This window comes from Sorangium sp. So ce119 (assembly GCF_051524405.1).
GTDB lineage: Bacteria > Myxococcota_A > Polyangia > Polyangiales > Polyangiaceae > Sorangium > Sorangium cellulosum_G.
This window is the reverse complement of record NZ_CP150311.1, coordinates 402,213-516,930: the sequence shown is the minus strand read 5'-3', so window position 1 is coordinate 516,930 and position 114,718 is coordinate 402,213. Positions and strand designations below refer to the sequence as shown.

Sequence of the window (114,718 nt, the reverse complement as noted above, 5' to 3'; positions counted from 1 at the left end):
TGTGGACGACCGAGACGAGGCCGGAGCGCATCGCGATCTCGAACGCGTTGGACGGCTCGGCGGAGACGTCGACGTCGACCTCGCGGGCCTGGACGCGGACGTTGTCGATGGTCAGGTCGACCCGCGCGTCGGTGATCGCCACCGAGGAGAGCGGGGCGCGGTCGAGCCCGCCCCCGTCGCTGCTCTTCCCGGTGCCGGGGAGCTTGAGGTTCCGGAGCTCGCCGTCCTTCACGACGGCGCGGACGCGGGGGCCGATGATCTCGACGTCGCCCGCGTCGATGTGCCCCGCGAGCAGCGAGAACAGGCGCGGGCGGATCGCGACGCGCTCGAGCTCGAGGAACGGCGCGCCGCCGTCGGAGGAGTCGACGACGAGGCGGTTCAGGCCGACCATGAGCGGCCAGGCCTGGACGCGGACGTCGTAGCGGGCGGTGATGCCGAGCTCGCGCTCGAGGAGCGCGGCCGTCTCGTACGCCGCCCAGGCCCGCACCGTCTCGGTCCGCACGAGGACGCCGAGCGCGAGCGGGATCCCCCCGATCACGGCGAACACGAAGCAGAGCACGCGCACGAAGAGGCGCCCCCAGTCTCGGCGGGCCCTCGGCGGGGAGCCTTTTCTCCTCGTGCCGTGCATCGGGGCGAAGCTTAGCTGAAGCGCGGTCGGACGCTTACGTGGGCGGGGTGATCCTGTAGACGGAAAAAATGGGCGCGTGATCGCTCGCGTCGTCGATCGACGGGCCGTGGGGGATCTGGACCGAGGCCGGGTCGAGCATGTCCCGGAGCAGCGGGTTGACCATCTGGTGGTCGATGAGCTCAAGCTGTCCGTTGAAGTCGTACGTCCAGCGGTCCGCGGGCGGCGCGGCGGTCGCGACGTCCTCGAACACGACGTCGCCGGCGCCGGCGACGGCCTCGAGGGGGAGCGAGCCGGGCAGGTCGTTGAAGTCGCCGAGCACGGCGATCGCCGCGGTGGGGTGCTCGGCGGCGAGGGCGTCGGCGATGGCGCGGGTGCGCTGAGCCTCGGCGAGGCGCCGGTCCGGGTTGTCCGGCGCCGCCTTGGCCTTGAAGTGGACCCCGAGCAGGATGACCTTGCGGCCGCCCCGGGTGAGGTGGAGCTCGAGGCAGTCGCGCGTGAACGTATAGACAGGTCCCTGCGTCCCGCGCAGCGTGAAGCGGTCGTCCCGGTGCGAGACGATCTTATCGAAGGGGATCTTCGAGATCGCGCCGACGTCGATGCCGCGCGGGTCGTACGCCTCGACGAGCGCGGCGTGGGGATACGCGCCGCCGAGCTCGATGCGGTTCAGGTCCTCGAGCACGTCGAGGTGCTCGACCTCCTGGAGGACGGCGACGTCGGGCGCGAGCTGCTCGATCACCGCGGCGACCGCCTCGCGCTTCTCGCGGTAGCGCGCGGGGCTGAGCACCGTCTCCTCGGTGCCCTCGGTGTCGTCCTCGTCGTTGAAGAAATCCTTGGTGTTCCACGTGACGACCGCGAGCGGCGCGGCCTCCGGCGGCGGGTCGACCCGAGGATCGCCGCCGCCGGAGCCGCCGGCGCCGCCGGCGCCGCCGGCGCCGTGGTCGACCGCGCCGCCGGAGCCGCCGGAGCCGCCGGCGCCCTGGCCGCCCGCGCCCTCGGCCACGCCGCCGGCGCCGGACGAGGCGACCTCGAACGGCGAGCGGGTCTCGGCGGCGTCCCGGCAGCCGGTCGCGGCCAGGGTGGCGAGCGCGCCCGCCGCGACCGCAGCGGCGAGCCCCGCGCGAAGGGAGCTCCGGTGCATGGAGAGGAGAGCTACTGCGGGCGCCGGCGTCGCACCAGACCGGAAACGTGCTCTGGGGCTGGAATCTGCCGGGCGGCGGAGCGCGGCGCCGTGTCAGCTCGCGGTGAGCTTGCGGTAGCGGATCTTGCGGGGCTCGGCCGCGTCGGCGCCGAGGCGGCGCTTCAGGTCGGCCTCGTAGTCGGCGTAGTTGCCCTCGAACCAGACGACCTTGCTGTCGCCCTCGAACGCCAGGATGTGGGTCGCGATCCGGTCGAGGAACCAGCGATCGTGGCTGATGACGACGGCGCAGCCGGCGAAGTTGAGCAGCGCCTCCTCGAGGGAGCGGAGCGTGTCGACGTCGAGGTCGTTGGTCGGCTCGTCGAGCAGGAGGACGTTGCCGCCGCGGCGGAGCAGCTTGGCGAGGTGGAGGCGGTTGCGCTCGCCGCCGGACAGGTCGCGGACCTTCTTCTGCTGGTCGCTGCCGGCGAAGTTGAAGCTGGAGACGTAGGCGCGCGAGTTGACCTCGCGCTTGCCGACCAGCAGCCGGTCCTCGCCGCCGGAGATCTCCTGCCAGACGTTGTTGTTCGGGTTGAGGGCGTCGCGCGACTGGTCGACGTACGCGAGCTCGACGGTCTCGCCGAGCCGGAGCGCGCCGCCGTCGGGCTGCTCCTGGCCCATGATCATGCGGAAGAGGGTGGTCTTGCCGGCGCCGTTCGGTCCGATGACGCCGACGATGCCGCCCCGCGGGAGCGAGAAGGTGAGGTCGTCGATGAGGACGCGGTCGCCGTAGCCCTTGCGGAGGTGGTCGGCCTCGACGACCACGTTCCCGAGGCGATTGCCGGCGGGGATGTGGATCTCGTTCTCCTCGACCTTCTTGGACCTGTCCTCGGCGAGCAGCGACTCGTAGGCGGCGAGGCGGGCCTTGCTCTTGGCCTGGCGTGCGCGAGGGGCCATGCGCACCCACTCGAGCTCGCGCTCGAGGGTGCGCTTGCGCGAGGACTCCTGCTTCTGCTCGAGCTCGAGGCGCTTCTTCTTCTGCTCGAGCCAGCCTGTGTAGTTGCCCTCGTACGGGATGCCGGCGCCGCGGTCGAGCTCGAGGATCCAGCCGGCGACGTTGTCGAGGAAGTAGCGGTCGTGGGTGACGGCGACGACGGTGCCCGGGTAGTCGTGGAGGAAGCGCTCGAGCCAGGCGACGCTCTCGGCGTCGAGGTGGTTGGTCGGCTCGTCGAGGAGCAGGATGTCGGGCTTCTCGAGGAGGAGCCGGCAGAGGGCGACGCGCCGGCGCTCGCCGCCGGAGAGCTTGGTGACGTCGGCGTCGGGCGGAGGGAGGCGGAGGGCGTCCATGGCGCGCTCGACGACGCGGTCGATCTCCCAGCCGTTGGCGGCCTCGATCTTGTCCTGGAGCGCGGCGTACTCCTCGAGGAGCGCCTCCATGTCGGGGGGCGACTCGCCGAGCTTGGTGCCGATCTCCTCGAAGCGCTGGACGAGGGAGCGGACGTCGTGCACGGCCATCTCGACGTGCTCGAGGACGGTCTTGCCCGCCTCGAGCTGCGGTTCCTGGGCGAGGTAGCCGATGCGGATGCCGTCGGCGGGCCGGGCCTCGCCGAGGTAGTCCTTGTCGACGCCCGCCATGATGCGGAGCAGGGTGCTCTTGCCGGCGCCGTTGGAGCCGAGGACGCCGATCTTCGCGCCCGGGTAGAAGGAGAGCCACAGGCCCTTCAGCACCTCCTTGTTCGGGGGGTGCACCTTCCGGACGTCCTGCATCGTGAAGATGAATTGAGGAGCCACGTCTTCGCCTGCCTGTGGTGCCGGCGCGCCGCGGTCCGCCGCTCGGCCTTCGAGCGGGCGCGGCGCTGGCCGTGCTGGAGGAGACGCCGTATGCGAGATCGCCGGCTGACGGTCAAGGGGCGTCGAGGCCGCCGTGGGCGGGCGCGCAGCGCGTGCGTCAGGACGGACGCGAGCGGGCGCACGCGGCGGCGTGGCGTGGCGCGGGCAAGCGGAGAGAGGGAGAAAGAGAGTTCAACGCCAAGGCGCCAAGACGCAAAAAGGCAAGAATTCATGACATTTTGTTCTATATTTTCGCGCCTTTGCGTCTTTGCGCCTTGGCGTTGAATTCTCCGCATCCTTGGCTGGACCTCTGGCGAGGGGCTAGGCGCGCCGCGCGCCGCGCCCGAAGGCCTGCCGGAGGACGGCGAGGTCCTCTCGGCCGACCTCGCGCGTGACGACAAGGAGCGCGACGTAGACGAGGCCGACGAGGAGCGCCTCGCCGAGCACGGCGACCTTGCCGAGCCACGGGAGCCGCGCGCCGACGGCGACCGCGACGGCGAGGGAGAGGCCCACGCGGAGCGCCGTCTTCGCGGTGACGAAGCCGCCGGCGACGCGGTGGAGCAGGACGCCGGCGACGACCGCGGACGTGGCGAGCGCGAGCGAGGTGGCGGTCGCGGAGCTCACGAGCATGTCGGGGCCGAAGGCGGCGCGGGGGACGGCGACGGAGCAGCCGATCGCGACGAGGAGGACGGTGGCGGCGGTGAGCGCGGCCGCGATGCGCTCGCGGCGGAGGCTGGTGAGCGCGGCCGAGGCGACGCCGAGGACGGCGAACGCGCCCATGCCGAGCGAGAGGACGCGGAGCGTGTCGCCGCCGCGGCTCCAGATCTCGACGGGGAAGGCGAAGCGCAGGACGTGCGGCGCGAGGCCCGAGATGGGGGCGCAGAGCAGGCCGGTGAGCAGGAACGAGAGGCGGACGCCGGTCATGGTGTAGCGGCGGACCGCGGCGCTGTCGGCCTCGGCGTGCGCGCGGGCGAGCATCGGGAAGAGGATGAACGTGATCGAGAGGAGGAGCTGGTAGGGGAGGAACGCGAAGAGCTGCGCGCCGCGGTAGACGCCGATGAGGTCGTCGGCGGCCCTGGCGCCGAGGGCGAGGTGGTTCGTGGCCTGGCCGAGGAAGCGGCGCAGGAGGAAGAAGTCGGTCTGGAGCAGGAAGTTCAGGAAGGTCTGCGAGACCGCGAGCGGCAGGAGGAAGACGAGGTGCTCGCGGATCGAGGGGCCGGCGCTGCCGCGGCGGCCGAGGCCGGTCTTGAGGGCCGCGAGGGGGGCGATGATGGCCGCGGCGGCGACGAAGCCGGCGATGGCGCCGAGGACGCCGCTCTGGCCGGCGCGGAGGAAGAGGAGGGCGCCGGCGGCGATGCTCGCGGTGCGGAGCGCGCCGTAGCCGATGTCGAAGCCGGCCTGGGTGAGGAACCGCCGCTGGCCGTTGAGGGCGCCGACGAGCGGGGCGTAGAGGCCGTAGAGGAGGACGATGAGGGCGGCGAGGCGGAGCGGGCCGGCGACGTGGGGGGCCTCGGAGAAGTCGGCGATGGCGCCGGCGAGGAGCGCGAAGGTCGAGGAGACGACGACGGCGAGGATGGCGTGCAGGGCGAGCGTGCGGCGGAAGGCCTCGGCGGCGTGGTGCTCGGCGACGCTGGAGACGGCGCGGGAGACGCCCTGGATGCCGGTCGCGACGATGACGTTGTTGACGACGCTGACGCCGGCGAAGACGACGGAGACCGCGCCGTAGCCGTCGGTGCCGAGCAGCCGGGGGAGGATGAGCTGCTGGACGAAGCCGAAGACGATGAAGGAGACCTTGGCGCCCGCGATGGCAAGGCCGCCGCGGCCGGCGGAGCGGGCGGTGGTGGCGGAGGGGGCGGTCGGGGCCGCAGCAGCGGGAGAGGAAGCGGCAGGGGCGGCCTGCGCGGGGTCCGGGGGGGCCTGCGCGGGGGCGGGGGCTTCGGGCGGCGGCGGGAGGGGCTCGGCGGCGCGCGACACGGCGGGGTTGTCGCAGAAGCACGCCAGGCGGGCAATCTCGCGGGAACGGGCGAGGGGAAAGGGGAAGCGCCGGCCGGGACGGGCGGGGTAGGGGAGGGAGCGGGCGAGCCCACGCGCGTGTCACCAAAGTGAAGCGCGGTGCGGATTCGCTTGACGGGAAGAGCCGGCGGACTATTCTCGCGCCCGTCTCCGACGCATTCCAGCTTAGCTCAGTTGGTAGAGCAGGCGGCTGTTAACCGCCGGGTCGCTGGTTCGAGTCCAGCAGCTGGAGCCAATCCTTCATCGCCATGAACTTTCATGGCGAAGGTTTTTAACGGAGCCCCCTCGACGATCTCGTTGGGGGCTTCGTGCTTCTGGCGCTTGTTTCCGGGGACTTCGTGCGGTGTCGCGGGCGCCGGGACAGCGTTCACGCTGAGAGCGCCGCGCGCGGGAATGCTGGCTCGCGCGGGACGATCTGAACGGCGTTCGCGCTCTCTTCTCTGGCCACCGGGGAGAGAGAAGCCGAGAGCGCCTAACAGCGAGGCGGGACAGAAGCGTAGCGTTCAACTGTCCCGTTTAACAGCCGCAGCCTCTCTTGAATCCCGTTCGGCGCTCCGCGAGCGCCGCCTCGACCGTCGCGCGCACCTCGCCGGACTGGCAAACAAGGACAAGGCGATGTCGCGCTCTGGTCCACGCCACGTAGAGGTCGGTCGGCGTGAAGAGCGCGTCGAACCCGCTGAGGCCGTAGGCGACCACGACGTCCGCCTCGAGTCCTTTGAAGGCTCGCGCTGTTGTCACGAGGACGCCAGCGCCTCGCCTCCAGCCGACGGCATCGTCGACGAGCGGGACCCCGTCCACCGCTGCGTGGCGTGCGAGCGGGCCCTTCGCGTAGGAGGCGGCGCCGAGCAGCGCGAGTTGTTGCGGCTTGATGCCTTGCTGCAGCAGTTGACGGACCTCGGAGAGCACCAACCCCGCCTCGGCCACCGCCGTCGCTGCCATTCGGACCGCAGGCGCCTCACCCGACGGCGAGCCGGGCAGCAGACGAATGTCGATGCTGGCGAGCGCTGCCCCGCTTCGGGCTATGGCCTTCGTGTTCCTGCAGTTCGTCGTAAGCCGGAAGCGTGCCGGAAGCGGCACCGACGGCAGCTTCGCCACCACACGCAGGCTCTGGTTCATGTCGAGGAAGGCGTAAAGCCGACCTGCCTGGCCTGCGCGCGATACCGACTCGATGGTCACCCGCCAGTCGGGACCTCTGTGCCAACGTCGGGTGAGACAGGCTCCCCCTGGAAATCTGTGGTGAGCGGGCGGAAAATGGACATGACCCGTGCCGAAGCCTTCCCATCTCCGATCCGTCGATTCTACCCCCGCCCCAGCGGCGCAGGGCGCTGCTCCCCGCCCGAGTGGCGTCGCCGTCGAGACTGTGCCGAAGCCGGGTAAGAGGCGGAAGTTCTCGGCGGCGGAGAAGCTGCGCATCGTTCGCGAGGCGGCTGCATGCACCCAGCGCGGCGACATCGAGGCGCTGCTGCGCCGCGAGGGCATCAACAGCTCCCTGCTGACGGCGTGGCGCAAGCAGCTCGCCCTCCACGGCAGAAGTCGTTCTGCGTCTCGGTTCGTGGACGCGGGGCCGAGCTGTCCAAGAAGAGCGTTGCGATCGAACATACCGATAGCGTACCAGCACGCCTCATTCCGCGTCAGCGGGCCGTGCGAGCGCTGGCTGCGGGAGGCGGTGCTCGGGATGGTCGACTGGCAGGAGCAGCGGTGCCGGTGGGAGGGGTTGAAGGCGCGGCTGCTGGCGGGGGCCGGCTGCCGGCGCCGCTTCACGCCGCCCCGCCGCAACCGGGAAGTGCCAACACGGCGGCCGCGAGCGATCCCTTCGGCAGGCTTAGCGGGCTCGCCGCTTCAGTCGCTTCGTCGAGCACCTCGACGTTCAGCGCCCGCAGGGTGCTCTGCGCCTTTCGCAGGAGCAGGTCGAGCGCCTTATGCGCCTTGCGGATCTCGTCGCTGATGCCCTCGACGTTCTTGCGGATCGTGTCGCTGTGCTTCTCCATCTTCTCGAGCCGCGACAGCTCGTCCTCGATGCGCGCCTCGATGTCGCGCAGGGCGATGATGTCGCCGGCATCACCCACGGTCTTGGTGCGCGTGACGAGGCCGATACCCAGCAAGATGGCCGCGTGCAGGTACGTATCGGTGGTCGGGTCCTGGTCATCCCAGACCACGAGCACGTTGTTCCCGTAGCGCGCGAAGCGCGGGAACACATCGCTCGCGTGCGACCGTGCCATCACGAACACGCCCGCGGCCGCGTCACGGTTCTTGCGAGCCGCATCGAGCTCGTCGAGCGCCTTCTGCACCGCGTAGCCCGCGTCGCGCTTGGCCTCGAACACGACGCCGGCACCGGCGAACGCGCTCTCCTCGGTGAACCGCACGACTGCGTCGCCCTTCTTGCTCCGACCCACGCCCGCGGTCGCTCCGGTGGCTTCGAAGATACACGGCGCCCCCTGGGTCGCTGCGCGCACGAACGAGAGGACGGCGTCCTCGAACACGAGCCCGCCGCGCGTGCTCTTCTGGTCCTGCGAGCGCTTGAGCTCGATGCGCACCAGCGCCTCTCGGACCTCCTTCTCGAACTGCACCTGCCGCTCCTCCTGGCGCTTGGCGAGAGCCAGCTGTGCCGTCGATTGCTCCTCTAGCAGCTTCGTCAGGCTCGCCTTCAAGAGCGCCATGGGCGACGACGGCGCGTCAGGGTTCACGGCCGCGAGCACGTCCTGACGCGCACGATGCGTCTCACGAACCAAGCGGCTCAAGAGCGACTGCTCGTCGTTCGCATCGAGGGCAGCGAGGGCAGTGGAGAGCTGCATCTGGCGATCCTCGTCGGCGCCCTTCAGCTCCTCGCGGAGGCTCCTGAGGAACCGCGAGACCGCACCATCCTCTGCGAGCGGGTCGAGGGCACGGACCAGCTCGGCGTGCCCTTGGCTCATGACGGCGCGGAGCTGGGCCTCGAGCACTTTCACGAGGCCCGTGCTGTCGGTGGGGCTCAGCTTCCTGAAGAGCGGGCTGGTCTCGCCGACCTGCTTCGCCAGCGCTTCGGCGAGCACGCTGTTCTGCGGTCCGAGGTACTTTTCGAGGAGCCGCGCGAGCACGCCGTGGTCATCGACGAACGCCGAGAGCCGCTGCGTCACCTGACCGTCCTTCGGATCGAAGTAGCGGGTCAGGACGGCGCCGATCGTCTGCTGCTGCTGTTCGACGTAGAGGCGAAGCTGCCGGTCGATGTCGCCGACGAGCGCCGCGCCGACGTCCTTCAGCTTCGACTCCTGCGCCGCCGCGTGGGCGTTCGCGAGAGCGCGCAGGCCGATGGCCCATGCGTCGTGGGCGAGCTGGTCGCGGCTTGCCTCGTCGAGCTCCCCGAAGAGCGCGAGGCTGTCGGGACGGCGGTCGCGCAGATCGAGGGCCACCTCGTCGGTGGCGAAGACGACGCAGACCGAAAGGGGCTGGGTGCCAATCATGTTCGTCATGCCGGCCCACCATTGCGGCCATCGTGCCAACGCCCGCCCGCTCGTTCAGGCCAGGCAGGAGCAGGGAAATCCCGCCACTTCGGACACTGCGCGAACAAGGCTCCTTGTGCCAGCGCAAAATGTCTTGTATCGTCCCGCTGTGCGCAAGGTCCTCGTGGCGTGGATCGGAAAGACCGACCTACGGGCCCCCACCGAAAGCCAGCTGGTGGGCCTGGGACCGATCGCGCAGGCTCTCGACGGACGAGCCTTCGACGAAGCCTTCCTGCTCTCCGACTACGACGACGACGTCATCCAGCCCTACGTGAAGTGGCTGCGCAAGCGGTCCTCGTCGCGCGTCGAGGTGCTCTACGAGAAGCTCTCCGGTCCGACGCAGTTCGGCGAGATCTACCAGGCCGCCGTTCGTGGCATCGAGCGCGCGCTCGGTGATCGTCGACGCGAGACGGCGCTCGCGCTCCACCTGAGCCCGGGCACGCCTGCGATGGCGGCGGTATGGATCATCCTTGGGAAGACGCGCTTCCCCGCCGAGCTGATCGAGTCGTCGCGAGAGCACGGCGTCCGCACCGCCTCGGTTCCGTTCGACCTTTCGGCAGAGTTCCTGCCCGACCTCTTGCGCGAGCCCGACGAGCGCCTGCGCCAGACGAGCGGGGGGGAGCCTCCGGAAGCCCCGGAATTCGCCGACATCATCCACAAGAGCCGCGTCATGGACCGGCTCATCCAGCGCGCCCGACGCGTCGCCATCCGGAACGTCCCCGTGCTCATCGAGGGCGAATCCGGCACAGGCAAGGAGATGCTCGCACGTGCGATCCACCGCGCGAGCCCGCGCCGAGACCGGCCCTTCATCGCGGTGAACTGCGGAGCCATCCCCGCCGAGCTCGTGGAGTCCGAGCTGTTCGGTCACGAGAAGGGGGCGTTCACTGGGGCAATGCAGCAGCGCAAGGGGCACTTCGAGGCGGCCGACGGCGGCACGCTCTTCCTCGACGAGCTGGGCGAGCTGCCCGGGCCCGCGCAGGTGAAGCTGCTGCGCGCCATCCAGGAAGGAGAGGTGGTCCGCCTGGGCGCCAGCAAGGCGACGAAGGTCGACGTGCGCATCGTCGCTGCCACCAACCGCACGCTGACCGACGAGATCGCTTCCGGCCGCTTTCGCGAGGATCTCTTCTACCGACTCGCCGTTGCCGTTATGACCATCCCTCCGCTGCGCGAGCGCTCGGGCGACCTCGGTGTCCTCATCGACCACTTGCTCGCGCAGGTGAACCAGGAAGCGGCGACCGAGCCAGGCTTCAAGGAGAAGAAGCTTTCTACGGGCGCAAGGAATCTTCTTCTGTCGCACCCCTGGCCCGGCAACGTCCGGGAGCTCCTGAACACCCTTCGCCGCGCCGCAATCTGGAGCGACGCCGCCGTGATCTCCTCCGAAGACGTGCGCGAGGCGCTCCTACCCACGGCTCCCGCGGCGAAGCAGGACGTGCTCGGGCGCCCCCTTGGAGGCGGCCTCAATCTGCAGAATCTCATGAGAGATGTCGCGCGCCACTACCTCGGGCGCGCGATGGACGAGGCGCACGGCAACAAGACCAAGGCCGCGGAGCTGGTGGGCTTGCCCAGCTACCAGACGCTGACGAACTGGCTCGCGAAGTACAAGGTGGAGAGCTGATGGCACGGACGTTGATAGGGACGTTGAAGAGAGCGCCGGCATGGTCGCCAGCGTCGCCAGGGAGGACGTCCCGCACATGAAGTCACAGAACTTCGAGTTCCTGCGGGCTCGTCGCGCGGTGCTGGCCGACCTCGCGGGCTTCGCGGAGCGCTACGCGCACGACGACCCCGCGAGCTCGCTCATCAAGCAGCGCAGCTTCGTCGAACATGCCGTGGTGGCGATCTACGAGCGCTATCCCCTGCGCCCGCCGCTGTCCGACAACCTCAACGACCTGATGAACGAGACCTCCTTCCGGCAGGCCGTCCCCGAGGTCGTACAGAACAAGCTCCACGCGGTGCGCAAGGCAGGCAACCACGCCGCGCATCCCCGCCGGCCGATCACGAGCCAGCTCTCACTCGAGTGCCTTTCGCAGCTCTTCGACATCGCGCGCTGGTTTCACGTGCAGATCGACGGTGGCAAGCTCGACGCGGCGCCGACGTACGTGGCGCCACCGCCCGAGCCGGCGAGCGCCGCGAAGACGAAGGACGCCCTCGAGAAGCTTCGCCTCGCCGAGGCCAAGTACGAGTCGGTGCTCGCGGCGCTCGAAGCCGAGACGAAGAAGCGCCTCGATGCCGAGCGCGCCGCCACCGAGCACGCCACCGAGCTCGAGAAGCTGAAGGAAGAGGGGCAGAGGGTCGCGTCGTTCCTCCATTTCAACGAGGAGACGACGCGGCGTCGGCTCATCGATCAGGCGCTGCTCGCGGCCGGCTGGAACGTCGGCGCGAGCGGCGCGAACACCGAGCAGGTGCGGCAGGAGGTGAAGCTGACCGGCATGCCCACCCCGAGCGGCGACGGCATCGCGGACTACGTGCTCTACGGCGACGATGGCAAGCCGCTGGCCGTGATCGAGGCCAAGAAGACGGCGAAGGACGCGCGTGAGGGGGCCGAGCAGGCCCGGATGTATGCCTCCTGCCTGGAGAAGGAGACCGGCGTGCGGCCCGTCATCTTCTTCACCAATGGCGTCGACGTCTTCCTCTGGGACGACGTGCAGGGCTACCCGTACCGGACGGTCTACGGCTTCTACTCGAAGGACAGCCTCGAGTACCTCGTCCACCAGCGCGCGAACAAGAAGCCGCTCGCGACCGTCGAGCCGAACCTCGCCATCGCGAATCGCATGTACCAGCTCGAGGCGGTGAAGCGGGTGTGCGAGCGCTTCACTCGCAACTTCCGGAAGACCCTCGTGGTGCAGGCCACGGGCACCGGCAAGACGCGCGTCGCCATTTCGCTGTGCGACGTGCTGATGCGCGCGGGCTGGGTGAAGCGCATCCTCTTTCTCTGCGACCGCCGCGAGCTGCGCAAGCAGGCCGACCGCGTCTTCAAGCAGTTCATGCCGGGCGAGCCGCGCGTGATCGTCGATGCCAGCACCGCGAACGACCGCGACAAGCGCATCTACCTCGCGACGTACCCGGCGATGATGAAGTGCTTCGAGGACTTCGACGTCGGCTTCTTCGACCTCATCATCGCCGACGAGTCCCATCGCAGCATCTACAAGAAATTCCGTTCGCTCTTTCAGTACTTCGACGCGCTCGAGGTGGGGCTCACGGCCACGCCCGTTCGCTTCATCGAGCGCAACACGTACGGCCTCTTCGGCTGCGAAGACCGCGACCCCACCTCGCACTTCAGCTTCGAGGATGCGATCAACAGCAAGCCGCCGTTCCTCGTGCCCTTCCGCGTCGTGGCGGTGAGCACGAAGTTCAGCCGCGACGGCTTCCGCTACGCGGACATGACGCCCGAGCAGCAGGCCGAGCTCGAGGACCAGGACCCGCAGGCCCAGCAGGTCGACTACGACAGCGAGGACCTCGACAAGCATTTCTTCAATCGCGACACGACGCGGGCGATCTGGCGCTCGCTCATGGACGGCGGCTTCCGCGAGGCGACCGGAAGCCACATCGGCAAAACCATCGTGTTCGCGCGCAGCCACGTGCACGCGGTGCATCTGGCCGAGGTCTTCAGCGAGCTCTACCCGCAGTACGGCTCGACGTTCTGTCGCGTCATCGACAACCAGGAGCCCAAGGCCGACCAGCTCATCGACGACTTCAAGAATCCAGACAGCGAGCTGACGATCGCGATCTCCGTCGACATGCTCGACACCGGCATCGACGTGCCCGAGGTCGTGAACCTCGTCTTCGCCAAGCCGGTGAAGTCGTACGTGAAGTTCTGGCAGATGATCGGGCGCGGTACGCGCTTGCGGAAGCACCTCTTCGGTCCGGGGCGCGACAAGACCGAGTTCCTCATCTTCGACCACTGGCAGAACTTCTGGTTCTTCGACGAGAAGTACAAGGAGACCCAGCCCTCGCCGCAGAAGTCGCTCTTGCAGCACCTCTTCGAGGCGCGCGTCGAGCTCGCGCAGGTGGCGCTCGACAAGATGGACCAGGACACCTTCGAGGCGGCCGCCGCGCTCATCCTCGGCGACATCCGGGCGGTGCGCGACACGAATGCCATCGACGCACGCGACCGCTGGAAGGAGCTCGAGCTCCTCGCCGACGGCGATCGCGTGCACCACTTCGCCGCTGCCACCAAGGCCGACTTGCTTTCGCTCGTCGCCCCCCTGCAGCACCTGCGCAGCATTCGCGGCGACGAGGATGCCTACCGCTTCGACCTGCTCATGACCCGCCTCGAGGTCGAGGTGGTCAAGGGCGGCCCGACGGCGCCCAAGGTTCAGGACCTGCGCGCGCGTGTCGAGGAGGCGGTCGAGCTCCTCGCCAAGAACCAGAACCCCGTCAAGGCGAAGGCCGACGCGATCAAGCAGGTTCGCAGCAAGGACTTCTGGGCCAGCGTCGAGGTGCATCATCTCGAGGGGCTGCGCCGGGATCTGCGGGGCATCATGAAGTACCAGCAGCTCCCGCCCACGGCGCGCGTGGCGCCGCAGGTGTTCGACGTCACCGACGACGGCTTCGCCGCGGAAGCTTACATCCCGAAGCTAGAGGGGCTCGATCTCGTCGAGTACAGGCGGCGCGTCGAGTCGGTGCTGCGCGAACACTTTGCCGAGAACCCCACGCTCCAGCGCATCCGCGCGGGTAAGAGCGTGCGCGAGGACGAGCTCGACGAGCTCGCGCGCCTCGTGCTCCAGGTCGACGACAAGGCGAACGTGAAGCACCTCGCCGGCCACGACCCCGAGACGCGGCGGTCGCTCCTCACCGTGTTCCGCGGGCTCGTCGGACTCGACGCTGCGGCGGTCGAGCAGGCGTTTTCGGACTTCGTGCACAAGCACCCGCGCCTGTCGTCGCAGCAACTCCGCTTCCTGCAAGTGCTCCAGAACTACATCGCCCAGAACGGGGGCATCGAGCTCGAGCGCCTGTACGAGCCTCCGTTCACCACCCTCCATGCCGAGAGCATGGACGGCATCTTCCAGGACGCAGGGGACGTGGATGCGCTCCTTCACATCCTCAGCGTCTTCGAGCCCAAGAGGGCTGCTCCCAGCGAGCGGCCACCCGCGAGCCAAGCATCATGAGCACACTGACCACGCAGCAGAAGAGCGACATCGACAGGCTCTGGACCGAGTTCTGGACCGGGGGCATCACCAACCCGCTCACCGTGATCGAGCAGATATCGTTCCTGATGTTCGCGCGCCTGCTCGACGTTATGGAGACGACCGGCGAGCGCAAGGCCGAGCGGCTGAAGAAGCCCTTCAAGGGGCGCTTCAGCGGGCCGCACGATCCGCGGCGCTGGAAGAACTTCAAGCAGACGGATGCGGTCGAGATGCTGCGCGTCGTCCGCGACGAGGTCTTTCCGCACTTCCGCAAGCTGAACGGCGGGACGACCTTCGCCGAGTACATGCAGGACGCGCAGCTCATGATCCAGAAGCCGAACCTCCTGGTCTTGGCGGTGAACAGGATCGACAAGCTGCCGATCACCGAGGGCGACGCGAAGGGTGACCTCTACGAATACCTGCTCAGCAAGCTGACGACGGCCGGCATCAACGGCCAGTTCCGCACGCCCCGGCATATCATCCGGTTCATGGTGGAGCTGCTCGAGCCGAAGCCGACCGAGACGGTTGGCGACCCGGCCTGCGGCACCGCAGGCTTCCTCGTGGGCGTGATGCAGTACCTGCTCGAGACGCACACCTCGCCGAAGGGCAAGCTCAGGGGCGAAAGCGGCGAGACCATCTACACGGGCGATCTGCTCGAGCCGTACCGCGACCACATCCAGAACGGCATGTTCCACGGCTTCGACTTCGACGCGACGATGCTCCGGATCGCGTCGATGAACCTGATGCTCCACGGCGTGGACAACCCGGACATCCACTACCAGGACACGCTGTCGAACTCGTTCCCCGAGAAGTTCGCGAAGCAGGCCACGGGTGGCTTCGACGTCATCCTCGCCAACCCGCCGTTCAAGGGCAGCCTCGACGAGGGCGACGTTCACCCGACGCTGACCCAGGCGGTGAAGACGAAGAAGACCGAGCTGCTCTTCGTGGCGCTCATCCTGCGGATGCTCAAGAAGGGCGGCCGCAGCGCCACGATCGTGCCGGACGGCGTACTGTTCGGCTCGTCGAAGGCGCATACCGCGCTGCGCATGATGCTGGTGAAGCACAACCAGCTCGACGCGGTCATCTCGCTGCCGAGCGGCGTGTTCAAGCCCTATGCCGGCGTGTCCACGGCCATCCTGGTCTTCGCCAAGGGCGGCAAGACCGATCACGTGTTCTTCTACGACGTCGAGGCCGACGGCTTCTCGCTCGACGACAAGCGCGACTCGGTCAGCGAGAATGATCTTCCGGATGCGCTCGAGCGCTGGCGGAGGCGAAACTACAAGAAGGACACCGATCGCACCGCGAAGCATTTCATGGTGCCGGTGAAGGAGATCGAGGAGAAGGACTTCGATCTCTCGATCAACCGCTACAAGGAAGCGAAGCACGAAGAGGTCAAGTACGACCCGCCGAAGAAGATCATCGCCAGGCTGCGCATGCTCGAAGCGGAGATTGCGAAGGACTTGAGCGAATTGGAGGCGCTGCTGTGAGGGGGGCTCACTCGGTTGTCGGGGATGTACTGATCGGCATCCAGGCCGGGAAGAGCGTCAAAACGAAGGAGCGACCTGCGCAGCCGGGCGAGCTGGGTATTCTCAAGGTCAGTGCTGTCACATGGGGGGAGTTTCGGCCGCAAGAGAACAAGGCGATCCTCGACGATTACGACCCGGGTGACTGTCCTCGTCCCATGCACGGCGATCTTCTCATCTCGAGGGCGAACACTCGTGATCTTGTCGGCGCGCCCGTTCTTGTGGAGGGGGACCACCCGCATCTCCTCCTGTCTGACAAGATTCTGCGGCTTATTCCAGACGACGCTCGCGTCGACCGACGCTATCTCGCACGAGCACTCCGGTCAGTGGCTGCGAGGAAGCACTTTGAGAGTCGAGCCGGTGGCACGAGCGGCTCAATGACGAACGTCACGCAAGACGACATTCGTTCTGCGCCCTTGCCGCTTCCGCCCCTTGTAGATCAGCGCCGCATGGCTGACATCCTCGACAAGGCCGACACCATCCGCCGCAAGCGGAAGGAGGCCATTGCCCTCGCCGAGGAGCTGCTGCGCTCGGTGTTTCTAGAGATGTTCGGTGACCCGGTGACGAACCCGAAGGGGTGGCCGGTGGAACCTCTCGGCAGGTACCTCGGCTTTGTAACAAGTGGCTCACGCGGCTGGGCAGAGCACTACGCAGATCGGGGAGACCGATTTATTCGATCGCTGGACGTCCAAATGGACGCAATATCCGACAAAGATGCAGCATTCGTCGTTGCGCCCCATGGCGCAGAGGCCGAACGCACAAGGGTTCAAGAGAACGATGTGCTTCTCACTATCACCGGGTCGAAGATTGGGCGGGCCGCCCGCGCGACGCAAGGCCACGCCGGCGCGTTCGTGAGTCAACATGTCGCGATCCTTCGTGTGCTTCCAGGGCTGGACGCAGATGTGCTCACTGCGTTTCTCGTGAACGATCGGGGGGGGCAGGCGTTGATCGCACGTTCGCAATACGGGCAAACCAAGCCGGGTCTCAACCTGTCTCAGCTCCGAGCGTTTCCGATCCCCATTCCTCCCGGGCATGTTCAGCAGAGGATTCGTGGCGTTCGCAACCGCCTGAGATTGGCTCAGGAGAGGCTCGAACTCGGATTCCAGGCTTCGGAGGATTTATTTGTTTCCCTGGTTCAGCGCGCGTTCTCGGGAGGTGCCGTCTCATGAGCTGGCAGTGCGGACAACGCATCGCCGCGGAGCCGACGGGAGCCACGGTGAGTGGCACCAGTGTGGCCGCTGGTGCTCACGTTCACATCGACGTCTCGTTTCGCCTGGTCGAGTGGCCGTGGCAGGAGAAGGGTCCGGTCTCGCTGGTGCCGCAGCCGAGCGAGGTGACCGCGCGTACTGCTCGAGGCGAGCTTCGGCTTGGCTTCGCGCTCCCGACTCCGGCGGACGTGATCCTGCCCCCGAGCCATTCGTCGACCGGCAGCCTTCGATTCACTTTGCCGCTCACAACGCCGGCACTCGTGGCGCTCGAGGCTGCGCGTGATGGTGGCTCGCTCGAGCTTGTCATGACGCTCGTCGCGCATCCGTTCCTCATCGCGCGGCACCAGGGATGCGCGCCGGGCCTGGACGTCCGGCCCACCTCCGACACCTACGCCTTCAAGGTGCCGAGGGAGCAGTGGCTCGGGCTTCTCAAGAGCGTCGGCTACTGTGACACGCTCCTCACCGAGCTCCGGCTACCGTCGTCAGGCCCCGACGCCACCGCGCAGGGCAGGCAGCGCCTTGTGCAAGCGGTCAACTCCCGGAATGAAGGGAGCTATGCCGAAGCGATGCGCCGCTGCCGCATCGCCCTGGACGAGCTGAAGAACGCAGGGTTTGGAGGCAAGGCCCCGACCGAGGTTGCGCGGTTCCTTCAGGAGAAGGCCGGCACGATGTCGCAGGTCGAGCGCTTCTCTGCGCTGCAGCTCGCGGTCCAACTGTTTCTGTCCCCGACGCATCATGCCAACGCTCCTGACGGGTACTACACACGCGAGGACGCCGAGCTCGCCATCGCGATGACGGCCGCGCTCCTGCGTCTCGCTCCCCGGTGGATGGACGAGCCGAAGGAGGCGGGCTGATGCTGACCTCCCTCGAGATCGAGAACTTCAAGGGCATCGCGGCGCGGCAGCGCATCGACTTCGCGCCGCTGACGCTGCTCTTCGGCGCCAACAGCGCCGGCAAGAGCACGATCCTCCAGGCGCTCCTGTACCTGCACGAGCTGATCGAGCGCGGCTCGGCCGACGTGGATCGCACCGAGCTGGGCGGCAGCATCCTGGAGCTCGGCGGGTTCGTGCGGCTCGTCCACCGGCACGATCGCCAGCGCGCCATCGTGCTGCGAGCCGAGTTCGCGACGCCGGGCGGGCTCGAGCGCTTCGGGCGCGATCTCACGGAGTTCCCGTTCCCCGACCTCGACGATGAGGTCGAGAGCGCATGGCTCGAGCTGACCATTCAGCATCGCACCGCCGCGGCCTTTCACGGGGCGATGGTCGAGCGTGCCGCCATCGGCGTAAACGGTGAGCTCGAACCCCTGGTGTGGCTCGAGACGCCGGGCTCCCTTCGCGAAGGAGACCCGCTCTATGCACGCATCAACCTCGGCCATCCGCTCGTTGCGGACGCAGCTGCAAACGTTGCGGAGTCATGGCTCTCCATCAGCGTGCCAGAGCCGGAGTGGCATCGAGGGGTTGATCCTGGCTTCCCCGAGCGAGGCGCTGTCGTCGGGCTCGACGACCTGATCGGCTTCACCGATGGTCGGGCATTACCGCTCGTCGCGCTTTCGCGCTCACGACTCTCTGCGTTGCCGCCCCCAAACGAGCCGCTGCGGGTGATCCCGCTTGGTGACGATGCGCCCGAGAAGGCAGCTACCGCGCAGCAGGTTCGCACTTTCCTCGAGATGATCGTTCTCGGCACCACCTCGCAGCTCGCCAGCTTCCTTCGAGATGCGCAGTACATCGGTCCGCTGCGAACGATTCCGCCGCGCGGGTTCCTCTATGAACGCGCCGGCCGCATCACGAGCTGGGCGGATGGCCTTACCGCATGGGACCTGCTCCTCGCAGATAGGCTCACGCTCGTCGAGCGGACGAACGCCTGGCTCCGACGGCTTGGAGCGGGCTGCCAGGTGGTCGTGCAGCAGCTCTTCGACGGGAGCGCCGACGCCGAGGAGCTTTCCGACGGCCACGTCGACAAGACCGTCCGCCGGCTTCTCCTAGACACGGGCGCGGGCTCTTTCGTGCTGCCGTCCGAGGTGGGGGCCGGCATCTCGCAGCTCATTCCCGTCGTCGTCGCGGCCATCGAAGGGCGCGGTGGCCTCACGCTCGTCGAACAGCCCGAGGTTCACGTGCATCCTGCGGTGCAAGTGGGGCTCGGTGACCTGGTGATGGAGGCGGCGCGCCGCGAGGGGCAGCGACGCATGATCCTCGTCGAGACACACAGTGAACACCTCCTCCTGCGGGTCATGCGCCGGATGCGTGAGACGCATGAAGGAACGGTTCCGGAGGGTGTTCGGCCGGTAAGTCCGGCAGACGTTTCCGTCGTTCTCGTCGAGAAGGACGGTGCACGGAGCATCACCAGGATGATGCCGCTCAACGAACGCGGTGAACTGGTGAAGGCGTGGCCGGGAGGCTTCTTTGAGGAAGGGCTTCGGGAGGTACTCTGATGGCACTCCTCGCCGAGTACGCGCTCACTCCGGGCGTCTTCGACATCACGAGCTACAGCAGCGAGGAGGTCTGCGGGCTGCATCTCCAGGCTCTCAAGGAGGTCCTCCTGCATGAGGGCCTCGTCCGCAATCTTCGGCGCGGCGAATGGGCGAGAACGTTCGAGGATTCCGCGCGTCCGTGGCACGGACGAGGCAAAGAGCTGCTGAAGAAGCTGTGGACGCAACAACGTGTGGTACCTGCGGATTCGGTTCGCCCAACGACGCCCAACACGGATGGAGAGTGGTGCCTCGAGGCGTTGGGAAGTCACGCGGCTCTCCCGTTGGCAGGGATCATCGCGACGGATGCGACCGCAGCTCCGCACGCGGCGAACAGCTCAGTGTGCTCGGTGAGCCGCCTGGCGAGCGCGCCTTGGTGGGCGGCGCGCAGCCCGTCGGTGCGACTCGGCCGAACACTCGTCGAGTACCAGTCGGCCCTCGACGCGGTGTTGCGGCACGCGAACTCGCTCATCTTCATCGATCCATTTATCGATCCCACGGACCACCATCAGTACGGTGATCTGATGCAGATCCTGGTGAGCCTCCAGTCTCGCTCGCTCAAGCCCCGCATCGAGATTCATCGAGCGGCCTGGTATGGCGGTGGGAACGACAAGCGCCCGCGCGTGAATGACGTTGTCGCCGCGCTGACGCCCGCCATCGAGACCGCCGCGAAGACCGCTGGGCTCTCGCTGGAGGTGTTCCTGTGGAATGATATCCACGATCGCTACCTCATCACGGACCTCATCGGGATCAGCCTCCCCTATGGGTTCGGAACGACGAGAGCGCCCAACGCCTTCACCACCTGGACGCGACTCGGCAGGGATGATCGCGACTCCGTCCAGCGAGAGTTCGATCCCGCCTATCGCCAACCGCGCCACCGGTTCACCGTGAGGGGGACTTGATGGCAAGAGCTCGACTTGACGCCACGCTCGAAGCGCTCTGTTGCGTCCTCAGTGACACCGGCGGTGCGCTCACGGGTGCGGATCGCCACAGGGCCGCAGCTCCCCGACGCCAGTGGAAGCAGCGATGCTCACCGTCAGGCGTGCACCTCTTCGACCGCACCACCGGCCTGAACGTCCTGCTCGACGAGGTTCCCGTTCCAGCCTCGCTCTACTCGCGCGCGCCACGCCAAGTTTCGATTGCACTCACGAACCGGTGCGATCTCGCGTGTGCGCATTGCTACGCCCCCAAGTCTCGCGACGAGCTTCGCTACCAGAACGTTACACGCTGGCTCTCGGAGCTCGATGCAAGCGGCGCGCTCGGAGTGGGCTTCGGCGGAGGTGAGCCAACGCTCTACCCCGACTTCGTGGAGCTGTGCGGGTTCGCGGCGCGCGAGACACGACTCTCGGTGTCGTTCACGACGCACGGGCATCACATCGATGAAGCCCTCGCCGAGGAGCTCACGGGCAGCGTCCACTTCATCCGAGTGAGCATGGATGGAGTCGGGGCGACCTACGAGGCGATCCGACGGCGCTCCTTCCGCGAACTGCAAGGCCGCCTGACGCTGGTCCGCACTATTTGTCGCTTCGGCATCAACGTCGTCGTGAACGAGCGCACGCTGCCGGACCTCGACGCGGCCGCCGCTGTCGCTGCCGATTCCGGCGCGTGCGAGCTCCTGCTCTTGCCGCAGGTGCCAGCGCGCGGCCAGCCAGGAGTCGGTGCGCACATGTTGCAGGAGCTGCGGTGCTGGGTGGAAGCGTACCGGGGCTCCCTGAGGCTCTGCATCAACGAGAGGAGCGCCGACGGCTTCCCGACCTGCGATCCGTTGCTGGAGGAACGCGGCCTTCGCGCCTACGCGCACATCGACGCGGCAGGCGTGCTCAAGGCGACCTCCTACCATGCGGCAGGAGTGCCGATAGGTGAGGGCGGGGTACTCGCGGCGCTCGACCATCTCGCTCACGAACTCGCGGAGAACGACGCATGAAGATCTGGTACCAGCACGGCTCCGAACACTCCGCGAACCTGGTGATGATCGGCCACTTCGAGGACGCGACCGAGGCCACCAAGGCGAAGGAGGTTATCGACGCCATCTCGAAGCAGGTCGCGGAAGATCAAGAGAAGGGAACGCTGGTCATCGGCAGTCCATCTGACCGCTACGGCCAGGATATGCTCGACCTTTTGATGCGTCTGAACATCGGCTCGGTCGGGCCTCAAGAACTCGAGCAGTTCGCCTACGAGGTCGCCGTGAAGGTTGTGGGTAACCAGGTCGTCGTCACGACCGAGGAACTCGATATTTCCGCCTTCCTCAAGGTCATGTTTCTCCGCGGAGCACGGATTGAAGTCTATTCCGCGCACGAACACCCAGGAACTGGCTACGGCCGGGGGAAGTGAGCCGTGTCGGAGTCGCCATGCCCGCACTGAACTGGGACGCCTTCGCCACGCTGCCAGGGAGCGCCGAGAAGAATTTCGAGCTGCTCTGCCGGGGCGTCGTTCGCCAGAACTTCGGAAGTTACGGTGTGCTTCGGGCCCTCGCGAATCAGCCGGGCGTCGAGTTTCACCTGAAGCTCGAACGACGCTGTGATGCCCTTGGAGATCCAGGGCGCTGGTGGGGGTGGCAGTGCAAGTGGTACGAGCTTCCAGCCAGTGGCGAACTCGGGTCGAGCAGAAGGACAAAGATCGAGGAGGGGATCCGCAGGACGGAGGCCCATGTCCCCGGAGTCACGGACTGGGTTCTGTGGACGCGCCGCACGCTGACCAGCGCGGACCAGAAGTGGTTGAAGAACATCGCGTCGAAGATGACGCTGCACCTCTGGACCGGAGACGAGATCGACAACCTCCTCGTCGGCCAGGCCATTGCTCTCCGTGGCACCTACTTTGGCGAGCTGGTGCTGACGCCGGAAATCCTACGCGAACGGCATGAGCAGTCGGTCGCCCCGATCCGAGCGAGGTGGCAGGCTGACGTCCATCACGTTCTCGACGCAGAACGCGCGCTGCGCCGCATGCTTGGAGAGTCCGATTCTTGGGATGCGCTCCGCGCGCAGGCTGCGGAGCTGCGCTCGCAGATGCAAGCTATAGAGAGCGCGCCGGCGGTGCCCGTCCCTCTTGCTCCTGTGGTGGCGAGTGTTGTCGAGATGGGGAGGCAGTCTGCTGATGCGCTCGAGCGAGTCGCTGGCGGTATATGCGATGGCGATCTCGACTTGCTTCGCGACGAGATCTCGTCGCGACCGCGCACGCTACGTCCGGACGTCACGACGGCACCTCGACGGCTGCGCTCGGGCAATCACCTGGCCAGTCTGTACGTGACGAACGCCGTCGGCGGTTGCCGTGAGGCGCTGCGACTGCTCGCCGATGCCGAAGCTGCGTTCTCCTCGCGTGTCGTCGCGGTCCTTGCCCCGGCAGGCTGTGGCAAGACCCAACTCGCAGCGCAGCTTACCGCAGGTACCGACGCGCGCCCTCACGGCGTGCTGCTTCACGGTCGCGACCTTCACGCGAACCACACGCTCGATAACTTGGCGCGACGGGTATCGATCGCGGCCCACCCTGTCCCGAGCATGGAGTCCCTGCTCGCGGCAGTAGACGCGGCGGGGCAACGAGCACGGCATCGTTTGCCTGTGGTCATCGATGGGCTCAACGAGTCCGAGGACCCACGAGAATGGAAGCCGCTGCTCGCTGAGGTGGAGAGCACGCTGGCGAAGTACCCCTACGTCCTCTTGGTGTGCACGTTGCGGCCAGAGTTCGCCGCGGAGGCCCTTCCACCGAACACTCGGTACGTCGAGATTGAGGGCTACGGAGCTGAAACCATTGAGGCGATCCGGGCGCACTTTCGCTTCTACAAGATCGAGGCAACCGATGCTTCGATCCCGCTGGAACTCCTCAAGCATCCACTGACCTTGCGACTGTTCTGCGAGGTGACGAACCCGACGCGAGTGAAGGTGGTCGGGGTCAATGCAATGCCGGGATCGCTGACCGCGTTGTTCGACCGCTACCTCGATCAAGTGGGCAACCGGATTGCCGAGTTGGCCCCTCGAACAGAGCGATACTACGCGCAGGATGTCCGCGCGGCGCTGGGGCTCGTTGCCAGCACCCTCTGGGACAACCGGACCCGCTTTCTTGAGATCGACGAACTGCGCCGGGCGCTTGGTGATGAAGGACGCCCCTGGGATCAGAGCATCGTGCGCGCGCTCGAGCACGAGGGGGCCCTGTTGCGCATGCCCTCCGACGGCACCGGCGCCTATGCTCCTGCGTACGACCGGCTTGGCGGTCACATCATCGCGAGTGCTCTTCTCTCGCGTCACGGACAGGTTGGCCTCGAGTCCTGGATCCGAGACGCATCCACGACGACCCTCCTAGGCGGAGATTTCGACCAGCGGCACCCTCTCGCCGACGATGTCGTGTACTCGCTCGTCGGTCAGCTTCCTCGGCGCCTCCATGCCAAGCAGCTCTGGCAATTGGTCGAGGAACCGCTCCGCGCTCGGGCCTTGCGATTCGCTGCTGGGCTCGAGGCCGCCTACTTGGACGCAGCTACCGTCGAGGCGCTGCTCGATCTGGTTCGCCAGGGGGATCCAGAGCTCCTCCAGAAGCTCCGTGAAGTGCGCGGGGCGGTAAGTCATCCGCTCAACGCCGAGGCGTTGGATCGGGTTTTGCGGCCGTTGGACGTCGCGGACCGCGACTTGAGTTGGACGGAATGGCTTCGAAGGCACCAGGAGAAGCTGCTCAGCGATCTCGAACGTTTGGAGCAGCGTTGGCGGGGAGGTGGAGCGCGCACAGGCGACCGGCTTCGTGCTCGCTGGATCATGTGGACGCTCACGAGCACAGTCAGGCGCCTGCGCGACCAGGCCACACGGGCGCTCTACTGGCTTGGTCGAACCGATCCAGAAGGACTCTTCGAGCTGACCATCGACTCGCTCACAGTGAACGATGCCTACGTCAGCGAGCGCATGCTTGCGGCCTCGTATGGCGTCGTGATGAGCCACCAGCGGGCAGACGCCGAGCTCGGGGTATGCCTGAAGCCGTTCCTCAACCAACTCATGCGCGCGCTGGTGGGCCCCGCGGCGACGGCGCCGACGACTCACTACCTCGCGCGCCTTTATGTGCGAGGCATTGTCGCGTTTGCCACGAAGTTCTACGACGCCGTGGTTCCCGACAGCCTGCGTGGCCGCTGGTCGTTCGCGGCGCCGTCGCCAGTCCCGCCGATCTCCACAGGCGACGCGCGCGCGGAAGAGGTGGGGCGCACGCTCCACATGGACTTCGAGAACTATACGCTCGGACGCCTCTTCGACGATCGTGGCAACTACGACATGGATCACCAGGGGCACCAGGCGGCCGCGGCCCATATTTGCGGCGTTGTGTGGTCGCTCGGGTGGAGAGCCGCGGCGTTCGATCCATTGGACCGCGCTATCGCAGATGACGCCTTTCGGGCCGAAGGACGTGGGCATCGTCCTCGCGCCGAGCGCTACGGCAAGAAGTACGGCTGGATCGGCTTCTTCACCTACGCAGGCGTGCTCGAGGCTCAGGGGCTCCTGCCAGATGATGGCAGACGGCTCTCCGACGTCGACATCGATCCTTCGTTCCCTGAGCCACCAGCAGTGGATGGGGAGCCGACGGTTCCGCAGGCATGGCTCAATCCGAGTGTCGAGAGCCATGAGCGTTGGGTGCGCGGAAGCAGCACCGAGGTGCCTAGGCAGCTCGTCGTTCGAGAGAAGATCGGCGAGCATCAGGGACCGTGGGTCGCCGTCCACGGCTTCGTGAAAGCTTCCGACAGGGTGCTCGGGCGCGAGGCATGGGCGTTCCTGTCAGCGCTGGTGACGCGCAAGCAGGGTGTGTCGGCCCTGGTGGCCGCCCTGAACGCCGGGGAGCGGCCATGGGTGGCCCGTGACGTTCCAAGCGACCACTACACGTTCGCCGGCGAGATCCCGTGGCATCCGAGTTTCGCTGCCGAATCGTTGGCCGACTCCGATTTCGAGCATGCCTACCGCGAGAGCGTTCGCGTCAGCACGAACGACGTCGAGGTGGAGGCTCTCGCACACCGGTATGCCTGGGAGAGCTACCACAGCGAGATGAACGAAGCCGGGAGCGCGCGTGTACCGTCGCGCTGCTTCTCTTCGCGGTTCGACCTGCGGAGCGCTCCGCAGGGGTTCGACCAGGTCTTGCCTGATGGGACGAGAGCCACGATCACGCTCGGGGGCGTCGACGGACTCGAGGGCGACATCCTGTACGTTCGAGAAGACCTGCTTCAACAGTACGTGGGCGACCGCACCATCGTGTGGTTCGCGTTCGGCGAACGGGAACTGCGTCCTTATCCCCCGTCACCACCCGAGTGGCTCGTGGCTGTCCAGCGACAGCAGTCCAACGCGTGGCATGTGGTGCTAACCGAGGCGGATCTCGAGCCGCAGCGGACGAAGGCGGCGAGCAAGAAGGCCGCGACAAGCAAAAAGGCTGCGCCGAAGAAGAGGGCGACAAGCAAGAAGGCCGCGACAAGCAAAAAGGCCGCGATGAAGAAGAAGGCGACAAGTAAGAAGGCTGCGAAGGGTGCAGCGAGTCAGGTGCCAGCCGCCCGGAGGAAGTCGTGACGCGCGCTGGATCAAGGGGTGAAGTTCCCGCCGGGCAGATCCTGCTCTACCGCAGCGAGGACGGTCGCACGAAGCTCGACGTGCGTCTCGAGCACGAGACCGTCTGGCTCAACCAGCGCCAGCTCACGGATCTGTTCGGCAAAGCCAAGGGAACCATCAGCGAGCACATCAAGCACATCTTTGAGGACGGCGAACTCGACCCGGGGGCAACTGTTCGGTCGTACCGAACAGTTCAACTCGAGGGGGGCCGCGAGGTCGCCCGCGATGTCGAGCACTACAACCTCGACGTGGTCATCGCCGTCGGTTTCCGGGTCCGGAGCCCGGCGGCGGTGCGCTTCCGGCAGTGGGCGGCCGAGCGGCTCAAAGAGTACATCGTCAAGGGTTTCGTACTCGACGACGACCGACTCAAGCGCACCGACCGCGCCGCCGACTACTTCGACGAGCTACTCGCGCGCATCCGCGAGATCCGCGCGAGCGAAGCGCGGGTCTACCAGCGCATCCGCGAGATTTTTGCGCTCGCGTCGGACTACGATGAGAGCGACCAGGCCACGCTGCGTTTCTTCGCGTTCATGCAGAACAAGATGCACTACGCCGCGACCGGCCTCACGGCGGCCGAGATCGTTCGTCGCCGCGCAGACGCCGAGAGGCCCAACATGGGGCTGACGAGCTGGCGCGGCGGTCGCGTCCTCAAGCGCGACGTCGGCACGGCGAAGAACTACCTCGACGCCAAGGAGATCGACACGCTGAATCGGATCGTCGTGATGTTCCTGGACCGCGCGGAGTTTCGCGCGCAACGTAGGCGCGACATCAGGATGTCCGACTGGGAGGCGGACCTCGACAAGTTCCTCGCCGACACGGAGCTGCCCGTGCTGGTGGGTGCTGGAAGCGTCTCGCACGACGATGCCCTCGAATGGGCCGGCGCGCAGTACGACGCCTTCGCCGAGCGGCGCCGCGTCGCAACGGAGACGGAGGCCTCGGCGCGGTACCTCGATGACCTCACGACGACCGCGAAGCTACTCGAGGGCGGCGTCGCCAAGCCCGCAGCCAAGCCGCGTAGACCTCGCGGATCGAAGAGGGGTGGGCCGTGACAAAGCCTGCCGCCCCGACCGAGCTCACTCGCCAGTACCGCCCGAGACTGCGTGGCGTCAGGGCCGCATGCACGAGCGCGGCGGCGGTGCGCACGTCGACGTCGGTCGGCGCGCCGTCGGTGCGCACCCCGGTCAGCGCCGTCGCGAGGTCCGCGAAGGGCGTCGCGGGAGAGGCCGCGTCGAGCGCGGACGAGATGCTCTGCGCGAGCGCGCTCGCCGCCGCGCTGTCGGCCGAGCTATGCCGCAGAATGGGACGCTCGAGCTGACCAGGCTCGACGCGACCAGATCCATGACGAGCGCTGATAGGTCCTCGTTCGTTACTTGCGGGTGGAGCATTCGAGTGTAGCAGCCCATGGCGCCGCGCTGCCGGCGTCGTGCGGCGGGGCCGGCCGTGTCGCGGGGACCGATCTCGACACCGAGGGCCTTCGGCGATACCCGCGAGGCATGACCATCGTCGCCCTGACTCTGCCCGACGACCTCTGCGCAGCGCTGCAGGTGCCGGCCGAACGGCTGGCGTCCGAGATCGCCTTCGCCGCCGCGGCACGGCTCTACGAGGAGGGCCGCGTGTCGCTGGCCAAGGCTTCGGAGATCGCGGGCATCGAGCGTTTCGGGTTCGCCGCACGGCTCGCGGAGGCCGGCATCCCGACCGCCGCGTTCGACCCGGCCGATGTGAGCGCTGCCCTGGAGGCAGCCGGGTGACGAACGTCTGCAGACTCTCCGAAGGTCCCTGCGCCACGTGCCTCAGGGAGTAATAGTTTACTCATCCGGAGGTCGCCATGTCCCGCTTCCAGGCCCTGACCAACAGCGTCCTCGACGCCGAGCTGGAGATGCTGCGGGAGCGGCTCGGGCTCGAGCCCAACCAGAAAGCCGACCTTCTGCGTGAGGTCGCCGCGCTCGCCGGATGGGTCGTGCGGCAGGCCGAGCAAGGGCGAGCCATCGAGGCGCGTCGTGGCGAGGAGGTGGAGCCGCTCGTTCATCCTGCGATCGCGCGCCTCCGCGCCAGACGGCAGGAGCCGGTGGGCGAGCGCCTCGCGCTGAGCGAAGCCGAGATGATGCACCTGGCCAGCGTCCTCGATCACGGCTTCGAGCCGCCTCCCGCGCTCCGCGAGACGCTGGCGAACCTGGCGAACCCGAAGCGTCGTCCGCCGAAGCTTCGCTGGAAGAAGCCGGCTGCCTGAACCATGACTCTCGGCATCGAGGCGCTCAGCCGGTCGCATCGTGCTCTGATCGCCGACTTCCAGAACCAGCATGCTTCGCTCGTCGAGCGAGTACCTCAAGCGGTTCGCGCTCCGGCATGCCGAGAAGGACAGGCTCGCGCGGACGTACCTGGCCATCGATGAGGTTTCGGGTGGAACGCGCCTCGGAGGCTACTTCAGCCTGTCGGTCGTGCGCGTCGAGCGCGCCACAGTCACGGCGCTGCCGGAGGTGGATCGGCTCCCGCGCTTCCCTGTTCCCGGGGTGCTCCTCGCGCGGCTCGCGGTCGATGCCCGTGTTCAGGGGCAGGGGCTCGGCCGATATCTCTTCGAGGAGGCGCTCGGCCTGACGCTCCAGCTCGCGCACACGGGCCCCGTGGCGTTCCGATTGTTCGTGACAGACGCCATGGATGCCAACGCAGCGCGCTTCTATGAGCGGTTCGGGCTCGCCCGGCTGGGGGACGAGGTTCCCTGCCGCATGGTGCTCGACCTGAGAGCGCTCTTGACCATCAGATCGCCGCGCTGAGGGGGATCATTGTCGCCGCCGGGTCGGAGCGGACCGGCAACCCGCTGAGTGCGCGGCCACCGCCGCCAGAACCCACACAGCAGCGCCCTCGGCTTGGCGCGCCTGCGCCACCCCACCAGGTACACGCCTCGGGGGCTTCGTCTTCTCTCCTGCGCCCACGTTCCGCGTGGCGGGCCTCGCAGGCCGCGCCGGTTCGGTGGTAGACCGTTCGACAGATGCGGACGCTCTTCCGGCGGCCTGGGCTCTGGATCCTGATCGCGCTGCTCGCGGCCTTCACGATCGTGATGGCGGTGCGCGCGCGTGGACCCACGGTGAAGGTCGCCGTGGCCGCTCGAAAGGATCTCGAGCAGCGCATCGTCGCGAGCGGGCGGGTGAGGGTGCCGACGCGCGTTCAGGTCGCGGCGCAGGTCCCGGGCCTCGTGGTCGCGGTCGGCGCGATCGAGGGGCAACGCGTGAAGGCGGGCGATCTCCTCGTGCAGATCGACGACGCCGAGGCGCGCGCGGCGGCGTCCCAGGCGAAGGCCGCCGTCGATCAGGCGAGCGCGCGCGTCGAGCAGCTCCGCCGCGTCGGCGCGATCGTCGCGACGGAGGCGCTCCGGCAAGCGGAGACGAAACTCGAGCGCGCCGAGGTCGAGCTCGCGCGGGTGCGAGAGCTCTCGGCGTCGGGGGCGGTCGCTCAGGCCGAGCTCGACAACGCCCAGCAAAGCGTCGAGCTCGCGCGCGCGCAAAAGGTCGCTGCGGAGGCGCAACGCATCGCGTCCACGCCGATGGGCGCGGACTCCCGCGTCGCGCTGACCGCGCTCCTCCAGGCGCAGGCGCAGCACGTCGGCGCGACCGTTCGCCTCGCGCAGACGCGGATCGTGGCGCACCAGGACGGCGTCGTGCTCACGCGCTCCGTGGAGCCAGGCGACGTCGTGCAGCCGGCGCGAACGTTGATGGTGCTCGCCGCCGACGGGAGCCCGCAGCTCGTCTTCCAGCCCGATGAGCGGAACCTCGCGTGGATCGCGCTGGGGCAGAAGGCGCGCGCGTCCGCGGACGCCTATCCGCAACAGGTGTTCGACGCCGAGGTGACCTACATCGCGCCTTCCATCGATCCGCAGAGAGGCAGCGTCGAGGTGCGCCTCTCGGTGCCGCACGCGCCAGCCTTTCTCTTGCCCGACATGACCGTCTCCATCGATCTCTCGGTCGCCCGGCGCGAGAAGGCGCTCGTCGTTCCGAGCGACGCCGTGCGCGACGCGGCGACGCCGGCGCCCTGGCTGTTCGCGGTCGAGGACGATCGCCTCGCGCGCAAGGACGTGAAGCTGGGCATCCGCGGCGAGGGCGCCATCGAGGTCGTCGAGGGACTCGACGAGGGGAGCGTCGTCGTGTTGCCCGACGGACGGGGCCTTGCGCCGGGCCAGCGCGTGCGCGCGGAGCGCGATTGAGATGCCGTTCGAATGGTTCGTGGCGCTCCGTTACCTGCGTGACGCGAAGGGGCAGACCGCGCTGATCCTCGCGGCGGTGTCGGTGGGCGTGAGCGTGATCGTCTTCCTCTCCGCGCTGATCAACGGCCTCCAGGCGTCGCTCATCGACAAGACGCTCGGCTCGCAGCCGCACATCACGTTGCGGGTGCAGCGCGAAGCGGCGCGCCCGCTCGTCGATCCCTCGCCCGATCGCGCCGTCGCGCGCTCCGTGCAGCCCGCGCCGCAGCGCCTTCGCTCCATCGACCAGTGGCCGCTCGTCATGGCCGACGCGGAGCGCGCCGCCGGCGTCATCGCTGCGTCGCCGGCGATCGTGGGCGCCGGCTTCGCCGTGCGCGCCGAGGCGAAGAACGCCGTCGTCGTGCGCGGCGTCGATCCCGAGCGCTTCCTCGCGATCATCGACGTCCGGAGGCGCCTGCTCGCGGGCCGGTTCGACGTCGCCGGGGGCGACGCGGTCATCGGCGCCGTGCTCGCGAGCGAGCTCGGCGTCGGCGTCGGCGACAAGATCCGGATCACGACGACCGAAGGGATCGACGATGTCGTCGCGATCACGGGCGTCTTCTCGCTCGGGAACGAGGCGGTCGACAAGACCTGGGTGATCACGTCGCTCCGCAGGGCGCAGACGCTCTACGCGCTCCCCGGCGGCGCGACGTCGATCGAGCTCAAGGTCGCCGACGTGTTCGCCGCCGAGGCCGTCGCGGGCGAGCTGCGCGGAAGGACGGGGCTGCAGGCGGACAGCTGGATGAAGATCAACGCCGAGCTGCTCACCGGCCTCTCGGCGCAGAGCAGCTCGAAGAGCATGATCCAGTTCTTCGTCATCCTCGCGGTCGCGCTCGGAATCGCGAGCGTGCTCATCGTGTCGGTCGTCCAGAAGTCGCGCGAGATTGGCATCCTCCGCGCGGTCGGCACGTCGCGGGGCCGCGTCCTGCGCATCTTCCTGATCCAGGGCGCCGTCCTCGGGCTCCTCGGGTCGCTCGTCGGATCGGCGCTCGGAGCGCTCCTGTCGAAGCTCTTCGAGGGCCTCGTGCGCGGGCCCGACGGCGCCGCGAAGTTTCCCGTTCAGCTCGATCTCCAGCTCTTCGTGCTCGCGACCGCCCTCGCGATCGGCGTGGGGCTCCTCGCCGCCGTGCTCCCCGCGCGGCGTGCCTCGATGCTCGATCCGGCGTCGGCGATCCGCAATGGCTGATCCGCTGCTCGTCGTGGAAGGTGCGGTGAAGGAATACGGCCAGGCCGTCGTCACGCGCGCGCTCGATGGAGTCGATCTCCGGATCGAGAAGGGCGAGTTTGCCGCGCTGATCGGTCCGTCCGGCTCCGGCAAGAGCACCCTGCTCAACGTCATTGGCCTCCTCGATCGGCCGACGCGCGGGCGCGTGGTCGTCGACGGTAAGGACACGACGGGGCTCGACGAGGCGAGCCTCACCCGGCTTCGCGCGCGGACGCTCGGCTTCGTGTTCCAGTTCCATCACCTCTTGCCGATGTTCACCGCGCTCGAGAACGTCATGCTGCCCGCCTGGGGCGACGAAGGATTCCCTTCGCCGATCATGAAGGAGCGCGCGGCCGAGCTGCTCGGAGCGGTGGGGCTCGCCGACCGGATGCACTTCAGGGCGACCGCGCTGTCGGGCGGCCAGCAGCAACGCGTGGCCATCGCACGGGCGCTGTCGCGCCGACCGCCGCTCGTCCTCGCCGACGAGCCGACGGGGAACCTCGATACCGAGTCGTCGGCGGAGGTGTTCGCGTTGATGCGGCGGTTCAACCGCGAGCTCGGCACGACGTTCCTGGTCGTCACTCATGATCCGCGCATCGCCGACAAGTGCGACCGCGTGATTGAGATCGTCGACGGGCGCATCGCCAGCGACCGGGCATGAGGGTCATACAGGCCAACGGCAAGCCGGCGGAGGCCAACGGCAAGCCGGCGGAGGCCAACGGCAAGCCGGCGGAGGCCAACGGCAAGCCGGCCGCGGCGCCCGGGCCCGCGCCCACGACGGCCGCGCCCACGACCCCTTAGTTCCGCCCACCCGAAGTCCGGCGGCCAGCTCCTTGACCGCCGGGGTGATGCCCTCGCCACGACCGCGGCGCCGCGCGCCTCCAGCAAGCGCGCCGTGGCCCGACCGATGCCGCTCGCTGCGCCGGTGGCGCGGGCAGAGCTGGCAGCACGTCGCGTCAGGCGCCGCCCAAAGGGATTTGCTACCGTCGGGGCATGACCGCATCCGGGCCGAAGGCTGCCCGTCCCGCGACCTTGGAGGATCTCCTTGCGATCCCGGAGGAGGAGCGGCGCCACGAGCTCATCGACGGCAGCATCGTCGAGAAGGGGGCCGCGACCGGCGAGCACGGGGCCGTGCAGCGCAAGCTCTCCGCCTACGTCGACCCCTACGATCAGCGCCCCGGCGGGCGCAGGCCCGGAGGATGGTGGTTCGCCACCGAGGTCGACGTCCACTTCGACGCCGCGAACACCGTCCGCCCCGACGTGGTCGGCTGGCGACGACACCGCGTCCAGGAGCGCCCGCGCGGTATCCCGATCATGGTGCGCCCGGATTGGATCTGCGAGGTCCTCTCGACGAACAAGCGGAACGATCTCATCAAGAAGAAGCGCGTCTATCACCGGCACCAGGTTCCGCACACCTGGATCCTCGATCCCGAGGAAGAGACCCTGTCTGTCTATCGCTGGGCGCAGGAAGGTTACGTCGAGATCCTCGCCGCCGAGCGCGGCGAGCAGGTCCGGGCCGAGCCGTTCGAGACGACTCCGCTGCAGGTCGGCGTGCTCTTCGGCGACGACGAAGACGACGAGCCCGTGCGGGAACCCTAGAGCGCCGATCGGACGCCGGCTCCGCTCGCAGGGCTCACGCGGGGGCGGACGTCATTCCTTCTCCTCCGCGCCGCCTGCCAGCACCGTCTCTCCACCTCTCTCGCCAGGCTCGATGAGCCGGCAGGGCGCCGCCTTCCGGATCCGCTCTGCCAGCGGGCGGGAGTGCGTCGTGATCCACAGCTGACTCCGGGATGCCGCGTGCACAAGGAGATCCCCGAGCGGCTCGAGTAGATCCGGATGCAGGCTCGCCCATGCTCACCTCGATGCCGGCGGCACCCGCCCATGCTGCGCCCCGGGCCTCAGCAGCGACCGCGCTGCTGTGCTTTCGTCCAATCCGGTGATAACGGACGTGCCGCTGGTACCTGAACGACAAGATCTCGTGTGTTTCCCATATCAAACCATGGCGCACCTCTGAGCGAATCGCGGGCTACTTATGGGCTCTCGATAATGTCCTATGGACGTCGTTGGTGATCGGTCGATCGTCGCGGGAGGAAGCATGAATGTTGTCGAATCCATCGAGGCCATGTTTGCCGTATTGTGCGTTGGTTGCGTGGTGAATCCAGCCGAGCAGACCGCGCATGAACCGTCAGAACTGGATGTTCAGGAGGCGAGCGTGGATTATTTGCCTCCCGCTTCGATGTTTGCGTCTGCGCCGCGGGAGGAGGTGGCTGCTGAGGCGCTCGACGAGCCCTTGTCACGAGGCACCTGTGAGGATGCGTGCGAACGATATCATCAGCGATGGAGTCTGCTTTGTGGCCGTGTTCCAAGAAATGTCAGGCGGCAGTGCCACTCTGAGTCGATGGAAGGATACGGGCTATGCCAGAAAAATTGTCGCAAGGGATGCGAGGCTGCCGGTTCAGCTATGCACGACAGGTGGGAGCTGTACTGCGACGAACGTTGCCCGTGGTACTACAAAGGCGAATGTACCCTGCGCAATAGGCTAGGGCGCATAGCGTTCAATCGCGAGTGTGGCTGAGTACGGCATGTGGTATGGGCCACGCTCTGAAGAGCTACAGAGTCACGTTTGAGCTTGGGCGGACGCTTCTCCCGCTTGACTGGGCGTCCGTAGCGAGTATCGGACGACGCATGGACAAAATCCTCGGAGAGCGGAAGCTGGTGTTCAAGCCTTCCGACGGCTCACCGGCTCAGACGGTAGTCGCCCGATTCGGCCATCCAGAACCAGGAGGCGACGGTACATGGTATGTAGACGTCCAAGTGGAGCAAGCAGGAAAATCCTGTATGGCCGACCAGGCGCACGGCCTGGACCAGGCTCAGGCCCTCTTGCACGCGTTCCTGATTCTCGATGCTCACCTCGAGGCCATGACGGAACACGGATCCGTTGAGCTGCCCGACGGCAACGAACCCGTAGAGCAGGAGGCTACAGAGGAGACGGAAGCTTGGCGCTTCGGGTCGAGAGTCGCATTGGACCACGTCTCCAGGTTCAGCAACGAGCTGATGCTTGCAAAAGTGGATGTTCTTGGTGAGCGAGAGCTGACGCTGAAGAGGAAGGATGGCAGCGAGGAAAAGGTCATCGTGCGCCTGGGACATCCGTATCTATCCAGAGGCTGTTGGCGCGCTCCGTGCGAGATTGTCGGGCCGAAAGGCGCGGTGCAGCGTCGCTCTGGATCAGGAGAAGACTCGATCCAGGCGCTGACGAGTCTGCTGTATCTCGTGCCGATCCTCCTGGAAGGCGTCGCAGAAGAAGGGGAGTTTTATACGAAGGAAGGTGCGGCCGGACACTGGTTCCCTCGAATTTTGCTCGAAGAGCCGCCGGATAAAGCGGCGAGGTGAAGCTCAGATCCGCCCACGGCACCGGAGCAGGCAGGCCGGCGTTCGTCTAGACCTCTAGACCTCCTACCGCGCCGCGGCGGCTCCGCCGGGCGGCGGATCCGGCGAGCTCAGGCGATGCAGCAGAACGTGGACGGCTCGGCCGGCTGGAGCTCGCCGACGGGCTCGCCGCCCTGCGGCGCGCACGCGCCCGGCTCCACCGCCACGACCGCGGCCGACTTGCTCCCCAGGCCGACGCCGGGCGGCGTCACCCCGCAGAACGGGACACTCGAGCTGACCAGGGTCGACGCGACAAGGTCGGTGCACGCCGCGTCGCGGTACACGGACGCCATGATCGTGCACGAGGCGCCGGTCGGGTCGCCGCAGCTGCAGGCGGTGCAATCGCGGCCGTCGAGCACGCCCCTGTAGAAGACATGCCTCCGGGCGTAGCCCTCCGGACAGCCGGCGTCGCCCTCGTGATAGATGCAGGTCAGGAACCCGGGCGGCGCTGCCGGCGCGCAGGTCGTCGCGTCGGCGCACGCGGTGTGCGCCCCGGCGACGCAGGCCTTCGCGCGCGTCGCCCACCGGGGTGCCTCCTGGGGGATGGCCTGCGGGACCTCGATGCGTGGCGTACACGCGCCGGCCGCGAGCGAGGGCGCCGCGACCGTCAGCGACTGTACGCAGGGCTCGCCGTTGCAGCGCTGATCGGCCGGGATGGCGCTCTCGGCGCTGCAGGCGCCGTCCCATGCGTCGGGCGCGGCGAACGACGTGGCGACGGCGCCTGGCTCGTCGCCGGGGCACGAGGACGACGACGATGCGGCCCACGCGGTGGGGAGCGCGCACGAGACCTCGGCCGGGTCGCACGCGCAGGTCGGGCACGTCATCGGCGCCTGCTCGAGCTCGGCGAAGCCCTCGTACCCGATCGTCGGCGCGGCGGCCGGGCAGTCGGGGGTGGCCTCCGGCGGGCCGAACCAGAGGAGCGCCGGGCCGGACCAGCCGAGCGGCGCGGGGGAGACGCACTGGCCGGAGCACAGCGCGCTGTGCGCCTCACCGCCGTCGCCGCCCTGGCCGCCGTCGCCGCCCTGGCCGCCGTCGCCGCCCTCACCGCCGTCGCCGCCCTGGCCGCCGTCGCCGCCCTGGCCGCCGTCGCCGCCCTGGCCGCCGTCCGGCTCACAGCCGCGGCGATGGTTGGCAATCTCTTCGGGCGTACACGGGCCGTAGATGATCCCTGGTTCTTGGGTGCAGCCAGCGCTCAACAGCGCCAGCGCTCCTGCAAGGGCAACGCATGACACGCGCATGCGGTGAACCCTACTCGAACGATGAACTTCAGCGCAAGGCGGGTGTCTCCCGGCGAGCCCCGTGAGCCTTGAGCGTTCCGTGGATTGAGGAAAATTTCTCATCGTTCTCACCCTGGGGAGGGCAGATGTCCTTGCTGCCGGATCTCCTCATAGGTTCAGTTGTAGACCGATCCCGAACGCTACACCGATCGCAGGAGCGCTCCAGACCTGGTCTTCTGATTCGGTGATGCCGCGATGGCGGAGGAGTGACCAGTCGACCAGGCGCTGAACCGCCTCGGTCGTTCCGTACCCAGAGAGGCTCGCTGAAAACGGCCACGTGACGCCCGCTCGCGCGCCGATTCCGGCGCGAAGACCCAGCAGCGATGCCGGGTTCAATGGAACCTCGGGCACGGCACGGAGCACGCCGAGCTCTCCGACCCCGCACGCGAAGAGAAAATGCCGGTGAAGGCACATGGCAGCGCTCGCGGTGAGCGCCGATGTCGCCACACGCACGTCCTCTACTCTGGTCGAAAGCGACGAGAGTCCGCGGGCCTCCAGCGTGACCGACCATGCCGGCCAGCGTCCCGTGACCGCCAACGTCGGTCCAGCCGCAACGCCGGGCGTCAGGCCCAGCGCCATGGTCGCGCCGGCGCCAACGGCCCAGCGGAAGCGCTCCGCCGTAGCTGGCCCCGCGCTGCTCGGGGGCGGCGCCGTGCCCGGCGGACGTGCGCGCGGCGCCTTGCCGGGCGGGCGCGCGGGCGGCACCTCGCCCGGCGGGCGCGTGCCCGGCGGCGGCGCGGGCTGCCCCGCGCACGGGCGCTCGGGGGAACACGGCGCCTCCGCCTTGCGTCGCGGATTCTTCCTGCGGAACCGGCGCTGCCTGCGGCGGCGGGAGCTCGCCCGTGTCGTCGAGCTGCACGGCGATCGACAGGGCCGCCGTCGAGACCAGCGTCTCGCAGTCGCCGCGGGTCCTGTAGCCGTCGGCCCAGAGCACCAGGCCGCGGCGGTCGCGGAGGTAGATCGACGCGATGAGCTCGCCCTGCCCTTGTTCTATCGACACCGCCACCGTGAGCGGAGCCTCCGCGTCGAAGGGGTCGAAGCCCATGCGCCGGGCGGTCTCCGCGCGCAGGAACTGCTCGTCGGGGCAGCGCTCGGTGCCCGGGCCGCGCGTGAGCTCGATCCGCACACGCGCCCGGCGCGGTCCCGGATCGGCCCGGACCGGCGCGGCGGCGAGCTGCGCGGCAAGGACCGCGACCATCGAAGCGAACGCTGCGCGCCGCGGCTGATTTCCCCACCTCGAGCGGGGGGCCGCGACGCGCGCGTGAAGCGGCGGCGCTGCGCTCATGGCCGCTCGTGCCCGGCCGTGCCGCCGGTCGTCGTCGCCGGCAGCGCCTCCGCCCTCGACCGAAGCCGCTCGCGCAGCAACGTCAGCCGGCTCCGCGGAAATCGCCGCGCGTGCGCATCGATGTGCTCGAGGGAGGCGCCGCGCTCGCCATGCAACAGCGCCTCCTTGGCCGCATCGAGCAGCGCGAGCTCCTCGTCGAGCCGATCCTGGCCTTGCTCCGGGGGCGCCGGGGCGCGCCCCGAGGCGGCGGGCTCGCGCTGGCCTCGCTGATCGATCGTCGGTGCCGCGGGCGCTCGGGCGCCCGGGACGTCGTCGGTGGGCGCGGCATCGCCGGAGCGCGCGGCGTCGCCGGAGCGCGCGGCGTCGCCGGAGCGCGGCGCCTCACCGAGAACGCCCGCGGGGCGCGGCTCCGGCGCCGGGGCCGGATGTGCGCTCCGCGCGACCAGGAGCGGGCTCGCGACCGCGCCGAGGTGGCGAGCCCATGTCACCGGTGCCGAAGCGAGCGCCGTCGCCAGGAGCACGCCGCCGGCGACGCCTGCCGCACCCCACCCGAGCGCCGGGCGACCGGCCCGGCCGAACGGGCGCGCGATGTAGGCGCCGAGCAGGACGTCCTGGCACAGGTCGTCGAGGTCGTCCTCGGCGACGCCGAGGAACCGGAGCATGCCAGGGAGGACATGAACGGCCGTTGTGTGCATGGAGGTCCAGGCGCCGTGCTGGAGCGGGGCGGCCGGAGGATGAGAAGGGCTCATACTCAGAGTTACGGGGCGCCTCCCGCGGTCGTCACGGAATCGGCCCGGGCCGAGGCCCTCCGCCCGGGCCGAGGCCCTCCGACCCGATGCGGTCCCGCTCCGACCCGATGCGGCCCCGCTCCGACCCGATGCGGCCCCCCTCCGACCCGATGCGATGCCAGCTCGGACGAGGGGTGCTACCAGCCCCTTCCTGGCTGTGCCCGGAGGACCGGTGGCGTGGTAGCTTGTGCCGGTGCGAGACCCAGCCGCCAGGGGCCGGACCGATACCGCGTCGCTCGTCGTCGCAGCTCAGCCCGACGCGGTCTACCGTGCCTTCGCCGACCCCGACGCGCTCATGGCGTGGCTCCCGCCTGACGGCATGACCGGTCGCGTCCTCGACTACGACTTCCGCGAGGGCGGTCGCTACCGCATCGAGCTGACCTACGATGAGGCAACGCCCGTCGGCGTGGGAAAGACCACCGGGAGCACCGACGTCAGCGCCGGGCGCTTCCTCTCGCTGGAGCCGGGCAAGCGCATCGTCCAGTCGGTCTCGTTCGACTCGTCGGACGCTTCGTTCGCCGGCGAGATGGTGATGACGTGGTCGTTCGAGGCGCTGCCCGCAGGGACCCGCATCACCATCACCGCGGAGGACGTCCCGCCCGGCATCAGCCAGGCCGACCACGACGCCGGCCTTCGAGCGTCCCTGGAGAACCTCGCGCGCTACCTGGGGTGACGCCTGCCTCGCGCGCGCAGCGACCAGGCCGGGGGGCCCGCCGGGGCGCCGGCGCTCACTCCCCCGGCTGGATGGCGACGGAGTATCCGCCGTCGGCCATCACGATGGAGCCCACCATGAAGCTCGCCTTGTCGGACGCAAGGAACGCGACGACCTCGGCGATCTCCTCGGGCGCGGCCGCGCGACGGATGGGGGCGCCTCTGCCGTGATCGCGCAAGAACTCGCGGCCGTCGATAGGCTGCGATCTGCGGGAACCCGAAGAAGCAGGCGTAGGAGCCGATATTCACGATCGCCCCGCGCCTGTTCGGGATCATCGCCCGCAGCGCCTCGCGCGAGTGCAGGAACACCCCGGTGATGTTCACGTTCATGATCGAATTCCAGTCGTCCAGCGACATGTCGATCACGAGCTTGTTGATGATGCGCGCGGCATTGTTGACGAGGATATCGAGCCTCCCGAAGCGCTCGACCGCGAGCGCGACAACGCGCTTCGCCGTCTCCTCCTGGGCGACATCCCCGACGAACGGCACGACGCGGCCGTCACCGCGGGCCAGCTCGTCGACCGCCGGGCTGATGTCCTCGGCCACGACCGCGGCGCCGCGCGCCTCCAGCAAGAGCGCCGTGGCCCGACCGATGCCGCTCGCCGCGCCGGTGACGATCGCGACCCTGCCTTCGAGATCACGCTGTAGGTGTTCGATCTTGCTCATGTTCTTCTCCCGAGAGCGTTGCGCGTGTGCTCTCCGGTCGTTCCTGGTAACCGTCCAGGAAGATCGCATGCCCCTGGCTACCGCCGCTCCGGAGGGGCATCGCCAGCGCCGCCGTCGTACTGTTTGAAATCGAACGGCAGCGTCAGCGCTCCGAAGTCCGGGATGCTGCCGACGGGGGCGGTCTGCCCCTCGTCCATCGGTTCGTCAGGCTTTGCGTTCTGCTCCAGCGCGATGTCCTGATTGCGAACCACGTACGCGCGCAGGCCGTCCTCGTACGCGGCGATGCCACGAACCAGATCATCCTTGTGCATGGCGAGCTCGCTGGCGAGAACGTAAGCGCCGACCATCGCGACCGAGGTGGCCTGCCCCGTACCCAGAGAGACGGCGTAGCCAGCATCGCCGACCAGCACGATCCGCCCGCGTGACCAGCTGCTCATGCGGACCTGGCTCAGCGAGTAGAAGTGGAAGTCGGTCGCGCGCAGCATGTGCTCCACGATCTGCGGGATCACCCAGCCTGCGCCCGCGACGCGGTCGGCGAGCAACCGCTTCTGCGCGTCGACGTCGCGGACGTCGTGGTCGAGCTTCTTCGGCGCGTTGAAGCCGAGATACGTCCTCGCGTTGACATCCTTCCGCAGGCCCATGACCAGCGCGCCGACGGAGTCCGGCTGCCGGTACATGACCTGCCAGCGCTCGAGGCCGAGGAAGTTCGGCATGCCGAACGTCGCGACGTACAGGTCGCCGAAGGCGCGGACGAACTGCTCATCGGGGCCAAAGGCGATCCGCCGCACCCCCGAACCCACACCGTCGGCGCCAACCACCAGCTCGAAGCGGCGAGGCGCAGCCGTGACGAACGTGACGTCGACGCCCGACTCGTCCTGGGTCAGCGACGCGATGGAATCGGCGAAGAGGTACTCGACCTGAGCGCCCGCGGCCTCGTGAAGCACGTGACACAGGTCGTCGCGCAAGATCTCTACATCGGGGCTGTCGAGTCGGCCGCCCGTCAAGGTGCTCTCCGTGCTCCGAAAGACCTCCTGACCGGCCGAGTCGACCACGGAGATGCCCGTCAACCCGGTGCTTCGATCGCGAAGCGCGGCGAGGATGCCCATCCGCTCCGCGACCTCCAGGGCCGGCCCCCGGACGTCGAGCGCGTGTCCGCCCGGGCGTAGATGCGGCGCGCGCTCGACCACGGTGACCGCGAAGCCGTGGCGGGCGAGCCAGGTTGCGATGGTGAGACCGGAGACGCTGGCGCCGGAGACCAGCACCCGGGAGGCGGGACGCTTCGGGATCGTCGATTTCATGAGAAGCATGGTGCGTCTCTCGAACCGAGCCGTCCAAGACATTGATCGCAGGGCTATGATGCCTGTAGGGTAACGGTTCAACCCATGGAGCTCCGACACCTCCGCTACTTCGTCGCGATCGCCGAGGAGCAGAGCTTCCGCCGAGCCGCCACCAGGCTCCACGTCTCGCAGTCTCCATTGAGCCGGCAGATGAAGGACCTCGAGGAGGAGATGGGCGTCGAGCTCTTCGCGCCCGAGGGACGCGGGATCAAGCTCACGGCCGCCGGGAAGTCCTTCGCGGAGAGAGCCAGGGGCATCCTCGCGAGCGTCGACGCGGCCGTGGACGAAGCCAGGGGAATCGCCGAAGGCAGGCTCGGAACCGCGGTCATCGGCTTCGAGACGGGCACGACCTTCATGGGCTCGTTCCTGTCCCTCGTCGCGGCGTTTCGCCGGCGAACGCCCCGCGTCGGCCTCGAGCTCGTCCCGATGAGCAGCCTGGAGCAGTGGACGGCGCTGCGCCAGGGGACGATCGCCTTCGGCTACGGGGCCTACGCGCCCGATGACGACGCGCTCGACCACCTCGAGATGACCCGCGATCGACTCGGGCTGCTCCTCTCCCCTGAGCATCGACTCGCGCGGCTCAAGAAGATCCGGCTTCGAGACCTCGAGAGCGAGCGCCTGCTACTCCAGCCACGTCAGCTCTATCCGAGGCTCCACGCGGACATCATCACGGCGGGGCGCGCGCAGGGCGTGACGCTGCACGTGACAGCGGAGGTGCTCGATCTGGAGGCGCTCATGGCGCTGGTCGTGATCGGCGACGCGGTCACCTTCCTCTCGGAGAAGTTCTGGGAGCTGGCTTCGCAGACCTCGTTGCTGTGGCGGCCCGTCGAAGATCTCCACATCGATCTGAGCGAGGTCGTCACATGGCGCGCGGAGGACGACGGCGTGCCCGTGGTGCGAGCGCTGATCGAGAGCGCGCGAGAGGTGAGCCCGCTCCTGCAGCACGCCGCAGGCCGCGCGCGCTCCCCCAAGGCCGCCACGCGAAAGCGCAACGAGCGCTGAGGCGTCTTCCCGGCGGTCACGAGGCCGACACGTCCCCTCCGCGCCTGGGCGGCTGCTTTGCTTTGGCGGAGGTCGGCGGCTGCCGGAGACTGGGCGGACGTCATTCATCCTCCGCCGCGCCGCCCGCCAGCACCGTCTCTCCACCTTCCTTCTCAAGCTCGATGAGCCGGCAGGGCGTCGCCTTCCGGATCCGCTCGGCCAGCGGGCGGGAGTGCGTCGTGATCCAGAGCTGGCTCCGGGATGCCGCGTGCACAAGGAGATCCCCGAGCGGCCCGAGCAGATCCGGATGCAGGCTCGTCTCCGGCTCGTTCAGCGCCATCAGCAGCGGAGGCCTCGGGCTCAGCAGCGCCGCCAGGAGGCAGAGATAGCGCGCCGTGCCGTCCGAGAACTCGCGGGCGTCGAGCGGCCGCGACATCCCCGGCAACCCGAGCTCGACGCGGAACCGCCCCTGCGTCGAGGAGACCTCGAGCGACGCGCCCGGGAACGCGCTGGTGACGGCATCCTTCAAGGCGCCCCTGTCGCCGATGTCGAGGATCGTCGCCAGCGCCGCGGCGAGATCGTGGCCATCGGTGCTGATCACCGGCGTCCGCACGCCGACCTGCTCCACCCGCAACGGCGCGCCGGCGTCCGTGCGGAAGTGATGATAGAACCGGAAGTTCATGAGCTGTTGCCGCACCGCCGAGAGCAACGGAAAGCGGTGCGGCTCCACCACCTGGGACAGCACCGACTCCGAGCCCCAGAGCGAGAAGGGGAAGGTCACGCGGTGGCCGTCCACGTCGCGCGCGAAGGCCGAGCCCGCGGCCCGCTCCAGCATCGGCAGGCGGCGGCGCTTGTCGAGCAACCAGAGGTTCTCTTCCTTGATGTCCGGGTCCAGCGCGAACGGCCCTGCAGGCGGCGGCGTCAGCCCGCACTGAAGCTCGTAGACGAGCTGATCCAGCCGCAGCCGCAGCGTCATCCGCACCGGACCCTTGCTGCGCTGGCCAGCCCAGAGCACCGAGGGCATTCCCCCCTCCTCGGCCAGGGTGCGCGCAAAACTCCCGCTCGCCGCGGCGCCGAGCAGCACCATGGTGCGATAGAGGTTGGTCTTGCCGACGCCGTTCGGCCCGACGATGACATTGACCTGCGCGAGGGGGAGGGTCAGCTCGCGGATCGAGCGATATCCGGCGACGTGGAGCTCCTGGACCGTCATCCCGCCCAGGATAGCCCGACGCCGGCCGCTTCCACAGAACCGGCGCGGCTGCCAGCCGCTTCTTGCGGGCCGAACGCTCGAGCACTCGGGCCGATGACCCGACTCACTGCTCGCCGCCCTGCGCACCCTGCGCCTTGACCACGCTGATCTCCCCGTGGGGGCCTTGAAAAACCAAAGGACCCTTCCATGGGCGTCCTCCCGCTGGTACGGCCACGCGCGTCAGCGCGCGGAATGGAGGCGTCGAAACAGCTGACGAACCTCTTCCGCGAGGCTCTGGACGGGACCTTCCACGGGCAGTCCCGGAACGACATCGCGGATCGGCAGGCATCGCACCGGAGGCGCCGGAAGGCCCCACTCGGCGAGCCAGCCGGCCAGTTGTGCCGAAGAGCTCGCGTACACGATGCGGCCGAGCTGGACCCAGCCATGGGCCGCGGCGCACATGGGACAGTGCTCGGTCGAGGTGAAGACCGTCGCCGCGGCTCGCTCGTCGGGGGCGAGGTTCGCCGCCGCCCAGCGCGCCAGCGCGAGCTCCGGATGGCAGGTCGGATCGCCGCCGCCCACGCGGTTGTGATCCTCGGCGAGGACCGTTCCGTCCGCCGCGACCAGCACGGAGCCGAACGGCTCGTTGCCGGTCTCCAGCGCCAGCGCCGCGAGCTCGACGCAGCGGTGCAGGTGTCTCATCTCGGTGTTGCTCGGCATGGTCGTTTCCTTCAGGGGCACGGGAGCACGGCTTCGTTCGGACGGGAGGGGCCCTCGCAAGAACAGGACCGCTCATGATCGAGCAGGCGCGGCCAGGCGGCTCGCCATGTACCGCGCGGGCGACGTCCCGAGCGCTTTGCGGAACATGGTCACGAAGCTGCTCGCGCTCTCGTAGCCGAGATCCAGCGCCACGCTGTGCACGGCCGCGCCGCGGGAGAGCCTCTGGATGGCGAGGATGATGTGGAGCTGCTGGCGCCAGCGGCCGAAGCTCAGGCCCGTCTCCTCGACAAGGAGACGGTTCAAGGTGCGCTCGCTGACGCCGATTCGCTTCGCCCACGTCCTCGTCGTCACGCCGATCGCCGGATCGGCGGTCATCGCATCCACCAGACGACGGAGCCGCGGATCGGTCGGCATCGGCAGGCGATGCTTCTCGATCGAGACCGTCGCGAGCTCGTCGAGGAGCACGCTCACGAGGCGCGCGTCCGGTCCCTCGAGATCGTAGAGCGCGGGGCGCGTCGCCAGGCGCAGCAAGAGCTCGCGGAAGAGCGGCGTCACCGACACCGCGCAGCAATCCCGCGGGAGGTCCGGCGCCGCGCCGGGCTCGACGAAGACGCCGTAGCCCTCGAGCGGCGCGCGCGCGCGGATCCGATGCGTCACTGACGCGGGGATCCACAGCGCCGATTGCGGCGGCACGATCCAGAGGGCGCTCGACGCTTCGCAGATCATCTCTCCGCGCACCAGGTACAGGAGCTGCGATTCGCGGTGCGCGTGAGGCTCGCTCTCGAGCCCGCCGGTCGCCATGGTGAGCCCGATCGCGTTCACCGGCCGCGCGACAGCCGTCTTCCAGCGCCCACGCGCCGCGAGCGCGAAACGGCTCGCGAGCGACTCGAACGACGCCATCGCGCCACCGGGCTCGTTCGCCACCTGGACGTCTCCGTGAATCGTCCAGCCCGTCGGATGCGCGATCCGTGTCGCCCTCGACCTCTGCCGCTTCGCCGCCACGTCCGTTTTGATAAACAATTTGTCCTGATTGCGCAATGCGGCCAGCGGCGCCGGCCGCTAGGTTCACCTCCATGCCATCGCCTTCCACCGCTTCCCCGGTGTTCAGCGCTGGAGGCAACGCCTGTGAGGAGGGCAAGCGAATGCTCCGAGAATGTGTGTCTGTGACCGGAGGCCGACCATGAAGTCCGATCCCTTCGCCGTTCTGCCCGATGGGCGGGTCCGCGCCGTGCTGCGGCGCCTCCACGACGAGGCCGACCGGCAGATGCCGGGCGTCCTCCTCCACTTCTTGCCGCAGCTTCCGCGGATGCTCCTCGGCCGCCGCATCGACGCCCCGGGGACGGAGCTCGACTTCGCCGACAAGTACATCGCGCTCGGGCGCGACCAGGGCGCGTTCTGCTACCTGACGGCGCGGGCGCTCCGCGCCAGGACGATCGTCGAGTTCGGCACGTCCTTCGGCGTCTCGACGCTGTGGCTGGCGGCGGCGGTGCGCGACAACGGCGGCGGCCGCGTCATCGGCACCGAGCTCGTGCCGGAGAAGGCGCGGCGCGCGCAGGCGAACCTGGAGGAGGCGGGGCTCGCGTCCTTCGCCGAGATCCGCGTGGGGGACGCGACGGAGACGCTGCAGGCGGACCTCGGCGAAGTGGACTTCATGCTCAACGACGGGATGCCCCTGCGGGCCCTCGACGTGCTGAAGCTCGTCGCCCCGGCCCTGCGTCCGGGCGCCGTGGTCGTGACCGACAACGTCGGCGTCTTCAGGGCCGACTACCGCGATTACGTCGCCTACGTGCGCGATCCGCGCCACGGCTTCGCGTCGATGACGGTGCCATTCCGCTCGGGCACCGAGTACTCGGTCCGGCAGCCGGAGCGCCCGGGCTGATCGGGGACCAGCGGCAGCCCCGACCAGCTCATCTCGCCCGAGCCAGCGCCACGGCGTCGGGGCCGGCCGGGAAGCGGAGCTGCCCCGAGGCGTCGTTCGCGGCGCGCCACACCGCCTCGGCCACGTCGGACTCGCTCGTCACCAGCGCTGGCCGCTCGAAGGACGCGAAGATGCGCTGTGCGTAAGGCGCGTAGGCCTCGGGGATCAGCCCTTCCATGCGGGAACCCCCGTTGCTCGCGAAGCGCGTCGTCGGGCCGTAGCCCGGCTCGACCAGCTTCACGCGCACGTCGAAGGCCTCGAGCTCGAACGCGAGCGACGCGGTGAACCCTTCGATGGCCGTCTTGCTCGCGGTGTACACGGCGACCAGCGGCATCGGCGCGAGCGTCGCGCTCGAGGTCACGTTCACCACCACGCCCGATCTCCGCGCGCGGAACCGGGGCAGCACGGCTTGCGTCATGGCCATCACGCCGAACGTGTTGGTCTCGAACACGTCGCGCACCGTGGTCATCGGCGTGGCCTCGAACGCGCCCAGGAGCCCGATGCCGGCGTTGTTCACGAGAACGTCGATGGGCCCGCTCGCCTCCAGCGCAGCCGCGATGCTGTCGGGCCTCGTCACGTCGAGCGCCACCACGCGCAGCCGGTCCGACCGAGGCAGCGCGTCCTCGCGCGGCGTTCGCATCGTGGCGATCACGCTCCAGCCCTGCGCGTGGAAGCGGCGCGCGGTCTCGAGTCCATAACCCGAGGAGCAGCCAGTAATGAGCACGGTCTTCATCGCATTCCTCCATGGTGAAGCTTGCCGCCAGCGGCAGCTCGTCGCCGCGAGGCGCGCGGCGTTCATGGGGGGAACCTAGCGACAGTGTGCTGGACTATCTATCATTGGTAGTCCACATTTTGTTTGCTACAGTCCAGGGATGAGCGACCCGCTCTCGGAGGTCATCGCGCTGCTCCAGCCGCGCGCCGTGTTCTCGAAGCGCATCAGCGGCGCCGGGCGATGGGGTGTTCGCTACTCGGACTTCGGCCAGCCGAGCTTCTGCGCCGTGCTGGAGGGTAGCTGTCGTCTCGCCGTGGACGGGGAGCGCGCCGTGACGATCGAGGCGGGCGACTTCGTGCTCCTGCCGGCGACGCCGGGCTTCACCCTGTCGGGCTTCGAGCCGGTGAGGCCAGAGCGCATCGACCCGAAGGTGGCGTCCGCGCCGACGGAGGAAGTCCGCCACGGCACGCGCGGCGGGCGCCCCGACGTGCGGCTGCTCGGAGGGTATTTCGTCTTCGATTCGCCGGACGCGGCGCTCCTGGTGTCGCTGCTGCCGGCGCTGGTGCACGTGCGCGGCGTCGAGCGGCTCTCGGTGCTGGTGCGGCTCGTCGGCGATGAATCGAACGAGCAGAGGGCGGGTCGCGACCTCGTGCTCACGCGGCTCGTGGAGGTGCTGCTCATCGAAGCGCTGCGGCTCACTCCGGGGGACGACGCGCCTCCGGGGCTCCTGCGCGGGCTGGCCGATGCGCGGCTCGCGCCGGCGATACGACAGATGCACGGTCAGCTCGCGCGCTCGTGGACGGTGACCGAGCTCGCGAAGGCCGCGGCCCTCTCGCGCTCGGCGTTCTTCGAGCGCTTCGCCCGCACCGTGGGCCTGCCGCCGATGGAATACCTGCTCGCCTGGCGCATGGCCGTCGCGAGGGATCTGCTCCGCCGCCACGATCTCGGGATCGCCGAGGTCGCCGAGCGCGTCGGCTACGGCTCGGCGAGCACCTTCAGCACCGCGTTCAGCCGATACGTGGGCGAGCCCCCGGGCCGCTACGCGCGCGCGGGCTAGCCAGGGGCCGGAACCGAAGCCTGGTTGTCCGTCGCGACGGGCACGCATCCCGCGTGTTCCTGATGGATACTACCATGGCCACCATGAACGCGACGCTCACCGACGCCTGGCTCACCCTCAAATACCTCCTCGACGCCCGCGCTGCCACGCGCGGCGGGGCCGGGGCGATCGCCGCGCGCCAGCGCCGGCGCCTCCAGGACCTCATCGCTCACGCCCGCGCACACTCGCCCTACTTCGCCGAGGCCTATCGCCACCTCCCGGACGGCGTCTCGGACCTCACCGCCCTGCCCGTGACCACCAAACGCGCCTTGATGGCCCGCTTCGACGACTGGTCCACCGATCGTGCCGTCACGTGGCGGGCAGTCTCCGAGTTCATCGCGGACCCCGCCAACATCGGGGCCGACTTCCTCGGTCGCTACGCCGTCTGGACGACCTCCGGCACCACCGGCGAGCCGGCCGTGCTCGTCCACGATCGCCGCTCGCTGGCCGTCACCATCGGCGTCGGCGCCGTGCGCGTCCTGCCGGATCGCCAGACCCTGTGGAAGCTGATGCGCCGTGGCGCGCGCACGGCCGGCGTCTACGTCACCGGCGGCCACTTCCTGGCCTACTCGATGACCACGCGCCGCCTGCGCGAGCGGCCCTGGACCCGCCGGAGCTTGCGCGTCGTCTCCGCGCTCGATCCGCTCGACCGCATCGTCGCCCAGCTCGACGCCTTCCGGCCCACGATCCTGGGCGGCTACCCCAGCGTGTTGAAGCAGCTCGCCGGCGAGCAGAGGGCCGGGCGCCTCCACCTCGACCCCGTGCTCGTCACGGCCGGCGGCGAGGCCCTGAGCGACGAGGCGCGCGCCTTCATCTCGGAGGCCTTCGGCGCGCCCGTCACGAGCCCCTACGCCTGCTCCGAGGCCGGCATGATCGCCGCCGAGTGCGCCGAGCGCTGGCAGCACGTCAACGCCGACTGGATCGTCCTCGAGCCCGTCGACGCCGATCACCGCCCCACGCCGCCGGGCGAGCAATCCCACTCGACGCTGCTGACGTACCTCGGCAACCGGCTCCAGCCGATCCTGCGCTACGAGCTGGGCGATCGCGTCATCGCGCGCCCCGACCCGTGTCCCTGCGGCAACCCGGCGCCCGCCTTCCGCGTGGAGGGCCGCACCAACGACGTGCTGCGCTTCCGCGCCGAAGGCGGCTCCGTCCGCGAGGTGCTGCCGCTCGCGATCGGCTCGTGCTTCGACGAGGCCCGCGTCGGCCGCTTCCAGCTGGTGCAGACCGCCCCGGAGGCGCTGAGCGTCCGCCTCGAGCCGCAGGCCGGGCCCGAGGCCTGGGCCGAGGCGTCGCGCGGGCTGCGCGCCTTCCTCGACCGCCAGGGCCTCGCCAACGTGGAGGTCCTCAGGGCCGCCGAGCCGCCCGCCGCGGAGCGCTCCAGCGGCAAGTTCCGGCAGATCTTCGCGCTGCCGGGGGCGTCCGAGCCAGCGGCCGCCGATCCGCGCGCTTGACAATCAATAAGTGACGGCTTATGGGTTGTGCATGCAGCGCGCGGCCGCGGCCGAAGACAAGATCTTCCAGGCGCTGGCGGACCCCAGCCGCCGGGCGATCTTCGAGTCGCTCACGCGCGGCGAAGCCGCGGTGAAGGACCTCACGGCGCGCTTCGACATCTCGCAGCCGGCGGTCTCGCAGCACCTCGCCGCCTTGAAAGACGCTGGCCTGGTGAACGGCCGGCGCGAGGGGCGCTGCGTCTACTACCGGGTGGAGCCGCGTGGGATGAAGCCGCTCATCGACTGGATAGCGCACTACCGCGCCTTCTGGACGGAGCACGTCGATCGCCTCGAACGACTGCTGGAGAAAATGGACGAATGACTCCCACCGACAAGACCGCCCGATCGGAAACCGAATCCCTCTCGCTCGAGTTCGATCTGCATCATTCACCGGAGAAGGTGTGGCGCGCGCTCACCGACCCCGTGCTGCTCACCGAGTGGCTCCTGCCCGTCGTCGGGTTCAAGCCCGAGTCGGGGACCGCGTTCACGTTCAAGACGCAGCCGTATCCCGGGTGGGACGGCGTCGTGAGCTGCCGGATGCTCGAGATCGAAGCGCAGAGGAAGCTCAGCTACACGTGGAGCGTCCCTTTCCTCGACACCGTCGTGACCTTCACGCTCACGCCCACGGCCTCGGGCACGCGCCTGTCCCTCGTGCAGTCGGGCTTCAAGCCGGACCAGAAGCAGGAGCTCGGCGGCGCGCGCTACGGCTGGAAGATGATGGGCGGGAAGCTCGTCGACCTGCTCTCGAAGATCTCCGTCGAACCTTGATGACATGAGCGCGAACATGACCTCCTCCAACCAACATCCTGCAGACAGCCACGACCTGATCCGCGTCCAGGGCGCCCGGGAGAACAACCTGAAGGACGTCAGCGTCGAGCTCCCCAAGCGGCGGCTGACGGTGTTCACCGGCGTCTCGGGATCCGGCAAGTCGTCGCTCGTGTTCGGAACCATCGCGGCGGAGTCGCAGCGGCTGATCAACGAGACCTACAGCGCGTTCGTGCAGGGGTTCATGCCGACGCTGGCCAGGCCCGAGGTCGACGTCCTGCAAGGGCTGACCACCGCGATCATCATCGACCAGGAGCGGCTGGTCGGTAATCCCCGCTCCACGGTCGGCACGGTGACCGACGCGAACGCGATGCTTCGCGTGCTGTGGAGCCGCCTCGGCAAGCCGCACATCGGCGGGCCCGGGGCCTTCGCCTTCAACGTCCCGTCGGTCCGCGCGGCCGGAGCGATCACGGTCGAGAAGGGGGGGAAGAAGGCCGAGAAGGTCGTCTTCACCCGCACCGGCGGCATGTGCCCGCGATGCGAGGGCATGGGGTCGGTCAGCGACATCGACCTCACGCAGCTCTACGACGAGAGCAAGTCGATCAACGAGGGGGCGATCACGATCCCCGGCTACAGCATGGATGGCTGGTTCGGCCGCATCTTCAACGGCTGCGGCTTCTTCGACGCGGACAAGCCGATCCGTAAGTTCACCAAGAAGGAGCTCCACGACCTGCTCCACAAGGAGCCGACCAAGATCAAGATCGACGGCATCAACCTGACCTACGAGGGGCTGATCCCGAAGATCCAGAAGTCGATGCTGTCCAGGGACCTCGACTCGCTGCAGCCGCACGTCCGAGCGTTCGTGGAGCGCGTCGCCACGTTCAGCACCTGTCCCGAGTGCCAGGGCACCCGGCTCAGCGAGGCCGCCCGGTCGTCCAAGATCAAGAAGATCAACATCGCCGAAGCCTGCGCGATGCAGATCAGCGAGCTGGCCGGGTGGGTGCGCGATCTGAACGAGCCGTCCGTCGCGCCGCTGCTCACCGCGCTGCGGCATACGCTCGACTCGTTCGTGGAGATCGGCCTCGGCTATCTCAGCCTCGACCGGCCGACCGGCACGCTGTCGGGCGGTGAGGCGCAGCGCACCAAGATGATCCGCCACCTCGGGTCGTCGCTCACCGACGTGACCTACGTCTTCGACGAGCCGACGGTCGGTCTGCACCCGCACGACATCCAGCGGATGAACGATCTGCTGCTGCGGCTGCGCGACAAGGGCAACACCGTCCTCGTGGTCGAGCACAAGCCGGAGGTGATCGCGATCGCCGACCACGTGGTCGACCTCGGCCCAGCCGCCGGCACCGGCGGCGGCGAGGTGGTCTTCGAGGGCACCGTGGATGGGCTGCGGAAGAGCGGCACGCTCACCGGGCGTCACCTGAGCGACCGGGCCTCCCTGAAGCCGTCGGTGCGGAAGCCGTCGGGTGTGATGAAGGTGCGCGGCGCCAGCACGCACAACCTGAAGAACGTCAACGTCGACATCCCGCTCGGCGTGCTGGTGGTGGTGACCGGCGTGGCCGGGTCGGGCAAGAGCTCCCTGATCCATGGCTCGGTGTCGAACCGGGACGGGGTGGTGTCGGTCGACCAGACCCCGATCCGTGGTTCGCGGCGGAGCAACCCGGCGACGTACACCGATCTGCTGGAGCCGATCCGCAAGGCGTTCGCGAAGGAGAACGGCGTCAAGCCCGCCCTGTTCAGCGCCAACTCCGAGGGCGCCTGTCCGACCTGCAACGGCGCCGGGGTGATCTACACCGACCTCGCGATGATGGCCGGCGTCACCACGGTCTGCGAGGACTGCGAGGGCCGGCGGTTCCAGGCGTCGGTCCTGAAATACCGGCTCGGCAAGCTCAACATCGCCGAGGTGCTCGATCTGTCGGTCCAGGAAGCGGCCGGCTTCTTCGGCGCCGGCGAGGCGCGTACGCCGGCCGCGCACGCGATCCTGCAGCGCATGGCCGATGTGGGGCTCGGCTACCTGCGGCTCGGCCAGCCGCTCACCACGCTGTCAGGTGGCGAGCGGCAGCGGCTCAAGCTCGCGACGCACATGGGGGCTGACGGCGGCGTCTACGTGCTCGACGAGCCGACCACCGGGCTGCACCTGGCCGACCTCGAGCAGCTCCTCGGGCTGCTGGACCGGCTGGTCGACGCCGGCAAGTCGGTCATCGTGATCGAGCACCACCAGGCGGTGATGGCGCACGCCGACTGGATCATCGACCTCGGGCCGGGCGCGGGCCACGACGGCGGGCGGCTCGTGTTCGAAGGCACCCCGGCCGACCTGGTGGCGGCGAGGTCGACGCTGACCGGCGAGCACCTGGCGGCGTTCGTCGGCGGCGGTCCGAAGGCTGTCCGAGCAAGCGTGCCTGAGGCGCGCCGGGCTCGTCCTGAGACGAGGTCCCCATGAGCTGGAGCACGCCCGTGACCTCCGGCCGCTGAGCGCGCCAGGCCCGGCGACGGATCGCCGCCCGTCGCGCAGAGCGGCTACTCCCCGCCGCCGCGCGCCGACGCGACGAGCGCCTCCACGAAGCGCGACGCCGGCCGGGCGGCGAGCTCCTCCCACGTCCCGGCCTGCGTCACGCGCCCCGCCTCGAGCACCGCGACGCGGTGCGCGAGGAGCCGCGCGTCCGCGGCGTCGTGCGTGACGACGACCGTCGGCAAGGCGAGCGCCCGCAGGTAGCCCGCGAGGAACGCCCGGACCTCGCGGCGGGAATGGATGTCGAGCGCGGCGAGCGGCTCGTCGAGCAGCAGCGCGCGCGGGCCCACGGAGAGCGCGCGCGCGAGGGCCACGCGCTGCTGCTCGCCCCCGGAGAGCGCCTGCGTCCGGCGGTGGGCGAGCGCGGCGATGCCGAGCTCGTGGAGCATCGCGTCCACGCGCTCGGCGCGGCCAGCGCTGTCCACGCCGTTCCGCCGCGAGGCCGCGCTCCTCACCGCGAACGCGACGTTCTCACGCACGGTGAGGTGAGGAAACAACGCATTATCCTGCGGGACATAGCCAATCCCGCGCTCCTCGACGGGCACGTCGACCCCGGCCTCCGTATCGAGGAGCACCGCGCCTCCGACCTCCACCCGCCCTCGGTCCACGGGCAGCACGCCGAGGAGCAGCGAGAGAAGGCTCGTCTTCCCGGAGCCGTTGGGCCCCACCAGCGCCAGCGTTCCACGCCCGGTCTCGAGCTCCGCGTCGAGGCGCAAACGCCCGATCCGCGCGGCCACGCGCGCCCGCAGGCTCGGCGCTTCCATCACAGCGCCGCCTCCGGCGGCTCGGTCGAGCGGCGCGCCACGGCCCGCACGAACAGGAGCAGCGCGAACGCCACGACGACGAGGATCATCGAGAGCGCCTGCGCGGCGCGCATGTCCGACTCGAGCGCCGTGTAGATGGCGAGCGGCAGCGTCTGCGTCCTCCCCTGCAGGTTGCCGGCGAACATGAGCGTCGCGCCGAACTCGCCGAGGGAACGGGCCCAGCTCATCGCCGCGCCCGCGACCAGCGCCGGGGCCGAGAGCGGCAGCGCCACGCGGAAGAACACCCGCAGCGGCGACGCGCCGAAGGTCCGCGCCACCACGAGGAGCTTCGCGTCGATCCGCCGGAACGCGCTGACCGCCGCCTGCACGAAGAACGGCGCCGACACGAACACCTCGGCCATGACGACGGCGGCGGTCGTGAACGTCACGGACCACCCCTCCGGGTAGAGCCACCCGGCCAGGAGCCCGCGCCGCCCGAACGCGAGCAGCATGGCCACTCCCGCCACCGCGGGCGGGATCACGATGGGGAGCTGCACCGCCGTCTCGACCGCGCGCGCGAGCCGCCCGCGCGCGCGCGACAGCGTCCAGGCGAGCGGCGTCCCGAGGACGACCACGAGGACGAGGCTCGCCGAGGTCGTGAGCAGGCTCAGGCGCAGCGCGGGCCACACGAGCGGATGGCGCAGCCCCTGCGCGACGTCCGCCGCCGTGGCCGTCGCGAACAGCGCCAGGACCGGGACGGCCAGGAACGCCACGAGGACCGCGCCGACCGCGGCCAGCGCGGCCCGCTCTGCGCGGAGGCGCGCGCTCACGGGCCCGGGCCGCCCCCGGCGGGCGCCAGGAACCCGGCGCCCCGCAGCGCGCGCTGCCCGGCCTCCGACAGGACGAAGTCCACCCACGCCCGCGCGAGGCCGGAGCGCGCGGCGCCGGCCACGACCGCGATCGGGTACTCGGCGACGACGTTGATCTCGGGCGGGATGGCCACGACGGTGACGCCGTCCTGCGCCGCCTGCGCGTCCGTCCGGTAGACGACGCCGGCCTGCGCCTCGCCGAGCCGCACCTTGGTCAGCACCTGGCGCACGTTGAGCTCGCGCGAGACGACCTTGCCCTCCACGCGCGCGCGGAAATCCGCGCCCAGGGACGCGGAGGCGCGATCGAGCATCTCCAGCGTGTAGCGGCCGATCGGGACCTCCGGGGCGCCGAGCACGATGCGGGACGCGGCGGGGAGATCCGCGAGCCCCCGGATCGCCCCGGCGCTCTCCCGCGCGACGACGATCACCGGCTCGTTGCGGGCGAAGACGACGGGGCTCACCGCGCGCCCGGCCTTCACCAGCTCGTCCATGTGGCGCTGATCCGCCGAGGCGAACACGTCGGCCGCGGCGCCGTGCTCGAGCTGCGCGCGGAGCTCCTGCGTGCCGGCGAAGTAGAACGTGACCTCGACGCCGGCGTGAGCGCGCTCGAAGTCCCCGCCCATCGCGGTGAACGCGTCGCGGAGCGAGGCGGCCGCGAAGACGACGAGCCTGTCCTCGCCCTTCACGGGCGCCGGCTCCGAGCGCCCGCAGCCGACGCCCGAGACGATGCACGCCGCGAGCAACAGGGGCGGTAGACACCGCAAGAAATGCCTCCGGGAACGACGCATCTGCATGCTTCGGTTCGATGCCTCCGCCGGCCCCGTCATGCCGCCCGGACCTCCGCGACCCGCTCGCCCGCCGGGCGTACGTCGTAGCCGAGCGCCGAGAGCTCGCGGCGGAACTCCCCCGAGACGAGGACGTCGAGCAGGCGCTGGACCCGCGCGTCGCCGAGCGCCTCGCGCGGGAAAGCGAGGTCGTAGCGCTCCTCGGCCAGCGCGACGAAGCCGAGCCCGAACGCCATCGCGGCGTCGCGCGTCGCGACGCCCGTGTCCGCCGCGCCCATCGCCACGGCGCGCGCGACGTCGAGGTGGCCGGTGAGCCGCACCTGCGGCCTGCGCGCGAGCTCGATCGGCATGCCGTGCGCCCGCACCTCGCGCTCGAGGAGCCGCTGGGCGCCGGCGCCCGCCTCGCGGCCGGCGAGGCGCAGGCCAGGGCGGCCCAGGTCGGCCGCGCCGCGGATGCGGTCCGCGTCCTCGCCGCGCACGACGAGGCCCGCTTCCCAGCGCGCCAGCGTGATGAGGACGATCGGCTCGGCGTGCCCGAGCCGGCGGACGTCGGCGACGTTCGCCTCGCCGGTGCGCGCGTCGACGAGGTGAACGCCCGCGACGTGGGTGCGCTGCGCGGCCAGCGCGCGGAGGGCCGCGGTGCTCGAGCGGGGGAACCACAGGAACCGCCCGGGCCCGGGCCTCGTGTTGAGTCGGTCGGCCAGCAGCCCGAGGCCGGCCGCGCAGCCCATCAGGACGACGTTCTCCTCGACCTCGGCGAGCGCCCGGAGGGGCTCGACGCACGCCTTCCCGAGCCGCTCGCCGGTCACGATGCCGTCGGCGGCCACCCGCACCGCGTCCTGCACGAGCGCGTAGGAGACCCAGCGGCCCCCGATGCGCGCCATCGCGGCGCGGCCCGGCGCCGGCGGGCCATCGGCCTCGGCGGTGACGAGCGTCGCCGCGCCCGGCGCGCCGAAGAGGTCCTCGACCTGGCTGTCGAGGGCCCTCGCGATGCGCAGCGCGACGTCGACCGCCGGGGTGGCGCGGCCCGCCTCGATGGCGCCCACGCTCTGCCGCGTGAGGCCGGCGCGCTCGGCGAGCGCGACCTGCGACAGCCCGCGCGCCTCGCGCTGCTCGCGGACCCGGTTCGCAGCTCGGTCGGCCATGGAGCGGATCCTTTACACCAGGGAAAGTGTGCTTGCCATCACCTGGCGCGCCCCCCGCGCGCCGAGGCCGCTCGCGCTGTGTCGATCCAGCACAGAGGGCGACGAACGAGGCTCCCGCATCTCGGGGGATCGCGATTTCTCCAGGCGCCGGCCGCGCTCCTGTCCGCCGCCGGCGCCGCGGGCGCCGCTCCGCCGCGGCGCCGGGGGCCCTCCTGCGCTTCGCGCCGTTCGGCCTGGTTCTTGAGAGGAGCCCTTCCTGAAGAGCCATGCCGACGCGGTCGCGCTTCGAGGCCAAGGCGAGGGTAGGCTACGCCATCCTGACCTTGCTCCTGGCGGCCGGGATGGCGTTCTCGGTGCGGCGATTCTCGTCCATGGCAGACGCTCAGATCGCCTGGCTCCGCGCCGAAGAGCACGAGATCACGCTCGCGAAGCGGCTCCGGTGGAACTGCGAGCTCGCGGTGGTGAACGGCAAGGGCTACCTGATCTCCGGAGACGACAGCTTCCTGAAAGCCGCCCAGGACTCCAGGGCGCGCTTCGACGAGAACGTCCGCGCGCTCCGCCGCCAGACGCTCAGCCCGACGGCGCTCCAGCTCGTCGAGGAGGTCGAGAAGACGGCCAGGCGCTTCATGCCGCTCCGGGAAGAGCTGTTCACGGCCCGGCGACAGGCGCGGTCCGAGGACGCGAGCCCGCTCGTGCGCCGGCTCGACGAGGAGCTGACGCCGCTCCGCCGCGAGCTCGATGACTCCCTCGCTCGGCTCGTCGAGCACAAGGAAGAGGGGCTCACCGAGCACTACGACAAAGCGAGGGCGGATCTGGGCCAGCTCGAGGTGCGGCTGTATGCCCTGCTGGGCTCGCTGGTGTTCGCTGGCTTCGGGATCGCCTGGTACTTCACGAGCCGCCTCGGCGGCTCGTACAACCAGGTGCGGGAGGCGCGCGAGGCCGCGCGCAGGGCGGTGGCGGCGCGCGACGAGCTCATGGGCATCGTGGCCCACGACCTGCGCAACCCGCTCGGCGCCATCACGCTGAAGGCCGCGCTGCTGCGGAAGACGAGCGACTCGGAGAGGGTGCGGCATCACGCGGAGTCGATGGAGCACGTCGCCAAGCGGATGGAGCACCTCATCCGGACCATGCTCGACGTGACGACGATCGAGGCCAGCAAGTTCAGCGTGACGCTGGCGCCGTGCGCGGTGGACGATCTCCTGCGCGAGACGCTGGAGGTGTTCGGGGCCCTCGCCGAATCCATGCAGATCCGGTTCGATCTCGGCGTGAAGGAGCCCGGCCTCATGATCAGCGCGGAGCGGGAGCGCGTGCTCCAGGTGCTGTCGAACCTCCTCGGGAACGCGCTGAATTTCACGCCCCAGGGCGGTCGGGTGACCCTGTCCGTGCACCGGGAGGGGGCGATGGCCTGCTTCGCCGTCGCCGACACAGGGCCCGGCATCCCCCGCGAGCACCTCGAGAGCATCTTCGAGCGGTACTGGAAGGACGAGACGCCCGGAAAGAAGGGCACCGGGCTGGGGCTCTACATCGCCAAGGGGATCATCGACGCGCACAAGGGCCGTATCTGGGCGGAGAGCGAGGTGGGGCGCGGCGCCCGGTTCTACTTCACGCTCCCGCTCGTGGAGCCGGCTGGACGCGAGGCTCCGGCCGAGGAGATCGGAGCGCCGTTCCACCCGGCCTGAGGCCGCAGCCGTCCGCTCTTCACCGCGGACGCGCGATGGCGGCGCTCACCACGCCACGCGGAGCGGCATCTTCTCCAGCTCCGTCGGCATGTAGGGACGGATCGCCCTGGCCGCGCCCCGCCACACCACGGTGACGCGATCGTGATCGGGCTCGATCGTGACCGTCTGGATCACCGGATCGGCCTTGTTCATCTTGCCATTGCGGCCATCCGTGGCGATCTCCGGCCGCTCGCCGGGGAGCCGGATCTCCCATTTCGGGTGCCGCGGGTGCAGGTTGTAGAGCACGAGCTCCTCGTCGCCCGCGAGGTGCGGGAGCTGTAAACCCAGGGATCCGCAGCACGTGAAGCGGAAGTCGACGTCGTGGTCCGGGCTCAGGAAGGTCTCCTTGAGGACGGACGCAGGCGCGAAGCCGCGCCGCACCTCCTGGAACACGGCGTGCTCCTGATCGTGGAGCGGCACGACCCCCATGTACCCGAAGCGAGGGAACCACCCGTAATCCAGCGCGCCGTACGACGCGGGGAGCGGCATCCTCGGCCACGCCCGGGTGCTGCCCACGACCATCCGCTCCGGCGTGAGCCGGTCCTCGGGATCCTCCAGGTTGGGCAGGACGAGGGCCTCCACCGCCTCCGGCGTGGCCTCGATCAGGTAGCCCTTCCCCGCGAAGTTGCGCGGGTAGCTGTACTCGCTCGCGCCGGGGCCCTGCGCCTCGCGCGGCATGCACGCCTTGATCGGCGCGGTGGGATCGCCGAGCCGCGCCTCGGCCACGGCGTCGATGCCGCCGTAAGCCCGGTCGTAGCCGAGCGGCATGCGCTCGAACGGCGCCGGATCCGAGAGCAAGAGGCGCCCCGTGTGCGATAGCGCGGCGCGCCTGTCGCCGACCACGAGCACCTGCTTCGAGCGCTCGCCGACGCGCACCGCCGTGAGGAGGGACGAGGCCGGGCCGGGCGCGTACGCGTGGCCCAGCACCAGCACGTCGGTGAGCGGCTTGAAGGCGACGAGGTCGGTGTCGTGCACGATGACCGCGGGCGCGGCTGGATCCAGGATGAAGTCCTCGAACAGCGGGACCTGCTCGGACGCGCGCGACAGGCGGCCGCGGCCATCGACGCTGTACGTTCGCTTGCAGACCACGGAGAGGATCTGCCCGCCCTCGGGATCTTTCGCCGAGAGCTGGCGCGCCGTGAGGCCGGGGCTGGAGAACGATTCTTTCATCGCCTGCCTGTCGGCGTGGGCGCCGGGGCCGGGGTCGGCGCGGGGGTCGGCGTGGTCGGCGCCGGCGCTGTCGGCCCAGGCGTCGCGGTCGGCGCAGGCGTCGCGGTGGAGGGCGACGGCGGGGCCGGCGCGGGGCCCGGCGCGGGCACGGGCACGGGCCCTGCGGGCGCGGACGGATACTGGGGCACCGAGGGGCTGTTGAAGTAGTCGTACACAGCGCCGTGCGCCCACCCGGACGGGTCGAAATACGATGTGTCACCGATGTTGAGGCCGCCGCCCAGCGTCCAGGGGGCCGAATACCCGAGCGGCGACCCGTGCCCCAGGATGCTGATCGCCGCGGCAGGGACATTGCCCGCGAAGTACGCGGCGGACCGGTTCCACCCCGTGGCATGCAAGGCAGAGCCGAGCATCGTGCCCGACGGCAGGCGCTCCACGAGCCCGGGCGCGATGCGGCGCCACAGCGGGCCGGTGATCCGGTCGACGAACCGGCCGAACGCCTTGGTCGCCGTGAGCTTGTTCACGAGGGCCTGGATCGCCCAGTCGACGACCGCCGCGGCGAGCCCCGCCAGGAAGTCTGCGAGCGACATGCTCGCCTGCACGCTGGTCCACGTGATGACGACGCCCACGCCCGGCAGCGGCGACGTGAACCCGAAGCAGTTGAGGTTGAGATTGACGATCTTGGCGACCGCCACCGCGACAGGCGCGTCCTCCACCAGCACGGCGTTGACGCCGAACTCCGACTTGGACCCGGTGAGCGTGTTCCAGATGGGGAGAAGGAAGTGGGGGATGAGCGGTATCGGGACGTGGATGACGAAGAAGCCGATGTCCGTCCCCCGCTGCATCGTCTTGTTGCCATCGCACAGCACGATGGAGCTGTCCTTCGCCGTGGCGAAGCCCCAGATCGCCCAGTGGTTGAACGCGCCGGTGATGTGGGCGTAGATCGGGATGAGCGGCAGGCCGACCGGCGGCGGGAGCGCCGTGTGCGGGTCCAGGCCGATCATCGGGTTCACGTGGACGAGGACGTTGCAGTACATGATCGGCCTCAGAGGAAGAGGTGCGCCTCGCGGATCTGCTCGGGGACCACGACGTACCGGAAGGGGAATCGATAGCTGACGAAGACGCGCCCCCTGTCCGCCTCGATGCCCACCTGGTCGATGGCCAGCGGGCGCTCGTCCACCTCGTCCTCGAAGCGCACGCGGGCACGCGGTCGGACCTCCGGGAGGTCGATGACGAGCGGCGCCCCGCCCGTGACGCCGCCCACGGCGATACGCGTGCCCGGCTCGATCGCGGGCACGATCATGCGCGGGTGGGCCGCGTTGAAGAAGGTGGCGTCGAACTGGATGGGCGGCCCCGCGGCCGCGGCGTCGGGCGCGCCGGCCGCGTGCGCGTGGAGCGACGGCCCGGCGAGGCGCGCGAGGCGGATTCCGCTCATCGGCGGGCAGGGGCCCACGCCCGCGGGGAGCGGCCTGTCGTCCCAGGACGAGATGAGCTGGTCGGGCTCCTCCAGGTTCGGGAGCGGCCTGTCCTCGGCGCTGTGCGGCCAGAGGTAACAGCCGATCCCGTCCGGGTTGAGGGGATAGGGCACGTCCAGCCCGTCCCACACGTCCTTGCCGCCGTACGCATAGGCCATCGTGAGCGGAATGGCCTCGATCGGGAGCGGTGATGTCGCTGAGAGCCCGGACAGGCCCTTTCGCCACACCCGCACGCCGGAGACCACGACCTCCCGCCTCCACTCGCGGCCGACGAGGACGGAGAGGGTGAACCGCGTCGTTCCGGGCTTCTCCGGGCGCGCGTGGCCGAAGAGGAAGAGGTCGACGCCGCCGCGATAAAAGAGCTGATCGGTGTCGATGACGCCGTACTCGCTCTCCCACGGCTCCGCCGAGATCCGCCAGGGCTGCTCCTCGCTGGGTACGAGCTCGGTCCCCCGGAGTTCGTAGGTGATCTTGGTCACGAGCGACGCCGCGATGCGATGGTCGTCGATGGCCGTGCGGAACAGCCGCGCGGTGAAGCGGGTGTGGTTCTCGAGCTCCATGCCCCTCGATCCGGTCAGGAGCCCAGCCGGACGCGCTCGCCCGTGACCTCTACGTCGTCGTTGGCCTGGATGCGCACGTTGCCGCGCGCCGAGCGGATGAGCTGGCTGCGCCCGACGGTCTCGAGGCGGCCGGCGGCCTCGACGCGGGCGTCCCCCTCCGTCGTGAGCGAGATGCCGTTCTTGCCGTGGAGCGACAGGCTATCGGCCTCGATCGCGAGCGCGCCTGTCGTCGCCAGGGAGAGGCCGGCCCCGCGCACCACGAGGCGGATGCCCTCCGGACCGATGGAGATCTCCATGTGCGCGGCGCCGCTCGGGTCCACGAGCTGGAGGCGGTTGTGCTCCTGTCCCCCTTCGACCACCAGGGAGTGGCCGTGCGCGAGGGCGACGGTGTGGGGCGCGGCGCCGACGTCCGCGTCGGGCGCGGGGTCGGCGGGGGTGGAGCCTTCCGGGTCGTGAGCGCTCATCGGGTCCTCGCTGGAATCATGTTGCCCTCAGTTGAGGCGGATGATGCTGCCCTTGATGACGGTCTCGCCACCGGCCTCGATGTTGATGGCGCCGCCGGTCACCTTGACCGCGGCGCCGCTCGCCTCGAACGACGCTCCGCCGTCGACCTTCGCCGCGCCGGTGGTCACGGTCCAGGTGGCGGAGTTGACGTTCTTGGCCGCGCCGACGTTCTCGGTGGAGTCGGCGGTCGTCCCCTCGGTGCGCGCGCCGACGACGGTGTCGCTCAGGGCGCCGATCTCGACGCGGGTGGTGCCGCCGAGCTGGACGTCGAGCCGGCTGCCGAGCTGGAAGTCCCTGCGGCCGCCGATCTGCAGGTCGAGCCGATCGCCGAACTGGAGCGAGCTCTGGTTCCCCGCCTGCAGCTCGGCCTGGCTGCCGACCTGGATGTGCGTGCGATCCCCGACCAGCGTGACCGACTGGCTGCCTGTCTGCGTGCGCGAGGAGTCGCCCGTCACCTGCTCGGTCTGATTGCCCACCTGCGTGAGCGCGCTGTTGCCGGTGATCGTCTCGGTGAGATCGCCCGTGAGCGTGAAGGTCCGGTTGCCGGTGATGGTCTCCGTCTGGTTGCCGGCCGGGAGCGTGATCGTCTGATCCGCGCCGACCGTGATCGACTGGTTGACGCCGACGAGGATCGTCTGGGAGTTGCCGATCTGGATGGACTCGTTGTTGCCGACCGTGTGGGTGCGGTCGTTTCCGACCGTCAGGCAGTCGTTGTTCCCGATGGTCGTCGTGCGATCGTTGCAGACGGTGCTCGACTCATCGTGCTTGACCAGCTTCGTCGCGTCCCGCTCGGCCTGGACGCGCATGAGCTCGCGGCCGGGCGCGTCCTCGAACATGACCTCGTTGTAGCCCGACCCGCCGATCGTCTGGCTCCTCCACCCGCTCTGGGTCTTCATCGCGGGGAGCGAATAAGGCACCTTCTGCAGGTTGGTGTAGACGCGGCCCACGACGACCGGCCTGTCGGGGTCGCCGCCCAGGAAGTCGATGATCACCTCCTGGCCCACGCGCGGGAGGTTCACGTGGCCGAAGCCGCCGCCCGCCCCCGTCTGGGAGACGGGGATCCAGCACGAGGAGGCGTCGTCCATCGCTCCTTCCAGGTCCCAGTGGAACTGCGCGCGCACGCGCCCGAACTCGTCCACATGGAGCGTCTCGCCGGGCGGCCCGACGACGGTGGCCGTCTCGACGCCCTGGGTCCTGGGCTTGGGCGTCGAGAGCGGAGGGTAATAAGGCATGTCCGCGCTGACTGCCCTGCAGGCGTGCGACCACTCCCCGCCGTACGTGCCGGAGATCTCCGCCGAGGTGACGAGGAGCCGCTTGCCGGTCGAGACCTCGCTCTTCGGGTGATCGAGGAAGGTGACGATCACGCCCGGCGCGACGTCGAGGCAGTTCGTCTCGAACTGGACGGTCCGCGCCGTCACCCGCTTGGCGTCGAGCCGCCGCTGCGCGAGCTCCGTCCCGATCTTCTCGTCCGTGCGGTACTTGCCCTTGTCGTCGGCGGCCGGCGTATCGTCCCCCTTCCCGCTCTCGAACAGGAACGCGCCGGGCACATAATGGTATCGCTCGAGCCCTTGCTCCGGCGCGGTGCCGCCGGTCCCGGACTGCATCAGACGGTACGTCGGCGGTCTGCGGTAGTCCTGATCTCGCAGCGTGTATTTCCCCGGTCGGACCTTGCGGCCGACGCGCACCGCGGTGACGTGCTCCACGTCGCGGCCGCCCGGCGCGTCGATGAACCGGATCGGCCGACGCGTCTCGTTGCCCTGGGGGGTGTCGCAGAGCACCAGCTTGCTGTCGCCGGAGGCGGCGTCGAAGTAGAAGCTGATGCCCGCGTCCTCGAGCACCCGCGAGATGAAGACGAAATCGCTCTCCCCGTACTGGACGCGGTACTTGCGCTTCTTGTGCTCGAGCGAGGTGCGCCTGTCGAACGGGATGCTCCATTCGTCCAGGATCTTCTCCACGATCCCGAGCTCCGAGAGGTGCTGGAAGATGCGGTTGCGCCGGCGCTGCGTCAGGAACCAGAGGGACGGCGCGATGTCGATCTGGTACGTGGAGACGCCGTCCGGCTCGACCGCGACCTGCTGCAGCGACGTGCAGATGCCGGCCCACGTCCGCGAGGCCGGCACCTCCGCGCCGAAGTGCGCGGTGAACGACGCGGGATAACCCACGATCGCGTCGAAATCGATGTCCGGATTGAGGCTGTGCGCGAGGACGGTGACCGAGAACAGCTTCGAGATCTGCTCGGTGATCTGGAACTGCCGCACATCGAGCGAGTCGCCGGAGGCGACCTGGACCGACAAGAGGTGTGAAGAGGGGGTGGTCATGACCTCATCTCATCCTGGTTTCCGCCGGGGGCCGCCGACGCACGACGGACAGGCGGGCGATGCTACGTGAGCGTGGTAACGGCTGCAAGCGCGCGAACGCGCGCGGAATGCCCGGACGCGCCCGTGCCGCCGGCTCCGGCTCACCCCGCTCGCGCTCTCGTCACCGCCTTGCGCACCTCATCGCCGAGCGCCGCGTCGCGGGCGATCCTGGTGATCCACGTCCGCTGGATGCGAATCGCGCTCTCGTCTGGCAACCCGACGTCGCGCAGCGCGTCCGCGAGATCACCGCGCTCCGCGCCCACGGTGATGCGCGCGAGCTCATCGGCGGAGATGGGCCCGCGCTCTCTCTCGAGCTGCGCTACATAGGCCGCGTCGTAGGTGCGGAGCAGCTCGTTCCGGCCTCGCCGCAGCTCGCGCTTGATCTCCGCCGCCCAGGCGGCGCGGAGCCGCGCCCATGCGGGCTCATCGAACCGGCTCTCTCGCAAGATGCGATCCTTCTCGTGCGGGCGCAGCGCCAGCGAGGCGTCGAGCGCGGCGCACGCCTCGACGGAGACCTCCTCGATCGTCGGTTCGCGCAGGTCCGCTGTCGGCGCCGGCGCCGCCCCGTGCGTGGGGGGCGCGGGCTCCTCCGGCGCTTCCGCTTCGTGCGTGGGGGCCGCGGGCTCCTCCGGCTCTTCCGACTCCTGAGGCTCCGGGGGCGGAGGCGCCCCGAGCGCCGCCAGCGGGCCGAGCCGCGGCGGCTCGGCGATGGGGGGAGGCGCGCTCGGCGCGACGGTCTCCGCGCGCACGGGGTCGTGCGGGATGGGCTCCGGCGAGAAGGGGGACGATGGCGCGCGCGGCGCGCCGGGCTGGGATCGTGGCGGCGAAGGGGGAGGGAACGCCGTGGTCCCTGCGAACGGGAGCACGGCGTGCGACGGCACGGCGTGCGGCACCGGGGTCGGGAACGCCGTTGTCCCTGCGAACGGGAGCACCTCGCGCGGCTGCAGCGCGAGCGACACGAGGGGCGGGATCTCCGTGGTCCCCGCGAACGGGAGCACCTCGCGCGGCTGAAGCGCGAGCGACGCGGGGAGCGTACCGGCGACGTCGAGCGCGCTGGCCGTCGCGGCGATCACGAGCCCTCGCGGCTCCTCCGCGAGCGTGATCTCCACCCGGCCCGCCTGCTGGGGGTGGTCCAGGAGGACATATCCGCGCCACGTCAGCGAGCAGGTCCCCCGGTCGGTGTCGATGCACAGCGTGTCGCACCGGAGCTTCCTCTCCTGCGCCGGGGCGCCGCCCCGCTCCACGACGGCGCGCGGCGCCACGGCCCGGAGCCTCGTGATCAGCCGCGCGTGCGCGGGGTGCAGGTTCTCCAGCACGATCCGCTCGTCGGGGCAGATCTCGTCCATCTGCTGATCGGGCGGCGCCGCGTTGAAATAGCCCGCGTCGATGTCATCGGGCAGCGGCCGCTCGCTCCAGCGCGCGTGATTCCATGTCGCCGCGTGCCAGCCCAGCTTGTGCGCCCTGCCTGGCCAGCTCGGGGCGATCGGCCCGAAGCCCGCCGGCTCGATGGCGTCGCGGCGGCCGGTGACGTGAGCGCCCGGCATCTCGAGGTTGGGCGCGGGCGTCATTCCCTGCCTGTCGGGCGCCGCGCCCGGCGGCGGTACGCCCACCGGGTTCGCGGTGCCTGGCCCGCCGGCGGCGCGCTCCCATCGGAGTGACATCTTCGCGAACGGCACTGGCTCGCTCAGCGCCCCATCCGGGGTGAACACGCGATCTCCGAACACCGCGATCGACTTGTCGATCGCGCCCACCGCGAGCCGCGCGAGCAGCGACGTGACCGGGCGCGATCCGGGCGCGTACGCGTGCCCCACGACGAGCACGTCGGCGCGCCGCTTGAAAGGGGCCAGATCGCTCCCGAGGACCAGGCTGCGGTGCTCGTCGTCCTCCCAGTACAACTCCGCGCTGGTGGGCTCGTCCTGCTCCAGCGCGAGCAGCGACTCGCCCGGCGCGAGCGTGTAGGTCGCCTTGCAGACGATCGTGAGCGCCCACGCGCCGGCCCGCGGCTGCCAGAGGCTCGACGCGACGCGGAGAGGACAGGCCGAGACGACATCCATGCAGGGCGAGTCTAGCGTGGGCTCGCGATCGACCGCTGATGAAAGCCGCGCTGCGACGACAGGCGCTCAGCGCGGCGGCCGAGCTCGTGTGAGATAGAGGGCGAGGGCGACTCCCGCGATCGCGCCGCCGCCGCCGCCGACCGCGACGAGCCACGCCTCGATCGGATCGCTCGTGCGGAGCAGGCCGAGCGCGATGCCCGCGAGCCCGAGCAGCCCGATGCCGGCGATCGCGCCGACGGTCGTGCCGGCCCACGCCACCGCGACGCGCGTCCCGAGCGGCGTCCTGGTGCGCGGCAGCGACGCGAGCTGCTCCTCGACGTCATGGCGCTCCCGCTCGATCCCGAGGAGCGCCCGCAGCTCGGCGGCCGCGCGCAGGTGCACGGCCTGGCCGGGGAACACGGCCTCGGTGAGCGGGCGCGCCGCGCCGGAGCGATGGACGAGGACGATGCGCCCGGCCGGCGAGGGCGCCTCTCCTCGGCCGAGCCACATCTCCCCGAGCGTCCCGCCCTCGACGCGGACGTCGGTGACGCCCTCGAGGGAGACCTCGTGGGACGAGACCGGGATCGCGAGGACGAACCGCCGGGCCCGGAGCGCGGCGCCGCCGCGCGTGATCTCGAGACGGAACCGCCCGAGCCCCTTGGTCGCCGAGTACGCCATCGTGAGCCCCATCGCGAGCATCCCGATCGCGAGCGGGAGGATCCACCACGGGCCGCGCAGCGTGACGTCGATCCGCTGCTCGCCCGCGAGGCCCGCGCGGACGAGCGTCGCGACCTCGGCGGCCCGCTTGTAGCTCACCTGCTGCAAGGAGACCTCGTGACCGCCGTCCAGGAGGAGGACGACCGCGCCGTGGCTGCCTCCCTTCGACCCCCGCCTGATGTCGACGCGCACGTCGCGCAGCGCGGACATGGGAAACCCGATCGTCCTGGAGGTCATCGCGCGCGTCAGGACGCACCGCGCGCCGGGCGTGCAGGCGAGGTGATCCTTCGAGAGCGCGACGATCGAGACGATGATCGCGCCGAGGAGCAGCAGGACGGAGAAGAGGAGGCGCGCGCCGCGGATGGGAAACGGGCCGTAGCCGACGCTGCCCGAGGCGCGGCGGAAGGCGGGCTGGCGGAAGACCATCGGGTGGAGTCTACCCTGGCTTCACCGCCGCGCGCCGTCCTGCTCCACGCGGGCATCGTCCCGGACGCGCGCGTAGAGCAGGACGTCGCCCACCCGCCCGTCCTTCACGACGTGGCGCCGCATCCGCCCCTCGAGCGCGTAACCGGCCTTCTCGAGCACGCGCGCGGACGCGCCGTTCCAGCCGTAGACCCCGGCCTGGATGCGCTCGAGGCCGAGGTGCTCGAAGCCGTACCGCGTCATCGCGATCACCGCCTCGGTGGCCAGGCCGCGGCCCCAGTACGGCGCGCCGAGCCAGTAGCCGATCTCCGCGGTGTTCCGGTGCACGTCGTCGAAGCGCTCGAGGCCGATCCCGCCGGCCGCCTCCCCGTCCACCACGATGGCCAGGCCCGCGCCGGGCGGCGCCTGCCCGGCGCAGAGCGCGATCCAGCCCTCGGCGTCGGCGCGCGTGTAGGGGTGCGGGAAGCGGTCCCGGAGGTTCGCCCAGACGCGGCGATCGTCCGCGTTCTTCACGAGCGCGTCGGCGTCGGCCGGAGTCCAGGGGCGGAGCGTGAGCGAGGGCGTCTCGAGGATCATGGCGTCCCTTCCTGCGGCGGGGCCTCGCCGGCCCGGGGGGTGGATCGATCGTAGAGCTTCACGAGCATCTCGGTCCCGAGGCCGGTCGCGATCATCCGCTCGCGGCGGTTCGAGAGCAGCGCGCCGAGCCACGGCACCGCGCCGCCGTCGCCGAGCGGGAGCTCCAGGCCGTCGTCCCGGCGCACGACGAGCTGGATGAACGGCCCGGCGTAGTAGCCGAGCCCCTGCAGCCGCGCGAGGTCGTGGACGACCTCGACCTCGGGCCGCGCGCGCGCGAGCGGCTCGGCCACCTCGGCGACCCAGCGCTCGGCCCGCGCGACGAGCTCCGGGCCGAGGCCGAGCGACCGCGCCGCGCCCGCGAGATCGGCCGCCGCGCGCGGCAGGTCGACCGACGCCTCGCGCAGGGCGGCCTCGGTCGAGCCGGGCTCGTGCGCCTTCGCCCGCAGCGCCATGGCGTCCGCGTCGAGGCCGCGCGCGCCGAGGCACGCCCGCACCAGGGCCGTATCGGAGAGGACCACGCGCAGCCCCGCCGCGCGGAAGCCGGCGCCCGGCAGCGCGCGGACCAGGTCGGCCCAGACGACGAGCTGCTCGAGCAGGGCCCGCCGCTCGCACGCGTCGTCCTCGCCCCGGGCCGGCGAGCGGACGGCCGTCACGAGGGCGAACAGGCGGAAGTGCGGGCTGAAGCCCGGGTGCTTCGTGGGCTGCATGCGCAGCACGCGCTGGCTCGCGCACAGCCGCAGCGGCTCGCCGCGCCCGGCCTCGCGCCGGCGGCGCGCCGCGTGCAGCGCGAGCCCGGTCGTGGGATCCGCGGCGACCTCGGCGAAGCGGACCGTGGCGAGCACGTTGTTCGGCTCGACGCCGGCGCACGCGGCGGCGCCGAGCGGCTCGACCGGCGCGAGATCCACCGCCTCGAAGCCCGCCGCCGCGGCGAACGCCGCCGCGTCGAAGGCGTGGATCCGCCGGGCGTCCGCGGCCGAGGCGTGCGTCATCGGCGCGCGCTCCGCGTGCTCGAGGACGTCGGCGAAGCTCCTCCGCAGGGCGCGCTGGCGCAGGCAGTGGAGCAGCAGCGTGGTGAGGTCGTTGCCCGGGAGGTCCTCCGCGAGCAGCCGGTCGAGCGGCCGCCCGGCGTGCGCCTCGGCGGCGCGGCGCGCGATGCGCGACGACAGCTCGCCCGTCTTGCCGTCGGAGAACGCCCGCCGCGGGCGGGCGCTGGTCGAGCGGGTGGGATCCTCCGTGGTGGCCATGGCCGTCTCCTCGTCGACACGGTGACCCGGATCTGGCACCCTGGAAAGTGCCACCGCGGCGGGTTTCGATGGTGCCAGCGCGACGTGCCTCCCCGGACTCCCCCGGCCCTCACGGCCCCCGGGCCGCCCGCGCCTTCCTCCGCCTCGATCGCGGCGCGCCGGCGACGCTGGCCGCGCAGCTCGTCGAGCAGCTCCGCCGCGCCGTGCTCGAGGGCGTCCTCCAGCCCGACCGCGAGCTCCCGTCGTCTCGCGAGCTCGCGCGGGAGCTCGGCGTGTCGCGCAACACCGCGGTGGCGGCGTACGAGGCGCTGGCCGCGGACGGCACCATCGTGGTCCGCCCCCGCCGGGCGCCGGTGGTCGCCCGGGTGCCGGCGCGCGCCGGGGGGCAGAGCGCCGCCCGCGCCCAGCCCGGAGCGGCGGCGCCGCGCACCTCGAAGAGCGCGCGGCGCGTCGCGGCGGTGGTGCCGGCCGACAAGCTCGACGCGCTGCTCGAGACGCGCGCCCGCTCGCGGCCGTTCGGGGTCGGCCTGCCGGACCTCGAGCTCCTGCCGTGGCGCATCCTCGACCGGTGCATCGCGCGCCGCTTCCGCGCGATGTCGGCCGCCGACGCGCTGCTCGACGAGCCGCGGGGCGCGCCGCGGCTCCGGCGCGCCGTGCTCCACCACGTCGCGGTGGCCCGCGGCGTGCGCGCGACGGTCGACCAGGTCTTCATCACGGAGGGCTCCCAGGGCGCGATCGACCTCTGCTGCCGCGCCCTGCTCGACCCGGGCGACGCCGCCTGGATCGAGGACCCGGGGCCGCTCGCCCTCCGCGCGGCCGTGCGCATGGCGGGCGCGCGGCCCGTCCCGATCCCGGTCGACGAGGAGGGGCTCCGCGTCGACGTCGGCGCGCATCGACGTCGGGGCGCGCCGCGCGCGCGGGTCGCCTTCGTGTCGCCGGCCTACGCGTTCCCCTCCGGGGCGCGGCTCACGCTCGCGCGGCGCGTCGAGCTCCTTTCATGGGCCGGCGAGGCGGGGGCCGTCGTCGTCGAGATCGACTACGAGGGCGAGCTGCGGTTCGACGGCTCGCCGCTGCCGTCGCTGCTCGCCCTCGACATCGAGGGCGTGAAGGACCGCGTGATCCACGTGGGGACCTTCAGCCGCGCGCTGTTCCCGGGGCTGCGCCTCGGCTTCATGATCGTGCCGCCCGCGCTGGTGCGCCCCGTGGCCGCGATGCGCGCGGCGTCGACGCGCTCGCCGCCCCACCTGCTCCAGGCCGCGCTCGCCGACTTCATCGACGAGGGCCACTTCGCGCGCCATCTCCGGAAGCTGAAGCAGGCGACGCGGCGCCGCCGCGACCTCCTGCTCGCGGAGCTCGGGCGCCTGCTGCCGGGCGCGGTGCGGGCGCGCGCCCCGGCGGGGGGCTCGGTGCTGACGCTCGACCTGCCCGCGGGCCTGGACGACGTCGCGGTCGTCCAGGCGCTCGCGGCGCGGGGCGTGGACGCGCTGCCGCTCTCGCGCAGCATCGCGGCGCGTCCGCGCTCCGCGCCGCGGGCGCCCGGGCTCATCCTGGGGTTCGGCGCGCACGCGGAGCCCGCGCTCCTGGAGGCGGCGCGGACGCTCGCGGCCGTCGTGACCGAGGCGATCGGCGAGGGCGGGCGGCGATGAGGCGCCGGCAGCGGCGAGGCGCGGCTCAGCGGCTGCCGGCGACGTCCAGGAGGGAGCCGGTGCAGTAGGAGGACTCGCTCGAGGCGAGCCACAGGATGGCGTGCGCCACCTCCTCGGGGCTGCCGGCGCGGCCGAGGGGGAGCGTCGCGCCGAGCCGCTCGGCGCGCCCTGGATCGCCGCCGCTCGCGTGGATGTCCGTGTCGATGATCCCGGGCCTCACGGCGTTGACCCGGATGCCCTCGGCGGCGACCTCCTTCGCGAGGCCGATGGTGAGCGTGTCGATCGCGGCCTTCGATGCGGCGTAGTCGATGTACTCGCCGGGAGAGCCGAGCTGCGAGGCCCTCGACGAGACGTTCACGATGACGCCTCCCCTGCCGCCGCGGAGCGTCGACATGCGCCGGACCGCCTCGCGCGCGCACAGGAAGCTGCCGAGGACGTTCGTGGCAAGGATGCGCTGCACGCGCTCCGCGGTCATGTCCTCGAGGCGCGCCTGGCGCTCGAGCACGCCGGCGTTGTTCACGAGCGCCGTGACCGGGCCCAGGGCGCCGTCGACGGTCTGGAACAGGCGCACGACGTCCTCTTCTGCGCTCACGTCCGCCGCGACCGCGAGGGCGACGCCGCCGCGGCCGCGGATCGCGTCGACCACCCTGGCCGCGGCGCCCTCGTCGTGCAGGTAGCTCACCGCGACCGCGTAGCCCCGCCGCGCGGCGAGCAGCGCCGTGGCGGCGCCGATCCCGCGGCCGCCGCCCGTGATGATCATGATCTCGGCCATGGGGTGGGAGCATACCCTGGGGCCCGGCGAGGCCGGCGCATCACCACGGGCGTCGGTGTGCCAGTTCCGCCCTCCAGGAGTCCTGGCCATCGATCCCGATGGAGATTTCAACGCAAAGGCGCAAAGACGCCAAGGCGCAAAACAACGACAGATGCCATGTATTCTTGCGCCCTTGGGCCCTTGGGCCCTTGGGCCCTTACGCCCTTGCGCCCTTGCGCCCTTGCGTCTTTGCGCCTTTGCGCCTTTGCGTTGAAATCTTTCTCCTTTCGCGAGGCAGATCACTGGCAGGATTTCTGACCCGCGGTACTAGACTTGCGGCCGGCCGCCACTCCCGGCGCGCGCCGCGTCCGCTGTCCCCGATGGCCCAGATTCGCCCGTGCGCCGCCGCCCTCCTCGCCGTCCTCTCGGCCGCGTGCGCCGGCCAGTCCACGAACGCGCCCCCGGTCGACTCGGCCGCTCCGCGGGCCGACTCGGCCCCTCCGCCGGCCGGAGCCGCCGCTCCTCCGGAGCGCGCGTTCATGGCGGCGACGCCCCCGCCGCGCGCGGGCGCCGCCGCGCCGGCGAGCGCCGAGCCCTCCTGGGCGCCGCCGATCGTGCACTCCCTGGCCATGTTCACGGTGACGCGCAGCGTGGAAGCGGTCCTGTGGCCCGATCCGTTCGCCGACTTCCGCCTGGAGCGCTGGGGATACCACTACGGCGAGGCGATCACGAAGCCGCCCCTCTTCGACGCGTCCCAGCCCGCCTTCCGGTGGGACCACGATCCCTGGCCGATCAACGTGATCGGCCATGGCCTGCTCGGGAGCGAGATCTACCTCCGGGCCCGGACGTGCCGCTTCGGCGCCGCGGCCGCGGTCGCGTTCGCCATCGCCGGCACCCACCTCTGGGAGTACGGCTACGAGGCCAACGGCGTCCGCCCCTCGGCGCTCGATCTCGTCTACACGCCGCTCGCCGGGGCTCTCCTGGGCGAGCTTCGCCACGTCACCTGGCGCGCGGCGGGCGGGATCGAGAGCGCGCCGGCGCGCCTGTTCGTGCGCGCGCTCGTGGACCCGTTCGGAGAGCTCGAGCGGGGCGCCGGGGTATTCGACTGCTAGGTCCGGCGCGGGAGGCGTCCTCGCCGGGGCTCGCACCCCGGGGCTGGCATCTTCGACGCGTCTGGATCCTTGCTTTCTCCCTCGTTCCCAGTGGCCATCACTTCATCAATCCAGGACCGACCCATGCTATCGCGCCGTCATTTCCTCCACTTCGCTGGCCTCGGCCCTCACCGTTTCTCGATCGATCTGGCGCGGGCGAAGGTCTCGCTCACGAAGCTCGATGATCGCTTCGTGGAGTTCCCGCGCATCAACCCGGCGCGGCAGGGCAGGAGATACCGCTATGGATACGGCGTGACGACGACGCTCGAGCCGTCCGCGCCCGGGGCGACCCCGGCGCTCAATCAGATCGTCAAATACGACTGGGTCGCCGACAAGACCGTCGTGCACGCGCTCCCTGCAGACCAGGAGGCGGGCGAGGCGATGTTCGTGCAGGACCCCCAGGGGACGGCCGAGGACGACGGGTGGCTCCTTGCGTACGTGTTCAGCCGCGCGACGAGCCGGAGCCATCTGCTCGTGCTCGACGCCACCGACGTGGCGGGCGGGCCGGTCGCGAAGGTCGAGCTCCCGGGCCGCGTGCCGCACGGGTTCCACGGCGACTTCCTGCCGACAGGCGCTTAGCGCGCCGGTCCTCGGCCTCCAGCACGCCGGCGCGGCGATCTCGGCCGCGCGGGCGGGCCGCCCATGGCGTGACGCGCCGCGATGACGTGACGCGCTGTGGGTAAGATGGATGGCCCCTCTTTCCTTCTTCACCCGTCGCGTTGGCCCTGCTAACAGCGCGTCGGCCCTGCTTCCTTGATGCCCTTCCTTGACTCCCTTTGCTCGATGCCAGGCGCACCGGGCGAGCGCTTCACTCGGAGAACACGATGAGCCACGACGTGACGACGGGGTTGTTTATCGGGCCGCGATGGACGCGCGGTCTTCTGCATCTCGCGCTGCCGGCCATGATGCTGCTCGGATGCGAGGGCACCGCGGGGGATTCGGCGTCAGGAGGCGGCGACTCGGCGTCGACGACGTCGGTGTCCTCCGGGAGCAGCAGCTCGGCGTCGACGACGACGTCGGCGTCCTCGGGCGGCGAGGGCGGCAGCGGCGGTGACGGCGGCGCCGGCGGCGCCGGCGGCAGCGGCGGCGCGGGCGGCAGTGGCGGCGCGGGCGGCAGCGGCGGCGCGGGCGGCAGCGGCGGCGCGGGCGGCGGCGGCGGCGGCGCGGGCGGCGGCGGCGGAGACGCAGCGACGTCGACCGTGGCGGCCACCACGACCGGCGCGGCTGGCAGCGGCGGCGCCGGCGGCGGTGACGCGTCGACGTCGACCGTGGCGTCCACGACGAGCGGCACGGGCGGCAGCGGCGGTGATGCGTCGACGTCGAGCGTGACGACCACGACGAGCGGCACGGGCGGCAGCGGCGGCGCCGGCGGCGGTGACGCGTCGACGTCGGCCGTGTCGACGTCGGCCGTGACCACCACCACGAGCGGCGTCGGCGGCAGCGGCGGCGCGGGCGGCAGCGGCGGCGCGGGCGGCAGCGGCGGCGCGGGCGGCAGCGGCGGCGCGGGCGGCGGCGACGCGTCGACGTCGAGCGTGACCACCGTCGTGAGCGCCACGAGCTCGACGACGTCGACCGGGACGGGACCGGTCACGGGCACGCCCGTGGAGCGCCACGGCAGCCTCCAGGTGATGGGCAACCGCGTCGTCGACGCGTACGGGGCAGAGCTCCAGCTCAAGGGCATGAGCCTGTTCTGGAGCGTCTGGGAGGGAGAGAAGTTCTACAACGCCTCCGCCGTCAACACGCTCGTGGACGGCTGGGACGTGAGCGTCGTCCGCGCCGCGATGACGGTCAGCGTGGAGGGGCGGTACGGCTACCTCCACAACCCGGACGCGGAGAAGCGCAAGGTCAAGACCATCGTCGACGCCGCGATTGCGCGGGGCATCTATGTGATCATCGACTGGCACGATCACGACGCGGCCCTGACGAACCACAAGGACGCAGCGAAGCGCTTCTTCCGGGAGATGGCGACGGAGTACGGCGACGAGCCCGGCGTGATCTTCGAGGTCTACAACGAGCCCGACAACGAGAGCTGGGCCCAGGTGAAGTCGTACGCAGAAGAGGTGATCGGCGAGATCCGCGGCGCCGGCGCCGACAACCTCGTCATCGTCGGGACGCCGACCTGGTCGCAGGACGTGGACGTGGCCGCCAGGAACCCGATCACGCGCTACAGCAACATCGCCTACACGCTGCACTTCTATGCCGCCACGCACAAGGCCTACCTGCGCACCAAGGCCACCGACGCGATGACCGCGGGCCTCCCGCTGTTCGTGACCGAGTGGGGCACCTGCAGCGCGAGCGGGGACGGCGCGCTCGACCTCGGCGAGGCGCAGACCTGGCTCGACTTCCTGAGCACCAACAAGATCAGCTGGCTCAACTGGTCGATCGTCGACAAGGCCGAGGCGTGCGCCGCGCTCCGGCCCGGCGCGGGCGCGAGCGGCCCCTGGTCCGACGGCCAGCTCACCGAGTCCGGACGGTGGGTGAAGGCGAAGATCCAGGCGCCCTGACGCGGACTGCGCCCCTCGAGGGCGTCCCCGCGACCGGCGGAGCGCCCGAGCGGCGCTCGCCGGTCGCGCGGGAGCGCGCACGACGCGCTCCGTACGACACGCTGCTCCTCATCTCCTCTGGCGCAACCTGCCGGGGCGCTCTGCGCCGCTGACGGTCCATGAGAGCCCCTGTCGGCTGTCGCCTGGACGCTCGCCGGGCGAGCGTGTACCTCGCGTCCTCGTGAGCAGCAAAGCCCCGTCCCTCTCCCCGCTTCACGCCTCCGGCCGATGAGCACCCTGCACCTGGGGCACCCTGTTCGCTGTGCGCGGGGACGGCGCCGAGATGTGGGCGCTGGGAGCGAGCACCCTGCTGCGCCGGTCCCAGGGCGAGCCGGGCGCCGAGGCGATCGTTGTGGCCTCGGACGGCTACCCGTTCCGCCTCGACGCATGAGGCAGGAGGCGAGGTCGGCCCGAGCGCCCTCACGGCCACGTTCATGAACTCGGCGTTCGAAGCGGCGACACCGTTCGCCCCGACGGTGCTCCAGGAGCTGAACGTTCGGTGACCGGGAGGCATCAGACGGCGGCGAAGGAGGAGCTGAATGCAATCGAGCTGGTTACCGAGGGTCGCCCTGGCCTGCGCGGTGGTGGTGCTGCCGGCGGGAGAGGTCTGGGCCGACGAAACGCCGTCCTGGGAGCGCGTGCCGCCGATGATCACGCCGCGCGGCGGGCACGCGGCCACGTTGCTCCAGGATGGCCGGGTGCTCGTGGCGGGGGGCCACGGCAGCGACAGAACCGTGCTCCTCCGGGAGGTCGAGCTCTACGACCCGGCGAGCAAGACGTGGGCGCCCGCAGCGCCGCTCCGCAGCCCGCTGCGCGAGGTCGCCGCGACGGCCGTCCTGCCGGACGGGCTGGCCTTGTTGACGGACGGCGAGCATGTCGAGGTCTATGCCCCGGATCTCGATCAGTGGAGCGCGGCGGCGCCCCTGACTCCGGCGCTCACGGCGCCCCACGCCGTGCACCTCCCGGGCGGCAAGCTGATGATGCTCGGCCGCGCGTCGGGCTCCCTCGCGGGCAGCATCTATGATGACCTCGCGGGCACATGGACTCCCATCCGATCGCTGAGCGACGTGACCGCCACGAGCGCGACGTTGCTCCGAGACGGCCGCGTGCTCGCGGTGGGCAGCCGCTTCGCAGTGGGCAGCAGCCACGGCAACATCTACGATCCGGAGACCGATTCCTGGACACCGACCTCCGGGATCGTCGAGTGGTCCCCTACATACCGCGCCACGCGGCTCGCCAGCGGCGATGTCCTCTTCGTGGGCGGATACGATTTCTCGTCCCAGATGCCCTCGCAGCTTTACCTCCACGAGGTCGATCTCTGGCTGCGGATCCCGGGGCATGACCCCTTCTACTACCCGTATCCTGACTGCTTGCCGGTCGGGGGCTTCGACAGCGGCCTGGGCGCCTCGCTGCTCCCCAGCGGACGCGTCCTCCTGACAGGAGGCATGGTGTCGTACGACTGCGGATACGAGGACGAAAATGGCCAGTTCGTGATCTTGTCGCGCTACAGCGAGTTCAGCGCCGCGCTGGAGCTCTATGATCCGGCGAGGGCTGCCTGGGGGCCCCTCGACGTGGAGCCGCCGGAGACGATGGCGCGCGCGCATCACACGGCGACGAGCCTCCACGACGGCAGCGTGCTGGTCGCCGGCGGGCTGGTCGCGGCCGGCTCGCCCACCGGCGCGCCGGTGCCGACGGCCTCCGCCCTGCTCTTCCACGAGCGCGCGCCGCTCGGCGCGGCCTGCGAGGCCGGCGGCGACTGCGCCAGCGGCTTCTGCGCGGATTCGGTCTGCTGCGATGCGGCCTGTGCCGGTCCGTGCGACGCGTGCGCGGCCTCGGCAGGGGCCACGAGGGACGGCGCCTGCACGCCGCTCTCGGGCACGCCCTGCGACGACACCGACGCGTGCCTCGAGGGAGGCGTCTGCGAGGCGGGCACCTGCGCCGGCGGCACCCCCGCGCCCGACGGAACCCCGTGCAACGACGGCGAGGTGTGCTCCGCGACGAGCACGTGCGAGGGCGGCGCCTGCGTCGCAGCGAGCCCGGCGAGCTGCCAGCCGCCGGACGGCTGTCACGAGCCTCCCGCCTGCGATCCTGCGCTCGGGTGCTCGGGGCCCGCGCCCGAGAAGCCGGACGGCGCGCGCTGCGACGTCGAGGGGACGCCGGATGCCTGGCAGGCCGCGGCGCGGATGCCGAGCGAGATGAAGCACGCGATCACAGCCACGTTGCTGCAGGACGGCACGGTGCTGGTCATCGGGGTGGAGGATAGCGCCGCCACACGCTGGAGGGCGATGCGCTACGACCCGAGCATGGATCGATGGGAGCTCATCGGGGGAATTCTGCCGATGCGTTCGATCACGCACGCCAAGCTGCTGCAGGACGGCACGGTCCTCGTGATCAGTCGCGATCGCGTGGACCGGTTCAACCCGGCCACGGGCGCATGGGAGGAGGCCGCGCCCATGCTCCGCGGTCGCGGGCTCGGCACGGCGACGCTGCTCCAGGACGGGAGGGTGCTCGTCGCGGGCGGCAGCGACGGATCCGCGGAGGTGTATGACCCCGCCGCGGACGTCTGGACCCTGGTCGCGCCCGGGACTGCGGGGCTATGGAGTCCCACGGCGACGCTGCTCCAGGACGGCAGAGTGCTCGTCGTGGGCGGCGGCGACCACATGAACAGGGCGGAGGTGTATGACCCGGCGGCCGACGTCTGGACGCCTGTGGCGCCGATGATCTCGGCACGCTCGGGGCACACGGCCACGCTGCTCGAGGACGGCAGGGTGCTCGTCGTGGGGGGTGGCTACGAGGGCATCGCCCTCGCGACAGCCGAGCTCTACGATCCGGCGAGCGACACCTGGACGCCAGCGGCGGAGATGGCCGCCCGGCGGTACGGGACTGCGGCCGTGCTCCTCGCCGACGGCAGGGTGCTCGTGGCAAGCCAGCTGGACGGTCAGTATTCGCTGGATTATACGGCCGAGCTTTACGATCCAGCGAGCGACATCTGGTCGCCGGGCCCAGCTTTGAACATCCCGCTCACCTATCGCGTGTCGGTGCGGCTGGATGATGGACGCGTTCTGATGGCGGGCGGCACGCTCGGCAGTGTGTTCTACCCGTCCCCCCTCGTGCACCTCTATGTTCCTGGGCAGCGTCCGGGCACAGGGGTGTGCCAGGCTGGCGTATGCTTGCCGAGCGCAGGTGGAGAGGGTGGCGCCGGCGGCAGCGGCGGTGGAGAGGGTGGCGCTGGCGGCAGCGGCGGTGATGCCTCCGGCACCGGCGGCAGCGGCGGTGATGCGTCCGGCACTGGCGGCAGCGGCGGTGATGCGTCCGGCACCGGCGGCAGCGGCGGTGATGCCTCCGGCACCGGCGGCAGCGGCGGTGATGCGTCCGGCACCGGCGGCAGCGGCGGTGATGCGTCCGGCACCGGCGGCAGCGGCGGTGATGCGTCCGGCACCGGCGGCAGCGGTGGTGATGCCTCCGGCACCGGCGGCAGCGGTGGTGATGCCTCCGGCACTGGCGGCAGCAGCGGTGATGCCTCCGGCACCGGCGGCAGCGGCGGTGATGCCTCCGGCACCGGCGGCAGCGGCGGTGATGCGTCCGGCACCGGCGGCAGCGGCGGTGATGCGTCCGGCAGCGGCGGCAGCGGCGGTGATGCCAGCACCGCTGGCGGTGGCGGCACCACGAGCACGAGCGCAGGCTCCAGCAGCGGGACGGGCGAAGGGGGTAGCGCCGGTGACACCGGCGCGCAGAGCGGCTCTGGCGGCGGCCCGCCAGGCAGAGACAGCGGTGGTTGCCAGATGGAGCCCGGAATCCAGGGGACACCCACATGGCTCGTCCTCATCGGGGGGCTCGCTGCCCTGCGCGTGCGCCGGCGCTCCGGTGCCGGCGCCAGGGACAGGTGAACGCCCGCCAGGGTGTCCCCGGGCGCGCTCGCTCCCGTCCCTGGCGTCGATTGCCCCGTCCCTGACGCGTCCGCTCCTGTCCCTGGCGCCGCCTTTCTCGTCGCCGGGGCGGCCGCCCCCGGTCGCTCTCGACCCGAACCCCAGTCCCGGCCGGCGCTCTCCCGGTCCCGGCCGGCGACTTTCGTGTCCCTGGCGGCGCGATCGGGGCCCTCGGCTGCTAGAACCCGGCGCATGAGCCCCCCGCCGCGCGATCGCCTCCGCGAGCTCTTCACCAAGGTCGACGCGTTCTTCGCGCACGCGAGCGCCCGCCACGGCGCGCGGATGGCCTGCCGCACCGGGTGCAGCGACTGCTGCCGGCGGCGGTTCTCCGTGACGTCGCTCGAGGCAGACGCCCTCCGCGAGGCGCTCGCGGCGCTCCCCGAGGCCGACCGGGCGGCCCTGGCCGCGCGCGCGCGGGCGGGCGACCCGGGGGTGTGCCCGGCGCTCGACGGGGAGGGGAGGTGCGCGGTCTACGCGGCGCGGCCGCTCATCTGCCGCACGCACGGCCTGCCGATCCGGTTCGCGCCCGCGCCGGAGACGCGCGCGCTGCCGGTCATCGACGCGTGCCCGAAGAACTTCGTGGGAGAGGACCTCCACGCCCTCGAGGCGTCGTCGGTCCTGGACCAGACGACGCTCTCGACGGTGCTCGCCGCCCTCGACATGGCCCACGCCGACGCGGCCGGGCGGCCGCGCGGGGAGCGCGTCGCGATCACCGCGGTGCTCTCGGGCGAGGGGTGACGCGGCCGGGGCCGCTGTCTCCGAGTGCCAGCGTCATTCGACGCTGACGGCCTGCGGCACCTGCTCGACGTTCTGAAGGCCTCATGATCGCGGCTGGCGTTCGCATCTTCGTGTGCACCGAGCCGCTCGACATGCGCCAGGGCTTCGATCGCCTGGCACACGCCGTCAAGCTCAAGCTCGGAGAGGATCCGCAGAGCGGCTCCTCGTTCATTTTCGCCAATCGCGGCGCGACTCGGCTGAAGGCGCTCTGGTTCGACGTCAACGGCTACTGCCTGCTGTACAAGCGCTCGCACCGCGCGCTGGGCGCGATGGGGCTCCTCTGAGTCAGCGCGCGCGCCGGTAGTGCATCGCCACCGCGCCACAGCGCAGCGGCTTGGCCGAGACCAGCTCGAGCCGCCGCGTGGCGGGCAGCCCGCTCTGGTACAGGGTCGGGCCGTGGCCGGCGAGCCTGGCGTGGACGAGGAACTTGTACTCGTCGATGAGATCCAGCCGATCCAGCTCGGTCGCGAGCTTGCCGCTGCCGAGGAGCACGCCGGCCGGGGTCGCGTCCTTGAGCTTCTGCACGCCCATGCGCAGATCGCCGGCGATGTGGTGGCTGTTGGTCCACGGGAAGTCCTTGCGCGTGGACGACACCACGTACTTCGGCTTGGTCTCCAGCTTGACCGCCCACGCGCGTATCGCCGGAGGCGCCTCCTCGTCGCCGCGGGCGACCGCCGGCCAGTAGCTCTCCATCATCTCGTAGGTGACGCGGCCCCACAGCATCGCGCCGCTCTCGTCCATGAGGCGGGTGAACAAGGCGTGCGTCTCGTCGTCGGCGATCCCCTCCTGGTGGTCGACGCAGCCGTCCAGAGTGACGTTGATGGCGAAGGTCAGCAGTCCCATGCGGCGAGTCTCCTTCGGAACGAGGCATCGGTCAATGTTCCGGTAGTGCAATGCGCACCGCGAGGCTCTCGGCTTTGTCATCTCGCAAGACGGCTCGGCGCGTCTTCGATCAAGCCTGGCTGTCAAGGATCTCGAGGCTTCGAGGAGGTTCTACGAGAAGCTCGGTTTCAAGGCCTTCTCCGGGGATGCCGCGCAGAAGCGGCTGCTCCTGCCACGTCGCCGGCGCGGCGCGGGGGAGGGCTACGCGTCCCACGCGATGGGGAGCGAGTCGAACGCGCGCATGATGATAAACGGGCTCCGGCGCGCGGGGGCCTTCCCGCGCCGCAGGCCGGGCAGCCGCTCGAGGAGCTCTTCGAGCGCGATCTTCGCTTCCGTGCGCGCCAGCAGCGAGCCGACGCAGAAGTGGATGCCCTTGCCGAAGGCGAGGTGCTTGCCCGTGTCCCTGCGGTGGATGTCGAAGCGGTCGCCGTCGGCGAACTCCGCCTCGTCCCGGTTCCCCGACGCATACAGCAGGTACACCCGTGCGCCTTTCGGGATACGGACCCCGGCCACCTCGGCGTCCGCCGTCACCGCCCGGAAGAAGCCGCGGACCGGGGACTCGCAGCGCAGCATCTCGTCGATCGCGCCCGGGATCAGCGACGGGTCCCCGCGCAGCGCCTCTGCCACCTCCGGGTGCGCGAGCAAGAGGTCGATCCCGCTCGCGAGCAGGGCCGTCGTCGTCTCGTGCCCGGCGGCCAGCAGATCCATCGCGTTGCAGACCGCCTCCTGCATGCTCAGCGCCGCGCTCCCGCCGATCTCCTCCGGGACGAGGAGCGAGAGCAGATCCTCCCGCGGCTCGGCGCGGCGTGCCTCGATCTGGGCCTGGAAATAGCGCTGCATCGCCACGTATCCGCGGGCGCTCGCCACCTGCGCCTCTGGCGGCGCGCTCCCCGCCATCAGCGCCTGCTTGTCCTCGTGCCACGCCCTGAGCTGCTTCATCTCGGAGCGCGGCACCCCGAGCAGATCGCAGATGACGTACCCCGGCAGCGGCAGGGCGATCTGCGAGACCAGCTCGGCGTGCCCATCGCGGATGAAGGCGTCGATCAGCTCCCGCGTGAGCTCGCGGATGTGCCCCTCCAGCGCCGCCACGCGCAGCGGGGTGAAGGCCTTGCCGAAGACGGCGCGCACGCGCGTGTGATCGGGCGGGTCGCTCTGCACGAGCGAGGTGAACTCCTCGTACCCCTCGCGGAGGACCGCGCGGACCTCGGGGATCGGCGCGGCCCTGACGTAGAGCGAGTTGAAGGACGAGAACCGGTCCGTGTCCCGCAGGACGGCCACGATATCGGCGTACCTGGTGACGATCCACACGTCGAGCCGGGGGCTATAGAAGACCGGCTCCTCGCGCCGCGCGCGCGCATAGATCGGGTAAGGGTCCTCGATCTGCTCGGGGAGGAAGGGGTTGAAGAGCTCGCCGAGGGAGCCCCTCGGCGGCGGCGGGATCTGCTCCGGAGCTGCCTTCACGATGTCGCCTCCTGGACGGCCCTGGGGAGGAGCGGGCCGAGCCCGGAGGATACCTTACCGGTGACGCCCTCCGGGAGCCGCGCGATCACCTGCTCCAGGCGCCGCCAGCGCTGGCACGGGACGCGGCACATGCCAGCGCGCTGCCAGCGGGCCCTGGGCAGAGCGGTCGCAGATCCTCGATGTGGATGGCGGGGTGTTCCATACCATGCGCTCGAATGCCGTGATGTCGTTCGATGTGCTGGTGACGCTGATCGCCCCGCTTGCAGCAGGACGCCGCCTCTGCAGCCCGCGTCCGAGAGCGGGCATGGGCAACGCACGCGCCGGAGGGGCCGGCGCGTGCGCGGTCGACCGAGGGAGTCGGGGCCCTGCGGGGCTGGGCCGCTCAAGAAGATGGCGAGGTAACTGGCCAGCTCCGCGCGGGCAACGCTGTCACCCTGCAAGGTTCCACTTCATCTGCCGTTCGAGCACGACGAGACCCCCGCGCCGCACGAACCCGAGCTCCTCGTTCAAGGCGAGCATCCCCGGGTTGTTCGACTCGACCGCCGTGGCGATCCGCGAATACCCCCTCCGCCGCGCGAAATCGATCGTGGCCAGCTTGAGCGCCCTCGCCACCCCGCGGCCGCGGCTCGCCGCCGCCACCCCGGTGAACAGGTGGTCGAGGCGCGCGGGGTCGTCCTCGCTCCGGTGCAGGATGCAGAGCCCGACGTACCTGTCGCCGTCCCTCGCGACGAAGCACGCCTCGGGCAGCGACGTCGGCGACCGCTCCAGGTACGCCGCGAGCTCCTCGGCCGGCAGCTCGGGGTCGACATGGTTCGGCAGGGGTACCTCCCGGTTCACGGCGAGGTAGAGCGCGTGCAGCTCCGCCAGCCACCCGGGCCGGCGCGCCCGCTCCTCGGACAGCGGCGCGATCGCGACGCCCGGCGGCGACGGGCGCTCGTCCAGGCTGTCCGCGCGCCGCGCTGCGAGGTCGAGCTCGAAGTCCCAGCTCCGGAAGAGCTCCCGGAAGCCGAGCCGCGCCGCGAGCTCCACCATCTCCGGCTGCGTCTCGCGCGCCATGGCGCGGAGCTCCCGGGCGCCCAGGCGCGCGAGGTCGCGCTCCATCGCCGCGAACAGCCGCGCGCCGATGCCGCGGCGCCGGTGGCCCGGGGCGCACCGCGCCGCGCACCAGAACCGCGCGGGGTGGTGCTCCCACGGGACGTGGAAGTAGTGCGCATACGCCACGATCTCCCCCGTCGCGACGACCTCGGCGACGTGGCGGCCGAGGACGTGGCCGCGCCGCGCGAGCAGCTCGTCGAGCTCGCGCAGCGCGCCCGCCGAGCGCGGCTCGATGTCGTGCCGCTCCTCGCGCGGGACCGCGGCGTTGATGCGCGCCACCGCCTCCCGGTCAGCGTCGGTCGGCCGACCCGGCCGGATCTGGACGGCGCCCGTCATCCGTCGAGGATAGCGACCGGCGACCTCGACCGGCGGGGATTCTGCCCGTCGCGCCGCCTCGGCGAGGCGCAGGACCGCCCGCCCGGAGGCGCCGGGTCGCCCGCCCGGAGACGCCGGCTCACCTGCCCAGCGCGGCGATCTTCTCGTTCACCCAGTCGTCGCCCACGAGCGGGTGCACGCCGGCGCCGTCCTGCGCGAGGTCGATGCCCACCGACAGGAGCCCGCTCTTCACGAGGAACGCGCCCCGGGGATCCTGTCCGTCGGACTTCGTGAGCCGCCCGCGGATCGCGAGGTTGCCCCCCTGCGCCTCCAGCAGCCTGAAATCGACGTCGCTCGCCTTGCGGCTGACCGTCGCGGACGCCTTGAGCCCCTCCATGGTGAGGAGCCCCGCGGCCCACCCGGGGATGGCGTCCTCGGCGTCGAGCAGCTCCACGGCCGGCCGCGCGTCCTTGCACTCGAGCCGGATCGCCGCCTGCATCAGGCCTCGTCCCACCTTCGCGTCGTCGATGTCGATGCGCGCCCACCAGTCCGGCCACGCCTCGCCCTTGTGCTCGACGGCGAGGTCCTTGATCTCGATACGGCTCTTCCGGAACGTGGCCGCCGGGTTCAGGACGCTGGCCGCGTCGAGCGCGATGCGCGCCTCCGCGTCGCCCTTCACGGTCGTCTCCTTCCACCTCAGCGCCCCCTGCTTCATCAGCAGGCTCAGCACGCCCGACCCGCGCCCCAGCGGGTCGACCTCGAGGCTGCTCCGCAGGAACGCGGCGCCGCCCGTGAACCGCGGCGCGTCCGGCGCGGCGCCGTCCGCGTTGAGCCAGCGCAGGTCCGGGATCGCCGCGGCGACGACATCCACCTTCGACGAGAACCCCGGCGGGAACCTCATGAGGTGGAGCTCCGGCGCGTCGAAGACGGCGCTCGCCCGCTCCACCACGATGGGCGGCAGCCCCTTCCCGGGGCGCTCGAGCGTCGCGCGGGGCACCCGCACCTCGAGGCGCGCCTCACCGCGGTCGTCGACGCGGAGGTCCACGCCCGCCTCGACGGCCGCGCGCAGCGACGAGGCCGTGGCCACGAGGTGGCTCGTCGCGTACGAGGCGGAGCTCCCGGGCTCGATCTTCCCGCGGTTGATGACGAGGTTCGTCCGGAGCTCTCCGCTCCCGTCCTCCACCCGCGGCTCTGCGTCCTCGCCCGTGAGGAGGCGGATGAAATCGAGGCCGGGGAGCGCGACGTCGAGGCGGGCGCGCGCCCAGGTGGTGTCGACGATGTCGATCCCGTCGATCTCCCGCGGATCGAAGGTGTTCATGGTCACGTCGAGGTCGCCGTCGACCCGCGCGACGACGCGATCGGCGACGTGGACGTCGCCCGAGCGGAGCTCCATCGCGATCGGCCCGACCCGGACGGCGCGGAGCGGCTTGTAATAGAAGCCTCCGCGCACGCGGCCGCCGCCGGCATAGCGGACTTGCTGGATCCAGACCTCCTTGAGCGTGGCGTCCACGCCCTCGAGGTGGACCGTCCAGAGGTTGTACCCCTCGTCCGTGTTCTCGAGATCTCGCCGCGGCGGCAGCTCCGGCTTGAGCGGAGGGTTCGCGAAATTCGGGATGGGGGGCAGCGCCTCGATGTGCGGCGCCTCCAGATCGCGCTCGCTCGTCGGATCCACGAGCAGCCGCATCCGGAACACGAAATTCTCGGCGCGGATGTCCTCCGCGTGGAACTTCTTCCGGAGGAGATCGGTCAGGTGGATGTCCGCGTCCACCTCGTCGAGCAACACCGCCCACTGCAGCAGGCTGTCCGACCCGCTGAGCTGGAGATCCTCGACGTGCACGACGCCAGGCCAGAGGCTCCAGGCCGACTCGTACTGCAGCGACGCGTCGATCGGGTTGTAGCTGATGAGCCGCGCCATCAGCTTCGTGCTCAGCATGACATTGATGATCACGACGTAGCCGAGCCAGAGCGCGACAGGCAGGATCAACAGCACCTTCAGCGCCTTGCTCGCCCGCGGCCCGAGCCACCCCCTGATTCCAGGCGATGACCTCAGCGCTCCTGCTCCGTGCATGATCGCGTGGAACGCACGCAGCATGCCGCCGAGCTGACCCGTGGGGCGCGCCCGCGAGCTCGGGGGCCGCCGTAGCGATCTGCCTCGCTTGTGGCGAAGCTCGCCAGGCGCGCGGCGCGCGACGCGATGAGGAGCGCGCGGTTTTCCGCGATCTGCCCGGGATCGGGCGGGAAATCGCGGCGTCGGGGGCGGCCGACGCCGCGGCGCCAGGCAGGCACCCCCCTTGCTAACCCTGGCGACCGCTGCGCTGCCGAGCCTGTCGCACAGCAGCCCCCGCTGGATGCTTGTTCCAGCGATCACCCGAGGTCATTCATGAAGCACACGGTCCATCACGACCTGAACGACGACGAAGCGAAGACGGCAGTCCTGCGGGCGCTGGCGCGGTATCGCGATCGGTACGCGGAGTACTCCCCCTCCATGCTCTGGAGCGACGATCGGAGCGCGGATCTCGGGTTCTCCTTCAAGGGGTACAAGGTGACGGGGCGCCTCGAGCTCCGTCCCAGCGCCGTCGATCTCGATGTCGACGTGCCGCTCGCGCTGCGCATGTTCAAGCGGATGGCGATCGCGGCGATCGACGAGGAGGTGCGGCGGTACCTCGGTGAGGCGCACCGCGAGCGCGCGCTGCGCGCCCCGGCTGCGGTCGTGGAGGAAGCCGTCTGAGCTCGTGACGTATGCAGAGCTCCAGCGCCACGACCCCCCGATCCAGGCGCCGCTCGCGGAGCGCTCCGCGGCGCGAGCGGCGCTCCGCGCCGAGCGCCGTCGTCCGCCGGCGCCGCGTGACCCTGGCGATCGAGACCGTCGAGACCGTCGAGACCGTCGACGACCCGCGCGCTGTCGCCGCGGCGGCGCCGCTCACCCCGTCGCCGATCGAGTCGGCCAGGTCGGCGGGCCTCCGGTACGTCAACGACGGTGAGCCGGGCATCTCCAGGCGCAAGGCGGGCAAGAGCTTCAAGTACCTCGACGCCGAGGGGCGCCCCGTGAAGGACGAGGAGACGCTCGCGCGCGTCCGCCGCCTCGCGATCCCGCCCGCGTGGACCGAGGTGTGGATCTGCCAGAGCGAGCGCGGGCACATCCAGGCCACCGGCCGGGACGCGCGCGGCCGGAAGCAGTACCGGTATCACCCGCGCTGGCGCGAGGTCCGCGACGAGACGAAGTACGACCGGATGCTCGCGTTCGGCGCGGCGCTCCCGGCGATCCGCGCGGCGACGGAGCGCGACCTCGCGCTGCCGGGGCTGCCGCGCGAGAAGGTGCTGGCGACCGTGGTGCGCCTGCTCGACGAGACCTCGATCCGCATCGGGAACGACGAGTACGCGCGCGACAACAACTCGTATGGTCTCACCACGCTCCACGACGAGCACGTCGAGATCCAGGGCGATCGCATCAGGTTCCACTTCCGGGGCAAGAGCGGCAAGGAGCACGAGCTGACGGTGCGCGACCGCCGGCTCGCGCGCGTCGTGAAGCGCTGCCAGGACGTGCCCGGCCACGAGCTGTTCCAGTACATCGACGGCGACGGCGGCCGGCAGCGGATCCACTCCGACGACGTGAACGAGTACCTGCGCGCGGTCGCGGGGCAGGAGTTCACGGCGAAGGATTTCCGCACGTGGACCGGCACGGTGCTCTGCGCGTCCTTCTTCTGCGAGATGGAGGTCGCGACAACGGCCCGCCAGATGAAGAAGTGCGTGGCGCAGGTGATCGACATGGTGTCTGCGCGCCTCGGGAACACGCGCGCCGTCTGCCAGCGCTGTTATGTCCACCCCGCGGTGATCCGCGCCTACACCGAGGGCGCCCTGCAGACCTTGCTCGAGGCGGAGCAGGCCGTCATGGACGAAGCGCTCGCGGCGCTCCGGCCCGAGGAGGCCACGATGCTGCGGATCGTCCGCGGCTTCAGCGAGCGCGACGCCGTGCCGCTCGCGAACCAGCTCCGCGAGAGCGTGCGGGCCGCCGCCAAGGCGCGGCGCGCCGGCGGTGCGCGGCGCGGCGTGAAGAGCGCCAAGCGGTCCAGCAAAGAGCGGCGCGCCGCGGCCTGAGCCGCCACTCGGAATCCCCACCACAACCTGCGCACTGGCCGTCCCCGACGTCCGACTCTGGCCGTCCCCGACGTCCGACTCTGGCCGTCACGGGTGCTGACGAGATCGACGTGTCTCTCCGTCACAGCGCGCCCATGGCGCTGTGGCGTTGTGCCCCGGACGCGGCAGGGCTGTGGTGGGTTCGCGAACAGTTTCGCAGACTTGTGCGATGGTCGCGCCCGGTACGCTTCGTGTTCTTCTGGATCTCCGAAGAGCGGCGCGAACCCTCAGCCAAGGAGATCTGCATGGCGAGCCAGAGGTTGATCACCGGGACGGTGCGTACACGTGTCGAGGCCGAGGACGCCATCCGGCGGATCCTGGACAGCGGGCACTCGCGCCGAGACATCTGCCTCATCGTGAGCGAGGCCGCCCGGCGCCAGCATTTCTCGCGCTCGCGCATCCAGGGCGCGGCCGTTCACGGCCAGGCGCTCAGCTCCATCCTCGGCGCGGCCGGCGCCGGTCTCGTGGTCCCCGGCCTGCGGCTCGCGGTGGCGGGGCCCATCGCCGTGCAGCTCGCGGACGCGAGCTCGGCGAGCACGGTGGCCAGCCTGAGCAGCGTGCTCGTCGACGCCGGCATCCCGGAGCAGCGCGCCCCGGAGGCCGAGCGCGGCCTCAAGGAGGGCGCGATGCTCATCGGCGTGGCGGCGCGCGACGACGCCGACGCCGCGGCGCTGCAAGCCATCCTGCGCGACGTCGGCAGCGGAGAGTCCTGCGGCACCAGCAAGGGCGCGCGCGTCTTCGCTTCATTCGCGTAGCGTCCCTCCCGCGACGTCCGGGACAGCCACCCGGAACGAGAGATCAAGAACCATCCCTCGGTGATGCGCCTCGCTCCCCCGGGCGTTCCTTCGCCCCTCCGGGGATGAGCCCGCTCGGAGTTACGGAGGTTCCGGATAGGTGGAACGCGGCTTGAATGATATCCAGAGAAATCAGCCAAGGCTGACTCGGCGTGTGGCGATATTGTACCCCTGAGGCAAGATGGTCGTGCGATCTCCGCTGTGAGGCGATTTTTGGCGGTTTCGCTCACAGTACTGCGTGGACGGTCCGCGCGGAGGCCGCTGCTCGGGAGGTAAGGAGGAAGGAAACGGCGGTCACAGACACCTCAGGAGGGTCCCCATGGAGCCGATCGCATTCGCAGACGAGAGCGTGGGTCTGGACGGTTTGATCGACGACGATTCGATCGAGCAGCTCAAATCGTTCTGCCGCGGCGAGATGTCCGCGGTCGAGACGTACCGTCATGCCATCGCCGTCGCGGGCGGCGGGTGGGTGGCCGAGCACCTCCGGCTCAACCTGGCGTCGCACGAGGCGCGGGTGAAGCTGCTGCGCCGCCGGATCGAGGAGCTCGGGGGCGATCCGCCGGAGAGCTCCGGCCCGTGGGGCGCGTTCGCCAAGGCCGTCGAGCGGACCGCGGTGGCGCTCGGCTACAAGACGGCGCTCTCGGTGCTGGCGGAGGGAGAGGACCATGGCCTCAAGGACTACCGGAACGACATCGAGGAGCTCGACACCGAGTCGCACGTCCTCGTGCGGGACGTGATCCTGCCGCAGCAGGTGTCGACGCTCCGGTGGATGACGAACATCAAGCGGCAGATACCGTGACGCGGGCGAGCGCCCGCGGATTGTTCCTGCGGGTCCCGCGTGCGATACTTCCGGACGTATGGCCAAGGCCGCGCTGGACATCACCCGACTGAGCCGGGACGAGCAGCTCGATCTGCTCGACGAACTATGGGCGAGCCTCGGGCGGGACCCGGACGCGCTGCCGCTCAGCGATGTGCAGCGGGTCGAGCTCGATCGGCGCGTCGATGAGCTCGAGGCCAAAGGGCCGGTCGGACTCACGTGGGATGAGGTCGTCGCCCAGGCGCGCGCTCGGTCCCGGTGAGGCATCGTCTACACAGCCGATCCTGATTCGGGAACCGGCACAACACCACCAATTCAAGGCGGTTGGACATAGAGCTTGTAGTTCGGCCTCTGTTTGCTCGTGGGCGCGGCCCGCGTGACTTCGGCTGGGCGCGGCCGACGTGGACGCGCGAACTGTTGACACTACAGATCGAACGCGAGACCGGACGCGCCTGAGCGTGGGCCACATCGGACGGCTGCTGCGCGCACTGGGCGCGCAGCAAGCGCCCCCGTCCCGTCGTCCGCTCCCCGTGGCCAAAGTCGCGCGACTGCCGCAGGGGCAGAGCGACCCGCAGGCTGAACCGTAGCTTGCCGTGATGAGAGCGGGCTCGTGTACGCGTCCTACATGACCGTCGCCGAGGATCTCGGTGCGTGGCATGCTCGCGACGGCGCTGGAACGCTACGCGCCGTCGGAGCCTGGGTCCTTCCTCTACTCCCCACCCACCCCGCGCACGCGCAGGCGAAGCTACGCGCATTCATCGACACAGTGCAGGCGGTGCTCGTGCCGGAGGGAAGCGGACGGGGTCGGACCATCCCGCCGGGAATGACCATCGCGGCTGCAGGAGCAATCTCAATCGCCAGCGGCGCGGGGCCATCAACATTCTTTGGCTGCGCCTTCGTCCGACGCGGAGCCCCCGTGCTACTGCGCTGGCCCCCTTGACAAGGCGGGGCATCCGCAAGTTACACTACAATGCCGTAATGTTCGCGGTCTGCATGCTGCTTCCGCGGAGGCGTCACGAGCATCTCGGCCCATCGTGCAGGGCACCGACTGCGCATCGCATTCGCTTCCGCGGAAGCCCGAGGCGTCGCGCAGGTCTGGGGGCGGACCGAATCTCCTGCCATCCCTCTGCCACGCACCCCACACGAAGACCGAGGTTGCATCGATGAGCTATGTCGCCGTTCGTCTGTGGCCCTTCGCTCTCGTACGGTTCGGATTGCTGGCGGGGATCGTCGCTTGCCTCGCGACGTGCGGCGGCTCGATCCCGATCCATCCGGGAGCGTTCGCGGATCGGGCGGCCCAGCAGGGAGCGGTCGAGGAGCGGGTCACTCAGACGTGCGCGGCGCTCGGCGCGGGGACGACCGTCCGGCACACGTCGCAGGTCATGCAAGAGCACATGCTTCGCGTCGCGGAGCTGTCGGACCGCGTAGCGAAGGCGGAGTCGAGCGGTAGCGGCGTGAAGGTGGCCTGCGAGCGGGTGAAGGCATGCGTACAGGAGCGCCTGGCGAGTCCGATGCCGGCGCGGGCCCTCGTGGAGCCTGGGGGGTGCGCCGAGGAGTGCGGTCAGGCGATCTCAAGAGCCATAGCGTCCGCCGACGCGGCGCGGGCCTCCACCAACGGCCTGCTCGCGATGATCGCCGCGACGGGCAAGGACCCAAAGGCCTTGGCCGAAGCCGCGCTCCACATGGCATTCGCGCGCGCCGCGGTCTACGGGCTCGTGCAGGCGGCGGACGGCGCAGACCTGCTCGTCGACGAGGTCGTGAGCGCCTTCGGGGACTTCGCTCCCCTGGCGCGCCCGATCCTGCGAAAGATCGCTAGTGACCATCGTGAGCTATTATCAGGCCTTCATCCTCGTCGCTCCGGCGGGATCCCTCGACGTGAGCGCGCTCGCGCAAGGGGTCTCTCGTATCGAGTCGAAGATGGACGTGGTTGCGGCGGGTATCGCGACACTGCAGGAGAGCTCCAGAGAGGATACACGCCTCACGCGTGACGCCATGGCGAAGGGCTTCAACGAGGTGCTGACCTGTCGTGCGCAACGAGAGCTACGTGATGTGCTGACCGCCGCGCTCGGCTATCGCCCCCTCATGCCGTGCACGCGCCGGCCTTCCGGCGACAGGCTCACCCCCGCGAACTCGGGCTTTCTCCAGCCGATGAAGACCGAGGAGGCCTGCAAACAGCAGCAGTTGACCCTCGCCATCCGGGTACCTTTCAGGCTCGGCAAGTTCCAGCGCACTGACATTGATCCGGCCGCGCTCGCAGAGCTCCAGTCCCTCGGAAGCATCGTGAAGAGCCTCGATGTCGGGATGCAGGCAATCAACGTCGAGGGCGTCTCCGACCGGGCGCCCGTTAGCCCGGCCCTCTGTGCGCAGATGAAGCCGCTTCTGGTGGGTAGCCTTGTCGGCGCGTCGGACCCTGGGAGCTGGTCGTGTGTACCGGCTTGGACGCAAGCGCACACGAAGGAGCTCAACGAGGGCTTGGGCAAGCTCCGCGCGAATACCGTCTGCGCCGTCCTCGGGGTCAACTGCAAGGTCACGGGCACGCAGGAGACCAGCAAGGAGGTGCGGCTCTCTTTCGTGTCGCAGCCGCTCGAGCTGAGTCAAGGTTGCCTCGATTGAACGTGGATTGTGCGCGCCGTGTCGGGAGGGAACCTTGGCCACATCCCGGTCGAACCACCTCCTCCGCAGGCGGACCTGGTGGCGGTAGCGAGCGGCCGGGCTATAACACCTTCCGGCGCCTCGTCGCATGGATGGCCATCGAACCGCGTGGCCCCGCCCGGGCCTCGATGAAGATCCTCCCCATCGCCGTCGGAAGGCGACGGTACAGGTGAGAACTGGGCCGCTACTCGCGAACGCGTACCCGCTCCTCCTCGACGATCCATAGGCGCTGTTCGACCTGCTCGCGCTCCAGCAACGCGAGCAAGCGCCGGACGACCGCGAGCACATGCGACTTGTCCTGACGCGACAGGCGCATGACGATCAGCCCCTGATAGCTCGAAGGGGGGTACCGGCGCACGTTGGCGAAATCGACGTCCAGCGTCAGGAGCGCTCTTCCTTCCGCAGCGCACACACCGGCGATGTCCGGGTCGGGATGTCCGCCGAGCCCCTGCGCCAGCACCGTCGAGGCGTCATGACCCGCCTGGCGCAACAGCTCGGCCACCTCTTCCGGGAGGTTCTCGTCGACCTTGACCCTCATCGTCACGACGCTGCGGGCAGGTCGATGATGCGCTCCCTCGCTAGCTCCGCGGCGTAGGAGACGGCCGCGCGCACGTCGTCGAGCGTGAGCGAGGGATAGCTGCTCATGATCTCCTCCGGCGAAAGGCCCGCGGCCATGTTGTCCAGCACGACCGAGACCATGATCCTCGTCCCGCGGATGCACGCCTTGCCGTGGCAGACGGCTGGATCTGTTACGATGCGTTCATGCCAGCTCATGGCAACCCCTTTCCGTTACATGCCCGTTCTCCCCTCCCGGCCGCGACGTTCGCGCGCCCAGGAGGGGAGGTGCCCGCCGCTCACCCCTTCACGTCGTACTCCGCCTGGAGGAGCTTCGCGATCGTCGAGAGCTGCATGTTCGACGTGCCCTCGTAGATCTTCCCGATCTTCGCGTCGCGATAGAGCTTCTCGACCGGATAGTCCCTGGTGAAGCCGACGCCGCCCATGAACTCGATGCACAGCGACGCCGTCCGCTCGGCCACCTCGGACGCGAACAGCTTCGCCATCGCGGCCTCCTTCACGAACGGCTGGCCCGCGTCCTTGAGCCGCGCGGCGTTGTAGACCAGCAGGCGCGCGGCCTCGATCTCCATCGCCACGCGCGCATACTGGAACTGCACGCCCTGGAAGCTCGCGATCGACTGGCCGAACTGCTTGCGCTCGCCCATGTAGCGCATCGCGTGCTCGAACGCGCCGGACGCCAGGCCGAGCATCTGCGCGCCGATGCCGATCCGCCCCTCGTTCAGCGTCTCGATCGCGATCTTGTAGCCCTTGCCGACCTCGCCGAGCACGTTGCCCTCCGGCACCTCGCAGTCCTCCAGGACGAGCTCGCACGTGCTGGAGGCGCGGATCCCGAGCTTGTTCTCCTTCTTGCCCACCGAGAACCCGGGGAAGGAACGCTCGACCACGAACGCCGTGATGCCCTTGTAGCCCTTCGACGGATCGACGCTCGCGAACACAAGGAACAGCGAGCTCTCGTTCGCGTTCGTGATCCAGAGCTTGCGGCCGTTCAAGACCCAGCGGTCGCCCTTGCGCTCGGCCCGGGCCGCGAGCGCGAACGCGTCCGAGCCGGAGCCCGCCTCGCTCAGCGCATACGAGCCGACCCACTCCCGGCTCAGCCGCGGGAGGTACCTCTCCTTCTGCGCCTCGCTGCCCCAGCGGAGGAGCGCATTGGCCACCAGGGTGTTCTGCACGTCGATGAGCACGCTGAGGCTCGGATCGACCACGGCGAGCGCCTCGACCGCGAGGATCGCGTTGAAGAAGCTCGCGCCGGAGCCCCCGTAAGCCTCCGGGATCTCGATGCCCATCAGGCCGAGATCGAAGAGCGGGGGCAGCAGATCGTGGTCGATCGCGCCCTGCTCGTCCATCGCCGCCGCGCGCGGCGCGATGCGCTTCCGGGCGAAATCAAGCACCGAGTCGCGGAAGAGGCGCTCCTCGTCGGAGAGCTGGGTGAGCGGAGGCTGGGACACGATGGTTTCTCCTTGTGGGCCCATGGCGCGGCGCGCCGTCGGGGAACCCCACTATGCACCGCGAGGACCGCAGGCGGAAGGCGTTCAAACACGCCCGCGCGCGGGCCGCCTCATCCGTCGACGTCGCGCCTGCGGCAGCGGAGCAGCGTGTGGGCGAGGCCGAGGTTGTCGATCTCCGCGTCGATGGTGAGCCCCGCCTCGGCGATGCAGCGCTTGATGTCGGCGGCGCTGTACATGCGGCTGTTCCCGTTCGCGAGACACGTGAAATACAGGGAAGAACCGTGCAGGCAGTGGACCGCCACCTCGTTGCTCTGCCGATCCCAGAACGTGTCCAGGATCCAGAGCACCGTCTCGCCCCCCATGGCGGCGCGGGCCCGCCGGAGGATCTGGACGATGTCCGCCTCGGAGAAGCACACGAGGAACTGGCTCATCCAGATGGCGTCGAAGCCCGTCGGGAACGCCTGGCCGTGATCCAGGAAGTCGATCGGCGTGCCCATGATCCGGCCGAGCATCCCGTGCTGCTCCACGTTGACCCGGGCGTCCTCGAGCTGGCCGGGCAGGTCGAGGAGGGTGACCCGCACGTCCGGGTCGTGCGTACAGCACTGGATCGCCCAGCGCCCCGTGTTGCCGCCGATGTCGAGCAGCGTCCTCGGCCGCCGCTCGAACACGACGGGCAGCGCCTCGGGGAACGCCGAGTCGGAGTAGAGGTGATCGAAGGCAAACCAGCTCTCCCTCACCTGCGGCGGGAGCTCGGGGAGCGCCTCGTAGACCGTCGGCCACTCGCCAAAGACCTTCAGGCCCGCCGGCTTGCCGTCGTCGATCGCCTCGTCGAGGTGGCGCATGCCCTCGTAACAAACGTCATGGATGAAATCCATGTTGATACGGGTCATCCGGTCGTTCTCGACGATGAGCCCGACCCGCGTGATCGTGTAGCGCTCTCCACGCGCGCCGGCGCACTCCACCAGGCCGAAGCTCAGGCTCGCCTCCAGCAACGTCTTGGCCGCATACGCGGAGAGGCCCGTGTCCTGGGCCACCTCGGCCGGGGTCCTGCCGCTCCTGCCGGCGCGCTGGAGCGCCTTGAGGACGCCGCGGTTCCGCATGACCCGCGCCACCTGGAACATGACAGGCGCGAACGCGATGCGCTGGGCAGCGAGCATGGCGTCGAGGGTGGGATTCGGGGCGGGATCGTTCTTCATCGAGCTCCGGTCGTCGGGGGGTGTGGTGGGGGCTAGCGAGCGCCCTCGCGCTGGAGGAGCAGGGCGAAGCCGCCCAGGCCTCCGAGCAGCGCGCACTCTGCCCGACCCTCCTCGGCCAGCGAAAGCCCCATCACGCCGCAGAGCAGGCCGAACGCGAGGGTCGCCGCGCCGAGCTTCCGCTCGTCGGTCGGCCGGGCAGGCGGAGAGGACGGTCTCGTGCGGTAAGGGCTCGCCACCGCGGAATCATACCACCGGCGCCGCGATCACAAGGACGCCGCCGCGATCTCCGTGAGCTCGTCGTCGGTGAGCGGCAGCGGGTTCGCCTTCATGCTGCTCGCCGCGCTGGCCTTCGCGACGAGCGCCGGGAGGTCGGCCTCGCTCGCGCCGTAGCGGCGGAGCCCGGGGACCGCGAGGTCGCGGCAGAGCTCGCGCACCCAGGCGATGCCCTCCTCGGGGGCGGCCCCGGCGCGGCCGGTCACGAGCGCGGCGATCTCGTCGAAGCGCGGCAGCGCGGGGTGGTCGGGGCCGCGCGCGCGCAGCGCCCGGAGGTTGACCTCGAGGACGGCCGGGAGGAGCGCGGCGCACACGGCGCCGTGGGGCGCGTCGAACATGCCCCCGACCGGCGCGGCGAAGCCGTGCACCGCCCCGAGGCCGGCGTTCGCCAGGCAGAGGCCGCCGAGCAGGCTCGCCACGGCGAGGTCGTCGCGCGCGGCCGCGTCGGGGCCCTCGAGGACCGCGCGGCGGAGCGAGCGCGCCGAGCGGCGGATGCCCTCGCGCGCGAGGCCGTCGGTGAGCGGGTTGCCGCGGACCGAGAGGAGCGGCTCGATGAGCTGCGAGAGCGCGTCGAGCCCGCTCGAGGCGAGCACCTCGGGCGGCGCGCCCGCGAGCAGGTCGGGGTCGACCACCGCGAGGCGCGGCAGCATGTGCGGGCTGCGCAGGCTCGCCTTCACGCGGGCCTCCTTCGAGGCGAGCACCGCGTTGCGCGTCACCTCCGAGCCGGTGCCCGCGGTCGTGGGGATCGCCACGAACGGCACCGACGGCCTGGAAAGGGCTTTCCCGTGGCCGATCACCTCGAGGTAGTCGAGCGGGTCGCCGCCGTTCGCGAGGAGCGCGGCGATGGCCTTGCCGGCGTCAATCGCGCTGCCGCCCCCGAAGGCCACCACGACGTCGCACCGCTCGGCGGCGGCCCGGGCCGTGCCCTCGCGGGCGAGCTCGACCGTGGGCTCGCCGGCGACGGCGAAGGTCACCGCGCCGACGTTCGCCGCCGCGAGCGCGGCGAGGAGCGGCGCGGCGCGGCCCTGGCGCTGCCCGGTGACGACGAGCGCGCGCGTCCCGCCGAGGCCCTTCACGGCCGCGGGCACCTCGGCGAGCTTGCCGGCGCCGAAGACGATGCGCGTCGCGGTGGCGAACTCGAAGGCGAGCGCTTGAACGGGGGGCGCCACGTCAATACCCCGCGTCGTCGGGGGAGACATTGACGTATTTCCGGCTGGTCCGCGGCTCGACCATCATGTCTGCGACGGTATCCCGCCACCGCTTGTAATGCTCCGTTTCCTTGTGCGCGGCCGGCGCCTCCTTGTTCCTGTAGACCTCGACGAGCACGAAGCGCGTGGGGTCGTCGAGGTCCTGGTCGACGTCGAACCGGGCGATCCCGGGCTCCTTGACGCTCTCGCGCGCGTTCTCGATCGTCGCCTGACGGAAGGCGTCGACGAGCTCGGGTTTGACATGCACGTGGACGTGCACGATGAACAGGCTGTTGGGCATGGGCGCAATCTAGCTCGGCCGCGCGGCGGCAGGAACCCGGGTCGTGGCCGGCCCCGGTCCGCGCGAGGGCCGGTCACGCGCTCCGCGCCACGCCCACGCGCGTGGCCCACGCGCGCGCGCGATGGACGCGGGCGGGCCGCACGCGCTCGCGTCCATCGCGCGCGCGCCGCGCCGCGGAGGCGCTCTCCGGCAGGGCGCCTCCGCCCCTGCGACGACTCCCGACTTGGCCCGGCCGGCGCGGACGTTACGATCCCCGTGAACCGGCGGGGGGGCTCGGCGGGGGCCGAGTTCATGAGCGCCGGGAGCGAGGAAGGTCGATATGGCGGATCCGACCACGGAGAGCCCGCAGCCCGAAGCTGCGCCCGATGCGGCGCAGTCCATCGCGCTGCATTCCATCGAGTTCAGGTCCGATCACGGTCTCCTGAAGGACTGCAAAGGGGAGAGCGGCTGGAGGAACGCGGGCGACCCGTGCCCGCAGCCCGAGTGGACGTCGAACGCCGCAGCGCCGCTGTCCATCTCGATGGGCAGGAGCGTCGTCATCCGCGTCGGCCTGGAGTCGAGGGGCGACGCGTCCAGCGCGGGGCCGACCTCGATCCGCGCCGTCGGGCCGGCGGGGCTCACGTTCGAGAGCCGCAGCCTCGCGCCGGGCGGGGGGCCGCTCGATCTCGCCTCGTCGCGGACGCTCGCGAGGCGGATCCAGAAGTTCACCCTCAACCTGTCCTGGTCGGCGGGCGGGGGAGCCCCGGTGTCGCCCTCCCGGACATCGAACCCGGTCTATGTCACGATGGGGAGGCCCCAGACCGACAAACAGCACATCTGGCAGGAAGATGGGGTGACCCTGAAGCGGATGGACAGGGCGGTCTCGTGGATCGAGCCGCTCAACACGCTGGATCCCCACGAGATCGTGGACGGGCTGCTCGCCAAATTCCCGATCTACACGCTCCAGCCGAGCCCCAGGGTGCCCCGGCAATACCACCACCCGACGTACCTGAACAGCGAGGGAGGGGCCTGGGCGATGAGCGATTATGTGCAAGAGACCGGCGAGTGCCAGGCCATCGTCCGGCTCGTCCGCGGCATGCTGCGGCAGCTCGGGATCCCGGGGCGGACGCGCATGATCGTGGTGTGGGGCGATCCGAACGTGGACGGCGGGCGCAGGACGCTCTCGGCCGACCTGGAGGAGCACCCGTGGGCGGGGCTCGACGTGACGAGGACCGTGGGCGACCGCGTGTGGCGCGCGGCGCTCGTCGACGGTCCGGTCGAGGAGGGGAGGACCTATCCGGCCTCGCACACGCGCCTGCCCGACGGGACGCTCAGCCCGGGGCTCAACCGGTACGAGGCGGCCCTCGAGTTCTCGCACGGCGGGCGGACGCGGTACTACGCGGGCGGCGCCGGGGTGTTCGACAGCGTGGAGCCGATCCTCGGCGTGTTCTGGGGGCTCATCTGGTTCAGCTCGGCGCCGAACGACGGGTACCGCGTCGAGAAGATCGTGGCAACGTACGGGCGTTCGGGAGGTGGGCGATGAACGGGAAAGGCGCTCTCGGGCAGGACATCGACGCGCGGATCGCGGCGTGGCTCGCGGCCGTGGCGCGCGTGACCCCGGACGGGTTCACGCCCGTCGCGCGGTTCGACGACGTGCCGGACCAGGCGCGCGCCGACTCGTACTACTGGTGCGACTCGATCTTCAGGAGCGAGGTCAACCCGCACAACGAGGCCCTGGGGGCGCGCCACGCGATCCACGCGGCCACGGACGACACGCCCGACCTGCTCCGCCACGAGCTCACCGCGGGGGGGCTGGAGCTCACCGTGACCGAGGGGCGCAACTTCGTCCTCGTCCAGGTGGAGCGCTCCAGCCTCGATATCCTCTCGCTGTGCGGGCGGGACCGCGCCGCCGCCGCGCGCCGCGTGGCCGAGGCGGTCTTCCACACGGGCATCGAGTCGAACACGGTCGGCGTCCCGTCGCCCTCCGACGCGGCGGTCTGTCCGGTCCCCGACGAGGCGCCGGACCTCGAGGAGGGCACGACGGTCTCGAGCAACCCGGCGGTGGATCCGGACCTCCTCGCCTGCTGGAAAGACCGCACCGAGTGCGGTGTTCGAGGCGGAAGGCTCTACTTCCTCTGTTACAAGAAGTCGTCGCAGCGCGCGGGGTTCGCGAACGCCTGTCAGTGGTTCTGAGGAGGGGGCGGTCGCAGGGGCGACGGCCGGGACGGTGACCGGAGGACCGGGGTCGGGTGAGCCGGGAGGGGGAGGAGAGGGGGCGGAGGAGGGGAGGACAGGGCTGCGCCGGTATTGCGTCTGCGCGCCGCGCGCGGGATGTTGCGCGGGTGGCGGGATCACATCGGCCCAGGATCTTGGTCTTCCCCGGCGGCTCGGCGGACGCTGCGCTGGCGCCCGCCGCGGCGCGCGGCCACGCCGCGGTCCCGGCGCGGGACGTCGAGGCCGGGCTGGACCTGCTGGCGACCCAGCCGTTCGACGTGGCCGTCGTCGGGGCCGACGGGGCGCTCGGCGAGGCGCTGGCGCTGTGCCGGCGGCTGCGCGCGGCCCCCGGGGGCGATCGCGTGGCCGTGGTCGCCATCGCCGGGGACGCGGCCGCGACAACGGACCTGCTCGAGGCGGGCGCCACGGTCGTGGCGGCGGCGGACGAGCGGTCGATCGCGATCCAGCTCGACGCGGCGTCGTGGTGGGTGCGGCGGCCGGCCGCGCGCGCGGCCGACAGGGCGCCCGCGGAGCGCGCGCTGCTCGAGCGCGCCGGGCGCTCGTTCCGCGACGGATCCGCGGAGGTGATCGGCCTCTTCGTCTGGGACGTCGCCGGGCGCATCCTCGACGCGAACGACGCGTTCCTCCGCATGGTCGGCTGTGCGCGCGAGGACGTCGAGGCGGGCCGGCTGAACTGGGTGGCGCTGACGCCGCCCGAGCTCCGCGCCGCGGACGAGCGCGCGCTCTCGGAGGTGCGGAAGCACGGCATCTGCCCGCCGTTCGAGAAGGAGTTCCTCCACCGCGACGGCCGGCGCCTGCCCGTCCTCATCGCCCCCGCCCTCGTCGAGGGGGCCCGGGATCGCGGCGTCTGCTTCGTCCTCGACATGACGGCGCGCCGGGCCGCCGAGGCCGCGCTCCGCGCGAGCGAGGAGCGCCTGCGGCTCGTTGTGCGCGCGACGAGCGACGCCTTCTGGGACTGGGATCTCTCGTCGGGGCGCGTCACCGGGAGCGAGCGCATGCGGAGCTTCTACGGCACGGGCGGCGCCGACATCGAGGAGGACGCGGCGTGGTGGTTCGAGCGCGTCCACCCCGAGGACCGCGACCGCGTGATGAACGCGCTGCGGCGCGCGATCGAGGGCGAGGAGAGCACGTTCGAGCTCTGGTACCGGTGCCTGCTCGCGGACGGCAGCTACGCCGACGTCCAGGACCGGGGCATCGTCCTGCGCGACGGGGCCGGCAAGGCGTACCGGATGCTCGGGGCCGTGGCCGACGTCACCGAGCGCCGGCAGATGGAGACGCGGCTGCTGCTGGCCGATCGCATGGCGTCGCTCGGCACGCTCGCCGCCGGGGTGGCGCACGAGATCAACAACCCGCTCGCGTACATGGTCACGAACGTCGATTTCGCGCGCAAGGAGCTCCGCGCCAGGGGCGCCGCCGCGCGCGTCGACGCGCTCGTCGCGGCGCTCGACGAGGCCGCGGAGGGCGGGGCGCGGGTCCGGCACATCGTGAGCGGCCTGAAGACGTTCTCGCGCGCGGACGACGGCGCGCTCGGCCCGGTGGAGGTCGACCGCGTGATCCAGCTCGTCCTGCGCATGGCGCAGCAGCAGATCCGCAGCAAGGCGCGGCTCGTCCTGGAGCTCGGCCCGGTGCCGCCCGTCCACGCGAACGAGGCGCAGCTCGGCCAGGTGATCCTGAACCTGCTCGTGAACGCCGCCCAGGCGCTGCCGGACGGGAACGAGGACGGGAACGAGATCCGGATCGCCACCGCCGCCGCGCCGCCCGGCCGCGTGCGCATCGAGGTGCGCGACACCGGGCCGGGGATCGCGCCGGAGCTCAGGAGCCGCATCTTCGACCCGTTCTTCACGACGAAGCCCATCGGGGAGGGGACGGGGCTCGGGCTCGCGATCTGCCACGGCATCGTGGCGAGCTTCGGGGGCGAGATCGGGGTCGAGAGCGAGGTGGGCCGCGGCGCGTGCTTCCGCGTGCTCCTGCCCGTCTGGCGCGCGGACGCCGGCGCGCCGGACGAGCGGGACGAGCGCGGCGGCGCGCCGGGCGATCCGCTCGACGAGTACCCCGAGGAGGCCGCGCAGTAGGCGTGGCGCCCGCCCCAGGCGGACAGGCGCGGGGCCGGCCGTCCCCCCTCGGTGCCGGCGCGCGGGCGGGCCGGCGGACCGGCCGCTTGCGCGCGCGGCCGCGCGCGCCCAAGGTGCCGCACGGGCCCGTGACGCTCGATCGATCAGGGCCGGGAGCGGGGGCTGTTCAGCGGAACCGCGGATCAGCGGGAGGGAGCGCGCCGCGCGGCGCGGTCCGGTCGTGAGGTTCGAGCATGGGCGAGAAAACGGGTCGCATCCTGGTCGTCGAGGACGATCTGGACATCAGGAGCATCCTGTCGCAGCTCCTCGTGTTCGAGGGCTACGACGTCGAGGAGGCGGCGGACGGCGCCGAGGCGCTCGCGCTGCTGCGGCGCGACCAGCCGCCCGCGCTGATCCTGCTCGACCTGATGATGCCGGTCATGGATGGCTGGCAGCTCCGCGCCGAGCTCCAGCGCGACCCGGCGCTCGCGTCCATCCCGGTGGTGATCGTGTCCGCCGACGTGCGGGCCGAGCAGGAGGCGTCGCGCCTCCGCGTCGCGGGCCTGCTGAAGAAGCCGCTGCAGATCGAGCCGCTGCTCGAGCTGGTCCACCGGATCTGCGGGGCGCCGGGGCGCTGAGCGCGCGGCGGCGCTACTGGTTGGCGCGGATCGCGTCGAGGAAGTCGTTGTAGGCGTCGATCTTGTCCGCGGGGACGACGTCGAGGCCCGTGTTGACCCGGATGTCGTCGACCATCTGCGGCGCGAGGATCTGCCGGGTCGCGTCGAGGCCGATGTTCTTGATGCCGTAGAGGATGTAGGGGACGAGGTAGCCCTGGTAATACTGCCGCTGGGTGTGGGTGGCCTTGATGCGCCCCTCGCGCATGTAATCGACGGTCATCGGATCGAAATCGAAGGCGACGATGGGGAGGTCCGGCTTGCCCGCGGCCTCTGCGGCGATCGCGCACCGGTACGAGATGTTGAACAGGCCGATCATGCCCACGACGGGCGGGTCCGCGGTCTCGATCTGGGCCTGCATCCAGTCGACGTCCTCGACGTCGCCCCCGTCGTCCCAGGTGGACTGACGCACAAGGACGTCGTAGCCGGCTGCCTCGAGCACGCCCTGGGCGCCCTGCGTTCGATCCATCCCGTTGCTCCAGGCCGGGTCCTCGTTGCCGTGGAGGATCACCGTCCCCGGCGCCGGGGGCAGCATCGCCAGCAGGGTCTGCGCTGCCGTGGCCCCGGCCGCCTCGTCGAGGGTCCCGACGAAGAGCGCGCGCTTCGAGGACGCCACGTCGGTGTCGAGCGTCACCACGGGGACCCCCTCCGCGACAGCGGCATCGACGGCGTCCGTCTGGATGTCGTTGAAGGGCGCGAGGCCGAGCCCCTCCGCGCCGTCCGCGACCACCTGCGCGATCTGGTCATTCTGGAGCGCCTCGTCTTCATCGCTGTCGCCCGACTGCGAGATGGGCCCGATCACGTTCCCGATGACCCCGAGATCACCCAGGGCGCGGTTCGCCGCCGTGACGACCGGCGCCCAGAAGCCGGTGGCGTCCTTCAGCACGATCGCCATCTGCATCGGCTGGGTCGCGTGCTTGTTGAGCTCGGCGATGAGGTCGTCGATCGTCGCCTCGAGCTCCACGGGAGTGAACTCATTGGGAGGCGTCGGAACTCGCTTGATGGGCGTCGCATCCTCGCCCGCCTCGGGGTTCGTGGCGCCGCATGCCGCCGTCATCAGCGTGAGCCCGAGCGCCGTCATCCCCCATCGTCCAATCCTCATCATGAGACCTCTCCTTGTCCGTGGTTCTTCCGGCAGTGCGCGATACCCCTGGGTGAACACCGAGCTTGCCGCGGGATCATTGGCCGACGCGGCACGTGAGCGAAATGGGGGCAAGATCGACGAAGGCGTCGCCGTGGATCGTCCACCCTTGCATCGAATGATGCTGATTGGCACCGTAGCGATCGAACTCGTACTCGGCGGCCGCCCCGACGTACCGGAGCGGGATCCCCGCGCGGAGCCTGGCCATCGCCGCCCTCAGATCCCGCCACGAGGCCGCTTCGTTGTCCGGGCTGTTGAGCTCGCTGATGACCCTCTGCAGCGCATGTCCGGACAGCGGCATCTCCCTGCCCGTGGCCTGGGCGTACACGAGGCCCATCGCGATGAGGACGACGCCGTCGTAGTAGAAGTGCGCCGCGGGCAGCGGCGCCTCGTCGCTCCACCGGCGCGAGAAGTGGTCGATGAACGCGGCGGCGTTCCCGGTCGTGCAGTCGAGCGACGCCTCGGCTCCTTCCATGACCCGGCACTCGCCGCGCAGGCTGAGCGAGGGCGACACCCCGAGGTATCCGTCGAGGGAGCCTGTAGGGATGTTGGCGAGGAGCACCTCGGCGCGCAACGCGGGGCCGAGGAACCAGGTGCCCGGGCGCCCGGAGACGGTCCATTCGGTCACGATGATCGAGGCGGTGGCGGGGTAAGCCGCCAGGAGCGTGCGGCCGGCGTGCGACGCGAAGGCGGACTCGATCATGTTCGTATACGTCGGCTCGCCCGACGTGAACGTGACCGAGGGGAGGACTCTGCCCTCGAGCGCCGCGAAATTGGTCGTGAAGCTGCTGCTGACGCTGGCGTTGTAGTCGTCCCGCGCGGCGAGGCTGTTGACGGTGTCGATGCCCTCGTCGATGGCATACTTCGCCAGCGCGCAACCGACGTCGTACGGGGAGGGGGCGAGCCGCATCCAGCCTCCCTTCGTCTCGTTGCGCCTGACGGTGGGCGCGGCGTACCCCGGCAGCATGTGGAACACGTCGAGTCCCCTCACGTCCGGCGCGATCTCACGGGCGATATCGTTCTCCTCGGGCCCGATCAGGTAGGCGACCTGATCCGTGTAGAGCAGCTCGAGGAGCTGCTGGAACCCGCGCTCCGCGCCCGAGTGGCTGTCGCGGCTCCGGAGGTCGAACGGCATCCCGTCGAGCCCGCCCGCGGCGTTCAGGTCGTCGACCGCGAGCAACATCGCTTGCTCGAGGTTGCGGCCGACGGCCGACTCGCTGCCGGAGAAGGGCAGGAGGGCCCCGAGGACGACGGCATCCTCCGGGTGATCGGGCGCTGTCTGCGCGCATGATGCCGAGAGCAGGGAGGCGAGTCCCACGAGCAACCCGGTGTCGATACTGCGCATAGGCTGTGATGATGAGCGGACCATGTGCTGGTTTGTTCTGTCAAGAGGGCAGGGGATCAACAACGATGTTTGGAGTGGCAGCTCACCCCATCAGGGCAATGCACAACACAGGTCGTTTGCTGACGCGCTGAGTTGACCGACGCGCTGAAAGGTCGGCGAGGGGACCGCGTCGAGGCGACAGGAGCGCACCGGTGCGGTCCTGGGAGCGCGGGTCGTCGGGGGAGTACACCTTCGTACTCAGGGGGCCCTTCATGTTCGCGGTCCTGCTCACCTCTCGGCCTGGAGGGCGCGATGTGCGGTGCAGGAAGGGCGGCTCCAAGACGATGCTGGTATTGTTGTCTGCGTTGCATGATGCCGTGGACTTTCATCTCTGTCCTCCATTCCGGTTCTCGTTGTTTGCTTCCATGCCCTCTTGACGATCGGTCCTCGATGGGATGTCATCCGCGCGGGGGTCAAACATGTCTTGTAGGGGGCCTGCGGACTCGCATCGCCACCATAGAATCGGCCTGTGTCTCGCGCCTACCGGACGGCGTTCGCGCCGTACGGAGGCGGTGTTGCTCGCGGGGCTCGCGTCCCTGCTCTCGGCATCATGCGCGCAGACAGCGCCCGATCACCCCGAGGACGCCGTCGTCCTCGGGGCCCTCCTGCCCTTTTCTGGCAGCGAGTCGGCCGTCGGCCGCAACCTCGAGCAAGCGATGTTGCTCGCGGTGGGCGACCTGAACGCCGCGGGCGGGCTCGACGGGAAGCCGTTCGACCTCCGGAGCCGCGACAGCCACTCGAGCGCGGAGCGCGGGCTCGATCAGCTGATCGAGCTGCTCTACACGGAGCGGGTCGCCTACCTGATCGGGCCCGAGGAGAACGATATCGCCCGTCAGATCGCGCCGGACGTGAAGGCGCTCGACGTGTTTCACATGCTGCCGGGGTACGCCGCGCCCTCGGTCGCGCGCAGCGAGGCGAAGGGGGGCTGGATGCGGCTCGCCCCGTCCCCGTTCGAGGTCGGCTGCGCGCTGGCGAAGATCGCCGTTCACGACGAGATCGACACCGCGAACAGCCTCGCCGCGCGGGACGACTACAACGCCAGCGTCAGCAGCAGCTTCACGACCCACTTTGCGGCGCTCGGGGGCAGAATCCTGCCCTCCGTGACGTTCACGTCGGGCGAGCAGACCTACACGAAGAACATCACGACGGCCTTCGGTTCACACGCCGGCCGCACGCTCCTGGCCGCCAACCCGGCCACCGCCTCGACGATCGTGACCGAATGGGCGGTCTCCGGGAGCCCGGGCACCTGGTTCCTCGGTCCCGCGCTGCGCGCCGAGGTGCTCCTCTCCAACATCCCGACAGGCTCCCTCGACGGATACCTCGGGGTCTCGCCCTCGCTCAGCCTGCGGAGCGAGTGCCAGGTCGTGGACGAAGCCGCGGAGTCGCTCGACTGCACGACCGGGAACGCCGCCGCGTTCATCGACCACTTCTCTCGCCGGTGGGGCGGCGAGGCGCCGCTGCCCGCGGCGCACTTTTACTACGACGGTGTCGTCCTGATCGCGATGGGCCTCGCGTACGCCCAGGCGACGAGCGGGACGGTCCCTTCGTCCGGACATGAGCTGCGGAAGATCATCCGCGACCTCAACAGCCCGGACAACGAGGCGGCCTCGTGGCGAGATCTGAGCTCGGCGATGGCGAGGCTCCGCGCAGGGATCCCCCTGCGGTACGTCGGGGCTGCCGCCGAATACGAGTTCGATGGGTACGGGGCGAGCGTGCACCATTTCATGCAGAAATGGACGATCGACGGTGACAGGTTCGTCGACCTCGCTCCCGTCGCGGTGACGTGCGAGCCCTGGAAATGAGCCCGCTGCGAGCTTGACTTCCGCGCGGGGTACCGCGCGGGACCGGACGGATCACGGACAAGGAGGGGTTTCATGACGAGGATTGGACGGTGGGGGACGGCGGCGCTCGGCCTCGCGCTGATGACGCCGGCGTGCGGATCGAGCGACGCGGACGACGCGGGCGAGGAGGCGACGCCCATCCAGCGGATGCCGACCGTGCAGAATGAATTCACCCCGGTAGAGCTCGAGGAGACCATCGACAAGCTCGTCGCCGAGATCAACGAGAACGCGACCGAGTCGATGCAGATGACGGTGATGCTGAAGACGCTCTCCGCGTTCTTCGCGCCGATCGCCACGGGCGCGAACCGGGCGATGGGCGAGATCGGGGTCACGGGGAACGTGGTCGGACCCACCAAGGAGCCGGGCGATCAGCAGAGAGACATGAAGCTCCAGAGTGAGCAGATCGCGCAGGCGGTGACGGACGGCGCCGAAGGGATCGGCATCTCGCCCTTCGGCGACGCCAACGCAGCCGCCGTGGATGATGCCGTCGCGAACGGGGTCCACGTGGTGACGCTCGACACGGACCTGGCCGCATCGAAGCGCTCGATCTACGTCGGCACCATCAACCGGTCGGCCGGCGAGACGGCAGGGAAGACGCTGCTCGCGCTGCTGCCCCCGGAGCCGGGTACGGTGATCCTCCACGGCAACGAGGACCCGACCTGGGACGACGGGCTGGACCGAACGCAGGGCGCCCAGGGCGTGCTCGAGGCGGCCGGTCACAAGGTCGTCGTGCGTCAAGTCGACTGGTCCGACGAGGGCGCGGACGTCGACTGGATGAAGGACCAGATCGAGACCGCAGATCCGCCCGTCGTGGGGTTGCTCGGCCTGTTCAACCTCTCGTTCCGGTGCGCGATGGCCGCAGAGGCCGCGGGCAAGCAGGACCTCCCCATCGTCGCCTTCGATTTCGACGCGAGGACGGTCGACTACATGCGCGAGGGGCGCATCGAGGCGACACACATCCAGCGGCAGTACTACGAGGGGTACCTCGTGCCCTACATCCTCTACGGCATCAAGAGCATCGGCCTCGACGCGACCCGGCGGATCCTGGCGCCGCAGATGGTCGGGGACAGCCTGTTCAACCTCGGCCTCGACGTGGTGCCGGGCGACAAGGTCGACGCCTACAACGAGTTCCTCGACTCGATCGGCGCGAACGAATAGCGCGCGCGGCGCGCGGCGTCAGAGCGCCCTCGATGCCGATAACCCGGCGTCCCGGCTCGCTTTCGCCGAGGTGGCTCCTGGCGCGCAGCGCCATGGCTGGAGCTGGACCTCAGGTCATCGACGCAGCCATCGGCACCACCGGCGTGCATCCCCCTTGACGATCGCGCCTCGATGCGATGTCATCGGTTCGAAGGCGAAGCATCGTCTTCGGGGGGCCCTGCCGCCTTGCATTGCTTCCATCGAGCCGGCATGTGGCTCACCCACCTCGGACGACACATGCGCTGCACGGAGACCAGGCTGCTCTTGGGGCTCGCGTCCCTGCTCTCGGTGTCCTGCTCGTCGGCAGCGCCCGCTCACCCCGAGGATGCCGTCGTCCTCGGCGCCCTCTTGCCCTTCACCGGCAGCGAGTCGGCCGTTGGCCGCAACCTCGAGCAGGCGATGTTGCTCGCGATCGAGGATCTGAACGCCGCGGGAGGGCTCGACGGCAAGCCGTTCGACCTCCGGAGTCAAGACAGCCACTCCAGCACGGAGCGTGGGCTCAATCAGCTGCTCGAGCTGCTCTACGTGGACGAAGTCGCCTACCTGGTGGGGCCCGAGGAGGACGAGCTCGCCCGTGAGATCGCGCCGGACGTGAAGGCGCTCGACGTGTTCCACATGCTGCCGGGGTACGCCGCGCCCTCGGTCGCGCGCAGCGAGACGAGGGGCGGCTGGATGCGGCTCGCCCCGGCGCCGTTCGACGTGGGGTGCGCGCTGGCGACGACCGCCGTTCGCGAGGGCATCGCCACCGTGAACACCCTCGCCGCGCGGGACGACTACAACACCCGCGTCAGCAGCGAGTTCACGACCCAGTTCGTGGCGCTCCGGGGCAGGGTCCTCCCTTCGGTGACGTTCACGTCGGGCGAGCACACGTACAAGAAGAAGATCGAGTCGGCCTTCGCGTCGGAGGCCGGGCGCACCCTCCTGGCGGCGTACCCCGCCACCGCCTCGACCATCGTGACCGAGTGGACCGTCTCCGGGCGCCCGGGCACATGGTTCCTCGGTCCCGCCCTGCGCACCGACGTGCTGCTCGCCAACATCCCGACAGGCTCCCTCGACGGATACCTCGGGGTCTCGCCCTCGCTCAGCCTGCGCAGCGAGTGCCCTCTGGCGGACGAATCCGCGGAGATGGCCGGCTGCACGACCGAGAACGCCGCCGCCTTCATCGACCACTTCTCGCGCCGGTGGGACGGCGAGGCGCCGCTGCCGGCGGCGCACTTCTATTACGACGGCGCCGTCCTCATCGCGATGGGCCTCGTGTACGCCCAGGCGACGGGCAAGGAGATGCCGATGTCCGGCCACGAGCTGCAGAAGGTCATCCGCGACCTCAACAGCCCGGAGAACGAGGCTGCTTCGTGGCGGGATCTGAGCTCGGCGATGGCCAGGCTCCGCGCGGGGACCCGGCTCCGGTACGTCGGGGCGGCCGCCGAGTACGAGTTCGACGACTACGGGGCGAGCATACATCACTTCATGCAGCGGTGGACGATCCGAGGGAACGACTTCGTCGATCTCGCCCCCATCGCCCTGACGTGCCCCGGCCAGAATTAGCCTCGCCGCGAAGCCCGAGGCTCACGCAGGGGCCGCGCGGGATCGAGCCAGTCGAGGATCGAGGAGGGGCATCCATGAGGATGCCCGGGCGGTGTCGCGTGGCGGCCTTCGGGCTCGCAACGACCTCCTCGCCTCGACCAGCGCCGCTCAGTAGCGGTGTCGTAGCTCGAGGAACACCTCGCGCGGCGCCAGCGGGTACTCGAAGCCCGAGAACCCAGGGTCCGGCCCGCTGGCGCCGAGGATGTTCTTGGCGCGCAGCGCCACGCTCGTCTCGTGACCCGGGATGACCCACAGGTTGCGCGCGACCAGGCTGGCGTTCCACCACAGGTACGTGGGCAGGTCGAAGCTGCCGCCGTTCTCCAGGATGCTCGCGTCGGCGGCGCGCCGGGGCCCGGCGAGGATCCCTTGCGTCGAGAGCTCGAGCGGAACGGCGCTCGGCGACGGCAGCTTCACGTACGCCCCGCCCCGCGCGATCCAGCGCGGGTAGGCGACCATCTCCGGACCGACAAGCTCGGCCTGGTAGCCCACCTGGCCGGAGTCCCGGGTGGAGTGCACGGTCTCGAACGACCCGTAGCCGCCATAGGCGTCGCCGTGCCGCAGCTCGGCGCGCGTCGCCCAGATCAGCGACGTCTGATTGGCGACGTTCACGGCCGTCTGGTTGATGCCCCGCGGGACGAACTCCGCCTTGTCGTTCAGGAGGCTGTAGGACACCCCCGTGCTCGCCGAGACCCAGGCGCGCGGCCGCCACGTCACCTCGGCGTCCACGGTGTGGATGGACTGAGGCTTCAGGTCCGCGTTCCCGATCACGTCGCCCGGCACGAGCGGCTCGGCGTACTGCAGGTACGGTGACGGCGCCTTGAAGGCGCTGCCGTACAGCAGCTTGGCCACGACGGTCTTCCCCAGGTGCGATGTCGCCCCGAAGCGGCCGGTGAGCTGGTTCTCGTACCTGCTGTGGTGATCGTAGCGGAAGCCGCCCGTCAGCTTCAGCCACGGATCGAGCACCTTGAGGTTGGCGCTGAGCAGCGCCCCGAGGTCGACCAGCTCGGTCGAGCGCCGCTCCCGCTCCGGCGAGCCGAACGCCTGACCCGTGATCTTGCTGACCCGACGGAAGGAGGGCAGATCCTCGTTGTCGTAGACCGACTCGAGGTTCAGGATGACGTTGAAGCGACTCCAGGGGACCCACCGGAGCTCGACGTTCGCGTCGACGCCGCGATAGGCCATGCGCCGCTCGATGTAATACCAGCCGCCGGCGACGTCCACGCGGTCCCCCGGGAGGACGCCGCCTTGAAAGTACATCCCCTGCACCGCGAGCGCGAACTCCCGGTTCAGCTGGAGGAGCCCGTCGACCGCGACGCGATGTTGCTGCAGGTTGACCACCGTGCCGGCCGGGCTCCCGAACGTGTCCGTTCCGCCGGTGAGCTGCGCCCATTGCGCGAAGTCGCCGCCGCGCCTGAAGGCCGACCAGTAGGCGCTGACCACGAGGTGGTGACCGCGCTCCGGATCGCGAAACGCGAGGCGCGAGCCGAGGACCGCCGCCGACCGCCTGAGGTTCCCGGCCTCCAGGCGTCCCGCGTTGTACGCCGGGATCTGCGGGGCCGGCGACTGGCCAGGCATCTCCAGGCCACCTCGATCGTCGAGCTCCCCCGCGGCCGTCAACATCATGTCGAAGCGGTCGGTGGACATGCCGCCCAGCACGTCGAGGCCGCCGCCCAGGTGCGTCCCCGTCACGCCGAAGCGCGCCGTGCCGTCGACGAAGGGAATGTCCTCCGCCGCGACGGTGATGATGTTGACGACCCCGAGGAACGCGTCGGCGCCGTAGAGCGCCGACGCCGGGCCGCGGACGACCTCGATCTGCTTGATGGCGGACAGCGGGATCAGCTCCGCTCCCAGCCAGTTGCCGCTGGTCGTCCGGAAGGCCACCGATCGCCCGTCGATCATGACCTTGATCCCGCCGCTCTCGGCCCCAAGCCCCCCGGTCATGCCCTGCACGCCGGCGTTCGGCAGGATGTGATCGTCGATAAGGTAGAACCCGACGACGTGCTTGAGCACCTCGCCGACGCTCGTGTACCCCCAGCGGCGGATCTCCTCCGCCGTGATCGCCGTCACGACCGCTGGCGCGTCGTCGAGCGTCTCCAGCGTCTTGGAGGCCGTGGACACCTCGACGTCGAGCAGCCGCAAGAGGTCGACGCCCTCGAGCGCGTCGTTGCGCTGCTCCTTCCCGGCGGCGTTCGGGTCTCCCGGGGCCGCGGCGGCCGTCGGCTGAGCCCACGCGACGCCCGGCGCCGCGGCGATCACCAGGGCAACCATCCACTTGGCTTCGAGCGAGGCAAAGGTCATGCGGGTACGGTTCGTTCTGAGCCTTGGGCCATGGCAGAATGGGCGCACTTGCTTGTCACGTCGCCTCGGCGGTCGCGGTGAGCTCTTCCTTCAGGGCGACGCTGACGGCGTCGAACTCCTCCCGTATCCGCGCCAGATCGCCCGTCGCCGGCAGCTCTCCCCGGCCGGCGGCGAACTGCATCTTCTCCGCCAGCTCGGCGACGCGCGACGCGCCGATCGAGAGCATGCTGCCCTTCAGCTTGTGAGCGCTCGCCTTCACCTCTGCGGCGACCGACGCCCGCAGGGAGGCCTCCAGGCCGTCGAGCTGCTGCGGGACGTTCTTGAGGACGAGCTCGATCAGCTTCCGCGAGCGCGGGACCTCGGGGTCGAGCACGAGCAGGGGCGCCGGCTCGCTGGCGCCGTTCGTGAGCGCGGGCGCCGGCTCCGGCTCGTCCCGGTGCAGCACCACGTGCCGCCACAGGGTCTTCTGCAGCGATTGAGGCCGCACCGGCTTGGCCAGGTAGTCGTCCATCCCCGCGGCGAGCACCCGATCCCGCTCGCCGACGAGGGCGTGCGCCGTGAGCGCGATGATCACCGTGTGGCGGTTCTTCCCGCGCTCCCACTCGCGGATCTTCTGCGTGGCGGTGTACCCGTCCATGACCGGCATCTGGCAGTCCATGAGGACGGCGACGTACTGCTTCTTCTTGACGCACTCGAGGGCCTCCAGGCCGTTGCACGCGGTCTCCACGCGCAGGCCCAGCTGCTCCACCTGCTCCATCGCCACGTAGCGGTTGATCTCGTTGTCGTCGACGACGAGCACGGGGAGCTTGCTCGCGATCTTGCCCGGCTCCACGCCGGGCTTGCTGACGGGCGCGATCTTGGCGCCGGTGAGCGCGCTCTGCAGCGTGTTGTAGAGCTCGGACACGCGGAGCGGCTTGGGCAGCTGCGTGACCACGGTGGACTCGAGCCCGCTCAGCGCCGCGCTCGACCCCATGTGGTAGAGCGCCACCACGGGCAGCCGCTCCAGCCCCGGCACCGAACGGATGGTGCGGAGGAACGCCTCGAGATCGAGATCGTCCATCTGCACGCCGACGACGGCGGCGCTGAACGGCCGCTTCTCGAGCAGCGCGAGCTCCAGCCGGCTGATCGCGTCCCTGCCGGAGGTCGTGGACTCGGCGTCGAAGCCCCAGGCCACCAGGTGCTCCACGACGACGTCGCGCCAGCTCTTGCTGATCTCGACCACCAGCGCGCGGCGCCCGCTCGCCCACTCGGCGGAGCGGATCTGCTCGCCCCCGGCCGTGACGCCGACCTTGATCGTGAACCAGAACCGGCTGCCCTGCCCCGGCGTGCTGTCGACGCCGATCTCGCCGCCCATGACCTCCACGAGGTGCTTGCTGATGGCGAGCCCCAGGCCCGTGCCGCCGTGGTTGCGGACCATCGAGCCGTCCACCTGCGTGAAGGCCGCGAACAGCTTCTTCTGATCGTCGGCGGAGATGCCGGGGCCGGTGTCCACGACGGCGAGCTTGACGATCGCCGAGCTCTTGTCCTGCTGGGGCGCCGCGACGTCGACAAGCACCTCGCCGCGGTCGGTGAACTTGATCGCGTTGCCGACCAGGTTGGTGAGCACCTGGCGGAACCGGTCGGGGTCGCCCACGACGCCGGTGGGGACGCGGCGCTCGACGCGGTACACGAGCTCGAGCCCCTTCTCGTGCGCCTGGCTCGCCATCAGCTCCGCGACCTCCTGGACGACGAGGCGCAGATCATAGGAGACGTGCTGCGCCACGTACTTGCCGGCCTCGAGCTTCGAGAAGTCGAGGACGTCGTTGATGATCGCCATCAACGTGTTCGCGGAGGCGTCGACGGTCTCCACGTAGCGCCGCATCTTGCCGTCGAGCGGCTGGTTCTGCATGAGCCGGATGACCCCGAGGATCCCGTTCATGGGGGTCCGGATCTCGTGGCTCATGTTGGCGAGGAACTCGCTCTTCAGCCGGGACGCCTCGAGGGCCTGCTCCGTCTTGACGCGCAGCTCCTCGAACGCCTGCTCGTTCGCCTCGACCATGCTGTTGAACGCCTCGCCCAGGAGCTCGAGCTCGTCGCCGCTCTTGATCCGGACGCGCTCCCACTTCTTCGGCTCGATGCCGGTCGTCTGGGACGGCGGCGCGCTCGAGCGGAGCCCGCTCGCGATGGCCCCCGCCGCCGAGCGCAGCGCGAACAGCGGCTCCGTGATGTGGACCGCCACCCGCTTCACGAGGAAATAGCTGGCCGCGACGCTGCCGAGGATCAGCGCCCCGATCAGCCCGAGCGTGGTGACGAGCCGGCTCCTGGCGAGCTCCCGGGCCTGGACCATGCGCTCGACGACGCTCTTCGTGCTGATGCCGTAGATCACCGTCCCGGCGTGCGTCCCCTCCGTGACGACCGGGGCCGCGACCTCCAGGACGTCGCTGCCGCCCATCGGGTTCTGCCGCCGCCTCAGCACGGGCCGGGGGTGGTGCTCCGCGCTGATCCCGAGGGTCAGCAGATCGCTCGCCGTGAGGGCGGGCGCGTCCTTGGCGCCGCCCGCCTGACCGAGCCCGCTCGCCGCCCAGACCCGGTTCTCCGCGTCGAAGAACAGTCCATAGGCGATGTCGTTGTTCTCGGAGACGGTCTGGAAGATGAGCGCCTTGACGTCCCCGAACAGGTTGTCCGCCACCAGGCTGCGCAGCGCCAGCGCCTGGTTGAAGCCGAGCAGGCGGGCCTTCTCCTCGAGACTACCGAGGAGCTCCTCCTCGCGCTTGGCCTGGACGTCGCGATCGGTGGAATAGATGAGCGCGCCGCTCGACAGGAGCGTCGCGCCGCCGAGGAGCAGCAGCGCGCCGAGGATCAGGCGCAGCAGCTTGATGCGGAGCGACCCGTGGGTAGTCGGGGTAACCATGCTTATCGAGGGCGCCTCACCGAGGACGGGGGAGCGGAGAGGGGAGACGCCGAGGATGAGGGCGCGACGCTCTTCCCGGCGCGCGCGGCCGCCGCGCGCTCGACGGCCGGCGCCAGGGCGACGTGGAGCTTCGATTTCGAGACGATGCCGTCGGCGCCGACCTTCTCTCCGAGCGCGCTCAGCTGCTCGACGTCACAGCCGGAGACGAGGATGATCCCCAGGTTCGAGAGCTGCGCGTTCTCCCGGAGCAGCTTGGCCAGCTTGTCGCCGTTGATGGTCGGCATGTTGATGTCGAGCGCGACCACCGAGATCCCGTCGCGCTTGATGACCGACGTCGCGCCGATGGGCGTGGCCAGCTCGAAGACATAGTAACCAGCCTTGACCAGGACGGCGCACATCGCCTCACGGGCGATGTCGTCGTCATCGATCACGAGCACCCGGATCATGAGCGCTCCTTCCGGGACCGCGCGCCGCGCGGGAGATGCCCTCGGGGTGGCGGGAGCGTCGAGCCATCGCCCGGGCGCGCCATGGTCCGAGCCGGCCCGTAGCTTCGAGACCATGTGTCCGGTTGAGAGAGTACCTGCATGGCTCCTCCATTCCCGCGATGCGCGCTCACCGCCCGATCAGAAAGTCAACCTGCCCGAACTGGCTGGAGTCAAGGCCGAACCGCCGCGCGAGCCGCACGTCGACCAGGCGCTTCACGGAGATGGGCAGCCGGACGTCCGACGTACGGAGCTTCCAGTCCTCGTCCGCGAGCTCGTACAGGAGATCCGCCGCCTGCACGGCGAGCGCCTGGGTGTCGGGGATGGCCGCGAACGTCCCGAACTCCGCGTGCTCGTTGACGAGCGAGCGCACGGCCACCACCACCGGCGCGTCGAGCCGGTCCACATAAGGGAGCCAGACGTTCGTCAGGAACGTCGGGCTCAGCAGGCCATTGTCGTTCGGCAGCCAGATCGCGTCAACCT

General features: G+C 70.3%; 96 protein-coding genes, 1 tRNA gene and 3 pseudogenes (2 of these 100 only partly in view). 52 read left to right on the top strand and 48 right to left on the bottom strand.

What is annotated here, in order from left to right:
• The 4 genes from WME76_RS46310 to WME76_RS46295 form a co-directional block, all read right to left on the bottom strand.
• Window positions 1-565: the 5' portion of a translocation/assembly module TamB domain-containing protein gene (locus tag WME76_RS46310; RefSeq protein ID WP_437962614.1), read on the bottom strand. Its footprint begins 3,872 nt before the window's first position; the window shows 565 of its 4,437 coding nt (coding positions 1-565); it begins with the start codon at window positions 563-565; the stop codon falls past the left edge of the window.
• Window positions 566-662: 97 nt separating this feature from the next.
• Window positions 663-1,766 carry an endonuclease/exonuclease/phosphatase family protein gene (locus WME76_RS46305; protein ID WP_437962613.1) on the bottom strand — a complete coding sequence of 368 codons (1,104 nt, stop codon included), beginning with the start codon at window positions 1,764-1,766 and terminating at the stop codon, window positions 663-665.
• 93 nt (window positions 1,767-1,859) lie between these two features.
• Complete coding sequence (gene ettA / locus WME76_RS46300; protein WP_437962612.1) at window positions 1,860-3,533, bottom strand: energy-dependent translational throttle protein EttA; 1,674 nt, start codon at window positions 3,531-3,533, stop codon at window positions 1,860-1,862.
• Window positions 3,534-3,893: 360 nt separating this feature from the next.
• On the bottom strand, window positions 3,894-5,546 hold the full coding sequence (locus WME76_RS46295; RefSeq protein ID WP_437962611.1) for a lipopolysaccharide biosynthesis protein: 1,653 nt from the start codon (window positions 5,544-5,546) through the stop codon (window positions 3,894-3,896).
• 198 nt (window positions 5,547-5,744) lie between these two features.
• On the opposite strand from WME76_RS46295, the gene WME76_RS46290 reads away from it, so the two are divergent.
• Window positions 5,745-5,820 (top strand) — tRNA-Asn (locus WME76_RS46290).
• A 281-nt stretch (window positions 5,821-6,101) separates the two neighbouring features.
• Here WME76_RS46290 and WME76_RS46285 read toward each other — a convergent pair.
• Window positions 6,102-6,761 carry a hypothetical protein gene (locus WME76_RS46285; RefSeq protein ID WP_437962610.1) on the bottom strand — a complete coding sequence of 220 codons (660 nt, stop codon included), beginning with the start codon at window positions 6,759-6,761 and terminating at the stop codon, window positions 6,102-6,104.
• 88 nt (window positions 6,762-6,849) lie between these two features.
• Here WME76_RS46285 and WME76_RS46280 point away from each other — a divergent pair.
• Window positions 6,850-7,116 (top strand): annotated as a pseudogene (locus tag WME76_RS46280) (transposase); the annotation flags it as partial.
• Window positions 7,117-7,342: 226 nt separating this feature from the next.
• On the opposite strand, the gene WME76_RS46275 reads toward WME76_RS46280, so the two are convergent.
• Entirely contained in the window at window positions 7,343-9,031 is a 1,689-nt protein-coding gene (locus WME76_RS46275; protein WP_437962609.1) for a hypothetical protein, read from the bottom strand.
• A gap of 139 nt (window positions 9,032-9,170) precedes the next feature.
• Here WME76_RS46275 and WME76_RS46270 point away from each other — a divergent pair, with 139 nt between their 5' ends.
• The 21 genes and pseudogenes from WME76_RS46270 (at window position 9,171) to WME76_RS46170 (ending at window position 34,749) form a co-directional block, all read left to right on the top strand.
• A complete protein-coding gene (locus WME76_RS46270) occupies window positions 9,171-10,676 on the top strand; it encodes a sigma-54 interaction domain-containing protein (RefSeq protein ID WP_437962608.1) in 1,506 nt (501 codons plus the stop codon).
• A 76-nt stretch (window positions 10,677-10,752) separates the two neighbouring features.
• Window positions 10,753-14,166: a DEAD/DEAH box helicase family protein gene (locus WME76_RS46265; RefSeq protein ID WP_437962607.1), complete on the top strand. Its 3,414-nt coding sequence runs from the start codon at window positions 10,753-10,755 to the stop codon at window positions 14,164-14,166.
• Window positions 14,163-15,671 carry a type I restriction-modification system subunit M gene (locus WME76_RS46260; RefSeq protein WP_437962606.1) on the top strand — a complete coding sequence of 503 codons (1,509 nt, stop codon included), beginning with the start codon at window positions 14,163-14,165 and terminating at the stop codon, window positions 15,669-15,671. Before WME76_RS46265 ends, WME76_RS46260 begins: the two co-directional genes overlap by 4 nt.
• 194 nt (window positions 15,672-15,865) lie before the next feature.
• Window positions 15,866-16,153, top strand: a pseudogene (locus WME76_RS46255) (restriction endonuclease subunit S); the annotation flags it as partial.
• A 3-nt stretch (window positions 16,154-16,156) separates the two neighbouring features.
• Entirely contained in the window at window positions 16,157-16,876 is a 720-nt protein-coding gene (locus tag WME76_RS46250; protein ID WP_437963035.1) for a restriction endonuclease subunit S, read from the top strand.
• On the top strand, window positions 16,873-17,769 hold the full coding sequence (locus WME76_RS46245) for a hypothetical protein (protein WP_437962605.1): 897 nt from the start codon (window positions 16,873-16,875) through the stop codon (window positions 17,767-17,769). The genes WME76_RS46250 and WME76_RS46245 overlap by 4 nt, the downstream gene beginning before the upstream one ends.
• Window positions 17,769-19,343: an AAA family ATPase gene (locus tag WME76_RS46240; RefSeq protein WP_437962604.1), complete on the top strand. Its 1,575-nt coding sequence runs from the start codon at window positions 17,769-17,771 to the stop codon at window positions 19,341-19,343. Before WME76_RS46245 ends, WME76_RS46240 begins: the two co-directional genes overlap by 1 nt.
• A complete protein-coding gene (locus tag WME76_RS46235) occupies window positions 19,343-20,281 on the top strand; it encodes a hypothetical protein (RefSeq protein ID WP_437962603.1) in 939 nt (312 codons plus the stop codon). The genes WME76_RS46240 and WME76_RS46235 overlap by 1 nt, the downstream gene beginning before the upstream one ends.
• A 140-nt stretch (window positions 20,282-20,421) precedes the next feature.
• The gene (locus WME76_RS46230) at window positions 20,422-21,303 is read left to right on the top strand and encodes a radical SAM protein (RefSeq protein ID WP_437962602.1); all 882 of its coding nucleotides are present in this window, start codon (window positions 20,422-20,424) and stop codon (window positions 21,301-21,303) included.
• A complete protein-coding gene (locus WME76_RS46225; RefSeq protein ID WP_437962601.1) occupies window positions 21,300-21,710 on the top strand; it encodes a DUF6375 family protein in 411 nt (136 codons plus the stop codon). Before WME76_RS46230 ends, WME76_RS46225 begins: the two co-directional genes overlap by 4 nt.
• 17 nt (window positions 21,711-21,727) lie before the next feature.
• Window positions 21,728-25,888, top strand: coding sequence for an NACHT domain-containing protein (locus tag WME76_RS46220; protein ID WP_437962600.1), 4,161 nt, complete (start codon window positions 21,728-21,730; stop codon window positions 25,886-25,888).
• Window positions 25,885-26,976, top strand: coding sequence for a virulence RhuM family protein (locus tag WME76_RS46215; RefSeq protein ID WP_437962599.1), 1,092 nt, complete (start codon window positions 25,885-25,887; stop codon window positions 26,974-26,976). The genes WME76_RS46220 and WME76_RS46215 overlap by 4 nt, the downstream gene beginning before the upstream one ends.
• A gap of 444 nt (window positions 26,977-27,420) precedes the next feature.
• Window positions 27,421-27,675: a UPF0175 family protein gene (locus WME76_RS46210; RefSeq protein ID WP_437962598.1), complete on the top strand. Its 255-nt coding sequence runs from the start codon at window positions 27,421-27,423 to the stop codon at window positions 27,673-27,675.
• A 77-nt stretch (window positions 27,676-27,752) separates the two neighbouring features.
• Window positions 27,753-28,154 carry a hypothetical protein gene (locus WME76_RS46205; protein WP_437962597.1) on the top strand — a complete coding sequence of 134 codons (402 nt, stop codon included), beginning with the start codon at window positions 27,753-27,755 and terminating at the stop codon, window positions 28,152-28,154.
• Between the two features lie 70 nt (window positions 28,155-28,224).
• Window positions 28,225-28,695, top strand: coding sequence for a GNAT family N-acetyltransferase (locus tag WME76_RS46200; protein ID WP_437962596.1), 471 nt, complete (start codon window positions 28,225-28,227; stop codon window positions 28,693-28,695).
• 215 nt (window positions 28,696-28,910) lie between these two features.
• Window positions 28,911-30,119: an efflux RND transporter periplasmic adaptor subunit gene (locus WME76_RS46195; RefSeq protein WP_437962595.1), complete on the top strand. Its 1,209-nt coding sequence runs from the start codon at window positions 28,911-28,913 to the stop codon at window positions 30,117-30,119.
• 1 nt (window position 30,120) lies between these two features.
• Window positions 30,121-31,341: an ABC transporter permease gene (locus tag WME76_RS46190; protein ID WP_437962594.1), complete on the top strand. Its 1,221-nt coding sequence runs from the start codon at window positions 30,121-30,123 to the stop codon at window positions 31,339-31,341.
• On the top strand, window positions 31,334-32,020 hold the full coding sequence (locus tag WME76_RS46185; RefSeq protein WP_437962593.1) for an ABC transporter ATP-binding protein: 687 nt from the start codon (window positions 31,334-31,336) through the stop codon (window positions 32,018-32,020). Before WME76_RS46190 ends, WME76_RS46185 begins: the two co-directional genes overlap by 8 nt.
• Window positions 32,017-32,160, top strand: coding sequence for a hypothetical protein (locus WME76_RS46180; RefSeq protein WP_437962592.1), 144 nt, complete (start codon window positions 32,017-32,019; stop codon window positions 32,158-32,160). The genes WME76_RS46185 and WME76_RS46180 overlap by 4 nt, the downstream gene beginning before the upstream one ends.
• Before the next feature lie 192 nt (window positions 32,161-32,352).
• A complete protein-coding gene (locus WME76_RS46175) occupies window positions 32,353-32,958 on the top strand; it encodes a Uma2 family endonuclease (protein ID WP_437962591.1) in 606 nt (201 codons plus the stop codon).
• 1,086 nt (window positions 32,959-34,044) lie between these two features.
• Window positions 34,045-34,749 (top strand): DUF6968 family protein, encoded by a 705-nt coding sequence (locus WME76_RS46170; RefSeq protein ID WP_437962590.1) that lies wholly within the window; start codon window positions 34,045-34,047, stop codon window positions 34,747-34,749.
• 107 nt (window positions 34,750-34,856) lie between these two features.
• Here the strand turns inward: WME76_RS46170 and WME76_RS46165 are convergent, their stop codons facing one another.
• From WME76_RS46165 to WME76_RS46155, 3 genes are all read right to left on the bottom strand, one after another.
• Complete coding sequence (locus WME76_RS46165; protein WP_437962589.1) at window positions 34,857-35,981, bottom strand: hypothetical protein; 1,125 nt, start codon at window positions 35,979-35,981, stop codon at window positions 34,857-34,859.
• 189 nt (window positions 35,982-36,170) lie between these two features.
• Window positions 36,171-36,641, bottom strand: coding sequence for a hypothetical protein (locus WME76_RS46160; protein WP_437962588.1), 471 nt, complete (start codon window positions 36,639-36,641; stop codon window positions 36,171-36,173).
• Between the two features lie 702 nt (window positions 36,642-37,343).
• Window positions 37,344-38,042, bottom strand: a complete 699-nt coding sequence (locus WME76_RS46155; RefSeq protein WP_437962587.1) for a hypothetical protein — start codon at window positions 38,040-38,042, stop codon at window positions 37,344-37,346.
• Between the two features lie 286 nt (window positions 38,043-38,328).
• On the opposite strand from WME76_RS46155, the gene WME76_RS46150 reads away from it, so the two are divergent.
• A complete protein-coding gene (locus tag WME76_RS46150) occupies window positions 38,329-38,808 on the top strand; it encodes an SRPBCC family protein (protein ID WP_437962586.1) in 480 nt (159 codons plus the stop codon).
• 55 nt (window positions 38,809-38,863) lie between these two features.
• On the opposite strand, the pseudogene WME76_RS46145 reads toward WME76_RS46150, so the two are convergent.
• Together WME76_RS46145 and WME76_RS46140 are read right to left on the bottom strand one after the other, a co-directional pair.
• Window positions 38,864-39,512 (bottom strand): annotated as a pseudogene (locus WME76_RS46145) (SDR family NAD(P)-dependent oxidoreductase).
• A 77-nt stretch (window positions 39,513-39,589) separates the two neighbouring features.
• Window positions 39,590-40,810 (bottom strand): FAD-dependent monooxygenase, encoded by a 1,221-nt coding sequence (locus tag WME76_RS46140; protein ID WP_437962585.1) that lies wholly within the window; start codon window positions 40,808-40,810, stop codon window positions 39,590-39,592.
• Window positions 40,811-40,894: 84 nt separating this feature from the next.
• Here WME76_RS46140 and WME76_RS46135 point away from each other — a divergent pair, with 84 nt between their 5' ends.
• Window positions 40,895-41,851 (top strand): LysR family transcriptional regulator, encoded by a 957-nt coding sequence (locus WME76_RS46135; RefSeq protein WP_437962584.1) that lies wholly within the window; start codon window positions 40,895-40,897, stop codon window positions 41,849-41,851.
• A 100-nt stretch (window positions 41,852-41,951) separates the two neighbouring features.
• Here WME76_RS46135 and WME76_RS46130 read toward each other — a convergent pair whose 3' ends face one another.
• The 3 genes from WME76_RS46130 to WME76_RS46120 all read right to left on the bottom strand — a co-directional run bounded on the left by WME76_RS46130 (window position 41,952) and on the right by WME76_RS46120 (window position 44,663).
• Entirely contained in the window at window positions 41,952-43,040 is a 1,089-nt protein-coding gene (locus WME76_RS46130; protein WP_437962583.1) for an AAA family ATPase, read from the bottom strand.
• Between the two features lie 219 nt (window positions 43,041-43,259).
• Complete coding sequence (locus WME76_RS46125) at window positions 43,260-43,739, bottom strand: nucleoside deaminase (protein ID WP_437962582.1); 480 nt, start codon at window positions 43,737-43,739, stop codon at window positions 43,260-43,262.
• A 72-nt stretch (window positions 43,740-43,811) separates the two neighbouring features.
• A complete protein-coding gene (locus tag WME76_RS46120) occupies window positions 43,812-44,663 on the bottom strand; it encodes an AraC family transcriptional regulator (RefSeq protein WP_437962581.1) in 852 nt (283 codons plus the stop codon).
• 256 nt (window positions 44,664-44,919) lie between these two features.
• Here WME76_RS46120 and WME76_RS46115 point away from each other — a divergent pair, with 256 nt between their 5' ends.
• On the top strand, window positions 44,920-45,618 hold the full coding sequence (locus WME76_RS46115; RefSeq protein ID WP_437962580.1) for an O-methyltransferase: 699 nt from the start codon (window positions 44,920-44,922) through the stop codon (window positions 45,616-45,618).
• 28 nt (window positions 45,619-45,646) lie between these two features.
• On the opposite strand, the gene WME76_RS46110 is transcribed toward WME76_RS46115, so the two are convergent.
• Complete coding sequence (locus tag WME76_RS46110; protein ID WP_437962579.1) at window positions 45,647-46,390, bottom strand: SDR family oxidoreductase; 744 nt, start codon at window positions 46,388-46,390, stop codon at window positions 45,647-45,649.
• A gap of 139 nt (window positions 46,391-46,529) precedes the next feature.
• Between WME76_RS46110 and WME76_RS46105 the strand changes: the two genes are divergently transcribed.
• From WME76_RS46105 to WME76_RS46085, 5 genes are all read left to right on the top strand, one after another.
• Complete coding sequence (locus WME76_RS46105; RefSeq protein ID WP_437962578.1) at window positions 46,530-47,426, top strand: AraC family transcriptional regulator; 897 nt, start codon at window positions 46,530-46,532, stop codon at window positions 47,424-47,426.
• A 74-nt stretch (window positions 47,427-47,500) separates the two neighbouring features.
• Window positions 47,501-48,919, top strand: coding sequence for a phenylacetate--CoA ligase family protein (locus WME76_RS46100; protein ID WP_437962577.1), 1,419 nt, complete (start codon window positions 47,501-47,503; stop codon window positions 48,917-48,919).
• A 31-nt stretch (window positions 48,920-48,950) separates the two neighbouring features.
• Window positions 48,951-49,280, top strand: a complete 330-nt coding sequence (locus tag WME76_RS46095) for an ArsR/SmtB family transcription factor (RefSeq protein ID WP_437962576.1) — start codon at window positions 48,951-48,953, stop codon at window positions 49,278-49,280.
• The gene (locus WME76_RS46090; RefSeq protein ID WP_437962575.1) at window positions 49,277-49,726 is read left to right on the top strand and encodes an SRPBCC family protein; all 450 of its coding nucleotides are present in this window, start codon (window positions 49,277-49,279) and stop codon (window positions 49,724-49,726) included. The genes WME76_RS46095 and WME76_RS46090 overlap by 4 nt, the downstream gene beginning before the upstream one ends.
• A 16-nt stretch (window positions 49,727-49,742) precedes the next feature.
• Window positions 49,743-52,172, top strand: a complete 2,430-nt coding sequence (locus WME76_RS46085) for an ATP-binding cassette domain-containing protein (protein WP_437962574.1) — start codon at window positions 49,743-49,745, stop codon at window positions 52,170-52,172.
• A gap of 77 nt (window positions 52,173-52,249) precedes the next feature.
• Here the strand turns inward: WME76_RS46085 and WME76_RS46080 are convergent, their stop codons facing one another.
• From WME76_RS46080 to WME76_RS46065, 4 genes are read right to left on the bottom strand one after another with little or no spacing between them, the layout of a single operon-like run.
• Window positions 52,250-53,005 carry an ABC transporter ATP-binding protein gene (locus tag WME76_RS46080; protein WP_437962573.1) on the bottom strand — a complete coding sequence of 252 codons (756 nt, stop codon included), beginning with the start codon at window positions 53,003-53,005 and terminating at the stop codon, window positions 52,250-52,252.
• Window positions 53,005-53,814, bottom strand: a complete 810-nt coding sequence (locus WME76_RS46075) for an ABC transporter permease (protein WP_437962572.1) — start codon at window positions 53,812-53,814, stop codon at window positions 53,005-53,007. Before WME76_RS46075 ends, WME76_RS46080 begins: the two co-directional genes overlap by 1 nt.
• Window positions 53,811-54,641 (bottom strand): molybdate ABC transporter substrate-binding protein, encoded by an 831-nt coding sequence (gene modA, locus WME76_RS46070; RefSeq protein ID WP_437962571.1) that lies wholly within the window; start codon window positions 54,639-54,641, stop codon window positions 53,811-53,813. The genes WME76_RS46075 and modA overlap by 4 nt, the downstream gene beginning before the upstream one ends.
• A gap of 35 nt (window positions 54,642-54,676) precedes the next feature.
• On the bottom strand, window positions 54,677-55,783 hold the full coding sequence (locus WME76_RS46065) for a substrate-binding domain-containing protein (RefSeq protein ID WP_437962570.1): 1,107 nt from the start codon (window positions 55,781-55,783) through the stop codon (window positions 54,677-54,679).
• A gap of 266 nt (window positions 55,784-56,049) precedes the next feature.
• Between WME76_RS46065 and WME76_RS46060 the strand changes: the two genes are divergently transcribed.
• Complete coding sequence (locus WME76_RS46060; protein ID WP_437962569.1) at window positions 56,050-57,462, top strand: sensor histidine kinase; 1,413 nt, start codon at window positions 56,050-56,052, stop codon at window positions 57,460-57,462.
• A gap of 45 nt (window positions 57,463-57,507) precedes the next feature.
• Here the strand turns inward: WME76_RS46060 and WME76_RS46055 are convergent, their stop codons facing one another.
• The 9 genes from WME76_RS46055 to WME76_RS46015 form a co-directional block, all read right to left on the bottom strand.
• Window positions 57,508-58,671, bottom strand: a complete 1,164-nt coding sequence (locus WME76_RS46055; RefSeq protein ID WP_437962568.1) for a DUF2169 family type VI secretion system accessory protein — start codon at window positions 58,669-58,671, stop codon at window positions 57,508-57,510.
• Window positions 58,668-59,705 (bottom strand): hypothetical protein, encoded by a 1,038-nt coding sequence (locus WME76_RS46050; RefSeq protein ID WP_437962567.1) that lies wholly within the window; start codon window positions 59,703-59,705, stop codon window positions 58,668-58,670. The genes WME76_RS46055 and WME76_RS46050 overlap by 4 nt, the downstream gene beginning before the upstream one ends.
• Before the next feature lie 8 nt (window positions 59,706-59,713).
• Entirely contained in the window at window positions 59,714-60,703 is a 990-nt protein-coding gene (locus tag WME76_RS46045; protein WP_437962566.1) for a DUF2169 domain-containing protein, read from the bottom strand.
• 14 nt (window positions 60,704-60,717) lie between these two features.
• Window positions 60,718-61,167 (bottom strand): hypothetical protein, encoded by a 450-nt coding sequence (locus WME76_RS46040; protein WP_437962565.1) that lies wholly within the window; start codon window positions 61,165-61,167, stop codon window positions 60,718-60,720.
• 27 nt (window positions 61,168-61,194) lie between these two features.
• Window positions 61,195-63,525, bottom strand: a complete 2,331-nt coding sequence (locus WME76_RS46035) for a type VI secretion system Vgr family protein (protein WP_437962564.1) — start codon at window positions 63,523-63,525, stop codon at window positions 61,195-61,197.
• A 140-nt stretch (window positions 63,526-63,665) separates the two neighbouring features.
• Window positions 63,666-65,618 carry a DUF2169 domain-containing protein gene (locus WME76_RS46030; RefSeq protein WP_437962563.1) on the bottom strand — a complete coding sequence of 651 codons (1,953 nt, stop codon included), beginning with the start codon at window positions 65,616-65,618 and terminating at the stop codon, window positions 63,666-63,668.
• Between the two features lie 66 nt (window positions 65,619-65,684).
• Window positions 65,685-66,740: a hypothetical protein gene (locus WME76_RS46025; protein ID WP_437962562.1), complete on the bottom strand. Its 1,056-nt coding sequence runs from the start codon at window positions 66,738-66,740 to the stop codon at window positions 65,685-65,687.
• Window positions 66,741-66,761: 21 nt separating this feature from the next.
• Window positions 66,762-67,313, bottom strand: a complete 552-nt coding sequence (locus tag WME76_RS46020; RefSeq protein WP_437962561.1) for a GNAT family N-acetyltransferase — start codon at window positions 67,311-67,313, stop codon at window positions 66,762-66,764.
• The gene (locus WME76_RS46015) at window positions 67,310-68,557 is read right to left on the bottom strand and encodes a hypothetical protein (protein WP_437962560.1); all 1,248 of its coding nucleotides are present in this window, start codon (window positions 68,555-68,557) and stop codon (window positions 67,310-67,312) included. Before WME76_RS46015 ends, WME76_RS46020 begins: the two co-directional genes overlap by 4 nt.
• A 68-nt stretch (window positions 68,558-68,625) precedes the next feature.
• On the opposite strand from WME76_RS46015, the gene WME76_RS46010 reads away from it, so the two are divergent.
• Window positions 68,626-70,203: a PLP-dependent aminotransferase family protein gene (locus WME76_RS46010; RefSeq protein WP_437962559.1), complete on the top strand. Its 1,578-nt coding sequence runs from the start codon at window positions 68,626-68,628 to the stop codon at window positions 70,201-70,203.
• 25 nt (window positions 70,204-70,228) lie between these two features.
• Here the strand turns inward: WME76_RS46010 and WME76_RS46005 are convergent, their stop codons facing one another.
• Window positions 70,229-70,975, bottom strand: coding sequence for an SDR family oxidoreductase (locus WME76_RS46005; protein ID WP_437962558.1), 747 nt, complete (start codon window positions 70,973-70,975; stop codon window positions 70,229-70,231).
• A 359-nt stretch (window positions 70,976-71,334) separates the two neighbouring features.
• Here WME76_RS46005 and WME76_RS46000 point away from each other — a divergent pair, with 359 nt between their 5' ends.
• Together WME76_RS46000 and WME76_RS45995 are read left to right on the top strand one after the other, a co-directional pair.
• Window positions 71,335-72,066, top strand: a complete 732-nt coding sequence (locus WME76_RS46000) for a DUF3943 domain-containing protein (RefSeq protein ID WP_437962557.1) — start codon at window positions 71,335-71,337, stop codon at window positions 72,064-72,066.
• Between the two features lie 123 nt (window positions 72,067-72,189).
• Complete coding sequence (locus WME76_RS45995; RefSeq protein ID WP_437962556.1) at window positions 72,190-72,684, top strand: carotenoid oxygenase family protein; 495 nt, start codon at window positions 72,190-72,192, stop codon at window positions 72,682-72,684.
• Between the two features lie 229 nt (window positions 72,685-72,913).
• Here WME76_RS45995 and WME76_RS45990 read toward each other — a convergent pair whose 3' ends face one another.
• Window positions 72,914-73,696 carry a hypothetical protein gene (locus WME76_RS45990; RefSeq protein WP_437962555.1) on the bottom strand — a complete coding sequence of 261 codons (783 nt, stop codon included), beginning with the start codon at window positions 73,694-73,696 and terminating at the stop codon, window positions 72,914-72,916.
• Between WME76_RS45990 and WME76_RS45985 the strand changes: the two genes are divergently transcribed.
• The 4 genes from WME76_RS45985 (at window position 73,650) to tnpB (ending at window position 79,635) form a co-directional block, all read left to right on the top strand.
• A complete protein-coding gene (locus WME76_RS45985; protein ID WP_437962554.1) occupies window positions 73,650-74,609 on the top strand; it encodes a glycoside hydrolase family 5 protein in 960 nt (319 codons plus the stop codon). The genes WME76_RS45990 and WME76_RS45985 overlap by 47 nt on opposite strands.
• A 578-nt stretch (window positions 74,610-75,187) precedes the next feature.
• Entirely contained in the window at window positions 75,188-78,535 is a 3,348-nt protein-coding gene (locus WME76_RS45980; protein WP_437962553.1) for a kelch repeat-containing protein, read from the top strand.
• 231 nt (window positions 78,536-78,766) lie between these two features.
• Window positions 78,767-79,312 carry a YkgJ family cysteine cluster protein gene (locus tag WME76_RS45975; RefSeq protein WP_437962552.1) on the top strand — a complete coding sequence of 182 codons (546 nt, stop codon included), beginning with the start codon at window positions 78,767-78,769 and terminating at the stop codon, window positions 79,310-79,312.
• A gap of 83 nt (window positions 79,313-79,395) precedes the next feature.
• Entirely contained in the window at window positions 79,396-79,635 is a 240-nt protein-coding gene (tnpB, locus tag WME76_RS45970) for an IS66 family insertion sequence element accessory protein TnpB (protein WP_437962551.1), read from the top strand.
• 1 nt (window position 79,636) lies between these two features.
• Here the strand turns inward: tnpB and WME76_RS45965 are convergent, their stop codons facing one another.
• The 4 genes from WME76_RS45965 to WME76_RS45950 all read right to left on the bottom strand — a co-directional run bounded on the left by WME76_RS45965 (window position 79,637) and on the right by WME76_RS45950 (window position 85,094).
• Window positions 79,637-80,194: a dihydrofolate reductase family protein gene (locus tag WME76_RS45965; RefSeq protein WP_437962550.1), complete on the bottom strand. Its 558-nt coding sequence runs from the start codon at window positions 80,192-80,194 to the stop codon at window positions 79,637-79,639.
• A gap of 240 nt (window positions 80,195-80,434) precedes the next feature.
• Complete coding sequence (locus WME76_RS45960; protein ID WP_437962549.1) at window positions 80,435-81,694, bottom strand: cytochrome P450; 1,260 nt, start codon at window positions 81,692-81,694, stop codon at window positions 80,435-80,437.
• Between the two features lie 429 nt (window positions 81,695-82,123).
• A complete protein-coding gene (locus tag WME76_RS45955; protein WP_437962548.1) occupies window positions 82,124-83,125 on the bottom strand; it encodes an N-acetyltransferase family protein in 1,002 nt (333 codons plus the stop codon).
• A gap of 118 nt (window positions 83,126-83,243) precedes the next feature.
• Window positions 83,244-85,094, bottom strand: coding sequence for a hypothetical protein (locus WME76_RS45950; RefSeq protein WP_437962547.1), 1,851 nt, complete (start codon window positions 85,092-85,094; stop codon window positions 83,244-83,246).
• 390 nt (window positions 85,095-85,484) lie between these two features.
• On the opposite strand from WME76_RS45950, the gene WME76_RS45945 reads away from it, so the two are divergent.
• From WME76_RS45945 to WME76_RS45925, 5 genes are all read left to right on the top strand, one after another.
• On the top strand, window positions 85,485-85,832 hold the full coding sequence (locus WME76_RS45945) for a polyhydroxyalkanoic acid system family protein (RefSeq protein WP_437962546.1): 348 nt from the start codon (window positions 85,485-85,487) through the stop codon (window positions 85,830-85,832).
• Window positions 85,833-85,843: 11 nt separating this feature from the next.
• A complete protein-coding gene (locus WME76_RS45940) occupies window positions 85,844-87,199 on the top strand; it encodes a DNA topoisomerase IB (protein ID WP_437962545.1) in 1,356 nt (451 codons plus the stop codon).
• Between the two features lie 284 nt (window positions 87,200-87,483).
• On the top strand, window positions 87,484-87,993 hold the full coding sequence (locus tag WME76_RS45935; protein WP_437962544.1) for a hypothetical protein: 510 nt from the start codon (window positions 87,484-87,486) through the stop codon (window positions 87,991-87,993).
• 358 nt (window positions 87,994-88,351) lie between these two features.
• On the top strand, window positions 88,352-88,831 hold the full coding sequence (locus WME76_RS45930; RefSeq protein WP_061619848.1) for a DUF2383 domain-containing protein: 480 nt from the start codon (window positions 88,352-88,354) through the stop codon (window positions 88,829-88,831).
• A gap of 58 nt (window positions 88,832-88,889) precedes the next feature.
• The gene (locus WME76_RS45925) at window positions 88,890-89,111 is read left to right on the top strand and encodes an addiction module protein (protein WP_437962543.1); all 222 of its coding nucleotides are present in this window, start codon (window positions 88,890-88,892) and stop codon (window positions 89,109-89,111) included.
• A gap of 1,309 nt (window positions 89,112-90,420) precedes the next feature.
• Here the strand turns inward: WME76_RS45925 and WME76_RS45920 are convergent.
• Complete coding sequence (locus tag WME76_RS45920; protein ID WP_437962542.1) at window positions 90,421-90,672, bottom strand: hypothetical protein; 252 nt, start codon at window positions 90,670-90,672, stop codon at window positions 90,421-90,423.
• Here WME76_RS45920 and WME76_RS45915 point away from each other — a divergent pair.
• Entirely contained in the window at window positions 90,665-91,462 is a 798-nt protein-coding gene (locus WME76_RS45915; RefSeq protein WP_437962541.1) for a hypothetical protein, read from the top strand. The two genes, WME76_RS45920 and WME76_RS45915, sit on opposite strands and share 8 nt — an antisense overlap.
• A 223-nt stretch (window positions 91,463-91,685) precedes the next feature.
• On the opposite strand, the gene WME76_RS45910 is transcribed toward WME76_RS45915, so the two are convergent.
• From WME76_RS45910 to WME76_RS45880, 7 genes are all read right to left on the bottom strand, one after another.
• Window positions 91,686-92,039 carry a DUF5615 family PIN-like protein gene (locus WME76_RS45910; RefSeq protein WP_437962540.1) on the bottom strand — a complete coding sequence of 118 codons (354 nt, stop codon included), beginning with the start codon at window positions 92,037-92,039 and terminating at the stop codon, window positions 91,686-91,688.
• 2 nt (window positions 92,040-92,041) lie between these two features.
• Window positions 92,042-92,275 carry a DUF433 domain-containing protein gene (locus WME76_RS45905; protein ID WP_437962539.1) on the bottom strand — a complete coding sequence of 78 codons (234 nt, stop codon included), beginning with the start codon at window positions 92,273-92,275 and terminating at the stop codon, window positions 92,042-92,044.
• 80 nt (window positions 92,276-92,355) lie between these two features.
• Window positions 92,356-93,522 carry an acyl-CoA dehydrogenase gene (locus WME76_RS45900; RefSeq protein ID WP_437962538.1) on the bottom strand — a complete coding sequence of 389 codons (1,167 nt, stop codon included), beginning with the start codon at window positions 93,520-93,522 and terminating at the stop codon, window positions 92,356-92,358.
• A gap of 110 nt (window positions 93,523-93,632) precedes the next feature.
• Window positions 93,633-94,718: a class I SAM-dependent methyltransferase gene (locus WME76_RS45895; protein WP_437962537.1), complete on the bottom strand. Its 1,086-nt coding sequence runs from the start codon at window positions 94,716-94,718 to the stop codon at window positions 93,633-93,635.
• 32 nt (window positions 94,719-94,750) lie between these two features.
• Complete coding sequence (locus WME76_RS45890) at window positions 94,751-94,954, bottom strand: hypothetical protein (protein WP_437962536.1); 204 nt, start codon at window positions 94,952-94,954, stop codon at window positions 94,751-94,753.
• A 27-nt stretch (window positions 94,955-94,981) separates the two neighbouring features.
• Complete coding sequence (locus WME76_RS45885) at window positions 94,982-96,160, bottom strand: iron-containing alcohol dehydrogenase (RefSeq protein ID WP_437962535.1); 1,179 nt, start codon at window positions 96,158-96,160, stop codon at window positions 94,982-94,984.
• 1 nt (window position 96,161) lies between these two features.
• On the bottom strand, window positions 96,162-96,479 hold the full coding sequence (locus WME76_RS45880) for a putative quinol monooxygenase (RefSeq protein WP_433934276.1): 318 nt from the start codon (window positions 96,477-96,479) through the stop codon (window positions 96,162-96,164).
• A gap of 319 nt (window positions 96,480-96,798) precedes the next feature.
• Between WME76_RS45880 and WME76_RS45875 the strand changes: the two genes are divergently transcribed.
• From WME76_RS45875 to WME76_RS45860, 4 genes are all read left to right on the top strand, one after another.
• On the top strand, window positions 96,799-98,001 hold the full coding sequence (locus WME76_RS45875) for a hypothetical protein (RefSeq protein WP_437962534.1): 1,203 nt from the start codon (window positions 96,799-96,801) through the stop codon (window positions 97,999-98,001).
• Window positions 97,998-98,651, top strand: coding sequence for a hypothetical protein (locus tag WME76_RS45870; RefSeq protein WP_437962533.1), 654 nt, complete (start codon window positions 97,998-98,000; stop codon window positions 98,649-98,651). Before WME76_RS45875 ends, WME76_RS45870 begins: the two co-directional genes overlap by 4 nt.
• Before the next feature lie 149 nt (window positions 98,652-98,800).
• Window positions 98,801-100,765, top strand: a complete 1,965-nt coding sequence (locus WME76_RS45865; protein WP_437962532.1) for an ATP-binding protein — start codon at window positions 98,801-98,803, stop codon at window positions 100,763-100,765.
• 233 nt (window positions 100,766-100,998) lie between these two features.
• Window positions 100,999-101,382 (top strand): response regulator, encoded by a 384-nt coding sequence (locus WME76_RS45860; protein WP_437289356.1) that lies wholly within the window; start codon window positions 100,999-101,001, stop codon window positions 101,380-101,382.
• A gap of 13 nt (window positions 101,383-101,395) precedes the next feature.
• Here the strand turns inward: WME76_RS45860 and WME76_RS45855 are convergent, their stop codons facing one another.
• Together WME76_RS45855 and WME76_RS45850 are read right to left on the bottom strand one after the other, a co-directional pair.
• Window positions 101,396-102,523, bottom strand: coding sequence for a sugar ABC transporter substrate-binding protein (locus WME76_RS45855; RefSeq protein WP_437962531.1), 1,128 nt, complete (start codon window positions 102,521-102,523; stop codon window positions 101,396-101,398).
• A gap of 73 nt (window positions 102,524-102,596) precedes the next feature.
• Window positions 102,597-103,904: an ABC transporter substrate-binding protein gene (locus WME76_RS45850; RefSeq protein ID WP_437962530.1), complete on the bottom strand. Its 1,308-nt coding sequence runs from the start codon at window positions 103,902-103,904 to the stop codon at window positions 102,597-102,599.
• Window positions 103,905-104,455: 551 nt separating this feature from the next.
• Between WME76_RS45850 and WME76_RS45845 the strand changes: the two genes are divergently transcribed.
• The 3 genes from WME76_RS45845 to WME76_RS45835 all read left to right on the top strand — a co-directional run bounded on the left by WME76_RS45845 (window position 104,456) and on the right by WME76_RS45835 (window position 108,526).
• Window positions 104,456-105,745 (top strand): ABC transporter substrate-binding protein, encoded by a 1,290-nt coding sequence (locus WME76_RS45845; RefSeq protein WP_437962529.1) that lies wholly within the window; start codon window positions 104,456-104,458, stop codon window positions 105,743-105,745.
• 72 nt (window positions 105,746-105,817) lie between these two features.
• A complete protein-coding gene (locus WME76_RS45840; protein ID WP_437962528.1) occupies window positions 105,818-106,942 on the top strand; it encodes a substrate-binding domain-containing protein in 1,125 nt (374 codons plus the stop codon).
• A 276-nt stretch (window positions 106,943-107,218) separates the two neighbouring features.
• Entirely contained in the window at window positions 107,219-108,526 is a 1,308-nt protein-coding gene (locus tag WME76_RS45835; protein ID WP_437962527.1) for an ABC transporter substrate-binding protein, read from the top strand.
• A 147-nt stretch (window positions 108,527-108,673) separates the two neighbouring features.
• Here the strand turns inward: WME76_RS45835 and WME76_RS45830 are convergent, their stop codons facing one another.
• From WME76_RS45830 to WME76_RS45815, 4 genes are all read right to left on the bottom strand, one after another.
• Window positions 108,674-110,863, bottom strand: coding sequence for a TonB-dependent receptor plug domain-containing protein (locus WME76_RS45830; protein ID WP_437962526.1), 2,190 nt, complete (start codon window positions 110,861-110,863; stop codon window positions 108,674-108,676).
• 55 nt (window positions 110,864-110,918) lie between these two features.
• Window positions 110,919-113,753: a response regulator gene (locus WME76_RS45825; RefSeq protein ID WP_437962525.1), complete on the bottom strand. Its 2,835-nt coding sequence runs from the start codon at window positions 113,751-113,753 to the stop codon at window positions 110,919-110,921.
• A gap of 2 nt (window positions 113,754-113,755) precedes the next feature.
• Window positions 113,756-114,199 (bottom strand): response regulator, encoded by a 444-nt coding sequence (locus WME76_RS45820; RefSeq protein WP_437962524.1) that lies wholly within the window; start codon window positions 114,197-114,199, stop codon window positions 113,756-113,758.
• 166 nt (window positions 114,200-114,365) lie between these two features.
• Window positions 114,366-114,718 carry the 3' end of a hypothetical protein gene (locus WME76_RS45815; protein WP_437962523.1) on the bottom strand. It continues 679 nt past the right edge of the window, so the window shows 353 of its 1,032 coding nt (coding positions 680-1,032); its start codon lies off the right edge, out of view; the stop codon is at window positions 114,366-114,368.

Coding starts and splice junctions, on each gene's coding strand:
- WME76_RS46305 (WP_437962613.1), bottom strand. CDS start 1,766: ATGCACCGGAGCTCCCTTCGCGCGGGGCTCGCCGCTGCGGTCGCGGCG.
- WME76_RS46275 (WP_437962609.1), bottom strand. CDS start 9,031: ATGACGAACATGATTGGCACCCAGCCCCTTTCGGTCTGCGTCGTCTTC.
- WME76_RS46265 (WP_437962607.1), top strand. CDS start 10,753: ATGAAGTCACAGAACTTCGAGTTCCTGCGGGCTCGTCGCGCGGTGCTG.
- WME76_RS46260 (WP_437962606.1), top strand. CDS start 14,163: ATGAGCACACTGACCACGCAGCAGAAGAGCGACATCGACAGGCTCTGG.
- WME76_RS46250 (WP_437963035.1), top strand. CDS start 16,157: ATGGCTGACATCCTCGACAAGGCCGACACCATCCGCCGCAAGCGGAAG.
- WME76_RS46245 (WP_437962605.1), top strand. CDS start 16,873: ATGAGCTGGCAGTGCGGACAACGCATCGCCGCGGAGCCGACGGGAGCC.
- WME76_RS46240 (WP_437962604.1), top strand. CDS start 17,769: ATGCTGACCTCCCTCGAGATCGAGAACTTCAAGGGCATCGCGGCGCGG.
- WME76_RS46235 (WP_437962603.1), top strand. CDS start 19,343: ATGGCACTCCTCGCCGAGTACGCGCTCACTCCGGGCGTCTTCGACATC.
- WME76_RS46225 (WP_437962601.1), top strand. CDS start 21,300: ATGAAGATCTGGTACCAGCACGGCTCCGAACACTCCGCGAACCTGGTG.
- WME76_RS46220 (WP_437962600.1), top strand. CDS start 21,728: ATGCCCGCACTGAACTGGGACGCCTTCGCCACGCTGCCAGGGAGCGCC.
- WME76_RS46210 (WP_437962598.1), top strand. CDS start 27,421: ATGACCATCGTCGCCCTGACTCTGCCCGACGACCTCTGCGCAGCGCTG.
- WME76_RS46205 (WP_437962597.1), top strand. CDS start 27,753: ATGTCCCGCTTCCAGGCCCTGACCAACAGCGTCCTCGACGCCGAGCTG.
- WME76_RS46200 (WP_437962596.1), top strand. CDS start 28,225: ATGCTTCGCTCGTCGAGCGAGTACCTCAAGCGGTTCGCGCTCCGGCAT.
- WME76_RS46195 (WP_437962595.1), top strand. CDS start 28,911: ATGCGGACGCTCTTCCGGCGGCCTGGGCTCTGGATCCTGATCGCGCTG.
- WME76_RS46190 (WP_437962594.1), top strand. CDS start 30,121: ATGCCGTTCGAATGGTTCGTGGCGCTCCGTTACCTGCGTGACGCGAAG.
- WME76_RS46185 (WP_437962593.1), top strand. CDS start 31,334: ATGGCTGATCCGCTGCTCGTCGTGGAAGGTGCGGTGAAGGAATACGGC.
- WME76_RS46180 (WP_437962592.1), top strand. CDS start 32,017: ATGAGGGTCATACAGGCCAACGGCAAGCCGGCGGAGGCCAACGGCAAG.
- WME76_RS46175 (WP_437962591.1), top strand. CDS start 32,353: ATGACCGCATCCGGGCCGAAGGCTGCCCGTCCCGCGACCTTGGAGGAT.
- WME76_RS46170 (WP_437962590.1), top strand. CDS start 34,045: ATGGACAAAATCCTCGGAGAGCGGAAGCTGGTGTTCAAGCCTTCCGAC.
- WME76_RS46160 (WP_437962588.1), bottom strand. CDS start 36,641: ATGGCGCTGGGCCTGACGCCCGGCGTTGCGGCTGGACCGACGTTGGCG.
- WME76_RS46155 (WP_437962587.1), bottom strand. CDS start 38,042: ATGCACACAACGGCCGTTCATGTCCTCCCTGGCATGCTCCGGTTCCTC.
- WME76_RS46140 (WP_437962585.1), bottom strand. CDS start 40,810: ATGAAATCGACGATCCCGAAGCGTCCCGCCTCCCGGGTGCTGGTCTCC.
- WME76_RS46135 (WP_437962584.1), top strand. CDS start 40,895: ATGGAGCTCCGACACCTCCGCTACTTCGTCGCGATCGCCGAGGAGCAG.
- WME76_RS46130 (WP_437962583.1), bottom strand. CDS start 43,040: ATGACGGTCCAGGAGCTCCACGTCGCCGGATATCGCTCGATCCGCGAG.
- WME76_RS46125 (WP_437962582.1), bottom strand. CDS start 43,739: ATGCCGAGCAACACCGAGATGAGACACCTGCACCGCTGCGTCGAGCTC.
- WME76_RS46115 (WP_437962580.1), top strand. CDS start 44,920: ATGAAGTCCGATCCCTTCGCCGTTCTGCCCGATGGGCGGGTCCGCGCC.
- WME76_RS46110 (WP_437962579.1), bottom strand. CDS start 46,390: ATGAAGACCGTGCTCATTACTGGCTGCTCCTCGGGTTATGGACTCGAG.
- WME76_RS46105 (WP_437962578.1), top strand. CDS start 46,530: ATGAGCGACCCGCTCTCGGAGGTCATCGCGCTGCTCCAGCCGCGCGCC.
- WME76_RS46100 (WP_437962577.1), top strand. CDS start 47,501: ATGGCCACCATGAACGCGACGCTCACCGACGCCTGGCTCACCCTCAAA.
- WME76_RS46095 (WP_437962576.1), top strand. CDS start 48,951: ATGCAGCGCGCGGCCGCGGCCGAAGACAAGATCTTCCAGGCGCTGGCG.
- WME76_RS46090 (WP_437962575.1), top strand. CDS start 49,277: ATGACTCCCACCGACAAGACCGCCCGATCGGAAACCGAATCCCTCTCG.
- WME76_RS46085 (WP_437962574.1), top strand. CDS start 49,743: ATGACCTCCTCCAACCAACATCCTGCAGACAGCCACGACCTGATCCGC.
- WME76_RS46080 (WP_437962573.1), bottom strand. CDS start 53,005: ATGGAAGCGCCGAGCCTGCGGGCGCGCGTGGCCGCGCGGATCGGGCGT.
- modA (WP_437962571.1), bottom strand. CDS start 54,641: ATGCGTCGTTCCCGGAGGCATTTCTTGCGGTGTCTACCGCCCCTGTTG.
- WME76_RS46065 (WP_437962570.1), bottom strand. CDS start 55,783: ATGGCCGACCGAGCTGCGAACCGGGTCCGCGAGCAGCGCGAGGCGCGC.
- WME76_RS46060 (WP_437962569.1), top strand. CDS start 56,050: ATGCCGACGCGGTCGCGCTTCGAGGCCAAGGCGAGGGTAGGCTACGCC.
- WME76_RS46055 (WP_437962568.1), bottom strand. CDS start 58,671: ATGAAAGAATCGTTCTCCAGCCCCGGCCTCACGGCGCGCCAGCTCTCG.
- WME76_RS46050 (WP_437962567.1), bottom strand. CDS start 59,705: ATGTACTGCAACGTCCTCGTCCACGTGAACCCGATGATCGGCCTGGAC.
- WME76_RS46045 (WP_437962566.1), bottom strand. CDS start 60,703: ATGGAGCTCGAGAACCACACCCGCTTCACCGCGCGGCTGTTCCGCACG.
- WME76_RS46040 (WP_437962565.1), bottom strand. CDS start 61,167: ATGAGCGCTCACGACCCGGAAGGCTCCACCCCCGCCGACCCCGCGCCC.
- WME76_RS46035 (WP_437962564.1), bottom strand. CDS start 63,525: ATGACCACCCCCTCTTCACACCTCTTGTCGGTCCAGGTCGCCTCCGGC.
- WME76_RS46030 (WP_437962563.1), bottom strand. CDS start 65,618: ATGGATGTCGTCTCGGCCTGTCCTCTCCGCGTCGCGTCGAGCCTCTGG.
- WME76_RS46025 (WP_437962562.1), bottom strand. CDS start 66,740: ATGGTCTTCCGCCAGCCCGCCTTCCGCCGCGCCTCGGGCAGCGTCGGC.
- WME76_RS46020 (WP_437962561.1), bottom strand. CDS start 67,313: ATGATCCTCGAGACGCCCTCGCTCACGCTCCGCCCCTGGACTCCGGCC.
- WME76_RS46015 (WP_437962560.1), bottom strand. CDS start 68,557: ATGGCCACCACGGAGGATCCCACCCGCTCGACCAGCGCCCGCCCGCGG.
- WME76_RS46010 (WP_437962559.1), top strand. CDS start 68,626: ATGGTGCCAGCGCGACGTGCCTCCCCGGACTCCCCCGGCCCTCACGGC.
- WME76_RS46005 (WP_437962558.1), bottom strand. CDS start 70,975: ATGGCCGAGATCATGATCATCACGGGCGGCGGCCGCGGGATCGGCGCC.
- WME76_RS46000 (WP_437962557.1), top strand. CDS start 71,335: ATGGCCCAGATTCGCCCGTGCGCCGCCGCCCTCCTCGCCGTCCTCTCG.
- WME76_RS45995 (WP_437962556.1), top strand. CDS start 72,190: ATGCTATCGCGCCGTCATTTCCTCCACTTCGCTGGCCTCGGCCCTCAC.
- WME76_RS45980 (WP_437962553.1), top strand. CDS start 75,188: ATGCAATCGAGCTGGTTACCGAGGGTCGCCCTGGCCTGCGCGGTGGTG.
- WME76_RS45975 (WP_437962552.1), top strand. CDS start 78,767: ATGAGCCCCCCGCCGCGCGATCGCCTCCGCGAGCTCTTCACCAAGGTC.
- tnpB (WP_437962551.1), top strand. CDS start 79,396: ATGATCGCGGCTGGCGTTCGCATCTTCGTGTGCACCGAGCCGCTCGAC.
- WME76_RS45965 (WP_437962550.1), bottom strand. CDS start 80,194: ATGGGACTGCTGACCTTCGCCATCAACGTCACTCTGGACGGCTGCGTC.
- WME76_RS45955 (WP_437962548.1), bottom strand. CDS start 83,125: ATGACGGGCGCCGTCCAGATCCGGCCGGGTCGGCCGACCGACGCTGAC.
- WME76_RS45945 (WP_437962546.1), top strand. CDS start 85,485: ATGAAGCACACGGTCCATCACGACCTGAACGACGACGAAGCGAAGACG.
- WME76_RS45940 (WP_437962545.1), top strand. CDS start 85,844: ATGCAGAGCTCCAGCGCCACGACCCCCCGATCCAGGCGCCGCTCGCGG.
- WME76_RS45935 (WP_437962544.1), top strand. CDS start 87,484: ATGGCGAGCCAGAGGTTGATCACCGGGACGGTGCGTACACGTGTCGAG.
- WME76_RS45930 (WP_061619848.1), top strand. CDS start 88,352: ATGGAGCCGATCGCATTCGCAGACGAGAGCGTGGGTCTGGACGGTTTG.
- WME76_RS45925 (WP_437962543.1), top strand. CDS start 88,890: ATGGCCAAGGCCGCGCTGGACATCACCCGACTGAGCCGGGACGAGCAG.
- WME76_RS45920 (WP_437962542.1), bottom strand. CDS start 90,672: ATGGTCACTAGCGATCTTTCGCAGGATCGGGCGCGCCAGGGGAGCGAA.
- WME76_RS45910 (WP_437962540.1), bottom strand. CDS start 92,039: ATGAGGGTCAAGGTCGACGAGAACCTCCCGGAAGAGGTGGCCGAGCTG.
- WME76_RS45905 (WP_437962539.1), bottom strand. CDS start 92,275: ATGAGCTGGCATGAACGCATCGTAACAGATCCAGCCGTCTGCCACGGC.
- WME76_RS45895 (WP_437962537.1), bottom strand. CDS start 94,718: ATGAAGAACGATCCCGCCCCGAATCCCACCCTCGACGCCATGCTCGCT.
- WME76_RS45880 (WP_433934276.1), bottom strand. CDS start 96,479: ATGCCCAACAGCCTGTTCATCGTGCACGTCCACGTGCATGTCAAACCC.
- WME76_RS45875 (WP_437962534.1), top strand. CDS start 96,799: ATGGCGGATCCGACCACGGAGAGCCCGCAGCCCGAAGCTGCGCCCGAT.
- WME76_RS45870 (WP_437962533.1), top strand. CDS start 97,998: ATGAACGGGAAAGGCGCTCTCGGGCAGGACATCGACGCGCGGATCGCG.
- WME76_RS45860 (WP_437289356.1), top strand. CDS start 100,999: ATGGGCGAGAAAACGGGTCGCATCCTGGTCGTCGAGGACGATCTGGAC.
- WME76_RS45855 (WP_437962531.1), bottom strand. CDS start 102,523: ATGATGAGGATTGGACGATGGGGGATGACGGCGCTCGGGCTCACGCTG.
- WME76_RS45850 (WP_437962530.1), bottom strand. CDS start 103,904: ATGCGCAGTATCGACACCGGGTTGCTCGTGGGACTCGCCTCCCTGCTC.
- WME76_RS45840 (WP_437962528.1), top strand. CDS start 105,818: ATGACGAGGATTGGACGGTGGGGGACGGCGGCGCTCGGCCTCGCGCTG.
- WME76_RS45835 (WP_437962527.1), top strand. CDS start 107,219: ATGCGCTGCACGGAGACCAGGCTGCTCTTGGGGCTCGCGTCCCTGCTC.
- WME76_RS45830 (WP_437962526.1), bottom strand. CDS start 110,863: ATGACCTTTGCCTCGCTCGAAGCCAAGTGGATGGTTGCCCTGGTGATC.
- WME76_RS45825 (WP_437962525.1), bottom strand. CDS start 113,753: ATGGTTACCCCGACTACCCACGGGTCGCTCCGCATCAAGCTGCTGCGC.
- WME76_RS45820 (WP_437962524.1), bottom strand. CDS start 114,199: ATGATCCGGGTGCTCGTGATCGATGACGACGACATCGCCCGTGAGGCG.